Annotated in this window: 98 protein-coding genes, 2 tRNA genes, 1 pseudogene and 1 riboswitch; of the genes and pseudogenes, 54 read left to right on the top strand and 47 right to left on the bottom strand. The window is 71.0% G+C overall.

Annotated elements, in window-relative coordinates; all coding sequences use genetic code 11:
• Positions 1 to 37 precede the first annotated feature (37 nt).
• Genes ACFVW8_RS05515 through ACFVW8_RS05505 form a run of 3 tightly spaced genes read right to left on the bottom strand, consistent with a single transcriptional unit; the run spans position 38 to position 3,009 of the window.
• Entirely contained in the window at positions 38 to 979 is a 942-nt protein-coding gene (locus ACFVW8_RS05515; RefSeq protein WP_389686288.1) for a 3-oxoacyl-ACP reductase, read from the bottom strand.
• 40 nt (positions 980 to 1,019) lie between these two features.
• Entirely contained in the window at positions 1,020 to 2,096 is a 1,077-nt protein-coding gene (locus tag ACFVW8_RS05510; protein ID WP_389686286.1) for a Zn-dependent alcohol dehydrogenase, read from the bottom strand.
• Between the two features lie 40 nt (positions 2,097 to 2,136).
• Positions 2,137 to 3,009, bottom strand: coding sequence for a MaoC/PaaZ C-terminal domain-containing protein (locus tag ACFVW8_RS05505; protein ID WP_389686284.1), 873 nt, complete (start codon positions 3,007 to 3,009; stop codon positions 2,137 to 2,139).
• A gap of 294 nt (positions 3,010 to 3,303) precedes the next feature.
• Here ACFVW8_RS05505 and ACFVW8_RS05500 point away from each other — a divergent pair, with 294 nt between their 5' ends.
• The 5 genes from ACFVW8_RS05500 (at position 3,304) to ACFVW8_RS05480 (ending at position 7,753) form a co-directional block, all read left to right on the top strand.
• Positions 3,304 to 4,248: an ABC transporter ATP-binding protein gene (locus ACFVW8_RS05500; RefSeq protein ID WP_389686282.1), complete on the top strand. Its 945-nt coding sequence runs from the start codon at positions 3,304 to 3,306 to the stop codon at positions 4,246 to 4,248.
• Complete coding sequence (locus tag ACFVW8_RS05495) at positions 4,248 to 4,970, top strand: ABC transporter permease (protein ID WP_389686280.1); 723 nt, start codon at positions 4,248 to 4,250, stop codon at positions 4,968 to 4,970. The genes ACFVW8_RS05500 and ACFVW8_RS05495 overlap by 1 nt, the downstream gene beginning before the upstream one ends.
• An 11-nt stretch (positions 4,971 to 4,981) precedes the next feature.
• Positions 4,982 to 6,220, top strand: coding sequence for a sensor histidine kinase (locus ACFVW8_RS05490; protein ID WP_389686278.1), 1,239 nt, complete (start codon positions 4,982 to 4,984; stop codon positions 6,218 to 6,220).
• 453 nt (positions 6,221 to 6,673) lie between these two features.
• Complete coding sequence (locus ACFVW8_RS05485; protein WP_389686276.1) at positions 6,674 to 6,913, top strand: hypothetical protein; 240 nt, start codon at positions 6,674 to 6,676, stop codon at positions 6,911 to 6,913.
• 372 nt (positions 6,914 to 7,285) lie between these two features.
• Positions 7,286 to 7,753, top strand: a complete 468-nt coding sequence (locus ACFVW8_RS05480; RefSeq protein ID WP_389686274.1) for a GNAT family N-acetyltransferase — start codon at positions 7,286 to 7,288, stop codon at positions 7,751 to 7,753.
• Between the two features lie 170 nt (positions 7,754 to 7,923).
• Here ACFVW8_RS05480 and ACFVW8_RS05475 read toward each other — a convergent pair whose 3' ends face one another.
• Both ACFVW8_RS05475 and ACFVW8_RS05470 read right to left on the bottom strand, forming a co-directional pair.
• The gene (locus ACFVW8_RS05475; protein ID WP_389686272.1) at positions 7,924 to 8,217 is read right to left on the bottom strand and encodes a DUF1330 domain-containing protein; all 294 of its coding nucleotides are present in this window, start codon (positions 8,215 to 8,217) and stop codon (positions 7,924 to 7,926) included.
• Positions 8,218 to 8,284: 67 nt separating this feature from the next.
• Positions 8,285 to 8,845, bottom strand: coding sequence for a carboxymuconolactone decarboxylase family protein (locus ACFVW8_RS05470; RefSeq protein ID WP_389686270.1), 561 nt, complete (start codon positions 8,843 to 8,845; stop codon positions 8,285 to 8,287).
• Positions 8,846 to 8,913: 68 nt separating this feature from the next.
• Here ACFVW8_RS05470 and ACFVW8_RS05465 point away from each other — a divergent pair, with 68 nt between their 5' ends.
• The 5 genes and pseudogenes from ACFVW8_RS05465 (at position 8,914) to ACFVW8_RS05445 (ending at position 12,775) form a co-directional block, all read left to right on the top strand.
• Entirely contained in the window at positions 8,914 to 9,270 is a 357-nt protein-coding gene (locus tag ACFVW8_RS05465; protein ID WP_389686268.1) for a winged helix-turn-helix transcriptional regulator, read from the top strand.
• 30 nt (positions 9,271 to 9,300) lie between these two features.
• Positions 9,301 to 9,438 (top strand): annotated as a pseudogene (locus tag ACFVW8_RS05460) (IS5/IS1182 family transposase); the annotation flags it as partial.
• Positions 9,439 to 9,482: 44 nt separating this feature from the next.
• Positions 9,483 to 10,310 (top strand): hypothetical protein, encoded by an 828-nt coding sequence (locus ACFVW8_RS05455; protein ID WP_389686266.1) that lies wholly within the window; start codon positions 9,483 to 9,485, stop codon positions 10,308 to 10,310.
• A 561-nt stretch (positions 10,311 to 10,871) separates the two neighbouring features.
• Complete coding sequence (locus tag ACFVW8_RS05450; RefSeq protein WP_389686265.1) at positions 10,872 to 12,026, top strand: N(5)-(carboxyethyl)ornithine synthase; 1,155 nt, start codon at positions 10,872 to 10,874, stop codon at positions 12,024 to 12,026.
• 116 nt (positions 12,027 to 12,142) lie between these two features.
• Positions 12,143 to 12,775: a response regulator gene (locus ACFVW8_RS05445; RefSeq protein ID WP_389686302.1), complete on the top strand. Its 633-nt coding sequence runs from the start codon at positions 12,143 to 12,145 to the stop codon at positions 12,773 to 12,775.
• Between the two features lie 41 nt (positions 12,776 to 12,816).
• Here ACFVW8_RS05445 and ACFVW8_RS05440 read toward each other — a convergent pair whose 3' ends face one another.
• The 3 genes from ACFVW8_RS05440 to ACFVW8_RS05430 all read right to left on the bottom strand — a co-directional run bounded on the left by ACFVW8_RS05440 (position 12,817) and on the right by ACFVW8_RS05430 (position 17,746).
• Positions 12,817 to 14,241 carry an MFS transporter gene (locus ACFVW8_RS05440; RefSeq protein WP_389686264.1) on the bottom strand — a complete coding sequence of 475 codons (1,425 nt, stop codon included), beginning with the start codon at positions 14,239 to 14,241 and terminating at the stop codon, positions 12,817 to 12,819.
• A gap of 102 nt (positions 14,242 to 14,343) precedes the next feature.
• Positions 14,344 to 15,540 (bottom strand): lipid-transfer protein, encoded by a 1,197-nt coding sequence (locus ACFVW8_RS05435; protein WP_389686300.1) that lies wholly within the window; start codon positions 15,538 to 15,540, stop codon positions 14,344 to 14,346.
• A gap of 16 nt (positions 15,541 to 15,556) precedes the next feature.
• On the bottom strand, positions 15,557 to 17,746 hold the full coding sequence (locus ACFVW8_RS05430; protein WP_389686263.1) for an acyl-CoA dehydrogenase: 2,190 nt from the start codon (positions 17,744 to 17,746) through the stop codon (positions 15,557 to 15,559).
• A 261-nt stretch (positions 17,747 to 18,007) separates the two neighbouring features.
• Between ACFVW8_RS05430 and ACFVW8_RS05425 the strand changes: the two genes are divergently transcribed.
• Positions 18,008 to 19,801 (top strand): MFS transporter, encoded by a 1,794-nt coding sequence (locus ACFVW8_RS05425; RefSeq protein ID WP_389686262.1) that lies wholly within the window; start codon positions 18,008 to 18,010, stop codon positions 19,799 to 19,801.
• Here ACFVW8_RS05425 and pepE read toward each other — a convergent pair.
• Together pepE and ACFVW8_RS05415 are read right to left on the bottom strand one after the other, a co-directional pair.
• Positions 19,764 to 20,492 carry a dipeptidase PepE gene (gene pepE / locus ACFVW8_RS05420; protein WP_389686261.1) on the bottom strand — a complete coding sequence of 243 codons (729 nt, stop codon included), beginning with the start codon at positions 20,490 to 20,492 and terminating at the stop codon, positions 19,764 to 19,766. The genes ACFVW8_RS05425 and pepE overlap by 38 nt on opposite strands.
• A gap of 61 nt (positions 20,493 to 20,553) precedes the next feature.
• Positions 20,554 to 21,375 (bottom strand): IclR family transcriptional regulator, encoded by an 822-nt coding sequence (locus ACFVW8_RS05415; RefSeq protein ID WP_389686260.1) that lies wholly within the window; start codon positions 21,373 to 21,375, stop codon positions 20,554 to 20,556.
• Between the two features lie 153 nt (positions 21,376 to 21,528).
• On the opposite strand from ACFVW8_RS05415, the gene ACFVW8_RS05410 reads away from it, so the two are divergent.
• The 7 genes from ACFVW8_RS05410 (at position 21,529) to ACFVW8_RS05380 (ending at position 29,174) form a co-directional block, all read left to right on the top strand.
• Positions 21,529 to 22,482, top strand: coding sequence for a DUF1177 domain-containing protein (locus tag ACFVW8_RS05410; protein ID WP_389686259.1), 954 nt, complete (start codon positions 21,529 to 21,531; stop codon positions 22,480 to 22,482).
• Complete coding sequence (locus ACFVW8_RS05405; RefSeq protein WP_389686258.1) at positions 22,482 to 23,879, top strand: cytosine permease; 1,398 nt, start codon at positions 22,482 to 22,484, stop codon at positions 23,877 to 23,879. The genes ACFVW8_RS05410 and ACFVW8_RS05405 overlap by 1 nt, the downstream gene beginning before the upstream one ends.
• A complete protein-coding gene (locus ACFVW8_RS05400; protein ID WP_389686257.1) occupies positions 23,876 to 25,204 on the top strand; it encodes a M20/M25/M40 family metallo-hydrolase in 1,329 nt (442 codons plus the stop codon). The genes ACFVW8_RS05405 and ACFVW8_RS05400 overlap by 4 nt, the downstream gene beginning before the upstream one ends.
• 204 nt (positions 25,205 to 25,408) lie before the next feature.
• The gene (locus tag ACFVW8_RS05395) at positions 25,409 to 25,996 is read left to right on the top strand and encodes a class I SAM-dependent methyltransferase (protein WP_389686298.1); all 588 of its coding nucleotides are present in this window, start codon (positions 25,409 to 25,411) and stop codon (positions 25,994 to 25,996) included.
• 69 nt (positions 25,997 to 26,065) lie between these two features.
• A complete protein-coding gene (locus ACFVW8_RS05390; RefSeq protein ID WP_389686256.1) occupies positions 26,066 to 27,013 on the top strand; it encodes an N-acetylmuramoyl-L-alanine amidase in 948 nt (315 codons plus the stop codon).
• Positions 27,014 to 27,248: 235 nt separating this feature from the next.
• On the top strand, positions 27,249 to 28,049 hold the full coding sequence (locus ACFVW8_RS05385; RefSeq protein ID WP_389686255.1) for a hypothetical protein: 801 nt from the start codon (positions 27,249 to 27,251) through the stop codon (positions 28,047 to 28,049).
• A 114-nt stretch (positions 28,050 to 28,163) separates the two neighbouring features.
• Positions 28,164 to 29,174, top strand: coding sequence for an LLM class F420-dependent oxidoreductase (locus ACFVW8_RS05380; protein WP_389686254.1), 1,011 nt, complete (start codon positions 28,164 to 28,166; stop codon positions 29,172 to 29,174).
• Here the strand turns inward: ACFVW8_RS05380 and ACFVW8_RS05375 are convergent.
• The 3 genes from ACFVW8_RS05375 to ACFVW8_RS05365 all read right to left on the bottom strand — a co-directional run bounded on the left by ACFVW8_RS05375 (position 29,164) and on the right by ACFVW8_RS05365 (position 31,652).
• Positions 29,164 to 30,204, bottom strand: a complete 1,041-nt coding sequence (locus tag ACFVW8_RS05375; protein WP_389686253.1) for a PHP domain-containing protein — start codon at positions 30,202 to 30,204, stop codon at positions 29,164 to 29,166. The genes ACFVW8_RS05380 and ACFVW8_RS05375 overlap by 11 nt on opposite strands.
• A 74-nt stretch (positions 30,205 to 30,278) precedes the next feature.
• Positions 30,279 to 31,058: a maleylpyruvate isomerase family mycothiol-dependent enzyme gene (locus tag ACFVW8_RS05370; protein ID WP_389686252.1), complete on the bottom strand. Its 780-nt coding sequence runs from the start codon at positions 31,056 to 31,058 to the stop codon at positions 30,279 to 30,281.
• A 39-nt stretch (positions 31,059 to 31,097) separates the two neighbouring features.
• Positions 31,098 to 31,652 carry a hypothetical protein gene (locus tag ACFVW8_RS05365; RefSeq protein ID WP_389686251.1) on the bottom strand — a complete coding sequence of 185 codons (555 nt, stop codon included), beginning with the start codon at positions 31,650 to 31,652 and terminating at the stop codon, positions 31,098 to 31,100.
• Positions 31,653 to 31,794: 142 nt separating this feature from the next.
• Between ACFVW8_RS05365 and ACFVW8_RS05360 the strand changes: the two genes are divergently transcribed.
• Positions 31,795 to 32,085 (top strand): hypothetical protein, encoded by a 291-nt coding sequence (locus ACFVW8_RS05360; protein ID WP_389686250.1) that lies wholly within the window; start codon positions 31,795 to 31,797, stop codon positions 32,083 to 32,085.
• Between the two features lie 34 nt (positions 32,086 to 32,119).
• On the opposite strand, the gene ACFVW8_RS05355 is transcribed toward ACFVW8_RS05360, so the two are convergent.
• From ACFVW8_RS05355 to ACFVW8_RS05345, 3 genes are all read right to left on the bottom strand, one after another.
• Complete coding sequence (locus ACFVW8_RS05355) at positions 32,120 to 33,193, bottom strand: prenyltransferase (RefSeq protein ID WP_389686249.1); 1,074 nt, start codon at positions 33,191 to 33,193, stop codon at positions 32,120 to 32,122.
• A complete protein-coding gene (locus tag ACFVW8_RS05350; RefSeq protein ID WP_389686248.1) occupies positions 33,190 to 33,966 on the bottom strand; it encodes a class I SAM-dependent methyltransferase in 777 nt (258 codons plus the stop codon). The genes ACFVW8_RS05355 and ACFVW8_RS05350 overlap by 4 nt, the downstream gene beginning before the upstream one ends.
• A 65-nt stretch (positions 33,967 to 34,031) precedes the next feature.
• Positions 34,032 to 35,372, bottom strand: a complete 1,341-nt coding sequence (locus ACFVW8_RS05345; RefSeq protein WP_389686247.1) for a glycosyltransferase family 4 protein — start codon at positions 35,370 to 35,372, stop codon at positions 34,032 to 34,034.
• A gap of 230 nt (positions 35,373 to 35,602) precedes the next feature.
• On the opposite strand from ACFVW8_RS05345, the gene ACFVW8_RS05340 reads away from it, so the two are divergent.
• Positions 35,603 to 36,214, top strand: a complete 612-nt coding sequence (locus ACFVW8_RS05340) for a TetR family transcriptional regulator (protein WP_389686246.1) — start codon at positions 35,603 to 35,605, stop codon at positions 36,212 to 36,214.
• Between the two features lie 204 nt (positions 36,215 to 36,418).
• Here ACFVW8_RS05340 and ACFVW8_RS05335 read toward each other — a convergent pair whose 3' ends face one another.
• Both ACFVW8_RS05335 and ACFVW8_RS05330 read right to left on the bottom strand, forming a co-directional pair.
• On the bottom strand, positions 36,419 to 36,652 hold the full coding sequence (locus ACFVW8_RS05335) for a ferredoxin (protein WP_389686245.1): 234 nt from the start codon (positions 36,650 to 36,652) through the stop codon (positions 36,419 to 36,421).
• The gene (locus ACFVW8_RS05330) at positions 36,652 to 38,115 is read right to left on the bottom strand and encodes an aldehyde dehydrogenase (protein ID WP_389686244.1); all 1,464 of its coding nucleotides are present in this window, start codon (positions 38,113 to 38,115) and stop codon (positions 36,652 to 36,654) included. The genes ACFVW8_RS05335 and ACFVW8_RS05330 overlap by 1 nt, the downstream gene beginning before the upstream one ends.
• Before the next feature lie 143 nt (positions 38,116 to 38,258).
• On the opposite strand from ACFVW8_RS05330, the gene ACFVW8_RS05325 reads away from it, so the two are divergent.
• From ACFVW8_RS05325 to ACFVW8_RS05310, 4 genes are all read left to right on the top strand, one after another.
• The gene (locus ACFVW8_RS05325; RefSeq protein ID WP_389686243.1) at positions 38,259 to 38,630 is read left to right on the top strand and encodes a VOC family protein; all 372 of its coding nucleotides are present in this window, start codon (positions 38,259 to 38,261) and stop codon (positions 38,628 to 38,630) included.
• A gap of 137 nt (positions 38,631 to 38,767) precedes the next feature.
• A complete protein-coding gene (locus tag ACFVW8_RS05320; protein ID WP_389686242.1) occupies positions 38,768 to 39,808 on the top strand; it encodes an MBL fold metallo-hydrolase in 1,041 nt (346 codons plus the stop codon).
• A 144-nt stretch (positions 39,809 to 39,952) separates the two neighbouring features.
• The gene (locus ACFVW8_RS05315; RefSeq protein WP_389686241.1) at positions 39,953 to 41,206 is read left to right on the top strand and encodes a lanthionine synthetase LanC family protein; all 1,254 of its coding nucleotides are present in this window, start codon (positions 39,953 to 39,955) and stop codon (positions 41,204 to 41,206) included.
• A 72-nt stretch (positions 41,207 to 41,278) separates the two neighbouring features.
• A complete protein-coding gene (locus ACFVW8_RS05310; RefSeq protein WP_389686240.1) occupies positions 41,279 to 42,412 on the top strand; it encodes a winged helix DNA-binding domain-containing protein in 1,134 nt (377 codons plus the stop codon).
• 49 nt (positions 42,413 to 42,461) lie between these two features.
• On the opposite strand, the gene ACFVW8_RS05305 is transcribed toward ACFVW8_RS05310, so the two are convergent.
• Positions 42,462 to 43,394 carry an alpha/beta fold hydrolase gene (locus ACFVW8_RS05305; protein ID WP_389686239.1) on the bottom strand — a complete coding sequence of 311 codons (933 nt, stop codon included), beginning with the start codon at positions 43,392 to 43,394 and terminating at the stop codon, positions 42,462 to 42,464.
• 95 nt (positions 43,395 to 43,489) lie between these two features.
• On the opposite strand from ACFVW8_RS05305, the gene ACFVW8_RS05300 reads away from it, so the two are divergent.
• Positions 43,490 to 44,113: a TetR/AcrR family transcriptional regulator gene (locus ACFVW8_RS05300; RefSeq protein WP_389686238.1), complete on the top strand. Its 624-nt coding sequence runs from the start codon at positions 43,490 to 43,492 to the stop codon at positions 44,111 to 44,113.
• 6 nt (positions 44,114 to 44,119) lie between these two features.
• Here ACFVW8_RS05300 and ACFVW8_RS05295 read toward each other — a convergent pair whose 3' ends face one another.
• Entirely contained in the window at positions 44,120 to 44,587 is a 468-nt protein-coding gene (locus ACFVW8_RS05295; RefSeq protein ID WP_389686237.1) for a hypothetical protein, read from the bottom strand.
• Positions 44,588 to 44,598: 11 nt separating this feature from the next.
• Positions 44,599 to 44,671: riboswitch (cobalamin riboswitch) on the top strand.
• 127 nt (positions 44,672 to 44,798) lie between these two features.
• Between ACFVW8_RS05295 and ACFVW8_RS05290 the strand changes: the two genes are divergently transcribed.
• The 6 genes from ACFVW8_RS05290 (at position 44,799) to ACFVW8_RS05265 (ending at position 51,235) form a co-directional block, all read left to right on the top strand.
• Positions 44,799 to 46,070, top strand: a complete 1,272-nt coding sequence (locus tag ACFVW8_RS05290; RefSeq protein WP_389686236.1) for a prenyltransferase/squalene oxidase repeat-containing protein — start codon at positions 44,799 to 44,801, stop codon at positions 46,068 to 46,070.
• Positions 46,067 to 46,750, top strand: a complete 684-nt coding sequence (locus tag ACFVW8_RS05285) for an SCO2322 family protein (RefSeq protein ID WP_389686235.1) — start codon at positions 46,067 to 46,069, stop codon at positions 46,748 to 46,750. The genes ACFVW8_RS05290 and ACFVW8_RS05285 overlap by 4 nt, the downstream gene beginning before the upstream one ends.
• The gene (locus tag ACFVW8_RS05280) at positions 46,747 to 47,946 is read left to right on the top strand and encodes an energy-coupling factor transporter transmembrane component T (protein WP_389686234.1); all 1,200 of its coding nucleotides are present in this window, start codon (positions 46,747 to 46,749) and stop codon (positions 47,944 to 47,946) included. The genes ACFVW8_RS05285 and ACFVW8_RS05280 overlap by 4 nt, the downstream gene beginning before the upstream one ends.
• On the top strand, positions 47,943 to 49,667 hold the full coding sequence (locus ACFVW8_RS05275) for an ABC transporter ATP-binding protein (protein WP_389686233.1): 1,725 nt from the start codon (positions 47,943 to 47,945) through the stop codon (positions 49,665 to 49,667). The genes ACFVW8_RS05280 and ACFVW8_RS05275 overlap by 4 nt, the downstream gene beginning before the upstream one ends.
• Positions 49,664 to 50,491, top strand: coding sequence for an ECF transporter S component (locus ACFVW8_RS05270; protein ID WP_389686232.1), 828 nt, complete (start codon positions 49,664 to 49,666; stop codon positions 50,489 to 50,491). Before ACFVW8_RS05275 ends, ACFVW8_RS05270 begins: the two co-directional genes overlap by 4 nt.
• Positions 50,492 to 50,794: 303 nt before the next feature.
• Positions 50,795 to 51,235 carry a transglycosylase SLT domain-containing protein gene (locus ACFVW8_RS05265; RefSeq protein WP_389686231.1) on the top strand — a complete coding sequence of 147 codons (441 nt, stop codon included), beginning with the start codon at positions 50,795 to 50,797 and terminating at the stop codon, positions 51,233 to 51,235.
• Between the two features lie 79 nt (positions 51,236 to 51,314).
• Here ACFVW8_RS05265 and ACFVW8_RS05260 read toward each other — a convergent pair whose 3' ends face one another.
• Together ACFVW8_RS05260 and ACFVW8_RS05255 are read right to left on the bottom strand one after the other, a co-directional pair.
• Positions 51,315 to 52,610, bottom strand: coding sequence for an alpha/beta hydrolase (locus ACFVW8_RS05260; protein ID WP_389686230.1), 1,296 nt, complete (start codon positions 52,608 to 52,610; stop codon positions 51,315 to 51,317).
• Between the two features lie 120 nt (positions 52,611 to 52,730).
• The gene (locus ACFVW8_RS05255) at positions 52,731 to 53,900 is read right to left on the bottom strand and encodes a steroid 3-ketoacyl-CoA thiolase (RefSeq protein WP_389686229.1); all 1,170 of its coding nucleotides are present in this window, start codon (positions 53,898 to 53,900) and stop codon (positions 52,731 to 52,733) included.
• 317 nt (positions 53,901 to 54,217) lie between these two features.
• Here ACFVW8_RS05255 and ACFVW8_RS05250 point away from each other — a divergent pair, with 317 nt between their 5' ends.
• Complete coding sequence (locus ACFVW8_RS05250; protein WP_389686228.1) at positions 54,218 to 55,468, top strand: cytochrome P450; 1,251 nt, start codon at positions 54,218 to 54,220, stop codon at positions 55,466 to 55,468.
• Positions 55,469 to 55,840: 372 nt separating this feature from the next.
• Here ACFVW8_RS05250 and ACFVW8_RS05245 read toward each other — a convergent pair whose 3' ends face one another.
• Positions 55,841 to 57,838, bottom strand: coding sequence for a bifunctional glycosyltransferase 87/phosphatase PAP2 family protein (locus ACFVW8_RS05245; protein WP_389686296.1), 1,998 nt, complete (start codon positions 57,836 to 57,838; stop codon positions 55,841 to 55,843).
• A gap of 375 nt (positions 57,839 to 58,213) precedes the next feature.
• On the opposite strand from ACFVW8_RS05245, the gene ACFVW8_RS05240 reads away from it, so the two are divergent.
• Positions 58,214 to 59,311: a DUF2330 domain-containing protein gene (locus tag ACFVW8_RS05240; RefSeq protein WP_389686294.1), complete on the top strand. Its 1,098-nt coding sequence runs from the start codon at positions 58,214 to 58,216 to the stop codon at positions 59,309 to 59,311.
• 15 nt (positions 59,312 to 59,326) lie between these two features.
• Here ACFVW8_RS05240 and ACFVW8_RS05235 read toward each other — a convergent pair whose 3' ends face one another.
• A complete protein-coding gene (locus tag ACFVW8_RS05235) occupies positions 59,327 to 60,430 on the bottom strand; it encodes a serpin family protein (protein WP_389686227.1) in 1,104 nt (367 codons plus the stop codon).
• Between the two features lie 60 nt (positions 60,431 to 60,490).
• On the opposite strand from ACFVW8_RS05235, the gene ACFVW8_RS05230 reads away from it, so the two are divergent.
• A complete protein-coding gene (locus tag ACFVW8_RS05230) occupies positions 60,491 to 60,979 on the top strand; it encodes a GNAT family N-acetyltransferase (RefSeq protein ID WP_389686226.1) in 489 nt (162 codons plus the stop codon).
• 13 nt (positions 60,980 to 60,992) lie between these two features.
• Here ACFVW8_RS05230 and ACFVW8_RS05225 read toward each other — a convergent pair whose 3' ends face one another.
• On the bottom strand, positions 60,993 to 63,041 hold the full coding sequence (locus ACFVW8_RS05225; RefSeq protein WP_389686225.1) for a DHA2 family efflux MFS transporter permease subunit: 2,049 nt from the start codon (positions 63,039 to 63,041) through the stop codon (positions 60,993 to 60,995).
• Between the two features lie 134 nt (positions 63,042 to 63,175).
• Here ACFVW8_RS05225 and ACFVW8_RS05220 point away from each other — a divergent pair, with 134 nt between their 5' ends.
• Positions 63,176 to 64,396, top strand: a complete 1,221-nt coding sequence (locus ACFVW8_RS05220; RefSeq protein ID WP_389686224.1) for a peptidoglycan-binding protein — start codon at positions 63,176 to 63,178, stop codon at positions 64,394 to 64,396.
• Positions 64,397 to 64,625: 229 nt separating this feature from the next.
• A complete protein-coding gene (locus ACFVW8_RS05215) occupies positions 64,626 to 65,285 on the top strand; it encodes an HAD-IA family hydrolase (protein ID WP_389686223.1) in 660 nt (219 codons plus the stop codon).
• A gap of 101 nt (positions 65,286 to 65,386) precedes the next feature.
• Here the strand turns inward: ACFVW8_RS05215 and ACFVW8_RS05210 are convergent, their stop codons facing one another.
• The gene (locus tag ACFVW8_RS05210; protein ID WP_389686222.1) at positions 65,387 to 66,154 is read right to left on the bottom strand and encodes an ABC transporter permease; all 768 of its coding nucleotides are present in this window, start codon (positions 66,152 to 66,154) and stop codon (positions 65,387 to 65,389) included.
• Between the two features lie 294 nt (positions 66,155 to 66,448).
• Between ACFVW8_RS05210 and ACFVW8_RS05205 the strand changes: the two genes are divergently transcribed.
• The 4 genes from ACFVW8_RS05205 (at position 66,449) to ACFVW8_RS05190 (ending at position 70,511) form a co-directional block, all read left to right on the top strand.
• A complete protein-coding gene (locus ACFVW8_RS05205) occupies positions 66,449 to 67,093 on the top strand; it encodes an HNH endonuclease family protein (RefSeq protein ID WP_389686221.1) in 645 nt (214 codons plus the stop codon).
• A 141-nt stretch (positions 67,094 to 67,234) separates the two neighbouring features.
• On the top strand, positions 67,235 to 68,995 hold the full coding sequence (locus tag ACFVW8_RS05200; protein WP_389686220.1) for an alkaline phosphatase D family protein: 1,761 nt from the start codon (positions 67,235 to 67,237) through the stop codon (positions 68,993 to 68,995).
• A gap of 82 nt (positions 68,996 to 69,077) precedes the next feature.
• Positions 69,078 to 69,539 carry a DoxX family protein gene (locus ACFVW8_RS05195; RefSeq protein ID WP_389686219.1) on the top strand — a complete coding sequence of 154 codons (462 nt, stop codon included), beginning with the start codon at positions 69,078 to 69,080 and terminating at the stop codon, positions 69,537 to 69,539.
• A gap of 288 nt (positions 69,540 to 69,827) precedes the next feature.
• Positions 69,828 to 70,511 (top strand): DedA family protein, encoded by a 684-nt coding sequence (locus tag ACFVW8_RS05190; protein ID WP_389686218.1) that lies wholly within the window; start codon positions 69,828 to 69,830, stop codon positions 70,509 to 70,511.
• Here the strand turns inward: ACFVW8_RS05190 and ACFVW8_RS05185 are convergent.
• Together ACFVW8_RS05185 and ACFVW8_RS05180 are read right to left on the bottom strand one after the other, a co-directional pair.
• A complete protein-coding gene (locus tag ACFVW8_RS05185; RefSeq protein ID WP_362958731.1) occupies positions 70,498 to 70,722 on the bottom strand; it encodes a DUF2277 domain-containing protein in 225 nt (74 codons plus the stop codon). The genes ACFVW8_RS05190 and ACFVW8_RS05185 overlap by 14 nt on opposite strands.
• An 84-nt stretch (positions 70,723 to 70,806) precedes the next feature.
• The gene (locus ACFVW8_RS05180) at positions 70,807 to 71,244 is read right to left on the bottom strand and encodes a hypothetical protein (protein WP_389686217.1); all 438 of its coding nucleotides are present in this window, start codon (positions 71,242 to 71,244) and stop codon (positions 70,807 to 70,809) included.
• A 204-nt stretch (positions 71,245 to 71,448) separates the two neighbouring features.
• Here ACFVW8_RS05180 and ACFVW8_RS05175 point away from each other — a divergent pair, with 204 nt between their 5' ends.
• Both ACFVW8_RS05175 and ACFVW8_RS05170 read left to right on the top strand, forming a co-directional pair.
• The gene (locus tag ACFVW8_RS05175) at positions 71,449 to 72,027 is read left to right on the top strand and encodes a GNAT family N-acetyltransferase (protein ID WP_389686216.1); all 579 of its coding nucleotides are present in this window, start codon (positions 71,449 to 71,451) and stop codon (positions 72,025 to 72,027) included.
• On the top strand, positions 72,024 to 72,524 hold the full coding sequence (locus tag ACFVW8_RS05170; RefSeq protein WP_389686215.1) for a GNAT family N-acetyltransferase: 501 nt from the start codon (positions 72,024 to 72,026) through the stop codon (positions 72,522 to 72,524). The genes ACFVW8_RS05175 and ACFVW8_RS05170 overlap by 4 nt, the downstream gene beginning before the upstream one ends.
• A gap of 13 nt (positions 72,525 to 72,537) precedes the next feature.
• On the opposite strand, the gene ACFVW8_RS05165 is transcribed toward ACFVW8_RS05170, so the two are convergent.
• Entirely contained in the window at positions 72,538 to 73,059 is a 522-nt protein-coding gene (locus ACFVW8_RS05165) for a winged helix-turn-helix transcriptional regulator (protein WP_389686214.1), read from the bottom strand.
• A gap of 130 nt (positions 73,060 to 73,189) precedes the next feature.
• Between ACFVW8_RS05165 and ACFVW8_RS05160 the strand changes: the two genes are divergently transcribed.
• Positions 73,190 to 73,834, top strand: a complete 645-nt coding sequence (locus tag ACFVW8_RS05160) for a dihydrofolate reductase family protein (protein ID WP_389686213.1) — start codon at positions 73,190 to 73,192, stop codon at positions 73,832 to 73,834.
• A gap of 159 nt (positions 73,835 to 73,993) precedes the next feature.
• On the opposite strand, the gene ACFVW8_RS05155 is transcribed toward ACFVW8_RS05160, so the two are convergent.
• Complete coding sequence (locus ACFVW8_RS05155) at positions 73,994 to 75,223, bottom strand: MFS transporter (RefSeq protein ID WP_389686212.1); 1,230 nt, start codon at positions 75,221 to 75,223, stop codon at positions 73,994 to 73,996.
• A 215-nt stretch (positions 75,224 to 75,438) separates the two neighbouring features.
• Positions 75,439 to 75,921: a hypothetical protein gene (locus ACFVW8_RS05150; protein WP_389686211.1), complete on the bottom strand. Its 483-nt coding sequence runs from the start codon at positions 75,919 to 75,921 to the stop codon at positions 75,439 to 75,441.
• Positions 75,922 to 76,142: 221 nt separating this feature from the next.
• Here ACFVW8_RS05150 and ACFVW8_RS05145 point away from each other — a divergent pair, with 221 nt between their 5' ends.
• Together ACFVW8_RS05145 and ACFVW8_RS05140 are read left to right on the top strand one after the other, a co-directional pair.
• Positions 76,143 to 76,961, top strand: coding sequence for an ABC transporter ATP-binding protein (locus ACFVW8_RS05145; RefSeq protein ID WP_389686210.1), 819 nt, complete (start codon positions 76,143 to 76,145; stop codon positions 76,959 to 76,961).
• Positions 76,958 to 79,459, top strand: coding sequence for an ABC transporter permease (locus ACFVW8_RS05140; protein ID WP_389686209.1), 2,502 nt, complete (start codon positions 76,958 to 76,960; stop codon positions 79,457 to 79,459). Before ACFVW8_RS05145 ends, ACFVW8_RS05140 begins: the two co-directional genes overlap by 4 nt.
• 84 nt (positions 79,460 to 79,543) lie before the next feature.
• Here ACFVW8_RS05140 and ACFVW8_RS05135 read toward each other — a convergent pair whose 3' ends face one another.
• Positions 79,544 to 80,230, bottom strand: a complete 687-nt coding sequence (locus ACFVW8_RS05135) for an alpha/beta hydrolase (protein WP_389686292.1) — start codon at positions 80,228 to 80,230, stop codon at positions 79,544 to 79,546.
• Positions 80,231 to 80,800: 570 nt separating this feature from the next.
• Positions 80,801 to 81,211, bottom strand: a complete 411-nt coding sequence (locus ACFVW8_RS05130) for an SRPBCC family protein (RefSeq protein WP_389686208.1) — start codon at positions 81,209 to 81,211, stop codon at positions 80,801 to 80,803.
• A gap of 672 nt (positions 81,212 to 81,883) precedes the next feature.
• On the opposite strand from ACFVW8_RS05130, the gene ACFVW8_RS05125 reads away from it, so the two are divergent.
• Both ACFVW8_RS05125 and ACFVW8_RS05120 read left to right on the top strand, forming a co-directional pair.
• A tRNA-Trp gene (locus ACFVW8_RS05125) sits at positions 81,884 to 81,958 on the top strand.
• Positions 81,959 to 82,392: 434 nt separating this feature from the next.
• Positions 82,393 to 82,983: a hypothetical protein gene (locus ACFVW8_RS05120; protein WP_389686207.1), complete on the top strand. Its 591-nt coding sequence runs from the start codon at positions 82,393 to 82,395 to the stop codon at positions 82,981 to 82,983.
• Between the two features lie 198 nt (positions 82,984 to 83,181).
• Here the strand turns inward: ACFVW8_RS05120 and ACFVW8_RS05115 are convergent, their stop codons facing one another.
• The 3 genes from ACFVW8_RS05115 to ACFVW8_RS05105 form a co-directional block, all read right to left on the bottom strand.
• The gene (locus ACFVW8_RS05115) at positions 83,182 to 83,694 is read right to left on the bottom strand and encodes a hypothetical protein (RefSeq protein WP_389686206.1); all 513 of its coding nucleotides are present in this window, start codon (positions 83,692 to 83,694) and stop codon (positions 83,182 to 83,184) included.
• Between the two features lie 398 nt (positions 83,695 to 84,092).
• Positions 84,093 to 84,410 carry a 4a-hydroxytetrahydrobiopterin dehydratase gene (locus tag ACFVW8_RS05110; RefSeq protein WP_389686205.1) on the bottom strand — a complete coding sequence of 106 codons (318 nt, stop codon included), beginning with the start codon at positions 84,408 to 84,410 and terminating at the stop codon, positions 84,093 to 84,095.
• 2 nt (positions 84,411 to 84,412) lie between these two features.
• Positions 84,413 to 85,657 carry a Twin-arginine translocation pathway signal gene (locus ACFVW8_RS05105; protein ID WP_389686204.1) on the bottom strand — a complete coding sequence of 415 codons (1,245 nt, stop codon included), beginning with the start codon at positions 85,655 to 85,657 and terminating at the stop codon, positions 84,413 to 84,415.
• A gap of 631 nt (positions 85,658 to 86,288) precedes the next feature.
• Between ACFVW8_RS05105 and ACFVW8_RS05100 the strand changes: the two genes are divergently transcribed.
• Positions 86,289 to 86,444: a hypothetical protein gene (locus tag ACFVW8_RS05100; protein ID WP_389686203.1), complete on the top strand. Its 156-nt coding sequence runs from the start codon at positions 86,289 to 86,291 to the stop codon at positions 86,442 to 86,444.
• 263 nt (positions 86,445 to 86,707) lie between these two features.
• On the opposite strand, the gene ACFVW8_RS05095 is transcribed toward ACFVW8_RS05100, so the two are convergent.
• Positions 86,708 to 86,779: transfer RNA gene (locus tag ACFVW8_RS05095), tRNA-Val, on the bottom strand.
• 231 nt (positions 86,780 to 87,010) lie between these two features.
• Between ACFVW8_RS05095 and ACFVW8_RS05090 the strand changes: the two genes are divergently transcribed.
• The 4 genes from ACFVW8_RS05090 (at position 87,011) to ACFVW8_RS05075 (ending at position 90,347) form a co-directional block, all read left to right on the top strand.
• The gene (locus ACFVW8_RS05090; protein WP_389686202.1) at positions 87,011 to 87,799 is read left to right on the top strand and encodes a DUF4097 family beta strand repeat-containing protein; all 789 of its coding nucleotides are present in this window, start codon (positions 87,011 to 87,013) and stop codon (positions 87,797 to 87,799) included.
• A 71-nt stretch (positions 87,800 to 87,870) separates the two neighbouring features.
• Positions 87,871 to 89,247, top strand: coding sequence for a hypothetical protein (locus tag ACFVW8_RS05085; RefSeq protein WP_389686201.1), 1,377 nt, complete (start codon positions 87,871 to 87,873; stop codon positions 89,245 to 89,247).
• Positions 89,248 to 89,383: 136 nt separating this feature from the next.
• A complete protein-coding gene (locus ACFVW8_RS05080; protein ID WP_389686200.1) occupies positions 89,384 to 89,992 on the top strand; it encodes a DUF4383 domain-containing protein in 609 nt (202 codons plus the stop codon).
• Positions 89,993 to 90,116: 124 nt separating this feature from the next.
• Complete coding sequence (locus ACFVW8_RS05075; RefSeq protein ID WP_389686199.1) at positions 90,117 to 90,347, top strand: zinc ribbon domain-containing protein; 231 nt, start codon at positions 90,117 to 90,119, stop codon at positions 90,345 to 90,347.
• Between the two features lie 85 nt (positions 90,348 to 90,432).
• On the opposite strand, the gene ACFVW8_RS05070 is transcribed toward ACFVW8_RS05075, so the two are convergent.
• The 4 genes from ACFVW8_RS05070 to ACFVW8_RS05055 form a co-directional block, all read right to left on the bottom strand.
• Positions 90,433 to 91,092: an O-methyltransferase gene (locus ACFVW8_RS05070; RefSeq protein ID WP_389686198.1), complete on the bottom strand. Its 660-nt coding sequence runs from the start codon at positions 91,090 to 91,092 to the stop codon at positions 90,433 to 90,435.
• A gap of 178 nt (positions 91,093 to 91,270) precedes the next feature.
• Positions 91,271 to 92,128, bottom strand: a complete 858-nt coding sequence (locus ACFVW8_RS05065) for an HAD family hydrolase (RefSeq protein ID WP_389686290.1) — start codon at positions 92,126 to 92,128, stop codon at positions 91,271 to 91,273.
• A 44-nt stretch (positions 92,129 to 92,172) separates the two neighbouring features.
• On the bottom strand, positions 92,173 to 94,785 hold the full coding sequence (locus ACFVW8_RS05060; RefSeq protein ID WP_389686197.1) for a phosphoribosyltransferase: 2,613 nt from the start codon (positions 94,783 to 94,785) through the stop codon (positions 92,173 to 92,175).
• 242 nt (positions 94,786 to 95,027) lie between these two features.
• Positions 95,028 to 96,191, bottom strand: a complete 1,164-nt coding sequence (locus tag ACFVW8_RS05055; RefSeq protein WP_389686196.1) for an HpcH/HpaI aldolase/citrate lyase family protein — start codon at positions 96,189 to 96,191, stop codon at positions 95,028 to 95,030.
• Between the two features lie 221 nt (positions 96,192 to 96,412).
• On the opposite strand from ACFVW8_RS05055, the gene ACFVW8_RS05050 reads away from it, so the two are divergent.
• Positions 96,413 to 97,249 (top strand): TerD family protein, encoded by an 837-nt coding sequence (locus ACFVW8_RS05050; RefSeq protein ID WP_389686195.1) that lies wholly within the window; start codon positions 96,413 to 96,415, stop codon positions 97,247 to 97,249.
• A gap of 81 nt (positions 97,250 to 97,330) precedes the next feature.
• Here the strand turns inward: ACFVW8_RS05050 and ACFVW8_RS05045 are convergent, their stop codons facing one another.
• From ACFVW8_RS05045 to ACFVW8_RS05020, 6 genes are all read right to left on the bottom strand, one after another.
• A complete protein-coding gene (locus ACFVW8_RS05045) occupies positions 97,331 to 98,065 on the bottom strand; it encodes a Tellurium resistance (protein WP_389686194.1) in 735 nt (244 codons plus the stop codon).
• A gap of 180 nt (positions 98,066 to 98,245) precedes the next feature.
• The gene (locus ACFVW8_RS05040; RefSeq protein ID WP_389686193.1) at positions 98,246 to 99,379 is read right to left on the bottom strand and encodes a DUF475 domain-containing protein; all 1,134 of its coding nucleotides are present in this window, start codon (positions 99,377 to 99,379) and stop codon (positions 98,246 to 98,248) included.
• A gap of 69 nt (positions 99,380 to 99,448) precedes the next feature.
• Entirely contained in the window at positions 99,449 to 100,024 is a 576-nt protein-coding gene (locus ACFVW8_RS05035) for a TerD family protein (protein ID WP_389686192.1), read from the bottom strand.
• Positions 100,025 to 100,217: 193 nt separating this feature from the next.
• The gene (locus ACFVW8_RS05030; protein ID WP_024491201.1) at positions 100,218 to 100,793 is read right to left on the bottom strand and encodes a TerD family protein; all 576 of its coding nucleotides are present in this window, start codon (positions 100,791 to 100,793) and stop codon (positions 100,218 to 100,220) included.
• Positions 100,794 to 100,957: 164 nt separating this feature from the next.
• Positions 100,958 to 101,416, bottom strand: coding sequence for a peroxiredoxin (locus tag ACFVW8_RS05025; protein WP_389686191.1), 459 nt, complete (start codon positions 101,414 to 101,416; stop codon positions 100,958 to 100,960).
• A 191-nt stretch (positions 101,417 to 101,607) separates the two neighbouring features.
• Entirely contained in the window at positions 101,608 to 102,048 is a 441-nt protein-coding gene (locus ACFVW8_RS05020) for a DUF3052 domain-containing protein (RefSeq protein ID WP_389686190.1), read from the bottom strand.
• A 528-nt stretch (positions 102,049 to 102,576) separates the two neighbouring features.
• Here ACFVW8_RS05020 and aceE point away from each other — a divergent pair.
• Entirely contained in the window at positions 102,577 to 105,318 is a 2,742-nt protein-coding gene (gene aceE, locus ACFVW8_RS05015; RefSeq protein WP_389686189.1) for a pyruvate dehydrogenase (acetyl-transferring), homodimeric type, read from the top strand.
• Positions 105,319 to 105,419 lie beyond the last annotated feature (101 nt).

Genomic DNA, 105,419 nt, shown 5'->3' with positions numbered 1-105,419 from the left:
GGCTGCGGGGGCCCTCCCCTGTGCGGTGCGCGGCCGGTCAGTCCCGCTTCAGCCCGAGCACCTCCGCCGCGGCGAACGTCTCGTTCGGCGGGCGGTCCTCGTAGTACGGGGAGATCAGCTCGTCCAGTTCGTCGAAGGAGAACGTCTCCTTCGCCGCGTCGAACTTCGCCGCCACCTTGGGGCGTTCGACGATCGCGACCATCCCGCCGTGCACCACGAGCAGCTGCCCGTTGACCTTGGCCGCTGCCGGGGAGGCCAGATAGCCGACGAGCGGCGAGACATGCTCGGGTGCGAGCGCGTCCAGCCGCCCGTCCTGCGGTTCCTGGAAGCCCGCGAAGACGTCCTCGGTCATCCTGGTCCGGGCGCGCGGGCAGATGGCGTTGGCGGTGACGCCGTACTTGGCCAGGGCCAGCGCGGTGGACGTGGTCAGCCCGACGATGCCGCCCTTGGCCGCCGCGTAGTTGGGCTGGCCCGCCGAACCGGCCAGGAACGCCTCCGACGAGGTGTTGACGATCCGGCCGTAGACGGGGCCGCCGGACGCCTTGGACCGGGAGCGCCAGTGGGCCGCGGCGAAATGCGTGGTGTTGAAGTGGCCCTTGAGGTGCACCCGCAGGACCGAGTCCCACTCGTCCTCGGTCATCGAGAAGATCATCCGGTCGCGCAGGATGCCCGCGTTGTTGACCAGGACGTCGAGCTGCCCGTAGGTGTCGACGGCCAGTTCCACCAGGGCGCGGGCCTGCTCGTGGTCGGACACGTCGCCGAGGTGCGCGACCGCCCGGCCGCCGGCCGCCCGGATCTCCTCGGCGACCTGCTCGGCGGGGGTGGCGGACGCCTCGCCCGAGCCGTCGCGGCCGGGCTGCCCGTAGTCGTTGACGACGACGGCCGCGCCGAGCCGCGCCAGTTCCAGCGCTTCGGCGCGCCCGAGGCCGCGGCCGGCTCCGGTGACGATCGCGGACAGTCCGTCCAGGGGAAGTGACATCGGATCTCGGGGTCCTCTCGGGAAGGGGCGGGGCGGTGGGTCAGAGTTCGATGCAGGTACGCAGCGACTCGCCGGTCCGCATCTGGTCGAGGGCGTCGTTGATGCCGTCGAGCCGCACCCGGTGGGTGATCATCGATTCGAGGTCGATGCGGCCGGCCCGCCAGAGCGCGATGGCCCGCTCGTACGACCGGAGCACGTCCCCTCCCCCGTACATGGAGGGCAGGATCCGCTTCTCGTCGAAGAACAGCTCGAACATGTTGACCTGGAAGTTGTCGTCCATGGCGCCCGCGCCGACGACGCAGAGGGTGCCGCCGCGCCGGGTGTTCTCGTACGCGGCGCGGGCCGTGGCGGACTTGCCGACGACCTCGAAGACGTAGTCGAAGCCCTCGCCGGCGGTGATCCGCTGTTTGGCGTCGCCGAACTCGTCGGGCGAGACCGCCTCCGTCGCGCCGAACCGCAGCGCCGCCTCGCGCCGGGAGGCCACCGGGTCCACGGCGACGATCTGGGCGGCGCCCTGCACCCTCGCCCCCTGGATCGCGGAGATGCCGACCCCGCCGCAGCCGATCACGGCGACCGACGAACCGGCCTCCACCTGTGCGGTGTTGATGGCGGCGCCGAGTCCGGTGGTGACGCCGCAGCCGATCAGGGCGGCGATCTCGAACGGCACGTCGTCGGGGATCGGCACCGCGCAGTCCGCGCCGACGACGACCTCCTCGGTGAAGGTGCCGGTGCCGGCGAAGCCGAAGACATCGCCCCCGGGGCGCTTGAAGTTGGGCGTACCCGCGTTCATGAAACCGGCCAGGCACAGGTGCGTCTGGCCGCGCTTGCAGGACGGACAGGCGCCGCAGGCGGGCAGCCAGCAGACCAGCACCCGGTCACCGGCGCTGAGCCCGCTCACCCCGTCGCCGACGTCGAGCACCTCGCCTGCGCCCTCGTGGCCGGGGACGAAGGGGGCGGGCTGCGGCAGCACCCCGTTCATCGCGGAGAGGTCGGAGTGGCACAGTCCGGTGGCCCGGATGCGGAGCCTGACCTTGCCGGGGCCGAAGCCCACCGCCTCGACGTCGTCGAGGACTTCGAGTTTGTCCTGGCCTGTCTCGTGCAGTACGGCTGCGCGCATGGTGCGGCTCCCCTCGGGGTCGGTACGTGCGGTACGTGCTTCAGGAGTGTTCGACGAGCGTGTCGGCGAGGACCGGCGCGTCGTCGCGTTCGACGGCGGTCACCGCCACCTGGACGCGGCCGTCACCGGCCCACATCCGGATACGGAGGGTCTCGCCCGGGAAGACGATCCCGGCGAACCGGGTGCGGTAGGAGCCGATGCGGGCCACATCGCCGTCCAGCAGGGTGTCCGCCACCGCCTTGAGCGTCATTCCGTAGGTGCAGAGCCCGTGCAGGATCGGCCGGTCGAAGCCGGCCAGCTTGGCGAACTCCGGGTCGGCGTGCAGCGGGTTCCAGTCGCCGGAGAGCCGGTAGAGCAGCGCCTGATCCGGGCGCACCGGCCGCTCCACCACCCGGTCCGGTGCGCGCTCGGGCAGTGCGAGCCGCTCCGAGGGGCCGCGGTCACCGCCGAAGCCGCCCTCGCCGCGCACGAAGATCTGGGCGTCGTTGGTCCACAGCGGGCCGTCGTCGTCGGTGGCCTCGGTACGCAGCACGAGGACCGCGGCCTTGCCCTTGTCGTACACCGCGGCGACCTTCGAGGTCTGAACGGCGCTTCCCTGCACCGGAATCGGCCGGTGCAGGCGCACGGACTGCCCGCCGTGCAGCACGGCGGCGAGGTCGACATCGACCCCCGGGGCCGCGAGGCCGCCGGCCATCGCCAGGCCTGCGCCCGCGACGGTGGAGAAGCTCGGCAGGACGTGGAGCCGGGACTCCAGTGTGTAGCGCAGCTCGTCCGGGTCGGTGGCGTCGTCGGGCCGGCCGGGGGCCGTCCCCGCCCCGAGGCCCAGGTGGTAGAGCTGGACGTCCTTGTGGTCCCAGCTGATCGAGGTCGAGCGGGGTTCGGCGGCAACCGCCTCTGCGGCATCAATGGGCATGGGAAAGCTGCTCCTTGATGGTGGGAAGACCTCGGCGCGGCCGTCCGCACCGTCGGCCGCACCGAGGTCGTGCGGGACCGGAGACCACGTCCGCCCTAGAACGCGTTCTAGCCGGTGGCCCCATGTATAACGCAGCGCCCAGCAGTTGGGAAGACTCCTGACGTATCGTCAGATCACTGCAGGGGGCCATAATCCGGCCACCGTTCCCGTCGGCTCGGGCAGGACATTTGTCATGCCGGAGTCCGTACATGCGCCTCTGCCGGAGCGGCACCCCGGCTCCGTAGCGTCAGATACATGAAACAGACAACGGGGAACGGGTCCGCGGTGGTCTTCACCGGTGCGGTCAAGACCTTCGGCCGGGCAGGGCAGAGCGTGCGGGCTGCGGACGGGATCGGGCTGACCGTCGAACGCGGCGAGACCGTCGCCCTGCTCGGCCGCAACGGTGCCGGGAAGTCCACCGCCATCAGCCTGCTGCTCGGCCTGGACGAGCCGGACTCGGGCAGTGTGCGGGTACTGGGCCGTACCCCCGTACAGGCGGTGCGGGCCGGTCTGGTCGGCGCGATGCTCCAGGAGGGACAGCCCATCCCCCGGGTGACCGTCCGCGAGCTGATCGCCTTCGTCGCCTCCACCTATCCGCGTCCGCTGCCGGTCACCGAGGCACTGGCCCTGGCAGGCGTGACGGAGTACGCGAACCGGCGGATCGACAAGCTCTCCGGCGGCCAGACCCAGCGGGTCCGGTTCGCCGTCGCACTGGCCGGCAATCCGGAACTCATCGTGCTGGACGAGCCGACGGCAGCCCTGGACGTGGAGGGGCGCCACGCGTTCTGGGACTCCATGCGGACCTACGCCCGGCGCGGCAACACCGTGATCTTCTCCACCCACTATCTGGAGGAGGCCGACGGGAACGCCGACCGGATCGTCGTCATCGACCGGGGCCGGATCGTCGCGGACGGCAGCGGCGACACCATCAAGGCCGCGGCCGGCCACCACCAGGTCTCCTTCGACCTGGCCGGCCGGTCCACCGACGGGCTGGAGCTGCTGCCCGGCGTCGCCACCGTCGAGGTGACCGGGGACCGGGCGCTGCTGCACACGGCCGACTCGGACGCCACCGTCGTGGAGCTCGCCCGCCTCGGCCTGATCCGGGGCCTGGAGGTCTCCCCGGCCACGCTGGAGACCGCCTTCCTCTCCCTCACCTCGACCGCGGCCGTCGCCGCGCGGAACCGAACGGAGACCGTCTGATGTTCCAGTACATCGTGCTCGAAATCCGCCGGACGCTGCGCGACAGCTTCTTCCTGCTCTTCGGCACCGGGATGCCGGTGATGATGTACCTGCTCTTCACCAACCTCGGCGGCGATGACGGCGCCGACGGCTGGAAGACCGCCTCGATGGTCGGCATGGCCGCGTACGGGGCACTGGGTTCCGCGATGTCGATCGGTACGGGGGTCGCCTCCGACAAGTCGCTGGGCTGGCTCCAGCAGTTGCGGGTCACCCCGCTCTCCCCTTCACAGGCGGTCGTGGGCCGTGCGGTCAGCGGCTCGGTGACGGTCCTTCCGACGATCCTGACGGTGCTGCTGGCCGGCGGGCTGGTCAACGGGGTACGGCTGGCCGCCTGGCAGTGGGCGGCGCTGGTCCTGCTGCTGTGGATCGGCGCCCTGCCCTTCACCCTGCTCGGCCTCGGCAACGGCTACCGGCTGACCCCGCAGGGCACCGGCGTGGTCAACGTCGCGTGCCTGATGGGCTTCGCGATCGTCGGCGGTCTGTGGTTCCCGCTGGAGCTGTTTCCCGGGTGGCTGCGCTCCATCGGCGAGTTCACCCCCGCCAACCGCTTCGCCGACCTCGGCTGGGCGGCCACCGACGGCCACGCACCCGGCGCCACCACCATCGGCGTGCTCAGCGCGTGGCTGCTGCTGTTCGGTGCGTACGCCGTGATCTCGTACCGTCGGTCCGCGAGGACCATGTGACGGGAGTGAACATGTCCAGGAGCGGATCACAAGCGCGCGAGGAACGGCGCAGCCGGCGGGCGGAGCGGCGGCTGTGGCGGAAGGAGCACCGGCGTCCGGGACCCCCCGGGCCCTATGTGCTGCTGCCCTGGCTGCTGATGGGCCTCGGTTCCTTCTCCAACCTGTTCCAGGGCGACACCCCCAGCCCCTGGATCGGCGGTGCCGGCCTGCTCGCCTTCAACTCCCTGTACATCTCCGTGGTGTTCCGGGGCTTCAACAAGAAGAAGCGCGAAAGCCCGGTGTCGTATGTGCTGATCGGCGCACTGGCCGCCGTCACGCTGGCGCTCGCGGGCGGCTACGGCGGCAGCTGGCTGCTGTTCTTCCCGCTGCTCTCGCTGGCCTGCGGGACCATCCTGCGCAGTCGCTGGCTGGCGGTCGGTCTGCTCGCCCTCGCCGTGACCGCGTGCCTCGTCGCGATCTGGCACAAGGACAGCGCGTCGACACCGTGGACGCTGGCGTACGGCACGTTCATCTCCGGTGCGGTGACGTCCGCGCTGCTCACCCTGTCGGAGACCGTGATGGAGCTGCGCTCCACCCGGCAGGAGCTGGCCCGGAGCGCGGTGGAGCGGGAGCGGCTGCGCTTCTCCCGCGATCTGCACGATCTGCTGGGCCACACGATGTCCGTGATCGTCGTCAAGGCGGAGGCCGCGCGCAGACTCGCGCCCCGCGACCTGGACAACGCGCTCCAGCAGGTCGCCGACATCGAGTCGGTCGGCCGGCAGGCGCTCACCGAGATCCGCGAGGCGGTCACCGGCTACCGCGAGGGCAGCCTGGCCACCGAGCTCGACCGGGCCAGGTCCGCGCTGACCTCCGCCGGCATCGAACCGACCGTCCGCCGCTCGGGACCACCGCTCGCCCCCCAGACGGAGGCACTGCTGGGCTGGGTGACCCGGGAGGCCGTCACCAACGTCCTGCGCCATTCCACCGCCACCGCCTGCGCGTTCGTGATCGCGAGCACCCCGGACCGGGTCCGCCTGACGGTCACCGACGACGGCCGCGGCCCGTCGGCGGACACTCCTTCCTCGACCCCGGGCATCGGCGGCACCGGGCTGAAGGGGCTGACCGAACGCCTGGCGGCGGCGGGCGGGTCACTGGAGGCGGGGCCGGGGCCGGGCGGCGGGTTCGTGGTGACGGCGGAACTGCCCGTGGGCGAGCCGGGCGGGGAGGACGAGGTCGGCGGCACGGCCACCGCCCCGGCCCCGGGCGCGTAGACGGGGGCGGTGGCGGGGCCTGTCTTCATCCGGTCGGCCCGATGCGGCTCCCCTCCGTCCTGGCGATGGCGGGCGCTGCCGCCGTGATCACCCTCCTGGGCGCCCGGCTGGCCGACCCGTGCACGGGACTGGCTGCGAGCCTGGCCTTCTCCTTAATCCCCGGAGTGCAGCAGTACGCGCAGGAGGGGCGCTCGTACGCCCTGGTCACAGCCTGTGCGGCGCCGGCCTGCCTGCTGCTGGTCGAGGCGATCGACGCGACCGGCAGGCGTGGCGCGGGGCTCTGGGCGGCCTACGGCACGACCGTGCTGCTGGCCGCGCTACTCAACTGGTTCTCGCTCCTGCTGCTGCCCACACACGCGGCGACGCTGGCGCTGACCCGCCCGCCCCGCACGACCGCCTTGCGCTGGGGAGCCCGACTCGTCCGCCGCCGTGCTCGGCACACTCCCCCTCGTCGTGGCGAGCAAGTCCCAGACGGGTCAGGTCGCCCGGATACCCCCGGTGCGCCGGGGCACGCTGCTCGGCCTCCTGCTGACCCTCCTCGCGGGCACCCTCTGCGCCTGGCTCGCCCGGCCGGGGAAGGCCCACGGCGCGCCCCACCGCGCCAGGACCCGGCTCACCGCGGTGGCCGCACCCCTGCTCGCCGTACCCCAACTCCTGCTGCTGGCCGCCTCGCTGGCTCAACCAGCTCGTTAAGCCCAGTCTTCCGTGTTCGCGATCGCTCGATCGTGGCAATGATCGTCACCGTACTTCGGACCTGCCCCGGCCTCCCGTTGGCGGGCCCCACCGCGTCGGCCATGGGCGCCCGGACTCGCAGAGGGCTTCCCGCAACGCGCAGCATGTTCCGCGACCAGCGCACCCAGATGTTGGCGGGAGAGACCGGTGAAGGCGAGGTGGGGCATGGCCACGCGAGCCTGATTCATCTGCACGAACAGACAACTCTCGCGGCTCTCTCCATGTCCCCGCGCTCCCGACCGAGATCGGCGTTGGAGCCCAGCCCGATAGCCTCGGCGTATGCCCGACGATGACCTTGCTCATTCCTCTGCCTGGGCGCCTATGCCGCCCGGCATGCTGATCCGCGAGCTGGACCTGAGAGATGCGACGGTCGCTTCCACAGTGCACGCGGTGGGCCTGCGCGCCTATGCCGTCGAGGCCGAACTCATCGGCTTCGACGGCATCCCCGCCCTGTCCGAATCTCTCCAGGACATGACGGCCCGGCCCCTGCGCTGGCTGGGCGCGGTGACCACCGAAGGAACGGTGGCTGCCTTCGTGGCCTGGCAGACCGAAACCGCCGGCCAGCACGTCACCCACATCGACCGGGTCTGCGTGGACCCTGCCTGGTTCCGCCGGGGTCTTGCCTCCTGCCTGCTGGACCACCTGCTCGCCAAGGTGACCGACAGGGGTGAGGTGAGAGTCAGTACCGGAGCGGACAACCAGCCCGCCGTGAAGCTGTACGAAAGGCTCGGCTTCAGCCGCTCCGTCGACTTCGAACCTGCACCGGGCCTACGCATGGCCCAGTTCGCGCTGCACCGCTGATTCCGAGACCGCCTACCCCCACACGACTGGAAGGTCCGAAGAGCTCCGATCACCCACCTCGAGATTAATCGTGGGGTAGGCCGTTAGCGGACGAGCAGTGGGTATCGATCGAGCCGATGATCAGGGGAAGGGCTTCGTTCCGCAGCCGGAGCGGTGCATCGTGGAACAGGTCAGTCGATGCCTTCGACGATGCGGAAGTCGCGCTCGACGCCGTCGGAGAGGGCGACCAGCGCCTCCTGGTAGGCCGCGCTCTCGTACGCCGCGACGGCCTGCTCGAAGCTGTCGAACTCGATCAGGACGGTGCGCTCGGGGATTCCGGCGCCATGCGCCACGACCCGACCGCCACGGGCGCAGATCCGACCGCCCCCGGCCTTGACGGCCGCGGGGGCCAGCTTGTTGTAGGCGGCCAGCTTCTCGGGGTCCGAGATGGTGCGGTAGGCGCTGACCCAGTAGCCCTTGGGCATGGAACCTCCGGTGTGGGGACGAGTACGTCTGACTTACGGGCTGGTGGTCGGTAGAAGCGGAACGTAGTCACCGTGTGGGGAACGGGGTACCCCAGGGTTCCTCTTCCAGCAGGAGCCCGTTGGCCAGGTAGCTGATGGTTCGGTACCAGCCGACCAGTACGAGCAGTTCAAGTAACTGGGCCTCTTCATAGTGTGTGTGCAGGGCGTCCCAGGCGGACTGGGTGAGCTGGTTCGTGTCGTTCAGTTCGTCAACGGCGTGGAGCAGTGCCGTGTGGCGTGGGGACCATGGAGCGCTGGCTGCTGCGTCGGGTTGGGTAGTTGCCCGGAGTTGTTGCGGGTCGAGTCCGGCCTGCGGGGCCAAGGTCGCGGCGTGGACGCCCCATTCGTAAGCGCAGGCGGATCGCGCGGTCACGCGGGCGATGACGATCTCCCGGTCGATGGCGGGGAGGAGCCCATGGCCCAGCAGACCGGCACCGAGGGCGAACATGCGTGAGGCCAGCTCCGGGTTACGGTGCAGTACGCGGAACAGCGCGAGTGGCTCGTGCGGCACACCCGGCGGCATCCATCGGCGGAGCGCCCGGTCGACGTCGGCGGGGTAGGGCGGGGCGAGCGGTTCTATGCGTGACATCCCAACACCTCCTGCTTCGATTTTCGAATCACTATGATGCTTCGATAACCGAAGCGCAAGGAGTGACTATGGAAGCCAGCGCGCCACGTCCGGGTGTGCCAGTGCGGGGGTCCGAATCGGGTCGTCCGGTGATGGCCGCACTCGACCTGCTCGGACGGCGTTGGACGATGCGGATCCTGTGGGAACTGGGTCAAGCTCCGGCCGGCTTCCGTGAGTTGCAGCGCCGATGCGAGCGCATGTCCTCCAGCGTGCTCAGTACCCGGATCGAGGAACTGTCCGGCGCCCGCCTGCTCGCCCCGGACGGCGACGGCTACCGCCTCACTCAGCTCGGCCAGGACCTTGTCGAGGCGCTGAGCCCGCTGGACGCCTGGAGCCGACGTTGGGCCGAGGAAGTGGGACCCGCGACGGCAGGAGGACTGGAATGATCATCGCGTGGCCGGCCCGACACGGCAGCGGTGCCGTCCTGGACAGCCCCGTTCACCGGGCTGAGCCCTCGTTCTTCCGGGAAGGCGGTAACGGGTCCGCGACGCGGGGGTGCGGACGCCGTCGGTAAGGGGCAGGCGTGGAGCCTGTCTCCGGAGGACCGGACACTGTCAGAGATCATTTGCGTGACAGCACCTAAGGGAGGGTTCTTCCAATGACCGCACAGCCCGCACGCCTTGAGCGCATCGGTCCCGAGACCGCCTCGGTCATGGACGTCTCGCCGTTCAAGCCTTCTCTCGTCAGAACGGTTTTCAGGGACGTGACCCCGATGCACGTCTCCCGGTCGGCCACGTGGGCCGCCGCGTCGGTGACGCGGACCGTGCTGACGGAGATCATCGACGCCGCGAGGGGAGCTGCGGCGGAGGAGGCCCGGAAGAAGCTGATACCCAGGGACCTTCTCTCGGCGATCGACCGGAACGTCGAGCTGGAGGTGGGCGGCAAGTGGTACGACCACAGCCCGACGTTCAAGGGCCTGAACGGTGTCATGTACGACGCCGAGGGTGTCATCGTGCCCCCTCGTAAGCGCAGCAGGTCGCGCAGACCGAGCGCGGTGGCCGGCGCCCACAGGTTCGAGGCCGGGGTCAAGAAGCTGCTGCGGAACCGGGGGGTGACGGCCGTCCCGGCGATGGTCCGCGACCTGGACGGGATCGCGAGCGTGTTCCTGACGGACCTCGCCCGGGATGCGGCCATGGTCGTCCGCGAGGGCGGGGTCAAACGCTTCGGTACGGTCACCCTCGTGACATCGGACGAACCGGGCCCGTCCCCGTCCCCCCAGGAATCCCTCGGGGCCCTGTCCACCCGCCGAGGGGACGCGCGGACCATCGGCAGGGACGACGTCCTGGCCGCCACCACGATTCAGTTGTTCGGCGGCCGCCTCCGGCAGCGAGCCCTCACTGAGGCACGCGAGGCGACGCAGTCCTACAGGACCGCCGGTAAGGACTTCGCTGTCACCGGACACAGTGTGACCACACAAAACCTCTAGGATCCGGGACAGCCCTCAGGTGTATTGACCCGCAGGTGAGACGTGCCCCGCGTGCATGAAGCAGATCAAGCTCCTGGAGCCGGTGAGGCGGGGCTCGCCGGAACAGAAACCGGGGCCGCACGTGGTCGTCCACCCAGCACGCGGAATGCGTTCGCAAGTTGGCGGCTTGCGAGCGCACGCCCTGCCACCTCGGCTTCACCGGCTCCGGCGAGGCGTTGGCCGTCAGCCTGGAGTTGCGCAGGACCTTCGCCTTGGCGGCGGATTCCTTGCCGATGTAGTCACCGTCGTCGGCCATCGCGTGGGCGCTCACGGTCCAGATCCCGGCCGTGGTGTTGTCCTGGGGTTCGATGCGCGGGTTGATCGTCAGCGATGTTCTTCTCGCCGTTGACGACCACTTTCGTGATCTTGACATCGCCCGAGAACTCGTCCGCCTGGGCGGCCCCCGGAATCGCGAGCGCGCCCGCGCGCGACGCTCACGCCGCCCTTCGGCCCGAAGGAGCGCTGTCCGCCGGAGCCGTGCCCTTCCGGGTGTGTTACACAGGGGGTAAACAGAGGGGCATTTTGCAGCAGCTCAAGCTCGGAATCGTGTCGCAGGCCCGCAAAGAGAACGAACACCGTCTGCCGGTTCACCCGGCGCACTTCGAACGCATCGACGCCGACCTCCGCTCCAGCATCTTTCTGCAGACCGGATACGGCGAGCACTTCGGTGTCCCGGACTCCCAGATCGCACCGCACGTAGCCGGTTTCCGCCCGCGCGAGGAACTGATCGCGGAGTGCGACGTCATCCTGCTGGCCAAACCGCTGTATGAGGATCTGGCGGAGCTGCGGGACGGGCAGGTGCTGTGGGGGTGGCCGCACTGCGTGCAGGACGAGAAGATCACGCAGGCCGCCATCGACCGCAGGCTCACCCTGATCGCCTTCGAGGCGATGCACCACTGGACCCCGAAGGGCGGGTTCAACCTGCACGTCTTCCACAAGAACAACGAGTTGGCCGGCTACTCGTCGGTGCTGCACGCCATGCAGCTGACCGGGGCGACCGGTGACTACGGGCGTCGGCGGCGTGCGGCGGTGATCGGCTTCGGCGCCACCGCCCGCGGCGCTGTGACCGCGCTCAGCGCGCTGGGCGTGTACGAAGTGGATGTGCTCACCGCCCGCGGCACCACCGCCGTCAGCTCACCGATCCACTCGGCACGGATCGTGCGCTTCGACCACGACGTCGCCGACGGCACCCTCGACCCGCGGCGCAGCATCGCGCTCACCGAGGACGGTCCGGAGCCGCTGGCCGAGTTCCTGGCCGGGCACGACATCATCGTCAACTGCGTGCTCCAGGACACCGCTGCGCCGCTGATGTTCCTGATAGAGGAGGATCTGCCGAAGCTCGCGCCCGGCACCCTCGTCATCGACGTCTCCTGCGACGAGGGCATGGGTTTCGCCTGGGCCCGGCCCACGACCTTCAGCGAGCCGATGTTCACTGTCGGCACCAACGTCCACTACTACGCCGTGGACCACAGCCCCTCCTACCTGTGGGACGCGGCTACCTGGGAGAACAGCGAGGCGCTGATCCCGTTCCTGCGGACGGTCCTCGAAGGGCCGGCCGGCTGGGACGGTGACCGCACCATCAGCCGGGCGATCGAGATCCGAGACGGCACCGTCCAGAACCCCGCGGTCCTGGCCTTCCAGAACCGCGCCGAGCAGTACCCGCACGCGCTGCTGTGAACCGACGCGGTCCGGTCGGTGGCAGACCCACTCCGGGTACGCCCCTGACCGGCCGCCCCGGCCGGTCGACGCACCCCAACAGGCACCCCCCTCATACCCTGTTCCCCGTGAACGAGATGCCGCAGGACCACCGGCCCGCCAAGTCCGTACGAGTGCTGCTCGCCGAGGACCAGGGGATGATGCGGGGCGCGCTCGCCCTCCTGCTCGGGCTTGAGCCGGACATCGAGGTGGTGGCCCAGGTGGGTGCGGGCGACGAGATCGTGGCCGCCGCGCTGACCTCCCGGCCCGATGTCGCCTTGCTGGACATCGAGTTGCCGGGGCGCAGCGGTCTGGACGCGGCCGCCGATCTCCGGGAGGAGGTGCCCGACTGCCGGGTGCTGATCCTCACCACCTTCGGCCGGCCCGGCTATCTGCGGCGTGCGATGGAGGCCGGGGCGGCGGGGTTCCTGGTGAAGGACGGGCCGGTCGAGGAGCTCGCGGCGGCGATCCGGCGGGTGCTGGCCGGGGAGACCGTCATCGATCCGGCGCTGGCCGCCGCCGCTCTGAGCGCGGGGCCGAGTCCGCTGACCGCCCGGGAGCGCGACGCCCTGCTGGCGTCGGCGGACGGGGCGACGGTCGCCGACATCGCGGCGAAGCTGCATCTGTCGGAGTCGACCGTGCGCAACTACCTGTCGTCGGCGATCGGCAAGACCGCCACCCGTAACCGGATGGAGGCGGTCCGGGCCGCGCGGCAGCAGGGGTGGCTCTAGGAGCGTGGTCAGCGCTGCCGGCGGGCCGCTGGGAGCCGCCCTCAGAGCTGCCCGGACGACCGGTGGCGCGGCAGCCAGATGATCATCAGCAGCAGTCCGGCGAGCAGCACCGACCCCGAGGTGCGGAAGGCCAGGGCGTAGCCGGCCGTGAGGTCTGCCGGGGCCGTGCCGCCGTCCGTGCGGGCGGCGGCGACCGTGGAGAGCACGGCCAGGCCGAGCGCGCCGCCCATCGTGCGGGAGGTGTTGACCAGGCCGGAGACCAGGCCCGCTTCGCCGGGGGCGGCGCCGGAGGTGGCCAGCGAGGCGAGCGGGGTGGACGCGAGGCCGGTGCCGGTCATCATCAGCACGCCGGGCAGGCAGACGGAGGTGAGGTAGGAGCCGTCGGCCGTCATCGTGGACTGCCAGCCGAAGCCCGCGGCGGCGACCACCGTGCCGACGAGCGCCAGGTTCTTCGCGCCGACCCGGGCCATCAGACGGGGTGCGCTCTTGGAGCCGACGACGATCGCCACCGAGGTGGGCATCAGGGCCAGGCCGGCCTGCAGTGCGCTGTAGCCCAGCACGTTCTGCGCGTACACGGTCATGAAGTACCACATCGAGAACGTCGCGGAGCCGATCACGAACATCGCCACGTTCGCCGATGCCACCGCCCTCGCCCCGAGCACCCGCAGCGGCATCAGCGGCTTCGCGGTGCGGGACTCCACCAGGACGAACAGGGCGAGCAGCGCGAGGCCGCCCAGCAGCGGGACGAGGGTCGTGGACGCGGTCCAGCCCGACTCCTCGGTCTGCACGATGCCGTACGCGACGGAGGCCAGGCCCGCCGTGACGAGCAGCGCGCCCAGGAGGTCGATCCGGCTCCGCTCGCCCGCCTTGCCCTCGGCGAGCCAGATCGCGGCGCCGGTGATGACGAGCACGCCGACCGGCACGTTGATCAGCAGGACCCACCGCCAGGACAGTGCGTCGGTGAGCACTCCGCCGATCAGTCCGCCGGTCGCGCCGCCGCCGGCGCCGACCGCCATCCAGGTGCCGATGGCCTTCGTCCTGGCGGGCCCCTCGGGCACGGCCGCGGTGAGCAGGGTGAGGGTCGCGGGGGCGAGTACGGCGGCGCCGAGCCCCTGCGCGGCGCGGGCGGCGAGCAGCTGCCAGCCCTCCTGGGCGAGCCCGCCGGCCAGTGAGGCGGCGGTGAAGAGGCCGAGGCCGACGAGGAACATCCGCTTGCGGCCGTAGAGGTCGGCGGCCCGTCCGCCGAGGAGCATGAATCCGGCGAAGGCGATCGAGTACGCGTTGAGCACCCACTGGAGTCCGGCGGTGCTCAGCCCCAGGTCGGTCCGCATGGACGGGAGGGCGACGTTGACGACGGACACGTCGAGCACGACGAGGAACTGGCCGACGCAGGCGGCGAGCACCACCGCCCAGGTGCGGGTACGGGGCCGGGTGATACGGCGTGCGGGCGTCGAGACGTCAACCATGACGTCATACTCGCAGCCGCCCTGCACCCCGTACATCGGTTTCCGGACCGTACCGGCCTCGGTCCAGCGGCGTAGGACCGGGGCCCGGGTGGTCGTGCGAGGTCAGCGGCGCAGGAGTGTCACCACCGCCGCGCCGCCGAGCCCGATGTTGTGGGCCAGGCCGGTGCGGGCGTCGGGCACCTGGCGGGCGCCGGCCTCGCCCCTGAGCTGCCAGGTGAGTTCGGCGGCCTGGGCGATTCCGGTGGCGCCGAGCGGGTGCCCCTTGGAGATCAGTCCACCGGACGGGTTGACCACCCAGCGGCCCCCGTGGGTGGTGGCGCCGGACTCCACGAGCGCCCCGGACTCGCCCTCGCCGCACAGCCCGAGCGCCTCGTAGGTGAGGAGTTCGTTGATGGAGAAGCAGTCGTGGAGTTCGATGACGTCGAGGTCGGCGGCGCCGATGCCGGCGGACTCGTACACCTGCCGTGCCGCCTCCCGGGACATCGGCAGTCCGACCGCGTCGATGCAGGTCCCGGAGGCGAAGGAGTCCTCGGTATCGGTCGTCATGGCCTGGGCGGCGATCTCCACGGCCCGTTCACCGAGGTCGTGTTGCTCGACGAAGCGCTCCGAGACGACGACGGCCGCCGCCGCCCCGTCGGAGGTCGGCGAGCACTGGAGCCGGGTCAGCGGGCGGTGAATGGGTTTGGCGGCGAGGACCTCGTCGACCGTGTACGGGTCCTGGAACTGGGCGTACGGATTGCCCGTCGAGTGGCGGTGGTTCTTGGCGGCGACCGCGGCGAGCTGTGCCTCGGTGGTGCCGTAGCGCTCCATGTGCTCGCGGGCGGCGTTGCCGAAGATCTGGGCGGTGGGCGGGGTCATTTCGAAGCCGTGGCCCGCGGCCATGATCCCGTAGTGGCGGGCGACCGGGGACGTCTTGAAATCACCCGCTCCGCCGTCCGATCCGCCGCCGCCGAGGGATCCGCGCGCCATCTTCTCGAAGCCGAGCGCGAGGACGCAGTCGCTGCCGCCGCCCTCGACGAACTGCCGGGCCATCATCAGCGCGGTGGAGCCGGTGGCGCAGTTGTTGTTGACGTTGTAGACGGGTATGCCGGTCAGTCCGAGTTCGTAGACGGCGCGCTGTCCGGCGGTGGAGGCCTGGAAGCAGTAGCCGACGGCTGCCTGCTGGATGTCCTCGTACCGGACGGAGGCATCGGCGAGTGCCGCGGTCCCGGCCTCCTTCACCATGTCCCAGTACTGCCAGTCGCGGCTCTCGGGCTTCTCGAACTTCGTCATGCCGACGCCGACGATGTATGACCTCATCATGGGTTCGTTCCCTTCAGTCCCTGGGCAGGCCGAGGATGCGCTCGGCGACGACATTGAGCTGAACCTGGGTGGTGCCGCCCGCGATGGTCAGGCAGCGGGACATCAGGAACCCGTGCACGGCCCGTTCGCCGGCGCCCTCGGCCACCGCCCCTGCGGGGCCGAGGAGTTCGAGGGCGAGCTCGGCGACCTTCTGCTGGTGGACGGTCTGGACGAGTTTGCGGACCGAGGCGCCCGCGCCCGGCTCAAGGCCTGATACCTGTTGCAGGGTGGTGCGCAGCCCGATGCAGGCCAGTGCGTGGGCCTCGGCGGCGAGTGCTCCGATCCTCGCCCGGCAGGCGCCGTCGAGCCCGGCCGAGCGGTCGATCAGGGCCTCCAGGCCGGTGTCGAAGGCCATCTGGTCGGCCATGTGGACCCGTTCGTTGCCCAGGGTGTTGCGGGCGACCCGCCAGCCGCCATCCGGCTCGCCCACGAGTGCGTCGAGGGGCAGCAGCACGTCGTCGAAGTACACCTCGTTGAAGAGGGAGTCGCCGGTGATCTCCTTCAGCGGGCGGATGTCGATGCCTTCGGTGTGCTTCATGTCGACGAGGAAGTAGCCCAGGCCCCGGTGTTTGGGGGCGTCCGGGTCCGTCCTGGCGAGCAGAATCCCGTGGTCGGCCCACTGGGCGGCGCTCGTCCACACCTTCTGGCCGTTGATCCGCCAGCCCTCGGGGGTCCGTTCGGCCCGGGTGCGCAACGAGGCGAGGTCGGAGCCCGCGCCGGGTTCGGAGAACAGCTGGCACCACTGGAGTTCGCCGCGCAGGGTCGGCAGGAGGTAGCGGTCCTGCTGTTCGGCCGTTCCGTGCGCGATGAGGGACGGCACCACCCAGGTGGCGATGGAGAGGTCGGCCAGCTTGACACCCTGTTCGCGCAACTCCTGCTGCACGGCCAGCTGTTGGACCGGGCCGGCGTCCAGTCCGTAGGGCGCGGGCAGATGCGGGGCGGCGTAGCCGGTGGGCGCCAGGGCGCGGCGGGCAGCCCGCGGGTCCAGGCCCCGGGCGGCGGCGACGGCCTCGCGGGCGGCCGTGCGGTGCACCTCCGCCTCGGCCGGGAGCTCCAGGGTGAGTCCGCGGCGGGCGCCGGCCGCGGCCAGCCGGACGGCGCGTTGCCGGTGGACGTCCCCGGATCCCAGCAGCTGCCGCGCCACCAGAGCCCGGCGCAGATACAGATGGGCGTCGTGCTCCCAGGTGAAGCCGATGCCGCCGAGGATCTGGATGGCGTCCTTGGCGCAGCCGTACGCGGCGTCCAGGGCGGTCGCCGCGGCGAGGGCGGCCGTCATGCCCCGTATCTCCGCGGGTTCGGTGGCGGCGCGGGCGGCGTCCCAGGCCAGTGCGCGGGCCTGTTCGACGCGTACGAGCATGTCCGCGCAGAGGTGTTTGACGCCCTGGAACTGTCCGATGGGACGGCCGAACTGCTCGCGGACCTTGGCGTGTTCGGTGGCGGTGTCCAGGGCGCGGGCCGCGGTGCCGCACGCCTCGGCGGCCAGGAGTACGGCGGCGAGGTCGCGGACGAGCCCCGAGTCGGTGGGCAGCAGCCGTCCGGCGGGGACCAGGACGCCCTCGGCCCGGACCTCGGCGGTGGGCCGGGTCGGGTCGGCGCTCGCGTGCGGGCGTACGGCCAGTCCCCGTGCGGCGGTGTCGACGGCGAACCAGCGGGTGCCGGTGACCGAGGCGGCGGGAAGCAGCAGCAGGTCGGCCCCGTCGGCGGAGAGGACCGGCGGCAGCTCGCCGTCGAGCAGATGGCCGTCCTCCTGCTCGACGGCGGCGAGGCTGCCGGAACCGAGGGCGACGGCTCCGATGCGCCGGCCCTCGGCGAGGTCCCGCAGCAGCCCGTCCGTCTCCGGGGCGCGCGGCCCGGAGGCGTTCAGCACCGCCGAGGCGAGGGAGCTGGCCAGATAGGGGCCGGGGAGCGCGGCCCGCCCCGCCTCTTCGAGGACGACGGCCAGATCGAGGAGCCCGCCGCCCCCTCCCCCGTACTCCTCCGGCAGATGGATGCCGAGCAGGCCCTGCTCCGCAAGGCCGCCCCAGTAAGCGGGGCGCGCGCCGGTGGCGGCAGGGGCGCCCGCGTCAAGAATTTTGCGTATTTCTCCGGGCGGTACGGTGCGCGCGAGCCACCCCCGCACGGCTTGCGCGAGCTCCCTGTGTTCTTCGGTGATACCGATGCCCATGCGGATCCTCGCCGGTCGCAGCCACTGGAACGGCGCAAGAGTAGAACACGTTCCAATCTGACGGAAGGTCAGATCGGCAGTTGTTTCCGGCCAGGTGGCCCGTCCCGGCCATGGCCGTGTCAAGTTCGGGTCCCGTTCACCGGAATACCCCGGCCATGCGGAAGGTTTCACCCTGCACACACTTGGCGGTCGGTGCTGCCCGCCCGCACTGACCGCACTCCTGACCGTTCCTCCCTCTTCCGCTGCCCGGAGGCCGCACGTATGCCACAGACGACGCACGAACAGCAGTCCGCGGAGCTACCTGATCCACGGACGTCGAAGGCCGGCAAGGGGATCGTCCCCGTGCTCGCCTTCGCGGGTATCACCGTGGCGGTGATGCAGACCCTGCTCGTCCCCGTCATCAAGGACCTGCCCGCCCTTCTCCACACCGACCCGTCCAACGCCACCTGGGTCATGACGGCGACCCTGCTCGCCGGAGCCGTCTCCACCCCGATCATGGGGCGGCTCGGCGACCTCAACGGCAAACGGAAGATGCTGCTGGCCAGCCTCGCCGTCATGGTGATCGGCTCGCTGATATGCGCCTTCACCGACGATCTGGTGATCATGATCGTGGGCCGCGCGCTCCAGGGCTTCGCCATGGGCGCCATCCCGCTGGGCATCGGCATCATGCGCGACGAGCTGCCGCGCGAGAAGCTCGGCTCGGCCATGGCCCTGATGAGCTCCTCGATCGGGGTGGGCGGCGGACTCGCGCTGCCCGTCGCCGCGCTCGTCGCCCAGCACACCGACTGGCACACCCTCTTCTTCGGCTCGGCCGGCCTCGGCGTGCTCGCCATGGGGCTGACCGTGCTGGCGGTGCCGGAGACCTCCCTGCGGGCCCCCGGCCGGTTCGACATCACCGGCGCGCTCGGCCTCTCGGCCGGACTGATCCTCCTGCTGCTGCCCGTCACCAAGGGCAGCGACTGGGGCTGGACCTCGGCGACGACGCTCGGCCTGGTCGCCGCCGCCCTGGTGGTGCTGCTGCTGTGGGGCGTGTTCGAGCTCCGGAGCGACGCGCCGCTGGTCGATCTGCGGACCACCGCCCGCCGCGAGGTGCTGCTCACCAACCTCGCCTCGATCATGGTCGGGGTCGCCTTCTACGCCGTGTCGCTGGTCCTGCCGCAGCTGCTCCAGCTCCCCCTGTCCACCGGTTACGGCCTCGGCCAGTCGATGGTGGTCGCCGGGCTGTGCGTGGCGCCGCTGGGCCTGACGATGATGCTCGTCGCCCCGCTGTACGCCCGGCTGTCCGCCCGGTACGGCCCCAAGGTGTCGCTGATGCTCGGGATGGCGATCATCGCGATCGGCTACGGGGCCGGGCTCGGCCTGATGAGCGCCGCCTGGCAGACCGTCGTGATCGCGGTGGTCCTCGGCGCCGGCATCGGGCTCGCCTACTCCTCGCTGCCCGCACTGATCATCGGTGCCGTCGACGCCTCGGAGACGGGCGCGGCGACCGGGCTCAACACCCTCATGCGCTCCATCGGCACCTCGGTGTCGAGCGCGGTGATCGGCATGGTGCTGGCGCACACCTCGACGCAGATGGGCTCTGTCGCGGTGCCCACCATGCAGGGGTTCCGCACCTCGTTCATGATCGCGACAGGCGCGGTGCTGGCCGGCCTGGTGCTGGCCGCGTTCCTGCCCTCGCAGCGGGCGGCCGCGACGCCGGTCCTGCTGGCGAGCAGCGCGGGCGACGAGACGGCCCGGACCTCCGGCCTGCCGCTCCCGCTCCCCGGCTCCGGCTTCCGCGGCCGGGTCCTCGAAGCGGACGGCACCCCGGTGGCCGGCGCCAACGTCACCCTGATCGACCGGCAGGGCCGGCAGGCCGGGCTGACCACGACGGACGCCCAGGGCCGGTACGCGCTGGCCGCCCCGGCCGGCGGCAGCTTCGTGCTGGCCGGATCGGCCACCGGATACGCGCCGCGCGCCTGCCCGGCGGTGCACCCGGACAACGGCCGTCCCACCGAGACCGATCTGGTGCTGACGCTCAGCGCACCGGAGCGTCGAACCTCGGTGCGGTCGTGAGCAGATGAGAGACGTCCGTCCCCGTCGGGAGCTCCTGCGGCTGCGCGCCGCGGGTGAACAGCCGGGCGGGGCGGGCGCCCTGGACCCGGGCCTGGCGCCCGTTGACCCGCAGCCATGACCCCTCGCGCAGACCGAGCACGGGGACGTCGTTCTCCTCCAGGAACTCGCTGAGCCGCTCCTCGCGGGTCTCGCCCTTGTGGGTGCTGTCCGGGTCCGGGTCCTGGTAGTGCGGGTTGATCTGGAACGGGACGAGGCCGAGCGTCTCGAAGGACGGCGGCTGCACGATGGGCATGTCGTTGGTGGTGCGCAGGGTGGGCGCCGCCATGTTCGTGCCCGCGCTGGCCCCCATGTACGGCAGACCGCCGCGCACGGCCTCGATCACGGCGTCGCGCAGCCCGGTCCTGTAGAGGGCGCTCAGCAGCCGGAAGGAGTTGCCGCCGCCGATGAACACGGCGTCGGACGCGGCGAGTTCCGCGACCGGGTCGGCGTTCTCGTGGACACCCCGGACACTGACCCCGGCCGGCTCCAGGGCGTCGCGGACCCGTGCGGTGTACGTCGTGTAGTCGGCGAGCGCGTACGGCACGAAGGCCAGCCGGGCACCGGAGGGCAGGAACGCCGCCACCGTGTCGAGGGCGTGTTCCAGGTAACCGCAGCCGTACTGGGTGGAGTTGGAGAGCAGGAGCAGATTCACGGCGTTCCTCTTGGGTTCTGTTCGGGTCAGGTCGTGCGGGTGGTGCGGGCCGGGCGCCCGGTCAGGTGGTCCGGCGGGGCCGGGGCCTGGCGCGTTGCGGCGGGTGGGTGAGGCGCTTCTCCAGCATGTCGGCCGCCTTGCGCAGCGCGTCGAGACGGTTCTCCGGCGCCCCTTCGAACCGTTCCTCGGCGCCGCCCAGGCTGAGGCTGCCGTACGGCTCACGCCCGAGGAAGACCGGTACGGCAACGGTCGCGACGCCGGTGTCGTACTCACCCACCGTCCAGGCGTACCCCTGGGCGCGCACCTTCAGCAACTCCCGCTCCAGCAGGTCGGGATCGGTCACGGTCCGGTCGGTGAACCGGGCCATCGGGCGGCCCCGGAAGAGCCGGTGGCGCTGCTCGTCCGGCAGATAGGCGTAGAAGGACTTGGCTGTCGCCCCGGCGTGCGCCGGGTAGAGCTCACCGACCAGCGGGTAGTAGCGCAGCGGTCCGGTCTCGCCCTCCTCGGCCGCCACGCACCGCATGTGGAAGCTGTCCGGCAGGCAGAACAGCACGGTGTCGCCGGTGGTCCTGCGCAGCTCCTCCAGGACAGGTCCGGCGAGCAGCTCCAGCGATCCGGAACGCTCCCAGAGCCTGCCCAGGCGCAGCACGGCCGGACCGATGCGGTAGCGGCGGGTGGCCGGGTCCGAGACCAGGAAGCCGCGGCCCGCGAGGGTGGCGAGCAGCCGCTGGGCCACCGAGGTGTCCCAGCCGAACTCCTCGGCGACCTCGGTGACGCCCCAGTCGGGCCTGGTCCGCTCGAACGCGAGCAGCACGAGGAGCGCCCGGTCGACGGTCTGCAGGGCCCCGGTGGGGGTGCGCCGGTCCAGATCGAAGTCCGTCATCGTGATCTCACCATTCAGACCTGAGTTGCAGATAGCGGGAAACAGTTGCGTACAACGCTATCCGATCCCGAATCTGCTCTCAGCACCCCGTCCGGCGCCCCACTCCCTGCCGGGCGCCGGACGGGTGTGATGGATGCACGAGAAAGGCCCCCCATGCTGAAGTACGTACTGGACATCGTCGACCTCCTCGACGACCCGCAGGCCAACGGGAAGACGGTCGTCGAGTACCTCGACTCCGTGGCTGGGGCCGAGGGCTCGTCCGCGGAGGTCACCACGGTCGCCGGCGAGCGGGGTTCGACGGACTTCGTGATGGTCCGCATCCCCGGCTCCCGGGGACGCATGGCCGGGGGCGGCGCCCGCACCCTCGGCGTGGTCGGCCGGCTCGGCGGCATCGGCGCCCGGCCCGGGGTGACCGGACTGGTCTCCGACGCCGACGGTGCGGTCTCGGCCGTCGCCACCGCCGCGAAGCTGCTCGACATGCGCCGCCGCGGCGACGTACTGCCCGGTGATGTCATCGTCGCCACCCACATCTGCCCGGACGCGCCGACCGAGCCGCACGACCCGGTGCCGTTCATGGGCTCTCCCGTGGACATCGCCACCATGAACCGCCACGAGGTGACCGGCGAGATGGAGGCCGTGCTCTCCATCGACACCACCAAGGGCAACCGCATCATCAACCACAAGGGCCTGGCCCTGTCGCCCACCGTCAGGGAGGGCTGGGTGCTCCGGGTCAGCGAGCAGCTCGGCGAGCTGCTGGCCGTGGTGACCGGTGAGCCGTTGGTCACGTACCCCGTGACCACCCAGGACATCACGCCGTACGGTAATGGTGCACACCACATCAATTCGATCCTCCAGCCCTCCACCGCCACGGCCGCTCCCGTGGTCGGCCTGGCGGTCACCTCGGCCGCAGCGGTGCCGGGCTGCCAGACGGGCGCGAGCCACGAGAGCGACATCGCCTCCGCCGCCCGCTACGCCGTGGAGGTCGCCAAGGCCTTCGGCGCGGGCCACCTGGACTTCCACGACGCGGTGGAGTTCGACAACCTCGTCAACCGCTACGGGTCGCTGGCTCACCTGCAGACCTTCGGCCGTACACCCCAGGAGTCCTGATGGCAGCCTCCCCGCAGGCCGACGCCGTGGCCCCCGAGGCCAGAAGCATCGGCAGTGACGACTACTCGCTCTCGCGCGTGCCGCGCGACAGGCGGTTCGGCTTCTGGTCCATGCTGCTCCAGTGGCTGGCCCAGTCCGGCTCGATCTCGCAGTTCACGCTGGGCGCCACCATCGGCGTGGGAATGACCTTCGGCAACGCCTTCCTCGCCTTCACGCTCGGTGCGGTGATCCTGGAGGTCGTGATCTTCGCGATCGGCCTGGCCGGTATGCGCGAGGGGCTCGCGACCCCGATGCTGACCCGCTGGGTGGGCTTCGGCCGCAACGGCTCCGCGCTGGTCAGCTTCGTGATCGCGGTCAGCCTGGTCGGCTGGTTCGGCGTCCAGAACACGATCTTCGGCAACAGCGTCTCGGCACTCGTCGGCGGGCCGTCCTGGATGTGGTGCGTGCTCGCGGGCATCGCCATCACCGCCCTGGTGATCTTCGGCTTCAAGTACATGGCCAACTTCGCGAAGATCGTCACCCCGCTCTTCTTCGCGATGGTCGCCTTCTCCGTCATCCGCACCCTGAACGACCACTCGTTCAGCGACCTGATCCACTCGCCGCCGCCGGGCGACACGATCCCCCTCGCAGTCGCCGCCACCGCCATCGCGGGCGGCTACATGACGGGCGCGATCGTCTCCCCCGAGATGACCCGCTACAACCGCAGGGGCTCGCACGTCTTCCTGCAGAGCGCCTCGTCGATGATCCTGTCCGAGTACATCGTCGGCCTCACCGGCGTACTGCTCGGCCACCTGGTCAAGAGCAACGAGGTCTCGCACATCGTGCTCTCCACCTCGGGCGCCTTCGGCGTGATCGTGGTCCTGATGTCCACGGCGAAGATCAACGACTGGAACCTGTACGGCTCCTCGCTCGGCGTCGTCAACTTCTTCCAGGTCGTCTTCGGCAAGCGCGTCCACCGCGGCGTGGTCACGATCGTCCTCGGTATCGCGGGCACCCTCCTGTCCGCGGTCGGGATCATGACCCACTTCACCGAGTTCCTCACGATCCTCGGTGTCGCGATCCCGCCGATCGGCGGCATCATCGTGGCCGAGTACTGGGTCGTGAAGAAGATGCGCAAGCCGCTGGACGACACCCGGGAGTCCGAGACCCTGCCGGCGTCCTCGCCGACCTGGGTGCCGATGTCCATCGCCATCTGGATCGTGGCCTTCTGCGTCGGCAAGTTCTACGACGGCGGCATCCCGGCCCTGAACTCCCTGGCCACCGCCTTCGTCCTGTACTGCGTCCTCGGCCTGCTGGGCTGGGTGAAGCCGTACGGCACCTCCGCACTCGACGACGAGAGCAACGGGGACGGCACAGCCCCCGACGCCCGCACCACCACCTCTGTGGGAGCAGCATGAGCACCCCCGACACCACCGCCTCCCTGGTCCCGGCCTCCGAGGAGGCCCAGGCAGAAGTCATCGGCCTCTGCGCCGAGCTGATCAGGTTCGACACCTCCAACCCCACCAGCGACGAGCGGGCGAGCGCCGACTGGGTGGTGGGCCGCCTCGCCGAGGCGGGCATCGCATCGGAGCTGATCGAGTCCGCCCCGGGCCGGGCCAGCGTCATCGCCCGGATCGCGGGCCGCGACCCGGAGCGCGGCGCACTGCTGGTCCACGGACATCTGGACGTGGTGCCCGCCGACGCCTCCGAGTGGCAGGTGCCGCCGTTCTCCGGCGAGATCCGCGACGGCTATCTGTGGGGCCGCGGCGCGATCGACATGAAGGACACGGTGGCCGTCATGCTGGCCACCGCCCGGCACTTCGCCCGCACCGGCACGAAGCCCTCCCGCGATCTGGTCCTGGCCTTCCTCGCCGACGAGGAGGCGGGCGGCAAATTCGGCGCCCACTGGCTGGTCGAGCACCGCCCGGAGCTGTTCACCGGGGTCACCGAGGCGATCGGCGAGGGCGGCGGGTTCTCCTTCGCCCTCGACGACACCCGGCGCCTCTACCCGATCGAGAACGCCCAGCGCGGCATGGCCTGGATGGAGCTCACCGCGACCGGCCGGGCCGGCCACGGCTCGTCGCCCAACGACGAGAACGCGGTCACCGACCTCGCCGAGTCGCTGACCCGGATCGGCCGCGAGACCTTCCCGATCCGGCTGATCGAGCCGGTCCGCGCCCTGCTCGTAGAGGCCGCCCGCCTCTACGGGGTGGAGTTCGACGAGAACGACATCGACGGCAGCCTCGCCAGGCTGGGTCCGGTCGCCGACTTCATGCAGGTGGTGCTCCGCAACTCCGCGAACCCCACCATGTTCAACGCCGGTTACCAGACCAACGTCATCCCCGGAAAGGCCACCGCCCGCGTCGACGGACGCTTCCTGCCCGGCCACGAGCAGGAGCTGATCGACACGATCGACAGGCTGCTGCTCCCCTCGGTCAGCCGCGAGTGGGTCAACCACGACATCGCGATGGAGACCGCCTTCGACGGCCCGCTCGTCGACGCCATGTGCGACGCGGTACGCGCCGAGGACCCGGACGGCCACCCCGTGCCGTACTGCAACCCCGGCGGTACGGACGCCAAGGCCTTCACCCACCTGGGCATCCGCTGCTTCGGCTTCAAGGGCCTGAAGCTGCCGCACGACCTGGACTACGGGCGCCTCTTCCACGGCGTGGACGAGCGCGTCCCGCTGGAGGGCCTGCGCTTCGGCGTCCGCGTCATGACCCGACTCTGGCAGAGCTGCTGACCGCCGCGTCACAGCTGTGCCGGGGCCCCGCCCCGACCCGGGCTCACCCCTCCGTACGCCCCCGCCGACACCTTCGGCGGGGGCGTACGGCACGATGGCGCCGTCGAACCGCCGTCGCCGTACCGCCCGTCCCACCAGGAGGAACCCGTGGCCGCCGAGCCCAAGCCGGAGATTCTTGCCGCGTTCCAGGCAGCCAAGGGCTTCATGCCGGTGGTGGAGGGGCTGGCGCTGTACGCGGCCGCCTCCGAGGCCGCCGCGCTCGGACTGCCGCTGCTGGAGGTGGGCACCTACTGCGGGCGCTCCACCGTCCTGCTCGCCGACGCCGCACGTACCGCGGGGGTGACAGCCCTCACCGTCGACCACCACCGGGGCAGCGAGGAGCAGCAGCCCGGCTGGGAGTACCACGATCGAGACGTGGTGGACCCCGAGGTCGGCCGGATGGACACCCTGCCCACCTTCCGCCGGACGCTGCACGCGGCCGGTCTGGAGGAGCACGTGGTGGCGCTCGTGGGACGTTCCCCGCAGGTCGCGGCCGTCTGGGGCGGGCGGCTCGGGCTGGTCTTCATCGACGGCGGCCACACCGACGAGCACGCGGGCGGCGACTACGAGGGCTGGGCCCCGCACGTCGCCGATGGCGGGCTGCTGGTGATCCACGACGTGTTCCCGGACCCGGCGCACGGCGGCCAGGCCCCGTACCGCATCTACCTGCGGGCGCTGGCCTCCGGGGCGTTCACCGAGATCTCGGTGACGGACTCGCTGCGCGTCCTGCGGCGTACCGGGCCGGGGATCTGAGGGCCCCTCTCCCCCAGGGGAGAGCCCAAGGCCTCCGGACGCCGGCCGGGCCCCCGGTAGCATCGCCGGGTGCGTGACGACGAGAGTGTTCCCCCCACCCCGCGCCGCCCGGCCCTGTTCGCCGCCGCGACGCTGACCGTGATGTGCCTGGGCGCCGCCGGCTGCGGCAGCGGCACCGACACCGCCCAGGCGCGGCCCGGCCCGGACTCCGGCACGGCCGCGCCGTCGGCCTCCGCCCCGGCCTCGTCGGCGGACCCGGCCTCGCCGTCGCCGGTGCGCGGCAGTTCGGCCTCCCCGAAGCGGCCGGGCTCCCCCTCGGCATCCGCGCCGGACACCTCGTCCGGGCCGCTGGCGGGGAAGACGGTCGTCATCGACCCCGGGCACAACCCGAGCAATCACCTGCACACCGCCGAGATCGCCCGGCAGGTGGACATCGGGACCACGCACAAGGAGTGCGACACCACCGGCACCTCCACCAACGCCGGTTACGCGGAGGCCGAGTTCACCCTCGACGTGTCGCACCGGATGCGCACGCTCCTGCGGGCGCAGGGCGCGAAGGTGGTGCTGACGCACGACAACGACCGGCCGTTCGGGCCGTGTGTCGACGAACGGGCCCGGATCGGCAACAAGGCGAAGGCCGACGCGGTCGTCTCCGTCCACGCGGACGGATCGGCCGTCGGCAACCGGGGATTCCATGTGATTCTTCCCGCATCGGTGCGGGGCGGGGGCGCGGACACCTCGAAGATCGTCGACCCGTCGCGCGATCTCGGTACGCGTATCGCCGGACTCTTCGTACGCACTACCGGAAGTGCGCCTTCCAATTACATCGGCGGCAATACCGGTCTGGACACCCGCAAGGATCTGGGCGGACTCAATTTGTCGACCGTGCCCAAAGTCTTCATCGAATGCGGCAATATGCGTGATCCGAAGGATGCGGCCCTGCTCACCAGCGCGGGCTGGCGCCAGAAGGCGGCGCAGGGCATCGCCGACGGCATCAGCAGCTACTTGAACGGGTAGTACGGCATCGGCCGTGATGGTGGTTCTGCGATGAATTCGGGAGGATGCCCGCCCAACGTCCGGACGGGGGACACAACCCGCCCGGGCAGACGATAGATTCATCCGTACGATGGGGAGCCGCCCCCGAGCTTCGCGCCGTGCCCGCCCGTAACCGGTGGCAGCGACGACCGCCCCGAAGAGACGACCGACTAAGGACCTTCACGTGAATATCCGCTCCCTCACTCGAGGCGATGGCGTGGTGATCGGAGCAGCGGTCGTGCTGTTCATCGCCTCTTTCCTCGACTACTTCTCCTATGGAAGCTCCAGCATTGACGCGTCGAACTCCTGGGATTCACTGGGCACCGCGTTCGGCGTCTACGTGGTCGGGGTGGCAGGCGCGGCACTGATCGTGCTCTCCCGCTCGCAGCCCCAGCCGCGCAAGGTGCTCGGCCTCGACCTCGCCCAGTTCGGCGTGGCCGCCACGGTCATCACCGCGTGGCACTTCTTCTGGACGATCATCGACCTCGGCCAGATCGACGCGGGCGCCGGTCTGATCCTCGGCTTCATCGCCTCCCTGGTGCTGGCGGCCGCGGCGGTCGCCTCCCCGCTGGTTCCCGCGCTCAAGGCCCCGCTCACGGGCGCCCCGAAGCCGCAGGCCGTGCACCCGCCGTACGGCGGCCAGCCGCAGCCCGGCCAGGGTTACGGCTACCCGGGCGCCCAGCAGCCGTCCTACGGCGGTCAGCCGCAGGGCCAGGCTCCGTCGTACGGCGGTCAGCCGCAGCCCGGCCAGCCCGGTCCGCAGAGCCAGCCCGAGCCGCAGCAGGCCCAGGCCCCCGCCCAGCAGGCCGCCCCCGCCGGTGACTTCACCCCGTTCTGGTTCGCCGTTCCGGTGGCCCGTCCGCTGTACGGCGAGGATGGTTCGCCGGCCCCGATCGCCGAACTGGCTCCGGGCACCTGGTACCTCGCGGTCGAGCAGCGCGGTCCGGGCCTCATCGCCCAGACCCAGGACGGCCGTCGCGGTGTGCTCCAGGACACCACGGGCATCCAGCGCGGCTGATCACCCGGCGCACGCACAACCGACAGCGGCCCCCCGCCCCTTCCGGGCGAGGGGCCGCTGTCGTACCCTCCGACCAGATCTGATGCACAGTCAGAAATGCTGGGAGGCAGCGGAATGCGGCTCGGACTCGCTCTCGGATACTGGGGCCGCGGCCCGAACCCGGCCCATCTGGACCTCGCCCGCGCTGCGGAGGACCTGGGCTACACCTCGGTGTGGACGGCGGAGGCCTGGGGGTCGGACGCCTTCACCCCGCTGACCTGGATCGCCGCCCACACCTCGCGCATCCGGCTGGGCACCGCCATCGCGCAGATGGCGGCCCGCACCCCGACCGCCACCGCCATGCACGCCCTGACCCTCGACCATCTCTCCGGCGGCCGGATGATGCTCGGCCTCGGGCTCTCCGGACCGCAGGTCGTCGAGGGCTGGTACGGGCGGCCGTTCCCCCGCAGCCCGCTGACCGCGACCCGCGAGTACGTCGACGTGGTGCGCCAAGTGCTCCGCCGCGAAGCTCCTGTCGAGCTGGACGGCCGGTTCCACTCCCACCCGTACAACGGCCCGGACGCCACCGGGCTCGGCAAACCGCTGAAGCCGATCACGCATCCGCTGCGGTCCGGCCTGCCGGTGCTGCTCGGCGCGGAGGGGCCGAAGAACATCGCGCAGACCACCAGGATCGCGGACGGCTGGCTGCCGCTGTACTGGTCGCCGCTGCGCACCGATGTCTACGAGGCCTCGCTCACCGGGCTCCGCGAGGGGTTCATGATCGCGCCGATGGCACGGGCCCATGTCTGTGACGACGTCGCGGAGGGGCTGCTGCCGGTGAAGGCCATGCTCGGCTTCTACATCGGCGGCATGGGCGCAGCCGCCCGCAACTTCCACGCGGACCTGATGGCGCGGATGGGGTACGAGGAAGAGGCGCGGCGGATCCAGGACCTGTTCCTGGAGGGCCGGAAGCAGGAGGCGGTGCTGGCCGTACCGGACGCGTTCGCCGACGAGATCTCGCTGGTCGGACCGCGTGAACGGATCGCGGAACGGCTGGAGCTGTGGCGCAAGGGGCCGGTCACCGACCTGCTGGTGACGGCGCCGGACCCGCATACGCTGCGGGTGCTGGCGGAGCTCAACGGGTAGAACCGGCAGGAAGCCTTCCCTCGCGCGTCCAGGCCAGCAGCTCGTCCGCCGTCCACGTCGTCACCACGCGCTCCGCCGGGACATCGCACTCCTCGGCGCGGGCGCAGCCGTGGATCTGCCAGTCCAGCTGTCCCGGCGCGTGTGCGTCGGTGTCGACGGCGAACAGGGTGCCCGCCTCGACGGCCCGGCGCAGCAGCCGCCGGGGCGGGTCCAGCCGCTCGGGTCTGCTGTTGATCTCCACTGCCGTGCCCGTCTCCGCGCAGGCGGCGAAGACCTCGTCCGCGTCGAACTGCGACTCGGGCCGGCCCCTGCCGGTGATCAGCCGGCCGGTGCAGTGGCCGAGGATGTTCGCCTGCGGATGGCGGACGGCCGCGAGGAGGCGCCGGGTCATCGGTCCCGGGTCCATCCGCAGCTTGGAGTGGACGGACACCACCACCAGGTCAAGCTGCTCCAGCAGTTCGTCCTCCTGGTCGAGGGTGCCGTCGAGGTTGATGTCGCACTCGATGCCGGTCAGCAGCCGGAACGGCGCCCAGCGCTGGTTGAGTTCGGCCACCTCGGCCAGCTGCCGGCGCAGCCGCTCCGGCGAGAGGCCGTTGGCCACGGTCAGCCGGGGCGAGTGGTCGGTGAGCACCGCCCAGTCGTGGCCGAGCGATGCCGCTGTGCGGCCCATCTCCTCGATCGTGCTGCCGCCGTCCGACCAGTCGGAGTGGAGGTGACAGTCGCCGCGCAGCAGCGCGAGCAGCCGCTCGCCGCCCTCGGCGAGCGGCCCGCTCTCCTCGGCCTCGGTCTCCAGCCGTTCCAGATAGGCGGGGACCTCTCCGGCCACCGCCTCGCGGATGACCTGTGCGGTCCTGGGGCCGATGCCCTTGACCCGTTCCAGCGAGCCGTTCGTCACCCGTCGCACCGCCTCGCCGTCGGCCATCGCGGTGACGGTGCGGGCGGCCGTGCGGAAGGCCTGGACGCGGTAGGTGTCGGCCCTGCCGCGCTCCAGCAGGAAGGCGATCCGCTCCAGGGCCCTGACCGGGTCCATCGGCACCTCCTCGCCGGACGGGACGGGCTGCCGTTCCAGCTTGGCCCAGCAGCGCCCGCCCCGCACACCGGCCGTCAGCCGAAGGCGGACCGCGCCAGCCAGAAGTCCAGCAGCTCCGCGTCGCCCAGGACCTCGATCCGGTCGCTGTCCGGGGCCAGCCTGCGGTTGAAGACCAGCATCAGATCGGTCAGCGGCCCGCGCAGCGCCACCGTCGCCTTCTCGTGCGCGCGGCGCCAGGTGAAACCGTCCTCGCCGAACTCGATCAGCCATTCGGCGCCGGGTACGTCGGTGGCGTGCAGATGGATGGAGCGCCCGGGGCCGCGCAGTTCCGCGGCCTTCGGGTCGTATCCGGAGGCCGCGGAGAAGGCGACGATGTCCAGCCATTCGTCGATCGTGTCCGCGGCCAGTTCGGGCGCCATCTCGTAGGGCACCTTGGCGGCCAGGGCCGCGTCCGCCTGGTGGACGACCGTCTCGATCGCCATCCGCCGGGCCCAGAACCCGGCGGTGTGCTCCCAGGACCAGGACCAGACCGGCAGCTCGGGTCCCGCCTCGCGCAGCGCCCCGGCGGTCAGCTCCGCACCCTGCGCCAGCCAGGCGTCCAGCACGGCGGGGTCGTCACCGTCGGGGGTGGAGTGCGGCACCCGTTCCTCCGGGACCTCCTCGGTGGCGCGGGTGCGCACGATCTCGCCGACCCAGCGGTGGGCGCCGCCGACATGGACCGCGAGCTCGCGCAGGGTCCACTCCGGGCAGCTCGGCACGTTCGCGTCGAGGTCCGCGCCGCGCACCGCCGCCCTCAACGCCTCGGTCCTCGCGACGATTTCGTCGCAGTAACGCTCATGGGAAAGAAGGCTCATGCCCGCACCCTAAACGCTGCCCCGAGGCGTCCCCACGGGTTATCCGCCGAGCTGCGAAGCGGACGGCACCTTGTCCTTCACCTCGGCGCCCGCGCTCTTCCCCGCGCCCTTGATGCTGTTGATGACGCTCTCGAAGGCGCCGATGTCGCCCTCGCCCGCCTCTCCCTTGCGGAGCTTGGTGCCCAGGCCCTTGAGCGACTCGATGCCCGCGGTCAGCGGTGCGACGGCCTTCGAGAGCAGCGGGTCGCCCTTGGCGTTGGCCGAGGCGGCCTTGAGGCGGTTGTAGGCGAAGCCGCCCGCAAGTCCGGCCTTGACGAGGGCGAAGGTGCGCCCGTCGGCGCCCTTCTTGAACTTCCCGGCGCGGTACGGCTTGACGATCCACTGGTACGTGGCGCCCGCGGCCACCCCCGCGTTGGCGACGAACCGCGTCTTGGCGAACTTCTGCGCCTCGGCCGACGAGGTACCGGTCGGCGATGCGGAGCTGCTCGCACTGCTGCTGTCGTCGTCACTGCCGCACGCGGTGGCGCTCACCAGCACGGTGCAGGACAGCAGCAGCGCCACGAGCAGACGGCGAAGCGGTACGGAACTGGGCACGGCGGGCCTCCCTGACCGGAGCACATCACAACGGGGTGCCGGGGCCCGGCACTCCCCCGCAAGGCTTGCCCCGGCCCGCACGGCCCGCCACCCGGGTACGCCGTCCGGGTTTCACCCGGCGGAATGAGGCAACCCGGATGTCATGTCTCCCAGAACAGGCAACGGAAGCAACACCGCAGCACGTGTCATAGCCGTAGTGGCCGACATCATGGCCTTCATCATCGGCCTGTGGATTCTGATGTACCTGCTCGACGCGAACCGGGGCAACGACCTCGTCGAGTTCGTGCGGCACACCGCGAGGTGGCTGGCCGGCTGGTCGTACGACCTGTTCACCTTCGACGAGGCGTGGGCCAGGGTCGTCGCCGGTTACGGCCTCGCAGCCGTCGTGTACCTGTTCATCGGGCACGCCGTAGCCGGCCGTATCCGCCACTGAGGCGGACACGGCGGCAGGTCCGGCGTGCCGCGGCTCAGCCGCAGCAGTCCGGCTCCAGCCCCTTCGGCAGCCGTTCCCCGCTGAAGACCGCGGTGGTCGCCTCGTCCCCCCCGAGGGCGGCCACCGCCAGCAGCAGCGAACCGGCGGTCCAGGCCGTGCGCTCCTCCGGCCAGAACGCCCGATTGCCCTCGTAGACGTACCCCGTCCAGTACATCCCGTCCCCGGCCCTCAGGTGCTGGATCGACTGGAGGATCTCCAGGGCCCGGTCGGACTCGCCCATCACCCAGAGCGCCAGGGCGAGTTCGCAGCTCTCGCCGCCCGTCACCCACGGGTTGGGCAGCACACAGCGCACCCCGAGGTCCGGGACGACGAACCGGTCCCAGCCCTCCTCGATGCGCCGCGTGGCAGCCGCTCCGTCGAGCGCGCCGCCGAGGACCGGGTAGTACCAGTCCATCGAGTAGTGGCTCTTGTCCAGGAAGCGTTCCGGATGGCTGCGGATCGCATGGGCGAGCGCACCGGTGGCCAGCTCCCAGTCGGGCTGCGGCTCCTCGCGGCGTTCCGCGAGGGCGAGCGCGCAGCGCAGCGCCTGGTGGATGGAGGAGGAGCCGGTCAGCAGCGCGTCCTGGAGCCGGGTTCCGTCGGTCTCCTGTTTCCAGCCGATCTGTCCGCCGGGCTGCTGGAGCCTCAGGACGAACTCGACCGCGGCGAAGACGGTCGGCCACATCCGGTCGACGAAGGCGTCGTCGCCGGTGGCCAGGTAGTGGTGCCAGACGCCGACGGCCACGTACGCGCAGAAGTTGGTCTCCAGACCGCGGTCGGTCGGCCGCTGCGGGTCGCCGTCCTGGTACGCGGCGTACCAGGAGCCGTCCGCGTTCTGGTTACGGGCCAGCCAGTCGTACGCGCGTGCCGCGGCCTCGTGCTCGCCGGCGGCGTCCAGGGCCATGGCCGCCTCGGTGTGGTCCCACGGGTCGAGGTGGTGCCCGCGGAACCAGGGCAGGGCACCGTCCTCGCACTGCACGGCGAGCAGTGCGGCGACGGTCTCGGTCGCCTGCCCGGCGGTGAGTACCCCGGGCAGTACCAGGTGTTCGGTCCGCTCGGGAAGGGTCACGCCTCGGCCTTCGCGGAGTCGTCGGCCTTCGCGGAGGTGCCGGTGGCCGCGGCGGCGGGCAGGTGCGGCTTGGTCGCGTAGGCCACGAAGCTCTTGCCGACGACCGGGTTGAGCAGCTGCTCGGCGACCCGGGTGGCCATCGGCTTCTTCATGATGTCCCAGACCAGCAGCTTGTGGTACGCCCGCACCGGCAGCGCCTTCTCGTTGTCGACGCCGAAGGCGCACTTCAGCCACCAGTAGGGCGAGTGCAGCGCGTGCGCGTGGTGGGTGCCGTACGGCTTGAGGCCCGCGCCGCGCATCCGGCCGAGCAGCTCCTCGGCCTTGTAGATACGGATGTGGCCGCCCTCGACCTCGTGGTAGGCGTCGGAGAGCGTCCAGCAGACCTTCTCGGGGCCGTAGCGCGGCACGGTGACCGCGATCCGGCCGCCGGGCCTGAGTACCCGGACCATCTCGGCGAGCACGCCCTTGTCGTCGGGGATGTGCTCCATCACCTCGGAGATGATCACGACGTCGAAGGACTCGTCGGGGAACGGCAGGTTGAGTGCGTCGCCCTCCATCGCGGTGGCGGTGGCGCCCTCGGGGGCCTCCCCGGCCTCCTTCATCGCGGCGAACCACTTCGCGACCTCGCGGATCTCCTCGCCGTTCCGGTCGAGAGCCACCACCTGGGCGCCGCGCCGGTAGCACTCGAAGGCATGGCGGCCGGCGCCGCAGCCCAGGTCGAGCACTCGGTCGCCTGCGGCGAGCGGGAAGCGGGTGAAGTCCACGGTCAGCACGAATGCCTGCTTTCGCGGTCGGGGGTTCGAAGGGGGCGGGAGGAAGACGTCAGGGTGGTGCGGTGTCACCGACGGCCGTCGGGCCGGGTGGCGGTACGGGCGGCGATGGCCTCACGGTAGAGCGCGGCGGTACCGATCGCCGCCTGCTTCCAGGTGAACCGGGCGAGGACCCGTGCGCGGCCCGCCGCCCCGAGCCTGGCGCGCAGCGCGTCGTCGCCGAGCAGCCGGCCGAGCGCGTCGGCCAGGGCTCCGGCGTCGGCGGGCGGGACGGCCAGACAGGTCTCGCCGTCCGGTCCCGCGACCTCGGGGATCGCCCCGCCGGTGGTGGCGACGAGCGGGGTGCCGGTGGCCATCGCCTCGGCTGCGGGCAGCGAGATACCCTCGTACAGCGAGGGGACACAGGCGATCTGGGCGCTGCGCACCAGGTCGACGAGTTCGGCGTCGCTGATGCCCTTGACGAACTCGACGGCGTCGCCGAGCCCGTGCCGCTCGATGGCCTGCGCGACCGGTCCGTCCTCGGCCCGGCGGCCGACGACCACGAGATGCGCCGCGGGGTTCTCTGCCCGGATCTTGGCGAGCGCCTCGACGAGGTGGACGAGGCCCTTGAGCGGCACGTCTGCGCTGGAGGTGGTGACGATCCGGCCGTCGACCTCGGCGACCGAGGGGTCGGGCGACCACAGGTCGGTGTCGGCGCCGATGTGCACGACGTGGACGCGGCCCTCGTCCACCCCGAGGTGCTCGACGATCTCCTGCTTGGAGGAGCCGGAGACGGTGAGGACGGACGGAAGCCTGCGCGCGACCCGCTTCTGCATCCGGGTGAAGGCGTACCAGCGGCGCACCGAGAGACGGCGGCGGCGGGTCGGGGCGGCGTCCAGGTCGAGCTGCCGGTCGACGGTGATGGGGTGGTGAATGGTGGTGACGAGGGGGGCGCCGAGGTCGGCGAGAAGCCCGTAGCCGAGCGTCTGGTTGTCGTGGATGACGTCGAACTCGCCGCTCCTGGAAGCGAGATGGCGCCGGGCACGCAGGCTGAAGGTGAGCGGCTCGGGGAATCCGCCGGTCCACATGGTGGCGACCTCGGCGGCGTCGATCCAGTCCCGGTACTCACCCCGCTTGGGGGTACGGAACGGGTCGGGGTGCCGGTAGAGGTCCAGGCTCGGCAGCTCGGTGAGCGGCACGCCGTCGTCGAGCACGGGGTAGGGCTGGGCTCCGATGACCTCGACGCTGTGGCCGAGCCGGGAGAGCTCGCGGGCGAGGTGGCGTACGTAGACACCCTGGCCGCCGCAGAAGGGGTTGCCCTTGTAGGTGAGGAGCGCGATGCGCAACGGCCGGTCGCCGTCGGGGCCTGCTCCCGTGTCCGACGTACCGACGCCCGTGCGGGGGCCCGACTCTATGGCCTCAGCGGTCACACTCGGCCCCCTTCTCACTGCGTGTTCGCCGGAGCGTAACCGCTCACGCTAATCTAGAACAAGTTACAGACACGATCGTTCAATGAGCTACGAATCTACCGGCAGGTAGCGTCGGTGCAACGGCCGGATCAGGTGATTCGCGCCACGACACACACCCTGGCATGCTGTGCGCCGCCGCACCGGCCGCCGCGTCCCTCGCGGTCGCGGTCAGAAGCACGGGGATGGGACACATGACAGCGGAAGCCAGACCGGCATCGCCGCCCCTGACGGAACGCCAGGAGGCCCGCCGCCGCCGCATCCTGCACGCCAGCGCCCAGCTCGCCAGCAGGGGCGGGTTCGAGGCCGTCCAGATGCGTGAGGTGGCGGAGGCCGCCGGGGTCGCCCTGGGCACCCTGTACCGCTACTTCCCGTCCAAGGTCCATCTGCTGGTGGCCACCATGCAGGACCAGCTCCAGCACATGCACACGACGCTGCGCAAACGCCCGCCGTCCGGAGCCGACGCGGCGGACCGGGTCGCCGACACCCTGATGCGGGCGTTCCGCGCGCTCCAGCGCGAACCTCATCTGGCGGACGCGATGGTGCGCGCGCTGACCTTCGCGGACCGCAGCGTGAGCCCCGAGGTGGACACCGTCTCGCGGCTCACGACAGCGATCATCCTGGACTCGATGGGGCTCGAACATCCGACACCCGAGCAGCTCTCGGCCGTTCGGGTCATCGAGCACACCTGGCACTCGGCGCTGATCACCTGGCTGTCCGGCCGGGCGTCGATCGCGCAGGTGAAGATAGACATCGAGACGGTGTGCCGGCTGATCGACGTGACGGCGCCGGACCCGGCCGGCTGAGCCGTCCGGGGTGCCGCCCGTGTGCGGCACCCGTACACCTTCCGGGCCAGGTCCTGCGGGTCCCGACCGGCGGCCGGCCTGTCCCGCACGACGTCGCCCCGGACGGCGCCGCCCACGGCGTGAGCGCGCCGCGGCGCTGCGTCCGCACCTGTTGTCGGGCGCGCCGGACCGCTGACGTACCCAGCCCCGCCCCCTCCGGCTCGTCTACTCCTCCGGGGGGAACACCACTTCCCCCGAGTCGGCCAGCGCGATCGTGATCGCCTCGACCGGGCACCCCTCGGCCGCGGCGAGCACCTGCTCACTGGCGTCGGTCTCCGGGTCGACGGGATGGGACTGCCGGGCGGAGTCCAGCCGGAATCCGCCCGGTGCGTGGTTCACGCACATCCCCGCGCCGATGCAGACACCGCGGTCGACCTCCACGCTCCACCGGTCCCCCATCAGGCCCCTCCCCCGTATCCGGCGGGCAGGTGGATCATCTTGTGCTCGAAGTACTCCCCGTACCCCTCGGGCCCGAACTCCCGCCCCACACCGGAGTTCTTGTAGCCCCCGAACGGCCCGAGCATGTCGAGACTGAAGGTGTTCACGCTGTACGTGCCGGTCCTGACCCGGCGCGCGATGTCGATGCCGCGCTCGGTGTCGGCGGTCCAGACGCTGCCGCTGAGCCCGAACTCGGAGTCGTTGGCGATCTTCACGGCCTCGTCCTCGTCGCCGTACGGCAGCAGGCAGATGACCGGGCCGAAGATCTCCTCGCGGGCGATGCGCATGGAGTTGTCCACGTCACCGAAGAGCGTCGGCTCGACGTACCAGCCACGCTCCTGGGAGGCCGGACGGCCGCCCCCGGTCAGCACCTTCGCACCCTCCTCCTGCCCTATCCGGATGTAGTCGAGGGAGCGCTGCTGCTGGCGCCGTGCGACGAGCGGTCCGAGTTCGGTGGCGGGGTCGAGCGGGTCACCGACCTTGAGCGCACCGGCGGCGGCGGCGAACGCCTCGGAGGTCTCCTCGTACCGGGAGCGCGGAACGAGAATCCGGGTCTGGGCCACGCAGGCCTGCCCGTTGATCATCCAGGCGAAGGGGACGATGCCGGCGACGGCGGCGTCCAGATCGGCATCGGGGAGGATCACTGCGGCGGACTTCCCGCCCAGCTCCAGGGTGACGCGGGTGAGATTGCGCGAGGCGACCTCCATGACGCGCCGCCCGGCGGCCACCGAGCCGGTGAACGAGACCTTGTCGACGCCGGGGTGGCCGACCATGTACTCGCTCACCTCGCGGTCGGCGGGCAGGATCGACAGGACGCCCTCGGGCAGCCCGGCCTCGGCGACGATCTCGGCCAGGATGTAGGCGTCCAGCGGTGATTCGGGCGACACCTTCAGGACGGCCGAGCACCCGGCGAGCAGCGCGGGCGCGAGTTTGGCGGCCGCGGTGAACTGCGGCACGTTCCACGGCACGACGGCCGCGACCACCCCGACGGGCTCCCGCCGCACGAGCAGCGGCCCGAGCGCCCCGTCGCGGCGCTCCTCGTACGGGAACGTGCGGGCGACGGTGATCGCCGCGTCCCAGACCATCATCGCGGCGAGGGCCTGCACCATGACGCTGGAGCTGTACGGGGTGCCGTTCTCCGAGCTGATGACCCGGGCGATCTCCTCGTACCGCACGGCGAACGCGTCCTTGATCCGGGTGACGACGGCGATCCGCTCGTCCAGCGTCATCCGGGGCCAGGGGCCCTCGTCGAACGCCCGCCGGGCGGCGGCGACGGCCCGGTCCACATCCCCTTCGGCGGCGTGCGGCACCCGGCCGATGACCTGCTCGGTGTGCGGGGAGATGACCTCGATGACGTCCCGCCCGAGCGGATCGACCAACTCCCCGCCGATGAAAAGTTTTCCGTGTTCGACAAGCTCGCTCATGGCTGCTGCCTCCCGCGACGCGGCGTGTGCCCGACTCCTGGACCCACATCTGACCCTGCGTCAGAACTGATACCAGTTCCAGTTCCAGGAGTCCACGGCTGTGACAACGTCCACGGAACGGACCGACGCCGCAGACTGGTTGCATGAGCGCTTCCCTCCACCACATCGTCATCGACGCACACGACCTGCCCGCCCTGGCCCGCTTCTGGGCCGCCGTCCTGAAATGGCCCGTTCTCTCCGAGCGGGAGCGGGAGGTGGTGATCGGCCCGGACGTGAACGCCCCGGTGGGCATCTGCTTCATGCCCGCTCCCGAGACGAAGTCCGTGAAGAACCGCCTGCATCTCGACCTGACCACGGGGCCGGGCGAAGGCGAGGCGGAGATCGAGCGCATCCTCGCGCTCGGCGCGCGCCGGGCGGACATCGGGCAGACGGGCGAGGAGTCGTGGACCGTGCTCGCGGACCCGGAGGGCAACGAGTTCTGCGTCGTGCGGCCGAAGGCCACCCTGACCGGATAGCCGACGCAGACCGGACAGCCTGCGCGGATCAGATGGTCGACCGGGGCTACCACTGGAACAAGTTCTCGTTACAGTGGACGCGGCGCGTCGTGGCCGTACCCCGCACGCCGCCGAGACCGCGGAGAGATGGGGAGTCCATGACGCAGGTGATGAACCACGGTGGAGGCGTCCACAGCATCAAAGTCCCCATCCCGGACAACCCGTTGGGCCACACCCTGGTCCACGTCCTGGACACGGACCGGGGCCCGGTGCTGATCGACACCGGCTGGGACGACCCGGAGGCCTGGGACACCCTCACGGCCGGGCTCACCACCGTCGGCGTCGACATCGCCGACATCCACGGGGTGGTCATCACCCACCACCACCCGGACCACCACGGCCTCTCCGGCCAGGTGCGCGAGGCGTCCGGGGCCTGGATCGCGATGCATGCCGCGGACACGGCGATCGTCCGCCGCACCCGCGAGTCCGAACCGGGCACCTGGCTCTCGTACCTCGCGCGGAAGCTGGCGACGGTGGGTGCTCCCGAGGACCACATCGCCCCACTGCTGGCCGCCCGCGAGAAGGGCGGCCGGATGCGCACCCTGCCCGGCCTGCGGGCCGCGATCCCGGACCGCGAGATCGTCCCGGGCGAGCTCCTCGACCTGGCGGGCCGCAGGCTCCGGGCGATCTGGACCCCGGGCCACACCCCGGGCCATGTCTGCCTGCACCTGGAGGAGGACCACCCGGCCAACCTCCCCGGCCGCGGCCGCCTCTTCTCCGGCGACCACCTCCTCCCCGGCATCAGCCCCCATGTGGGCCTCTACGAGGACCCGGACGACGCCAACGCCACCGACCCGCTCGGGGACTACCTCGCCTCCCTGGAACGGATCGGCGGCCTGGGCGTCGCCGAGGTGCTCCCGGCCCACCAGCACGCGTTCGCGGACGCGGCAGGCCGCGTACAGGAACTCCTCGTCCACCACGAGGAACGCCTCACCGGCCTGCTGTCCCTGCTGGCCGAACCACTCACGCCGTGGCAGCTGGCCGAACGGATGGAGTGGAACCGCCCCTGGGAGCAAATCCCTTACGGCTCACGGAACATCGCGGTCTCGGAGGCCGAGGCGCATGTGCGCCGGCTGGTGAAGCTGGGGCGCGCGGAGGCGGTGGCGGGGAGCGAGCCGGTGACGTTCGTGGCGGTGTGAGGTCTGCGCCCTCATGCCCGGCGCTCGGCGGTGAGGATTTCGGTGATCTCTCAGGGAGTCAGGACCACCGGCCGGTGTGACGACTGCGATGGCGTGCTGACACCGGACATCGGCCGCCACAACGATCGAGACGGCGCCGCCCTCGTGAGCACGCCGCACCCGAGCGACGCCGAGGCCGTGGCGGTGAGTGCCCTGGAGTGGCTCCTCGCCACCGCACGCCCGACCGGGAGCGGTCTGGCCTGGACGACCAGGCCGAGCGACGACGAACTCAATCCGAGCCTGTACAGCGGCACCGCGGGCGTCGTGCCGGCCCTGCTGGAGGCCGAGCGGCATTTCGGCGACGCCCGGTACGGCGATGCGGCGATGCGCGGCGCACGGAGTATCGCGGCTGCGGTCGGCGGATGGGAGCTCTCCTCACTGTATTTCGGGCTGACCGGGATGGCCGTCGCGCTGCGCGCCGTCCACGAACGGCTGGGCGACGCGGCTGCCGGCGCGGCAGCGACCCGCGCCCTCGGCCTCGTGCGGTCCCGGTTCGACGGGACGCGCTGGGGCCCGCAGTTCGACCTGCTCGGTGGCAATGCCGGAGTCGCGCTCGGGGCCCTGGCCACCGGCGACGTCGAACTGGCCGTCCTCGCAGTGACGCCCTACACGGCAACGCCGGAGACCACCCGGGCAGGCGTCCACGGGGAGACCCGCGTGGGGCGGCCGGCGCGCCTGCACCATTTCTCGCACGGCACGTTGGGCGTCGTACACGCACTTGCGGCAGTCGGCCGTGCGGCGGACCGGGCCGATCTGATCGAGCTCGCGGCGGCCGGAGCCGCGGATGTGGTGGCCCGGAACGAGGCCGGCCCGGAGGGGTTCCTCGTGCCGCACTCGGACCCTCAGGACCAGCCCGAGCGCAACGAGCGCTACAGCTACGGCTGGTGCAACGGCCCAGCAGGCGACGCACAGGCGTTCCGGTTGCTGGGCGAAGTACTGGGCGGCCCTGCGTGGTCGGCGCTCACCGACCGCTGCTGGCACACCCTCACCCATTCCGGCCTCCCCCGACGCCTGCGTCCCGGCTTCTGGGACAACAGCGGGCGGTGTTGCGGCACAGCGGGCGTGCTCGCGTTCGCCTGCGACCGATACGTCGAACACGGCGACGGCCTGGACTTCGCGCAGGTCCTCGTCGCGGACCTCCTGGCCCGGGCCACGGGGGACACGGCCGGCGCGCGGTGGTCGAACACCGAGCACCGGACCGCACCGAGCACCCTTGAGCCCACGCCAGGGTGGGCGATGGGCAACGCCGGCATCGTCCGCGAACTGCTCCGCTTCGCGCGGATCGGCACCGGCGCCGACCCGGGCTACGCGGTCACCTGGCCAGATCATCCGGCGACCTCCCGCCGAAGGTCTTGCTGAGATGATTCGGGCCTCCTGCCCCTGTGGGCCGAACCACTGCCGACAGGCGCGGGACAGGGCAGAATCCTCGTCGTGACGATCACCGCGCGCGAACTCAACCGGGCCACCCTCAGCCGTCAGCTACTCCTGGAGCGCGCGCCGTTGACCGTTCCCGAGGGGGTGCGGCGGGTGGTCGCGCTCCAGGCGCAGCACCCGGCCTCGCCGTACGTGGCCCTGTGGAACCGGCTCACCGGTTTCGCTCCGGCCGATCTCGACGCCGCCTTCGCCGCGCGATCGGTGGTCAAGGCGACGCTGATGCGGATCACCCTGCACGCCGTGCACGCCGAGGACTACCCGGCCTTCCGCGCGGCGATGCAGCCCACGCTGTACGCCTCCCGGCTCGGGTCCCGATTCGCCGCCGCGGGGCTGACTCCCGCGGACGCCGAGGAGCTGGTGACTGAACTGCTGGCGTTCGCCGACCGGCCGCGGACCTCGGCCCAGATGCAGGCGTGGGCCGAGGAGCGGCTCGGGCCCGAGAAGAAGGACGGGGCGTGGTGGGGGCTGAAGGGTTACGCGCCCCTGCATCACGCCCCGACGGATGCGCTCTGGACGTTCGGCCACCGGCCGTCCTTCATCGCAGCCGGAACGGGGCCCGCGCCCGCCGGCCGGGCCGTCGATCCGCAGGCACTGGAGACCCTGATTCTGCGCTATCTGGCGGGATTCGGGCCCGCGTCGGTCGGTGACGTGGCGCAGTTCGCCATGGTGCAGCGGACGGCCGTGCGCGCAGCGCTCCAGCTCCTGGGCGACGCCGTCGAGCAGCTGCGTGGGCCTGACGGCGGCGTGCTGTTCGACGTCCCGGGGGCGTCCCGGCCAGCCGCCGGTACGCCCGCCCCTCCTCGGCTCATGGCCATGTGGGACAGCACTCTGCTGGCTTACGCCGACCGCAGCCGGGTGATACCGCCGGACTTCCGGCCCCTGGTGATCCGGCGCAACGGCGACGTACTGCCCACCCTGCTGGTGGACGGATACGTGGCCGGGGTGTGGCGCTCCACGGCCGACGGCATCGAGGCCACGGCCTTCCAACCGCTGTCACCCGCCACCTGGGACGGACTCGCCGCGGAGGCCCGGTCGTTGACGGCCCTCCTCGACGGACGTGAGGTCGCGGTCTACAGCCGCTACCACCACTGGTGGCCCAAGCTCCCCGAGGCCGAGGTGCGGATGCTGTGACCGGCGCGGTCGCCGCTCAGGCCGGGTTGACGTCACTGCCCGCCCGGCGTCACTGGTTCTCGGCGATGAATCCGGCCAGCGCGGCCGCCACAGCGCCTGGCTGTTCGTCCGGGATGAAGTGTCCTGCGTCCGGCACGACGGCCCCGGTGGCGTTGTCGGCCCACGGCGCGATGGAGGCTGCCATGTCGGGAACGGAGCCGTGGCTGCTGGAGATCCCGAGCACCGGCACCGTCAGGTGCTGTCGTTCAAGGGCCTCGTGGTTCTTCCGCGCCGATTCGGCGGCGTCCCGGTAGTAGGCCAGGGAGGCGCGGAGTCCGCCGTCGGCGGCGAGGGCCCTGGCGTACTGCTCGATCTCCGCCTCGCCGAAGGTGCCGGGGGAAAGGGCCTTGGCCTTCAGGAACCAGCTGACGTACTCGCGTTCACGGCCTTCGAGCAGCGTCTCGGGGAGGTCGGGCACGAGATGGAATGCGAAATGCCAGGTCTTCCACGCCTTCGCGGGGTCGGTCGGGATGGAGTCGGGGAGTGTGATGCCCGGGATTCCGGCGTCGAGCAGCGCGAGGCCACGCAGCCGGCTCCCGTACTTCAGGGCCAGGGAGAAGGCGACCCAGGCGCCGATGTCGTGGGCGGCCAGCGAGTATTCCTGGACTCCGAGCGCTTCCACCGCGGCGTGGACGTGTGCGGCGACCGTGTGCGTGTCGTAGCTGCCTTCCGGGCGTTCCGAGTGGCCCTGGCCCGGCAGGTCGACCGCTATGACGTGGTACCTCTCGGCCAGGGCGGGCATCACCCTTCGCCAGGCCCACCAGGTCTGCGGGAATCCGGCGAGCAGTACGACGGCCGGCCCGTTCCGCTGACCGCCCTCGACCGCATGAAGCCGGACACCGCCGGCGTCGACCCAGCGGTGGGTGAATCCGGCCAGGTCGTGCAGCGGCAGGCCGGGGACCGGATGGCCGGAGACGTGGGCGGTGATCGCAGGATCAGTCATGGTTTCTTCCATGCGTGGAGCCTACTCATCTTGAACTGTTTAGTTCAAGATGAGATGATCGGCGGCACAGGGGCAGAGCGGCAGCGAGGTGCGGTATGGCCGGCAAGAAGCAGTTCGACACCGACACGGCACTCGATGCCGCCATGATCCAGTTCTGGCGGGCCGGCTACGCCGACACCTCGGTGGACGACCTGTCCCGGGCGACCGGGCTCAACCGCAGCTCCATCTACTCCTCCCTCGGGGACAAGGACACGCTCTTCATGCGCTGTCTGGAGCGCTACGCCACGCGCTACGGAGGGAGGTACGACGCCGCACTGTCCTGTGCCGCCGACCGGCCGCTCGCAGCCGTGCGGGCCTTCTTCGAGGTCACCCTGGAACGCATCGCGGACCCCGGTGTGCCCGACGGCTGCCTGGTGGCCCAGTCCGCCATGGCGGTCCCGGTACTGAGCTCGGCCCTCGCCGCGCGCACGAGGGAGGCGGTCGGCTTCCAGCGCTCCCGGCTGCGCACCGCACTGAAGGCCGGCGGATTGCACGACGGGACAGCCGAGGCCTTCGCCCTCCACATCGCGGCCGTGAACCAGTCCCTTGCCGTCATGAGCAGAGCCGGGGCGGGCGCGGAGCAACTGCGCGCCATCGTGGACGTGACCCTCGACGCGCTCGCGCAGACCCTCGGCGTGAGCAGCAGTGAAGGCAACTGGCCGGCGCCTGACGAGGGTTGACGGACCTCACCCCGGAACCGCCTCATAGCCACGCCCAGCACGCGCCCCGGGGCGGACCCAGGACCGGGTACGGACATGACCCGGCGCGCCGATACCCGCGCCGGGCCCTACCCGGCTTCGTGCCCGGTGGCCGGCTGCGGCCCGGTGGGCGTGGCGGTCAACGCGCCCGGTACCAGGTGGTCGAACCCGGACACGCGGCAGGGGACTGTCGTCGACGGGGACCGGGCCGATGTCACGTGTGTCGGCGGCCGGGGTCGAACGGCGCTGCAGCCACCAGGCGCAGAGGGCTCCCAGCACGAAGGCCGGCGGAACGCCGGCGGCCGTGACAACGAGAGCGTTGCCCACGTCGTGGGCGGCCAGGCTCGCGACGAAGCCGACGCCGGAGAGGGCCGCGCCGGTCACGACCCAGACCGTGATCTGCCAGGCGGCCAGGGCTCCCGACGGGCCCGCCCGGTAGAGTGTGCGAGTCGTCATCATGCCCGTTCAGGGGGAAGCCGGTGCGAATCCGGCACTGACCCGCAGCCGTGACCGCCTCACCTGGCGGGAGTCGGAATGCCCTGTACGTGTCGTGACCGGCTCGCGCCATCGGAACCCCGGTGGCCGGCACCGTCGAGGTATACGGAGCCGGAGCCTGGTGCCTGTGTGTGCCTGTGCCCGGTTTCCCACAGGAGAGGCCCCGCCCGCCATGACCGTACGCCGCAGCGCAGCTGCGCTCGCCGCCACCGCCACCGTGCTATGTGCGGCCGCGGCCGCAGCCCCGTCCGCGGTCGCCGCACCGTCCCCCTCCCCCTCGCCGTCCGCCGCGCTGCCCTCGGGGCTGTACGGCACGACGGACCCGACGTACGACGGGGTGTGGCGGCAGTCGCTGGCCTTCGTCTCGCAGCGGGCCGTGGGCGTCATGCCCGCCAAGAAGGCGGTGGACTGGCTGATCGGCCAGCAGTGCGACAGCGGGGCGTTTCCCGCGTACCGGCCCGACTCCTCCGTGCCGTGCAACGACAAGACCATGATCGACACCAATGCGACGGCGGCGGCCGTGCAGGCGCTGCACGAGGTCGGCGGGCACAAGGATCTCGTCGCCACCGGGGTCGACTGGCTGAAGTCCGTGCAGAACAAGGACGGCGGCTGGGGCTACACCGCCGGCGGGACCAGTGACGCGAACTCCACCTCCATCGTGATCGGCGCCCTCGCCCGCGCCGGGGAGCGGCTAGGCGATGTGACGACGGACGGCGGCAGGACCCCGTACGACGCCCTGCTCACCTTCGCCATCCCGTGCGGCGGCAAGGACGGCGGCGCCTTCGCCTACCAGCCCGACAAGGCAGGCAAGCTCGCCGCCAACGGGGACGCCACCGCGGCCGGTGTGCTCGGCTCGCTCGGCAAGGGGCTCGTCGTCGGCAACAACGCCGCGGTCAAGGCCCCCACCTGCAGCAAGGACACCCCGCTCAAGCCGGAGCAGGCCGCCCAGAACGGGGCCCACTACCTCGCCGGGGCCCTCGCGAAGACCGGTCACCTCGACCTGGCGCCGATGCCGGGGGCTGAGGACGACAGCCCGCAGCCCGACTTCGGCAACACCGCGGACGCGGTCGTCGCCCTGTCCGCCTCCGGTCACAAGGACAAGGCCGCGGCGTCCGTGGACTGGCTGGCGAAGAACTCGGCCGGCTGGGCGAAGCAGAGCGGTCCGGCCGCCTACGCGCAGCTGGTCATGGCCGCCCACTCGACCGGCGCCGATGTGCACGACTTCGGCGGCGCCGACCTCGTCGCCCAGCTGAACGCGACCGGGCCCGCGCCCGCCTCCGTGAAGAAGAAGCCGACGGCGAGCGCCACCGAGGAGGAGGAGAAGAAGGACAGCGGCGACGGCGACGGCATCGGCGGTGTCTGGTGGTTCGTCGGGATCGGTCTCGCCGTCGGCGCGGGCGCCGGATTCCTGATCAGCGGCCGCCGGAAGAACCAGCAGCTGTGAGGCGCGCCGGAAGGGCCACCGCGCTGCTGGTCCTGGGTGCCGTCCTGGCGGTGCTCGGCACGGGCACGGCCCAGGCGGCGGGCTACCGCTACTGGTCCTTCTGGGAGGGTTCCGGCAGCGGGTGGACGTACGCCACCCAGGGGCCGTCCCTGCTCCGGCCGGACGACGGCGCCGTGCAGGGCTTCCGGTTCTCCGTGAGCGCCGACTCGCAGGACGCGGCGAAGCCGCGCCGCTCCCCCGGCTTCGCGAAGATCTGCGCGGACACGCCCGCCAAGGGCGGCACCAAACGGGTCGCGCTCGTCATCGACCCCGGCACCGCCGCCGACGCGCCGGCCGGGGAGACGCCGCCCCCGCCACGCACGGCGTGCGCGCAGGTCCCGAAGGACGCGAGCAGTGCGGAGGCGCTCGCGTCGGTGGCGAAGCCGCTGCGTTACGGGAACGACGCACTGCTCTGCGCGATCTCCGGCTATCCGGTCCAGGGCTGCGGTGAGCAGGTCTCCGACAGCGGGGACAGCAGCCGGCCGGCCACGGCGAGCGCGTCCTCGCCCACATCCGCTTCGGCCGCCACCGGCAGCGGCGGTTCCGGCGGCGGCCCGTCCGCCGGGGTTCTCGTCGGGGTCGGCGCCGTCCTTCTGCTCGGCATCGCCGCAGTCGCGCAGGCCCGCCGCCGCCGCGGATGAGCGGCCCGACGGACGCCGCCGGGGACTCCCGGACGGCCGGTATCGCGGTCCGCGCCGCGGACGCCCCGGACCCCTCCGGTCACCGCGCCTGGCGCGCCCCCGCAGCGACCCGGAGCAACGCGCTGCCCGCCGGGGCCTGGTGGCTGTGGGCGCTCGGGCTCGCGACCGCCGCGTCCCGGACCACCAATCCGCTGCTGCTCGGCCTGCTGGTGGGCGTGGCGGGATATGTGGTGGCCGCGCGCCGGACGGATGCGCCGTGGGCCCGGTCGTACGGGGCGTTCATCAAGATCGGGCTGTTCGTCATCGGGGTGCGGCTGCTGTTCTCGGTCTTCCTCGGTTCGCCGATCCCGGGCACGCACGAGGTGTTCACCCTGCCCGAGGTGCCGCTGCCGGACTGGGCGAAGGGGGTCAGGATCGGCGGCCGGGTCACCGCCGAGCAGCTGCTCTTCGCGCTGTACGACGGGGCGAAACTGGCCACCCTGCTGATCTGTGTCGGCGCGGCGAACTCGCTCGCCAACCCGGCCCGGCTGCTGAAGTCGCTGCCCGGTGCGCTGTACGAAGCCGGAGTCGCCGTCGTCGTCGCGATGACGTTCGCGCCGAACATGGTCGCCGACGTGGTGCGGCTGCGCACCGCCCGCCGGCTGCGCGGCCGGCCGACCGGGGGCGTCGGGGCCGTGCTCCAGATCGGGCTGCCGGTCCTGGAGGGCGCGCTGGAGCGTTCGGTCGCGGTGGCGGCCTCGATGGACGCGCGCGGTTACGGGCGCACCGCGCAGGTGCCGGCCGCCGTCCGGCACACCACGAACGTCCTCACCCTGGGCGGGCTGCTCGGGGTGTGCGCCGGTACGTACGGGCTGCTGGCCGCGCAGGGTGCGGTGTACGGGCTGCCGCTGCTGATCGCCGGGCTGGTCGCGGCGATGGCCGGGCTGCGGCTCGGCGGGGCGCGTTCGGTGCGGACCCGCTACCGGCCCGACCGGTGGGGCGTACGGGCCTGGCTGGTCGCGGGCTCCGGAGCGGCGGTCGCGGTGGCGATGATCTGGGCGGGCGGCGCGGATCCTGCGGCGCTGCACCCCGGTGTCGTGCCGCTGACCGCGCCGGTGCTGCCGCTGTGGCCCGCAGCCGCGGTGCTGATCGGTCTGCTGCCCGCGCTGGTCGCGCCCGTTCCGCCCTCCCCCACAGGCTTCGAGGAGCAGCTGTGATCAGGTTCGACGATGTTTCGGTGCGGTACGAGGGCACGGAGCGGCCCACCTTGTCGGGGGTCGATCTGAGCGTCCCGGAGGGTGAGCTGGTGCTGCTCATCGGCCCTTCGGGGGTCGGTAAGTCGACATTGCTGGGCGCCGTGTCGGGGCTCGTGCCGCACTTCACCGGCGGCCGCCTGACCGGGCGGGTCACCGTCGGCGGGCGCGACACCCGTACGCACAAGCCGCGTGAGCTCGCCGATCTCGTCGGCACGGTGGGCCAGGACCCGCTCTCCCACTTCGTGACCGACACGGTCGAGGACGAGCTCGCATACGGCATGGAGTCGCTGGGCCTGGCCCCGGACGTGATGCGGCGGCGGGTCGAGGAGACGCTCGATCTGCTGGGCCTCGCCGGGCTGCGCGACCGGCCGATCGCCACGCTCTCCGGCGGTCAGCAGCAGCGGGTCGCGATCGGCTCGGTCCTCACCCCGCACCCCCGGGTCCTGGTGCTGGACGAGCCGACGTCCGCGCTGGACCCGGCGGCGGCCGAGGAGGTCCTCGCGGTGCTCCAGCGGCTCGTCCACGACCTGGGGACGACGGTCCTGATGGCGGAGCACCGGCTGGAGCGCGTGGTGCAGTACGCCGACCAGGTCGTCCTGCTGCCCTCGCCGGGCGCCGCCCCGGTGATGGGCGCACCCGCCGATGTCATGGCGGTGTCGCCGGTTCATCCGCCGGTGGTGGCGCTGGGGCGGCTCGCGGGCTGGGACCCGTTGCCACTCTCGGTCCGGGACGCCAGGCGGCGGGCCTCGGACATGCGGGAGCGTCTCGCGGGTGTGCCGCCGGGGCCGGTCGGCGGTGCGGACGGGCCGCGGCTGCCGGCCGGGGTGAGCGCCGCGCCGCGCCCCGCCGTGCGGCGGTCCGCCCTGGGCCGGCTGTTCGGCCGGGGTACGCAGGAGACCGCGGCCGCCGGGCCCGTCACCGACGCCACCACCCGGATCGAGCGCCTCGGTGTGCGGCGCGGCCGGATCGAGGCGCTGCGCCGGGTGACCCTCACGGTCGCGCCGGGCGAGACCGTCGCACTGATGGGACGTAACGGCGCGGGCAAGTCCACCCTGCTCGCCGCCCTCGTGGGCATGGTCGAGCCCACCTCCGGCACGGTCCTGGTCGGTGGCCGGACCCCGCACCGCACGCCGCCGCGCGAGATGGTGCGCCGGGTCGGCCTCGTACCGCAGGAGCCACGCGATCTGCTGTACGCGGACACCGTCGCCGCCGAGTGCGCGGCGGCCGACACCGACGCGGGCGCCGCACCGGGCAGCTGCCGGGCGCTGGTGTCCGAGCTGCTGCCCGGCGTGCCGGACGACACCCACCCCCGTGATCTCTCCGAGGGACAGCGGCTCGCCCTGGCGCTCGCCCTCGTGCTCACCGCCCGGCCCCCGCTGCTGCTCCTGGACGAGCCGACCCGGGGCCTGGACTACGCGGCGAAGGCCCGGCTCGTCGGGGTGCTGCGCACCCTGGCGGCCGAGGGCCACGCGATCGTGCTGGCCACCCATGACGTGGAGCTGGCCGCCGAGCTGGCCCACCGGGTGGTGGTCCTCGCCGACGGGGAGGTGGTGGCGGACGGGCCGACCCCGGAGGTCGTGGTGTCGTCCCCGGCGTTCGCCCCGCAGATCGCGAAGATCCTGGCCCCGCAGGAGTGGCTCACCGTGACCCAGGTGCGCGAGGCACTGGGGGGCGGCGCGTGAGCGGCACGAAGGGCCGGGGTGCCCGTCCGGTGCGGCTCGGGCCGCGTGCCGTCGCCGCGCTGGTGCTGATCAGCGCGATCGGGGTGGTCGCCTTCGGCTGGCCGCTGCTGGCCGGGGCCGATTCGGGTCTCGCCCATTCGCAGGACGCGCCGTGGCTGTTCGCCGCGCTGCTGCCGCTGCTGGTCGGGGTGGTGGTCGCGATGATCGCGGACGCCGGGCTCGACGCGAAGGCGGTGGCGATGCTGGGGGTGCTGGCCGCGGTCGGCGCCGCGCTGCGGCCGCTGGGGGCGGGCACGGCGGGGCTTGAGCCGATGTTCTTCCTGATGGTGCTGAGCGGTCGGGTACTGGGTCCCGGTTTCGGCTTCGTGCTCGGGTCGGTGACGATGTTCGCCTCCGCGCTGCTCACCGGCGGGGTGGGCCCGTGGATGCCGTTCCAGATGCTGTCGATGGGCTGGTTCACGATGGGCGCGGGGCTGCTGCCCGCGCCGGACCGGCTGCGGGGGCGCGCCGAGCTGCTGATGCTGGCGGCGTACGGGGCGGTCGCGGCGTTGGCGTACGGGACGGTCATGAATCTGTACGGCTGGACCATCGTGCCGGGCCTCGGCTCGGGTATCTCCTTCCATCCCGGTGACGCGCTGGCCGACAACCTGGTGCGCTTCCTCGCCTACTGCACGGCCACCTCGCTCGGCTGGGACCTGGGCCGGTCCGTGCTCACCGTCGTGCTGACGCTGACCGTCGGGGCGGCGCTGCTGAAGGCACTGCGCCGCGCCACCCGCCGCGCCGCCTTCGAGGCCCAGGTCACATTCGGGGTCCCGGACGAGTGAGGGCACCCACAGGACCTTGGTCCTGTACGAAGCGGAATAGGAGCCGCCGGGATCGTACGCAACCCCCCACTTCGCCCCCTCCGAGCTGCTATGAAGCGTTTTGGGCTGGTTCGGGACCTTCGGTCCTGGGTGCGAAGCGGGGTCGTACCGGGGGTCATTGCGGTGGTTGAACGGCGCCGCTAACACTGGTTGACGTCGCCGAGCACCGCAGCGTCCACCGGAACGGACAGCGGTCAACGAGCACCGGGCCAGGCACGATTCGGGCCGGCGGGCGACTCAACCGTTCCCGACGTTAGGTTCCCTGTGTCGTTCGCCAGCACCCTTCTCGCCAAGCCCCGCACCGCCCGTCGCAAGACCGTCATGGCCGGCGCCGCCGTACTCCTCAGCGCAGGCGGCCTGACCATGGGCGCGACATCGGCCATGGCCGCTCCGTCCGCCGCGCCGGCCTCCTCCGGCGGCAGTGCGCAGGACACGGCCAGGCAGATGATCGGTGACGACGCGCAGTTCCAGTGCTTCAGCAACATCGTCAGCCACGAGAGCGGCTGGAACCCGAGCGCGACCAACGCCTCCTCCGGCGCGTACGGCCTGGTCCAGGCCCTGCCCGGTTCGAAGATGGCGTCCGCGGGCTCCGACTGGCAGACCAACGCCGGCACCCAGATCAAGTGGGGCATGGACTACATGAACTCCCGCTACGGCAGCCCGTGCGGCGCCTGGGAGTTCTGGCAGTCCAACAGCTGGTACTGAGCCGGCCCGGAGCTCCTCCGGCAGCAGGCGACGGCCCCGACCGCAGTGCGGTCGGGGCCGTCGTCGTCCGCGTACGACGTCAGTGCCGCGCCGCCGATGCCGCGTCGAACCAGCGGACGATCTGCGGTCCGGACTTCAGATACGTCTCGTTGTGGCTGGTCGTGCCCTGGTCGATCACCGGCGCCCGCACGCCCCGCTTCGCCAGATCGGCCGCGCAGCTGCGGGCGTTGGCGATGGGGACGTCGGTGTCGCCCGACGAGGAGTAGAGACGTACCGGAACGTCCGGCTTCCAGGCGCAGTTGCCGTCCTGGGCGCGGATGACCGCGAGCAGGGCGCCGGTCGGGTGCTGGATCTTCTCGTAGTACTCGTCCGTGAGCAGTTCCTTCAGCGTCGCGGGGAGGGCCGGGATGATCTCCTCCTCGAAGTGGTTGGTGTCGAAGAGGTCGTCGACGATGTCCGCGTACGGCTCCCGGAACGCTTCGGACGGGTCCTTCCAAAGCGGGTGGAGCCGGTTCTGCGCGGTGAGGAAGTACGTCATGTAGAAGAGGGCGCTGGTGTCGTTGACCCTGCCGTCGAAGATGGCGGGTGTCTCGGCGTGCTCCAGGTCGTACGGACCAGAGACGGGGGCCAGCGCCCGCAGGGTGAGCCGGCGGTCGGCACCGCCTTCGAGCGCCTTGCCCAGCGCCATGGCGACCTGGCCGCCCTGCGAGAAGCCGCTCGCGTACACGTCGCCGGTGAGCGGGCGGCCCAGCCGCAGGGCGGCGGTGCGCGAGGCGCGGAGCATGTCGAGCGACGCGGTGACGCCGGAGCCGGTGTCCATGTACGGGTGGAGGCCCGGGCCCTTGCCCAGGCCCAGGTAGTCGGGTGCGGCGACCGCCCGGCCCGCCGAGGCCTGGAGATAGGCGGCGTAGCGGCCGGAGTCCTCGGTGGCCGAGGGCGCGTAGTCGCGGTGAGCCATCGTGCCGTGGGTGTCGGAGACCAGGTCCAGCCGGTGGGCGCCACCCTCGGGGAGCACGAAGAGGCCGGTGGCGGTGGTGGGTCCACCCTGCGGGGTGACGGTGCGGTAGGTGAGGCGGTAGGCCCGGACGCCGTGCCGGACGGTGCCCGTGTCCATGCCCGCCGAGGCGAGGAAGTCCGCGACGCCGTCCCGGTCGTGGGTGGCGACGGGGGTGAGAGCGATGAGTTCGCCGCGCGCGTCGTGCCGCCCGGCGGCCGGTGCGGACGTGTGCTGTTCGGGTGCCTGCCGGCCGGTCACCGGCTGCCCGGCCGCCGCGGCGGGCACCGCGCCCAGTGCGACGAGAACCACCACCGTGGCGGCCGCCAGGACCCGTCGACTGCCGGTCGTCCTGGTGGAGTTGCTCGCGTTGTTTTCCATGACCACGACGCTAGGCAGCCGTGGCCGGGGCCGACATCCGCGTACACCCCCGGCCGAGGGTGTATCCAACGACACCCTCGGGCTGAGGAGCTCCCCCGGCCATGCCCCGCCGCACAGGCCCTACAGACGCTGGATGATCGTGCCGGTGGCCAGCGCACCGCCCGCACACATGGTGATCAGAGCGAACTCCTTGTCCCTTCGCTCGAGTTCATGCAGCGCGGTGGTGATCAGCCGGGCCCCGGTGGCGCCGACCGGGTGGCCGAGCGCGATGGCACCCCCGTTGACGTTGACCTTCTCCAGATCCTGCTCGAAGACCTGCGCCCAGCTCAGCACCACGGACGCGAAGGCCTCGTTGATCTCCACGAGGTCGATGTCCTTGAGCGACATCCCGGCCTTGCCGAGCACCGCACGGGTGGCGTCGACGGGGCCGTCGAGGTGGAAGTGCGGGTCGGAGCCGACCAGCGCCTGGGCCACGATCCGGGCCCGCGGCTTGAGTTTGAGCGCCCGCGCCATGCGCTTGGACGCCCACATGATCGCGCAGGCGCCGTCGGATATCTGCGAGGAGTTGCCCGCGGTGTGGATGGCGGTGGGCATCACCGGCTTGAGCCCGGCGAGCCCTTCCATCGTGGTGTCCCGCAGCCCCTCGTCGCGGTCGACCAGCCGCCACATGCCCTGCCCCGCGGCCTGTTCCGCCTCGGTGGTGGGCACCTGGACGGCGTACGTCTCCCGTTTGAAACGCTCCTCGGCCCAGGCGACGGCCGCCCGCTCCTGGGAGATCAGGCCGAGCGAGTCCACCCGGGCGCGCGTGAGGCCGCGCTTGCGGGCGATGCGCTCGGCGGCCTCGAACTGGTTGGGCAGGTCGACGTTCCACTCGTCGGGCCAGGGCTTACCGGGCCCGTGCTTGGAGCCGCTGCCGAGCGGCACCCGCGACATCGCCTCGACGCCGCAGCTGATGCCGACGTCGATCACCCCGGCCGCGACCATGTTGGCGACCATGTGGGAGGCCTGCTGCGAGGAGCCGCACTGGCAGTCCACGGTCGTCGCGGCGGTCTCGTACGGAAGCCCCACGGTGAGCCAGGCGTTGCGCGCGGGGTTCATGGACTGTTCGCCGGCGTGGGTGACGGTGCCGCCGACGATCTGTTCGACGCAGTCGGCGTGGATGCCGGTCCGGCCGAGAAGTTCACGGTAGGTCTCACCCAGCAGATAGGCGGGGTGCAGATTGGCGAGCGCGCCTCCGCGCCTGCCGATGGGGGTGCGTACGGCTTCGACGATGACGGGTTCCGCGGCCATGAGCTCGTCCTCTCCTCGCACTTCCGCAGAGGCGTCCCGGCGCCCACGGAAGGAACTAGTACGCGTTCTAGTTCTGCGTGCAGTCTTATGAGGATTACCCCGGGTACGCAAGGGTCTTGCACGGACCATGCCCACCCTTCACAGGCAGCACCCACCACAAACCAGCCCGGTTCACCACCGCTTCACGCAACAGATCCGGCCACGCCTCTTGCCACTTGTAGAACTCGTTACTACCTTTCGGGCAACTTCTGATGGGTCGTCAGACAAACCCCGGGCGACTCTCGGACCGACCTGGCGTTCTTGACCTGGAGCTGCCGATGCCCTGCCCCCATCTGCCCGAAGGGTTCGACTTCACCGACCCCGACCTGCTCCAATCCCGCATTCCGCACCCCGAGTTCGCCCGGATGCGGGAGACCGCGCCGGTCTGGTGGTGCACCCAGCCCGCCGGTATCTCCGGCTTCGACGACGAGGGCTACTGGGTCGTCACCCGGCACGCGGACGTCAAGTACGTCTCGACCCGCCCCGAGCTCTTCTCGTCCAACACCAACACCGCGGTGATCCGCTTCAACGAGACGATCAGCCGCGACCAGATCGACGTCCAGAAGCTGATCATGCTGAACATGGACCCGCCGGAGCACACCCGGGTCCGGCAGATCGTCCAGCGCGGCTTCACGCCCCGCGCCATCCGCTCGCTGGAGCAGGCGCTGCGCACCCGGGCGCGCTCGATCGTCGAGACGGCGCAGGCCGCCGCGGACGACGACGGCTCGTTCGACTTCGTCAACAACATCGCCGTCGAACTCCCGCTCCAGGCCATCGCCGAGCTCATCGGCGTACCGCAGGAGGACCGGACCCGGATCTTCGACTGGTCCAACAAGATGGCCTCGTACGACGATCCGGAGTACGCGATCACCGAGGAGATCGGCGCCGAGGCGGCCATGGAGCTCGTCTCGTACTCGATGAACCTCGCGGCGGCACGCAAGGAGTGCCCGGCCAAGGACATCGTCTCCCAGCTGGTCGCCGCGGAGGGCGAGGGGAACCTGCTGTCCGACGAGTTCGGCTTCTTCGTCATCCTGCTCGCCGTGGCCGGGAACGAGACCACCCGCAACGCCATCAGCCACGGCATGCACGCGTTCCTGACCCACCCCGAGCAGTGGGAGCTCTACAAGCGCGACCGGCCGGGGACGACCGCCGAGGAGATCGTCCGCTGGGCGACGCCCGTGGTCTCCTTCCAGCGGACCGCGACCCAGGACCTCGAACTGGGCGGACAGCAGATCAAGAAGGGCGACCGGGTCGGGCTGTTCTACTCCTCGGCCAATAACGACCCGGAGGTCTTCGAGAACCCGGAGACCTTCGACATCACCCGCGACCCCAATCCGCACCTCGGTTTCGGTGGCGGCGGCCCGCACTTCTGCCTGGGCAAGTCCCTGGCCGTGATGGAGATCGACCTGATCTTCAACGCCATCGCCGACGCGCTGCCGGATCTGCGGCTGGTCGGCGATCCACGACGGCTGCGGTCGGCCTGGCTCAACGGCATCAAGCAGCTCCAGGTGAGCGCCACGAGCGGCTGAGGGCGGGGCGGGACTCCGGGCGGGCGTTCCGGATCATGGCCGGTATGCACGCCCTGCTCTCCGCTTTCACGCCGATCTGGATACTGACCGCCGTCGGTTACGCGGTCGGCCGCAGCGCCCTCCTCGGGGTGCGGGCCGAAGCCGTGCTGGGCCGGTTCGCCTTCCATGTCGCCATGCCCGCCGCCCTGTTCGGCATGGTGTCGGGGGCGCGACCGGCCTCCTTCGCGCATCCGGCGATGGTGGCGTTCGCGGCGGGGACCGCTCCGGTGACCGCTCTGGGGTATGTGGTGGCCCGAAGGGGTGCCGGGGACATTTCGGTGTCCTCGGCACCCCTTCGGTGCGCGGTGCGCAGGTGCGGGCCGACGCCGGTGGCTACGCCTTGCCGGCCGGGGCCTCGCCGCTCACCCTCGGCACCGGGTCGGACACCGCCATCCCGTCCGGTGGCCGGGTGACAGCCGGTGGCCCGGCGGCCTTCGCGGCGGGCTCGGGCTCCTGCAGCCTGCGCGGCCCGGACAGCACATGGGTCAGCCCGAAGCCGAGCGCGACCACGGTCGCCCCGCCCACCGCGTCGAGCACCCAGTGGTTGCCCGTCGCGATGATCGTGGAGACCGTGAACAGCGGGTGCAGCACCCCCAGCAGCTTCATCCAGACCTTCGGCGCGAGCATCACGATCACCACACCGCACCACAGCGACCAGCCGAAGTGCAGCGAGGGCATCGCGGCGTACTGGTTGGTCACCCCGGTCAGCGTGCCGTAGTCGGGCTTCGCAAAGTCCTGGACGCCGTGGACGGTGTCGATGAAGCCGAGTCCCGGCATCAGCCGCGGCGGGGCCAGCGGGTAGAGCCAGAACCCGACCAGGGCCAGGAGTGTGGCGAAGCCGATGGAGCTGCGGACCCAGCGGTAGTCCGCGGGGCGGCGTACGTACAGCACACCGAGGATCGCGAGCGGAACGATGAAGTGGAACGTCGAGTAGTAGTAGTCGAAGAAGTCCCGCAGCCAGGTGACGCTGACGACCGTGTGGTTGACCCAGTGCTCGAAGTCGATGTGCAGCCACTGCTCGGCCGAGTGGATCTGCCGGCCGTGGTGCTCGGCGGTGGCACGGTCCGCCGTCGCGGCCAGCCTGACGTACTGGTAGGCGGAGTAGACGACCCTGATCAGCAGGAGTTCCAGCAGCAGGTTGGGCCGGCTGAGCACCCGCCGCCAGACCGGCAGCAGCGGCACCCTGCTCCAGCGGGCCGGGACCGGAGCCGCGTAAGCGGTGGGTACCGGCTGCTGCCAGTGCGGCGAGGTCCGCGGCAGGAACGGGGCGGCGCACGCGGCCCCGAGCGCGGCGATCAGCAGCACGTTGTCGCGTACCGGGAAGACCGCCTCGATGTTCGGCAGCAGCATCTTGCCGGGCAGCGTGATCACCAGGACCACGACGGCAGGCCACACCATCCGGTCCGAGGCCCGCTTGCCGACCCGGCCGACCACGGCGAGCAGCACCCACAGCAGCTGGTGCTGCCAGGCGGTCGGTGAGACGGCGACGGCGACACAGCCGGTCACGGCCACGGCGAGCAGCAGCTGGCCGTCGCGCGCATAGCGTGTGGCGCGGCGCAGGCCGAACCAGCAGACGGCCGCGGCCAGCACCAGGAAGAGCGCGATCTCCAGCGGGCCCTCAAGGCCGAATCGGAGCAGGGCGCCGTGCAGGGACTGGTTGGCGAGGCTGTCCGCCTGGTCGCCGAGGCCGGCCCCGGCGACGTGGTGCACCCAGTACGTCCACGAGTCGTGCGGCATCGCCGCCCAGGCCAGTGCCGTGCAGGCCGCGAACGCGACGCCGCCGGTCAGTGCCGCCCGGCGTCTCCCGGTCAGCCAGAGCAGCACCGCGAAGAGCAGGACGGCCGGCTGGAGCGCGGCCGCGATCCCGATCAGGACGCCCGAGGCGCGCTCTCCGCGGACCGTGAAGCAGGCGACGAGCACGAGGAGGACCGGCAGGATGCTGGTCTGGCCGAGGTTGAGGGCGTTGCGGACCGGCAGCGAGAGCATCAGGAGACTGATCGCGACGGGCGCGGCGAGCAGCGTCGTACGTCTGCTGACCGGGCTCGGCAGGGCGCGCGCCGCGATGATGCCGAGCGCGGCGACGAGCAGCAGCGAACCGAAGGTCCAGGCGACCCCGAGGCTCTGTTCGGCGGTCCGGGCCAGTGGCTTCAGCACGAGTCCGGCGAAGGGCGTCCCGGTGAACCGGTCGGTGTCGTAGAGCGAGCCCGTCACATGAAGCACACCGTTCTCACCGATCCAGGTCTCCAGATCGGTGAGCCGTTCGCCAGGCGGCTGCCGCAGCACCACCGCCATCTGCCGAACGGCCAACGCGGCCACAACCAGCCAGAGCACGGCCCGTACCGCGCCGGTCCTCGCCCCTGTCGTCGCATCTCCGCGCACACTGTGCTCCGCATTCGCCACGCTGCGCCGACCCTCCCGCCGTCTAGTGCCGACCCTCGATCCGGGCATGCTGTGAAACCTTCGCATTGCGCTATGAGGTAGACACAATCAACCCCCTCTTCGCCTGACTGTCATCCCGCTTTTGTCCGAAAGAATGCTCGGCGGGGCAATCCGGACAGGGCGGCCCGCCCGGAACCGGCCGGGCCGCACCCACGTCTGAGCCCGTGATCAGGGCTACGGGGGGACCGGCGTATGCAATGGGCAGGAACAGGTCAGGGAGTACTGGCCGGATCACGTGCGTGGGCGGTCCGTGCGCTCTCGCTGGTCATGGTGCTTGCGGCACTGCAGCTGGGGTCGCTGATCGCACCGGCGTACGCCTGCGGCTGCGGGGCGATGGTCGTGGACCGCGACAGCACGGTGGCGGTCGACCGGGAGACGTCCGTGATCGACTGGGACGGCAGCACCGAGGAGATCGTGATGCAGCTCACGGTCCGCGGGAACGCGCCGGATGCGGCGTGGATCATGCCCGTGCCGCACCGCGCCTCGGTCGGGCTCGGTGACGCCTCGCTCTTCTCCGAGCTCGACACCCTCACCGCGCCGGTCCATGAGACCCGGCACTACTTCTGGCCGCGCGCCGACGACTGGCCGTTCGGCGGTTCGGACAACGTGTCCGGGGACGGCGCCGCCCGCCCCTCGGCCGCCGCCCCGGTCGGAGTGGTCGACCGGGAGCGGCTGGGGCCGTTCGACGTGGCCCGGCTGACCGCCACCGACCCCACGGCTCTGGAGGGCTGGCTCTCGGAGAACGGGTTCGAGCTCCCGGACCGGCTGTCGACGGCGCTGCGGCCCTACGTCGAGCAGAAGTGGGAGTACGTGGCCGTCCGCCTCGCCCCCGAGGAGAAGGGCGATCCGCTGCTCGGCCGGCTGGACCCGCTGCGGCTGCGTTTCGCCGGCGACGAGCTCGTCTACCCGATGCGGCTGTCCCGGCTGGCCACGACGCCGCAGTCCCTGGGTCTGTACGTACTGGCTGCGCACCGGATGGAACCGCGCGGCACGATCGGCGGGCAGCGGCCGGAGGTGACGTACGCGGGACGGGTCGACACCGGGCGGGACAGCGACGAGCACCCGGCCCTGGCCGCACTGACCGGCAGGAAGCCGGTGTTCGTCACGGCGATCGACCAGTCGTTCCCGCGGCCGGAGCTGATCGACGGCGACCACGAACTGCGGGCGACGGCCGCGGACACCCCGTACCGGACCACGTACTACCGGGACGAGCTGCTGACCGTCGGGCCCGTGCCGGCCTGGCTGCTGTCGCTGCTCGGAGGCGTCGCGGTGGCGGTCGCGGCGCCGCTGCTGGTGCTGCTGGCCCGGCGGCGGCGACCGGTGGTACCGCCGCCGCCGGTCACCGCCCCGCCGCCGCTGAGGTGACCGGGGCAGCGGGGCTCAGCCCGCCACCGGGATGTCCGCCTGCCAGCCCGTGAAGAGCGGGACCTCGCCGCTGCCGTCCAGGACCACGATCCCGAACGGGCGGTCGAAGGCGATGTGCCGGCAGCGTTCCGGCCCGGGCGCCGCGCTGCCGGGTGCGGCGAGGACGGTCACGGCCGCCGCCTGCACACCCTCCTCGGCGACCTTCACCACGGTCTCCTGCACCACCTGGTCGATCTTGAGCCGTTCGGGCGAGATCCCCGAGAAGTCGGCGGCGCCGGTCGTAGCAAGCCGTACGCCGAGCGCAGACAACTGATCGGCAACCTGAACATGCGTACGCAAGGTGAATCGCGGGACCGCGATACTCAGGACGTCCGCGTCCAGCGGGGTCCGCAGCGCCGCCGGCGCCCAGCCCGCGGGCAGTACGTCCGCCGCTCCCGCGCCCGGCTCGCCCAGCACCAGCCGGACCAGCGCCGGGACTCCGCCGGCCCGCTCGGTGCGGCAGCGCAGCTCGACGACCTGGGTGCCGCCCACCGTCCAGCCGGCCCACGGCCCCGGTGTGCCGTACATGGTCGGCACCTCACGGGTTGTCCCGGCCGCGTCGGTGAACGGCAGATCCTCGGTTTCCCCGGGCTCGAACGGCTCCTCCCAGCGCGCCTTCAGCGCCAGCACGTTGACGAGCACCAGCAGCATCTCGTCGCTGATGTCCAGCGGCAGACGCTCGATCAGCCCTCCGGTGGCCTCCCGTACCCATGCGTCGACCCCTGTGGTGTCCATCGGCCCGAACCCGATGTCCGCCAGCGCCTCCCGGTACTCCCGGTAGACCGGCACCCTGGTCCACACCCGGGTCGCCACCCCCAGCGCGTCGGTGGCCGCCAGCTCGCGCACCCCGGCCGTCACGGCGTCGGCGGCCTGCCGCTCCGCCACCCCCAGCACCGCCCGCAGCTCGTCGGCGGTCTCCCCGCGCGCGCCCGCCGCGACGACGGCCAGCGCCAGCCAGAGCCCGGCGGGCGAGCACACGAAGCTCCCGCCGCCGGCCGGCCCGGCCAGCTCCCGTATCCACCGCTCGCCGAGCCGCTGGACCGCCCCGGCCCCCGTCGTCGATCCCGTCTCCTGCGTCACCAATGCCCCCTGCACCCAATTCGCTTTTCCGTACGGTCGTGCGGAAGACAGAATGAACCAATGACGTGGACCGTGACGCCCGAACGCTTCGACACCCCCGACGCCGCGCTGCTGCGCCGGGACTACTACGACGAGGTCGCCAGCCGTTACTGGGAGCGGCCCGCGACCGCCGAGGAGATCGACGAGGGGCTCACCGACGACGGCGCCGAACTGCTGGTCCCGCCGACCGGTGAGTTCGTCGTCGGCCGCTTCGACGGGCGGGCGGCGGGCTGCGCCGGGCTGATCGTGAAGGGCGACGGGATCGGGGAGCTGACCCGGGTGTTCGTACGGCCCCGGGCGCGCGGCACGGGCGGCGGCGGGCTGCTGCTCGCGGCCGTCGAGAGCCGGGCGCGGGCCCTCGGCATCCGGCAGATCCGGCTCGACACCCGTAACGACCTGGTCGAGGCGCGCGGTCTGTACGCGAAACACGGCTACCTGGAGGTCCCGGCGTTCCACCACCGCCAGTACGCCGAGCACTGGTTCGCCAAGGAGCTCGGCGCCACCGTGTGACGGGCCCCCTCGCTCAGGCCTGGTGGTCGCGCCTCGGCTCCGGGCTGTGCGGCCGCTCCTTGCTCGACCCGCTCGTCTCGGCCGTCAGCTCCGACACCAGGGCGACCAGGTCGGTCGGCCGGTCCGGACCCCACCAGTCGCCCAGCAGCTCCGCCAGTGACTCCTCCCGGGCGTGCGAGAGCTTCACCACGGCCTCCGCGCCGGGTTCGGTGAGCACCATCTGCACGCCCACCCGGCGGGCCAGCCCGCGCTCCTCCAGCTGCCGGGCCGCCTCGCTGATCACCCGCAGCGGCACCGGGGCCACATCGGCGAGCCGGGCGGGCTCGACGGTGCCGTGCCGTTTGATGCGCAGCAGCATCCAGCTCGCGGCCGGCAGCAGGTCGAGGCCCGCCTTCTCGGTGATCTTCACATAGACCTCGCGGCGCCCCTCTCTGGTGGCGAGGACGGAGAGGGCGCGGGCGCATTCGTCGTACGAGGAGCGCTGGACCGGGTTGGACGCCAGGGTCTCGGTGGAGTCGGGGGCGGTCACCGAACCGCGCAGCTTGTCCTCCTTGAGCAGCCAGGCGAAGAGGAAGGCGATCAGGACGACGGGCGCCGCGTACAGGAACACATCGGTGATCGACGTGGAGTACGCGCTGAGCACGGGCTGGCGCAGGGCGCCGGGCAGCTGACCGACGGCGCGCGGGTCGGCGGCCAGCCCCTTCGCGCTGACCCCGGGCGGCAGCGGCCGGTCGGCGAGCGCCGCACCGAGCTTGTCGGTGAGCCGGTTGGTGAAGATGGTGCCGAAGATCGCGACACCGAACGAGGCGCCGATCGAGCGGAAGAAGGTCGCACCCGAGGTGGCGACGCCGAGGTCCTGGTAGGACACCGCGTTCTGCACGATCAGGACGAGGACCTGCATGACCAGGCCGAGCCCCGCGCCGAAGACGAAGAAGTAGAGGCTCATCTCCAGGGTGCTGCTGTCCTCCGTGAGCTGGTGCAGGAGCAGCAGGCCGATCGCGGTGATGCCGGTGCCGAGGATCGGGAAGATCTTCCAGCGGCCCGTACGGCTGACGATCTGGCCGGATCCGGTCGAGGTGAGGAGCAGGCCGAACACCATCGGGAGCATGTGAACGCCGGACATCGTCGGCGTGATGTCGTGCACCACCTGGAGGAACGTCGGCAGATAGGTCATCGCGCCGAACATGGCGAACCCGATGACGAAGCTGATCACGGCGACGAGACTGAAGGTCCTGATCCGGAACAGCTTCAGCGGCAGTACGGGCTCGACGGCGCGCCGCTCCACGAGAACGAAGGCGATCAGCAGCAGCACGGCGACCGCGGCGAGCACGATGATCTGCGCCGAGCCCCAGGCCCAGGTGGTTCCGCCGAGCGAGGCGACCAGGACCAGGCAGGTGGCGACCGAGGCGATGAGGAAGGTACCGAGGTAGTCGATCGTGTGCTTCGTCCGGCGGACCGGGATGTGCAGCACGGCGGCGATCACGGCGAGGGCGACGACGCCGATGGGGAGGTTGATGTAGAAGACCCAGCGCCAGCTGAGCTGTTCGGTGAAGAAGCCGCCGAGGAGCGGTCCGAGGACGCTCGTCGCACCGAACACAGCTCCGAACAGGCCCTGGTACTTGCCCCGTTCGCGCGGCGGGACGAGGTCGCCGACGATCGCCATCGACAGCACGATCAGGCCGCCACCGCCGAGTCCCTGGATGGCACGGAAGCCGATCAGCTGGGGCATGTTCTGGGCGATGCCGCAGAGCGCGGAGCCGACCAGGAAGATGACGATCGCGATCTGGAAGAGCCGCTTGCGCCCGTACTGGTCGCCGAGCTTGCCCCAGAGCGGGGTCGCGGCGGTCGACGCCAGCAGATAGGCCGTCACCACCCACGACAGATGCTCCAGACCGCCGAGGTCGCTGACGATGGTCGGCAGCGCTGTGGAGACGATGGTCTGGTCGAGTGCGGCGAGCAGCATGCCGAGCAGCAGCGCTCCGATCGCTACCAGGACCGACCGCGTGGAGCGGTCTTCGCCGGGGGCCGGGGCAGGGACCGGCGGGCTCGACTGCTGGGCCATGAACATCTCCTCGGATCCGCTACACCCCCATCCTGTCCGTTCTGTCTCGTTATGGCCTGCTGAGATGCCGCACGATTGGGCTTCCTGGCGGCGGGCTGCATAATCGCAGGCAGTTCAAGGGGAGGGGACCCACAATGACCGGACATATGTGCCCGGAGTGCGGTACGGACGGCAGACCCGGCGCCGGCCCGGACTGCGCCTGCGCGGAACGCGCGGCGCACCACGACGCCGGCCGACAGCGGACGGGTACCGGCCAGGAGGGCCCCGGCACCGGCCGTCAGCAGGCGAGTGCGGGAGTGGAGGGCCTCGGCACCGGCCGGCAGCAGACCGGCGCCGGGCAACAGGGCCTCGGCACCGGAAACGGGCAGACCGCCGAGCAGCGCCATGCCACCGAGCAGGAGCGAGCCGCCGAGCAGCACCGCATCGTCGAGGAGCACCACGCGGAACGGACCGCCGAGTTCGCAGCCGCGGAGGACTTCGACCCGCTGCGCATCCGGCCGTACGTGACGCTGGGCGACGCGGAAACGGCATCCGGCAGGCACGGGACGGACGGGGCCGCACCGGAGGGCCGTGCGAGGGACGCGGCCACCACGATGCCGTTGTTCCTGGACCCGGTGGGCCCGGGTCCGCTGCCGGGTGCCGCAGAGCCGGCCGGCCCGGACGGGCACCAGGGCGCCGCGACCCTCGCCGCCGGCCCGGACCCCGTACAGCCGAGGCGCCGCAGGCCCTTCGCGGCGCTGGCCGTGGGGGCGGCCGTCGTCGCGGTGGTGGGCACGGCGGCCTTCGTGGGCGGGCTGTTCGACGGGAGCCCGGACGGGGACACCGACCTGAACCCGGTCCTGCCCTCCACGGTGACCAGCCTCCCCGAGGAGAGCGCCGCACCGTCCGCCTCCGCGACGGCCTCCCCTTCCGCGTCGCCGTCCCGGTCGGCCACGGCGTCACCGTCCGCCAGCGCCTCCGCGTCCGCGTCCGCGTCCGCCTCGCCGTCCCCGTCGGCGAGCGCCTCGGCCTCCCGCTCCTCGTCCGCCGGACCGTCGAGCTCGACGGCGGCGTCCTCCCCGGCGGCCACGACGGACGCCGGGGACCGCGAACCGGTGGCTCCGCCCGCCCAGACCCAGAACGGTTCCACGCTGCGCCGCGGCGATCACGGGCCGGAAGTGGCCGAGCTGCAACGCCGGCTCCAGGAGGTCTGGCTCTTCCGCGGCCCCGCCGACGCCGACTTCACGGACCGGGTTGAGCAGGCCGTCAGCAATTTCCAGTCGTCGATGTACGTCCAGGGCGACCCGCAAGGGGTCTACGGACCCCACACCCGGCGGGCGCTGGAGGCGGTCACCACCGGCCGGGGACGCGACTGACCCGGCCCAGGAGGCCGGTCCGCGGCGGGATTGGCTTTCCTGGTCGGGTTTTTGTATCGTGATGGAACAAAGTGGCCCCCAACCGCACTCCCTGACCGGCGGGCGGGGGCCGCTTGACCTCTCTCCCCGCACCACCCGCCCGACCGCGCTGCCGCCCGACCGCGTCGCACGTCTTGCACCGTCGCCCGCCCTCGCGCGCAGTCCGCTTCCCCCGCTCTGGAGCCCGCCCATGCCGGCCACCGCCCTCACCGCCCGCGCCCTCCTCCTCGACATGGACGGCACCCTGGTGAATTCCGATGCCGTCGTGGAGCGCTGCTGGCGACGCTGGGCGCTGCGCCAGGGCCTGGACCCGGAGACCGCACTCAAGGTCGTCCACGGCCGGCAGGGGTACGCCACCATGGCGGTGCTCCTCCCGGACCGCCCGGTGGAGCAGAACTACGCGGACAACCGGGCGATGCTCGCGGAGGAGACCGCCGACACCGAGGGCGTCGTCCCGGTCGGTGGCGCAGGCGCCTTCATGGACGCGATCACCGCGCTCCCGCACGCCCTGGTCACCTCGGCCGACCGGGCGCTGGCGGAGGCCCGGATGACCGCGGCCGAGCTGCGGATGCCCGACCTCCGGATCACCGCCGAGAGCGTCGGCGCCAGCAAGCCCGACCCGGAGGGCTTCCTCAAGGGTGCGGCAGCGCTGGGCTTCGACCCGGCGGACTGCATCGTCTTCGAGGACTCCGAGGCAGGCATCGCCGCGGGCCGGGCGGCGGGCATGCGTGTCGTGGGCGTTGGCCCGCGCGCGGCGGCTTTCTCCCCGGACGCCCTGGTCGCGGACCTCACGCAGATCCGGGTCGAGGCAACGGCCGACGGCTCGATCGTGCTGCACATCGCCGCCTGAGCACCGAAGCTCCAGAGCACGCCCGCACCCCGAGCACTCCAGCACTCCCGCGCCCCGCGCCCCGCGCCCCGCGCCCCGCGCCCCGCAGATCCTGCCGCGCGTCAGCGTTCGGTGCTCCCGGACGCCCAGCCCGCCGCCCCGCGGTGCAGCCGCCCCCGCGCCACCAGTTCCAGCACGGTGGCGACGGCCGCCGCCTGTACGGCCATCAGGGCCACCAGCACGAACAGCTGTACGGCGCCCGCCTGTACCGGTGAGGCACCGCCCAGCAGCATGCCGACGAAGGCCCCGGGCAGCGTGACGAGCCCCACCGTCCTGGTCTGGTCGAGCCCCGGCAACAGCGCGTCGGAGGCCGCGGGCCGGGCGATCTCCAGCCGCGCCTCGCGGTCGAGGAACCCGAGCGCCATCGCCGCCTCCACCTCCCCGTTCCGGGTCGCCAGCTCGTCCAGCGCCCGTCGCCCGCCGAGCACCGTCGCCGTCAGGGCGCCCCCGATGAGGATGCCGGTCACCGGGATCAACGCGACGCCACGGACCGGCACAAGCCCGGTCAGCAGCAGCACCGCGACCACCGGCACGACGCCCACCCCGATCGGCACGGCCACCCATCGCCACGTGCGGTTATCGGTGAGGCGACGACCCGCGGTCCACACCGCGACGCCGAACATCAGCGCGATGAACGCGAACGTCGGCGCGACGGCGTGCACCACCCAGCCGATGAGCGAGGAGACCACGGCGAGCTGGACCGCCGCCCGCAGCCCGGCGAAAACGATCTGCCGCGACCGGCCGAGCGAGGCGAACGCGGCAATGCCCGCAGCCGCCGCGAGCAGCAGGACGAGGACGATCCCGAGCGTGACGTCGACCGGTAGCAGCACGCGGCCACCCTAGAGCCGCCGCAGTTCCGCCCGGTCCGTGTCTCCACCGGGTTCCACCGGACCGCCGGCCCACCTCCACCGGCGAGGGACTGCCGCCGCATCAGTTCCGTACGCCCGCGCACTCACTTGCGCACGCCCCCGCACACCGACCTCCTTCGTCAGACCCCTTGATGTGACGTGCCCATGTCGCCACTCTGTTACCTGGCGCCCACCCCACGGAAACCTGGCGCCGCCACGATGGCCGGGCCGTTTCGGACGATCCGCCCAAGGTCCCCCCACATCAAGGGAGTTCGCATGTCAGGTGTCTACGCGCGTCGCATCGCCGTCCTCGCCGCCTCGGCCGCCCTCGCCGCAACCACCGGCCTCCTCACCGCCCCCAGCGCCCAGGCGGCCATGCCCACCCCGGTGGCCGCGTCCACCGCCCGCACCTATCTGAGCCAGCTGACCGTGCAGGCCGAGGGCTCCTCCAGCGGTTACAGCAGGGACAAGTTCCCGCACTGGATCACCCAGTCGGGCGCCTGCAACACCCGCGAGGTCGTGCTGGAACGGGACGGGACGAACGTCCAACAGGACTCCAGCTGCGCCGCCGTCAGCGGCAGTTGGTACTCGGAGTACGACGGGGCCACCTGGACCGCCGCATCCGATCTGGACATCGACCACATGGTCCCGCTGGCCGAGGCCTGGCGGTCCGGCGCTTCCAGCTGGACCACCGCCCAACGACAGGCATACGCAAACGATCTGACGCGCCCCCAGCTCATCGCGGTCACCGACAACGTCAACCAGTCCAAGAGCGACAAGGACCCGGCGAAATGGCTCCCCTCGCGCGCCGCCTACAAGTGCACGTACGCGCGCGCGTGGGTGCACGTGAAGCACTACTACGACCTGACCGTCGACTCGGCCGAGAAGACCGCGCTGCAGTCCGTGCTCAACGACTGCTGAACGATCACTGAACGGCGGCCGGCCCGCTGACCGCCGCCCCAGGAACCGCCCCGCACTCCCCCGTCGTTCCGTACGGTACGAAGCCGCCGTACGAATACCCCGTACGGAACCGTCCGTACGGAACGACGCGAGGAGCACCACATGGCTGCCGGGCTGCGCCTGGGACCACTACTGCGGCACGTCGACTGGGAGACCGCGTCCACCGCGACCGTCTGGGTCGAGGCGGACCGGCCGTGCACGGCCGGGGTCCGGTGTGCGGACGGGGCGTCGGGCTCGTCCCGGACCTTCGCGGTCGCCGGCCACCACTACGCGCTGGTGGTGGTGAGCGGCCTGACCCCCGGCTCCACCACGGAGTACGAGGTACTGCTCGACGAGGGCCGGGTCTGGCCTCCCGAGGACCACCGCTTCCCCGCGAGCACGATCACCACCCCACCGATACCCGGGGCCGACGAGGACGGCGAGGGCAGTGAGGACGCCGGACCCCCGACGGTCCGGGTCGCGTTCGGCTCCTGCCGCTGGGCGGCTCCCCCCGCCGGCGGCCACGCGTCCGTGCGGTCCGATCCCGTCGGACCGGACGCCCTGGACACCCTCGCCGCCCGTCTCGCCGCCGACCCCGACGCCCCACGCCCCGACGTCCTGCTGCTCCTGGGCGACCAGGTGTACGCGGACGAGACCTCGCAGGCGACCCGGCAGAGGCTCGCGGCGCGGCGCGATCTGGACGAGCCGCCGGGCGCGGAGGTCGCGGACTACGACGAATACACCTGCCTGTACGACGAGTCGTGGCGCGACCCCGAGGTGCGCTGGCTGCTCTCGACGGTCCCCAGCTGCATGATCTTCGATGATCACGACGTCATCGACGACTGGAACACCAGCTCCGCCTGGCTCACCGAGATCCGCTCCACAGCCTGGTGGCACGAGCGGATCGTCAGCGGCCTGATGTCGTACTGGGTCTATCAGCACCTGGGCAACCTCTCCCCCGCCGAGCTGGCGGCGGACCCGCTGTACGCCGCGGTGCGCGCCACCCCCGACGGCACCGAGGCACTGCGCCGCTTCGCGGCGGAGGCCGATGCGGACCCCAGCCGCACCCGCTGGAGCTACCGACGCATTTTCGGCCGAGTACGGCTGCTCATGGTGGACAGCCGGGCGGCCCGGGTCCTCGACGAACCGCAGCGGGCGATGCTCCACCCGCAGGAGGCGAGGTGGCTGCGCGACGAAGCGCTGTCCGGGCCCGGTTCCTACGACCATCTCCTGATCGGCACCTCGCTGCCGTGGCTGCTGCCGCCATTGGTACACGACGCGGAGCAGTGGAGCTCCGCGCTGTGCCGGGGCGAGCGGGGCGGACCTGACGGCCGTTGGGCGCGCGTCGGCGAGTATCTGCGGCAGCGCTCCGACCTGGAGCATTGGGCCGCCTTCCCCGATTCGTTCGGGGAGTTGACGGAGCTGATCCGGGAGGTGAGCAGCGGTCCGGACGCGCCGGCGACGGTATGCGTGCTGTCGGGCGATGTGCACCATGCGTACGTCGCGGAGCCCTCCTGGCCCGTGGCGGTCCCCGGCGGCGCACCGGATGCCCGTGTCCTGCAACTGACCTGCTCTCCCGTGCACAACTCGATCCCCGCTCCGCTCAAGGCCGGGTTCCGTTTCGGCTGGAGCCGGGCGGGGCGGCGTCTCGGACGGCTGCTGGCACGGCACGGGCGCACTGGTACACCGCCGGTCCGGTGGCAGAAGACGGGCGGGCCATGGTTCGGCAATCAGCTGATGACACTGACATTGCATGGCCGGAAAGCTGCGCTGTCATTGGTTCAGGCCAAGTCGAGGAAGACAGGACCGCAGTTGGAGACGGTATTCGATGACTGCCTGACCGATGACGGACCGTCGCCTTTCAGCCAGTCAACTAAACGTTGAACTTGCAAGTATTGGTGAGGTCTGCCTAACCTTTAGCGCTCAGTCGGTTCACGTCCCCACCAGACCGAAGGAGCCCTCCCCCATGCACGCACTCCTCAACCGGGCCCAGCCCTACGCCCTCGCGCTCTTCCGAATCGTCGTAGGACTGCTCTTCGCCTGCCACGGTGCCGCCTCGATCTTCGGCGTCCTCGGCGGTGCCATGGGCGGCGGATCGATACCCGCCGGCACCTGGCCCGGCTGGTACGCGGCGGTCATCCAGCTCGTGGGTGGCAGCCTCGTGGCACTGGGCCTGGGAACCCGTATCGCCGCCCTCGTCTCCTCCGGCTCCATGGCGTACGCGTACTTCGACGTCCACCAGCCCCATGCGCTCTTCCCGCTCCAGAACGGCGGCGAGCCCTCGGCCGTCTACTGCTGGGTGTTCCTCCTGCTCGTCTTCACCGGCCCGGGCGCCCTGGCCCTGGACCGGCTGTTCACGTCCCGCTCGACCACACAGCGCGCCGAGGAGGACCGCGCCCCCGAACCGGCCTCCCCGGTCGCCGTCTGAGCCGTACGAACGGCGGGCCCGCGCCGGCCGGGCCCGCCGCGCCGCCTCGGGTACACCGGGAATGCCGCTCCCCGGCGTACCTGAGGCGCGGACGATACGCGGCTGACACGCAGGTGACGCGCCCATACGTCACTCGCGAGGCTCACGTGACATGTACGTGAGGTGCCCAACATCACGCATATATATGGATCTCCAGGTGAACGGCAGGCGTACGCTGTACAGCTGGCCCTGCCGCTCCTGCCGCTCCCCTGCGACGTCGCGGCGTTGTCACGAATCGGGGAGTAGAAGGTGCTTGAGAGTGTGGGTGCGCTGACCGGCAGCCCATGGATCTACGCGGTGGTCGCCCTCTCGGTACTTCTGGATGTCTTCCTCCCCGTACTGCCCAGCGGCGTGCTCGTGATCACGGCCGCCACGGCCGCCGCGGGCACCACGACGGTGGCCGCCGACGCGGCGGGCGCCGCCCGTCATGTGCCCGAGGTCCCCTCGCTCCTCGCACTGATCCTCTGCGCGGCCAGCGCCTCGGTACTCGGCGACCTCGTCGCGTACCGGCTGGCCTGGCGCGGTGGCGCGCGCCTGGACCGGGCCATCGCCCGCTCCCGCCGCCTCACCTCCGCGCAGGAACGTCTCGGCGCGGCGCTGAGCCGTGGCGGCGGCGTGCTCGTCGTCATCGCCCGCTTCGCCCCGGCCGGACGCTCGGTCGTCTCACTGGGCGCGGGCGCCTCGCACCGCAAGGTGAAGGAATTCCTGCCGTGGTCCGCGGTGGCGGGCGTGGCCTGGGCCGGTTACAGCGTGGGGCTCGGCTACTTCGGTGCCCAGTGGCTCGGCGCGAGCTGGCTGGGCACGGCGATCTCGGTCCTCGCACTGTTCGTCGCGGGCGCGTTCGCCGCGCTGCTGATGCGGCGTCCCGCGGCTGCGGCCGCCGAGGCCGCAGCCGCTGCCACCGCCCCGGCCTCGGTCCCTACGGCGTCCTGACACCTCCCCGCACTTCCAGACCGTCCAGCAGTCTGGCGGTCGACGCGGCGATCTCGTCGACGGCACGGTCGAAGACTTCCCTGTTGTGCGCGGCCGGGGCACGGAAGCCGGACACCTTGCGTACGAACTGCAGGGCGGCGGCGCGGATGTCCTCCTCGGTGGCCTCTTCCGGGAGGGCGGGCGGGCGGAGAGTCTTGATACTGCGGCACATGTCTCAAGTGTGGACCGCGCCACTGACAACGTCCCGGCCACCGGGCCGGGACGTTGTCAGTGGCGCCTCCTGCTGCCGACGCCGTCAGACAACCGCCTTCGAGCGATCCGTGCACAGGGCCCAGATCACGAAGGTGTCGATGGCCAGGGAGACGACGGCCCAGATCGGCTGGTAGGGAAGCCACATGAAGTTGGCGATCATGTTGAGCGCCGCCAGCCCCACGCCGATCCCGCGGGCCCAGCCGTTGCCCTTGAGGATTCCCCAGCCGACGACGACGAGGATGACGCCGAGGACGAGGTGGATCCAGCCCCAGGCCGTCACGTTGAACTTGAAGACGTAGTCACTGATCCGCGCGTAGACCTCGTCGGAGGCGATGCCGGCGATGCCCTTGATCGCCCCCAGGACCCCGTCGACCATGAGCAGGACGCCGGCGAACATGATTCCGCCCGCCGCCCAGGGGTTGATGTCCGGATCGGCCGCACGCGAACGAGAGGGGCCCGGCGTGGGCGCTGACTGTGCCATGGGAACTCCTCGGCAGATGGGACTGCACGTCAGACCGACCCTCGGCTGCCGGTCCGGACACGGCCACCTGGGCGCAGCCGAACGGGTGAGAGCGGCGGCCGTCCCGGCCCGGGGAGACGACCGGCCGGCCTGCTCCCCGGCCGCGGAAAATCGGGTTGGCAGGGACATCTGCGGGACAGCATCCTTTCGCCGGAGGCGGTGACGATGACTGACGTGACCGACGTGAAGGGCGTGAAGGGCGTGACCGCAGTGACCGACGTCGTACTGAGGCTCACGGCCCGTGATCTGCTGCCGGACGATCTGGAGTCGTGCGGGTGGTCGGGTTCGCCGCTGCACATGGAGAACGTCGCCGGCCAGCTGGAACGGGCCCGGCTCGGCGAGGTGGACTATCTGGCGGTGTGTCCCCCGTCGGACATCCCCGTGGCGATCGGCGGGATCGACTACCGCGTCCGCGAGGGCGCCGGAACGCTGTGGCAGCTGTCGGTCCATCCCGCGCTCCAGTCGTGCGGGATCGGCACGTTCCTGATCGCCGCCGCCGAACGACGGATCGCTGCCCGCGGCCTGCGACGGGCCGAGCTCGGCGTGGAGGAGGACAATCCGCGCGCCCGCGCGCTGTACGAGCGCCTGGGGTACGTGGCGTACGGCCGCGAGCCCGACTCCTGGAACGAGCAGGCCCCCGACGGCTCGGTCCGCCGGCACGAGACCATGTGCACGCAGATGGCCCGGGACCTCGACGGACCCCCCGCCGCCGCGCGCGCGGCGGCGCTACGCTCTGAGGCATGATCGAGACGGAGCGGCTCTCTCTGCGGCCCCTTGAGACCGCTGACGTCGATGCCTTCGTCAAGCTCCACGCCGATCCGGACGTCAACCGGTTCGTCGGGGCGTACTCCCGCCCGCAGGCACTGGAACGGCTCGCCGCGATCGAGCGCCAGTGGGCCGAGCGCGGTCATGGCCTGTGCGCCGTGGAGCTCCGGGCGACCGGCGAATTCATCGGCAGGTCCGGTCTGCAGTACTGGCCCCGGTTCGACGAGGTCGAGCTGGGGTGGGCCCTGCAGGCCGAGCGCTGGGGGCACGGGTACGCCACCGAGGCGGCCCGGGCCTGCCTGGACTGGGGCTTCGCCACACTCGACACCGAATACTTCACCGCGCTCATCCGGCCGGGCAACACGCCATCGGTGAAGGTCGCCGAGCGTCTCGGCTTCTCACCCCGTCGGCAGGACGAGCTGAACGGCAACGCTGTCACGGTGTACGCCCTCGATCGCCCCGCCGCCCACGTGTGACCTCCGGCGGCGTTCAGCTCGCGGAGGCGGCGCGTTCGTAGGCGAGGGTGAGCTCGGCGAGCACGCCGTCGGCACGTCGAGGACGGCCTTCGAGGTGCATGGCGCGGAGCTCGTCCATGAACCGCTCCCCCATTTCGGGACCACCGCGAGCAAGCAGCTGGGCACGGATCGACAGCTCGGGTGAGGTGGGCAGCCATCGGGAGCCCCAGTCCCCCAGCTCCGTCAGGAGCGGTACGAGCTGGATCGACGCCTCGGTGAGCCGGTATTCGATCTTCTGCCGGTGGCTGGGGTCGTCGTGCCGGGTGAGCAGACCGGCGCCGACGAGCTTCGACAGCCGGGCGGCGAGGATGTTCGACGCGATTCCCTCGACCGAATGTGTCAGGAGCTCACGGAAGTGCCGGTGGCCGCCGAACATGATGTCCCGCAGCACGACCAGACTCCACCGGTCGCCCAGCAACTCGACGGTCAGGTTGATCGGGCAGCCCGATCTCCCCTCCGGCAGGGGCAGACGGTCGGGCTGCACTGGTTGCGACATACCCAGAGCGTAGTACCGTACAACCGGTTGTCGATTGCAATCGGCATCTCGGCCGGTTCCGGGATCCGGACGTGTCCCCGCCCGGTGCGCCCGGCGGAGCCGGCCATCCGGCCCGCCCGCAGGAGGATGCATGTCGCAGTTGCTGAAGGTGCAGTGTTTCAACCTGTCGCGGGACGGCTTCGGGGCCGGTGAGGGCCAGAGCCCGGAACGCCCGTTCGGCCACGCGGACCCCACCGGCCTGTTCTCATGGGCGGGCGCCACCGCCAGCTGGGTCAACCGCACCGATCCCGGCGGCACGCGCGGCCTGGACGACTACTTCACCCGTGACCACACCCAGAACGTGGGGGCGGAGATCATGGGGCGCAATAAGTTCAGCCCCTATCGCGGCCCCTGGGAGGACCACGAGTGGCAGGGGTGGTGGGGGGACAACCCGCCGTTCCACACACCGGTCTTCGTGCTCACCCATCACAAGCGCCCCTCCCTCACCCTGTCCGACACCACGTTCCACTTCGTCGACGCGACGCCCGCCGAGGTGCTGGCACGGGCGAAAGAGGCCGCCGACGGCCAGGACGTACGCCTCGGCGGCGGGGCGGCCACCATCCGCGAGTTCCTCGACGCCGATCTGGTCGACACGATGCACATCGCCGTCGCGCCCGTGGACCTCGGCCGGGGCTCGCGCCTGTGGGAGAGCCACACCGAGCTGCTCGACCGCTTCCACCTGGAGTCGGTGCCGAGTCCCAGCGGAGTCACCCACCTCCTGTTCTGGAGGCGCTGACCACCACCCATCTCCGGCCACCGCCCACCGGAGGAGTTGAGGTGCCCGGTCGCCCGGGCGGGCCCGGACGTCGCAGGTCGCCCCCGCTTGTTCATGGCTCTCGCCCCGCCGGCGCGCCTGGGGAGCCCCTCCCGACCGGAGAACGTGAATGACTGGCGGTCACACCCGCCTGATCCGGTACACATCGCGTACGCAGGCGTTGGCAAGAGTGGCGGCGAGGATGATGCCCGCGCAGACCAACAGAATGTGCTGACCGGTCCAGTGCTTCGAGGCAACCGCCACCAGCAGGTACCCGATCGGGATGGCGATCCGCTCACCCACTGCGTTGAAGGCGCCGAGGCGCCCCAACTCCTCGTCACGTATCTGCTGTTGCATGACCGTGGACCAGGACACGATCGCGACGTCAAGACCGATCCCGGCAACAACGGCCGCAGCCAGCACCCAGGCGAGGGACAGTTCAAGACCCAGCGCGGCCAGGGGCAGCATGATTCCCGAACCGGCCAGCACACAGACCAGCATCAGCCGTCGCGGCTTCCAGACCAGGCAGACGAGCGTACCGGCCAACAGCCCTGCGGCGAAGGCTCCTTGCACCATGCCCCAGGACCGGGCACCCGCATAGCTGCCGTCCGCGACCAGGGGCCCGAGCAACTGGTAGCCGGCAAGCCAGGCCGCCACAACGGCCGTTCCGGCCACGGTGTAACTCCACAGCCAGGTCCGCGAGCGGAAGCCGGCCCAGCCGACGCGCAGGTCGCCCACCACGCCACCGCCGGAAGGGACTGAGCCGGCGAGCCGGAGCCCGAGCAGAAGAAGGGCCGCGACCGCGAACGTGGCCGCATCCCACCCGAGCGCCCAGGCGGGCCCCGCGAGCGCCACGACGAACCCGCCCACCACCGGCCCGATGATCTTCACCGCGTTCCCGGGAACCCGGACCAGCGCGTTGGCCTGCTGAAGCTGCTCCCTGGGTACGAGCCGGCTCGCGATCCCCTGGGCGGCAGGGGCGATGAACGCGGCCGACACCCCGGAGAGACATGCGCAGACACTGATCGCGAGGGTCGTCGCCGCCCCGACAGCCACCAGCACGGCAACGGCCGCCTGGGCCAGCCCGGCACCGAGATTCCCGAGGAAGAGGATCCGGCTGCGGGACATCCGGTCCGCCAGCACGCCGCCCAGCAGGAGGAAGACCAGGGTCGGCACGGTGTTCGCGGCAAGCACGATCCCGAGGGACTGCGCACCCCCGCCACGGCCGATCACGGCGAACGCGAGCGCCACGGGCGCCATCGCCGAGCCTGTCGCGGACACTAGGTGGGCCAGCAGAAACCGACGGAAGGCCGGTGTCCGCAGCGGGGACGCGACAGACGCCCCGTGCTCCGGCCGAGTGGTGGTGGTCATGGGACTCCTGCGGTGCGGCACCGGTGAAACGGTGCGAGCGCGGGGCGCTCGGGAACGGGCGACGTGTGACCGAGTGGTGGGATGACCGAGGCGGGAATCAGCCGACGGACTCATCGACCGACGGCCGCATGCGACACATCCGATGCGTCCGACGCATGCGACACATCCGACGCGTCCGACGCGTCCGACGCGTCCGACGCATCGATCTCAGGAGATCAGCCGCCGGGTCCATCGCCGGCGAGGAGCTCCGCCAGGCTCACGGCCGGGCAGCCGAGGACCGCCGTCAGCACCCGGCGCTGCCGCTCCGTGAGGACGGCGGGAACCGTGAGGAAGACAGCCGCGTCGGCATCGGTCCGCGCACAGGTCTCGGCCACTTCCCGGACCTTCCCGTAGCTCATGAGAGTCCGCGAGGAGTAGGGCAGGCCCATCTTCCCGGCCCCGCCCCCCGAGACGCCTCGCCGCTGCACGATCCGCCCCACGACCCGGCCGCCGAGCGCCGTCACGTCGGCGACCGCCGCGTCCATGAGAGAGGCGAAGCCCTTCTCCTTGGCGGAGAAGTAGCCGACGACCACGACGTCGGCCCCCGCGACCGCCGGAACCCGCGGACCCGAAGCGTCCTGCCGGGCGGCCCGCACAGGCCTCGCCCCGGCAGCGGGGCGCCGGTCACGCCCGCGCCTGCGCCCGCCGTGCTGATGCATGCCCCACAGGCTAGGTGCCCGCCACCCACGGCGATACGGGATATCCCGCCGCCGGGCAACAGGCACAAGGGGGCGGGCCCGACGGCTCTCCGCCACCCCCTACCCCGGTAGCACCTCCACATTGGCTCCCGGGTATGACGCCCGGCGCGCGGCCGTCCCCGCACACTCCACACCGTCAGCACGAGAAGAAGCGCACGAGAAGAATCGCGAGAGGGCGGAACATGAGGCTACGCAACGGCAAGCGGCAGAAGGCGGGCGACCGGCCGGAGGCCCCGGCCGCGACCCCCGGTCTCGCCGTCGAACTGCGCGGTGTCCGGCGCCAGTACGGCCGTGGTGCGGGCTCCGTGCACGCCCTCGCCGGCGTCGACCTCGCCCTCCCCCGCGGCACGTTCACCGCGGTCATGGGCCCGTCCGGCTCGGGCAAGTCCACCTTCCTGCAGTGCGCCGCCGGGCTCGACCGGCCTTCGGCGGGTTCCGTTCGCCTCGGCGGTACGGAGATCACCGGCATGAGCGAGAACGACCTCACCGAGCTCCGCCGCAGCCGCCTCGGCTTCGTCTTCCAGGCGTTCAATCTGCTGCCGTCACTGACCGTGGAGCAGAACGTCCTGCTGCCCCTGCGCCTGGCCGGAAAGCGCCAGGACCGCCGCCTGGCGGCCGCCGTGCTCGCACAGGTCGGGCTCGCCGACAAGGCGCGGCGCCGGCCGGGCGAGCTCTCCGGCGGCCAGCAGCAGCGTGTGGCCGTCGCCCGCGCCCTGGTCACCAGCCCCGATGTGGTGTTCGCCGACGAGCCCACCGGCGCCCTCGACACCGGCACCGCCGCCGAGGTTCTCGGCCTGCTCAGGCATGCGGTGGACAGCCTCGGTGCCACCGTCGTCATGGTCACCCACGACCCGGCCGCGGCCGCCTGGGCCGATCGCGTGCTGTTCCTCGCCGACGGCACCTTCACCGACGGCCTGGAGCGCGGCACGGCGGAGCAGATCGCGGCGCGGATGGCGATGCTCGCCCGCCGTACGGGCGCGATGGCGGGGGCAGCGGCATGAGCTTCGCCCCGAACGGCCTCGCTCGCGCGGCCGTACGCTTCAAACCCGCCTCGTTCGCGGGCACGTTCGTCGCGCTGATGATGTCGGCGCTGATCGTCGCGGCCTGCGGCATCCTGCTGGAGACGGGCATCCGCGCATCGGTACCGGCGGAGCGGTACGCGAAGGCTCCGGTCGTCGCGGCGGCCGACCAGTCCGCGCGAGTCGTCGCCGACACCATCGACGGCCCCGAGGAATCCGCGTACCCGCTGCCGGACACCGCCCGGGTGGACGCGGGGCTCGCGGCGAAGGCCGCACGGGCGCCGGGCGCCGAGACCGCGGTGCCGGACTTCACGTTCCCCCTGCGGCAGGGCGACGGGGCGATCACCGGCCACGGCTGGGGCTCGCACGCCTTCACCGGCACCGCGCTGTCCACGGGCGCCGCACCGCGCGCGGGCGAGGTCGTGCTCGACGACACCGCGGCCCGTACCGCGAAGGTCGGGGTCGGCGACACCGTCGCGCTCGAAACGGCCGCCGGACGCGCTCACTTCCAGGTGTCCGGACTGGCCGAGGCCGGGGCCGGCGACACCGTGGCCGCGGCCGGCCAGGCCACGGCCTGGTTCACCGATGCCGAGGCACCGACGCTGGCCGGGCACCCCGGCAAGGCCGACGCCATCGCCGTACTGGCCAAGGACGGCACCGACACCAAGGCCCTCGCCGCCGCCGTCGAGACATCGCTCGCCGGCTCCGGCGCCGAGGTGCACACCGGCGACGACCGGGGCGAGATCGAGGACCACGGGCTGGCGTACGCCAAGGAGACGCTCACCGGACTCGGCGGCTCCTTCGGCGGGATCGCCACCCTGGTCGCCGTCTTCACGGCGGCCGGCACGGTCGCCCTCTCCGTCGGCCAGCGCACCCGCGAGTTCGCGCTGCTGCGCGCCGTCGGCGCCACCCCGCGGCAGATCCGCCGCGCGGTCGCCTCCGAGGCACTGCTTGTCGCACCGCTCGCCGGCGTGCTCGGGTGTCTGCCGGGGATCGGGCTGGCGAGCTGGTGGTTCGGGCAGCTGAAGGACCGCGGGGTCATCCCGGAGGCGGTCGAACTGCACGTCTCGGTGCTTCCGCTGCTCGCCGCCGTCGTGACCGGGCTGCTCACGGCGCTCGGCGCCGGCTGGACGGCCGGGCGCAGGCCCGCGAGGATCAAGCCGGGGCAGGCGCTCGCCGAGGCCTCGGTGGAGCGGCTGCGGCCGGGCGTCATCCGTACCGTCCTCGGTGTTGTCGCCCTCGGTGGCGGCGCGACGCTCGCCGGTGTCGCGGCCTCGGCCTCAGGCGACGACGCGGCCGGCGCCTCCCTCGGCGTCATCATGCTGTTCATGCTCGCCTTCGCCCTGCTCGGCCCGCTGGTGGCCCGGCTGTGCGCGGCGCTGTTCGGTCTGCTGCTGCGCGGCGGCGGCGCCTCGGCGGCGCTGGCCGCCGCCAACTCCCGTACGAATTCCCGCCGGCTGGCCTCCGCGATCACCCCGATCGTGCTGGCCATGGCCTTCGCCTCGACGCTCGTCTTCATGCACACCAGCGAGAGCAAGGTCGCTTTGGACCAGCTCCGTGCCGGCATCACTGCGGACCATGTGATCACCAACCCCGCGGGCCTGCCCGCCGGCGCCGCAGACCGGGCCGCCCGGGCTCCCGGCGTCGATGCTGCCGTGAGCCTGCTCGACACACAGGTGCTGGTGCCCGTCGCCGCCGTCGGCGAGACCTCGCTGCAGGGTGCGGCGACCCAGGGCGTCTCGGGCTCCGGCGCCCAGCTCGCGAAGGTGCAGGACCTGGACGTACGCGAAGGCAGCCTCGACCGGCTCGGCCGGGGCCGTATCGCCATCGACAAGACCCTCGCCGCCGCGGCGGACGTCACGGTGGGCGACAAGCTGCCGCTCTACCTCCCCGACGGCACCGAGGCCGGCCCGGAAGTCGTCGCGGTCTACGGCCGCGGACTCGGCCTGGCCACGGTGACCATGGACCGCGCGTCCCTGACCGGGCACGTCAGCTCCGGCTTCGACAGCAAGCTGCTCGTACGGGGCGGCGACGCCGAACCGCTCGCCGCACTCGGCGAGGTGACCGACGCCTCCGGCTACGCCGTCGAGCAGAACATGGACCAGGAATACGGCGCATGGTCCAACTACATGATGGCCGCCGTCCTGGGCGGTTTCGCAGCCGTCGCCGCCGTCAACACCCTGGTGATGACGGTCCTGGACCGTCGCCGCGAACTGGCCACGCTCCGCCTCGTCGGCTCCACCCGCCGCCAGGTGCTGCGCATGCTCCGCTGGGAGAGCCTGCTGGTATCGGCAGCGGGCGTGGTCCTGGGCACCACCATCGCCCTGATCACGCTGACGCCGATGATGCGGGGCGTGACGGGCGAGTCCCCGCACATACCGCCGCTGCTGTACACCACATTCGCCGCAACCGCGGTGGGCCTCGCCCTCCTCGCCGTAGTACTCCCTGCCCGCGCGGCCCTGCGCGACCGGGAGGCCTGAGGCTCCGGCGCGAAACCGGCGGTGTGCGCGCCGCCGGTTACGCACGCGCACCGGCACGCCCCACACCGCCCCGCACGCCGCCGTTCACGACAGCGCTGCGCCGAACCGTCCGCCCCCGGGCCGAAGCAGGTTCTGCAGCACGGAAGCGACTCTCCCGGGCTCGCTGACGAAGGGCGAATGGCTCGTGTCCCAGGTCAGCGTGGTGGAACAACGGCTGCTCATCTCCCGCTGCACAGCTGGATCGATCGCACGGTCACGAGCGCAGATGACGTAGGTGGAGGGCGTGCTCCGCCACGCCTGGCGCTGCGGTACCCCGCGACCGCATCCGGGCTTCTGAGGCCGCAGCAAGGACACCGCCCAGGCCGCACGTCCGGCGGGGGCATCGTCGTAGAAGACGTCCACGGCGACCGACGGTTCCACATGGGTGACCCCGTCCGCGTCCTTCACGACGGCGGAAGCAAGGAGGGCGGTCGAACCACCGAGCCGGGCCGCGCTCTCCCCTTCCGCCGGCACGAAGGCGGCCAGATACACGAGGTGCCCCACCCCCGTCAGACCGGTGATGACGGAACCGCCGTAGGAGTGGCCCAGAACCAGCGGCGGCTCCTCCATGGCATCGACGACCGCCTGTACGGCCTCGGTATCGGCCGGCAGCGACCCACGATGCAGCTCAGGAACGGCGACCTCGACGCCGGCGGCGCGCAACTCGCGTACGACCGGATAGAAGTGGCGCGGGTCGTGATAGAGGCCGTGCACCAGGACCACACCGTTCACCAGGGCCCGCAATCCGAGGAGTGTTCACTTCTTCCACCACCATGATCGGCCACTCGCAGCGGAATGGGGGACGGTGCGGGGCAGAGCAGAGCAGAGCCAGGGAACAGGAAAGGCCCAGGGCCTCGGCTCACTGCCGACGACCTGGGCCTCTGTCGTGCTCTGTCGCGTGCCTCTGTCGCGCCTTGTCGTACTTAACTCTCGATGAAGCGGACGGACCAGGCGTACCCGCTCAGGTTGTCGTGCGGAACCCGCTCGACCTCTCTGACCTGGCATCCGTCATGCGCGTACTTATGGGCGAACCGGTCGAGGCGCTGCGCGTCGGTGAGATCCTCCATGGACAGCGGCGCTCCGACAACAAGGTCTTCGTGAAGGACTGAGTCCGGCGCGGCACCGTCCGCGCAGGCCGAGCAATGGTGCGTTTTGGGTAGGGCCATACACCCAGTGTGCGCCCAACCCGGCCGATCCGACTCCCGCCGCTGGATCGACCGCTCGGCAGAGCGCCGCAGGGCACGCCCGGCAGACCTTCCCGGCAGACCGCGAGGCCGTCCCTCGAACCCGAGCCGTGGGTCCTCAGGCGACCTCGGTCAGCGCCTTGAGCCGCGCCAGGTCGGCAGCGACCATACCGGCATCGCGCCGAAGGTCCTCGTCGCTCATCTCCGGCCGTCGGCGAAGCGTGAACACCACCTCGCTGCCCTCACCGTCCGCGATCACGCGGACCGGGTTGTAGACAGTCTCGCCCGAGGGCAGCGTGACATCGTGGTCGAGAACGCCCAGCTCGTTGTCGGGCGCGAACGCGACCACCACCCGCCCCATGGGCGAGGACTCGGCGACCCACTGGCCGTCGATCTTCTCGATGGATCCACCCAGGCCCTGGGCCCACGCCGGCAGATGGGCCGGATCGGAGGCGTAGGCGTAGACGTCCTCGACAGAACGGGCGATGCGGACGCTGACGTGGAGAGACGTTTTCCCGGTGACGTTCATGGTGGCGACAATAACGATCTCCTGCCCCATCCCTCTTGAAGGAATCGGACGCGCCCGGGAGCAAGCGTCCATGGCCGGTCAAGCCCGGGAATCCACACACTCAGGCTCTCGCCCGGGCCTTCCTCATGCACGCGATCAGAAGGCCGATGTCAATGTCGATGTCGATGCCACGGATCGCGCCGGCGAAGTCGACCGCCGTGTACTCGATCACCTAGTCGGCACCGAACCCCGGTACTTCGCCGCTGCACCAAAGACCAACATGGGCGGGCTATCCGCTGAGCTCTTCCACGACGCACAGAAAAAGCTTCAGCCCGAGGACCGCGACAGCTCCAAGCGCGATGACCCCCAACGAGCAGACCAACGCGACCGCGGTCATGACGCGAGCACGTCCCCGTGCCCTGTTGTAGTCGGTATCGTCGTCCCACCCCTGTTCAGACATGGTTCCCCCTCGGCAGTCACTGTACTGAGCGAGCCAGAGGGCCGAGGAGGGCGATCCGCTGTTCGCCAAGCCGGAATCGGGCCAGCCGCATCGGGTGAGCCGAATCAACGGAGCGATCACAGCGGGCCGCCAGGATCGCGCCGCCATGATTCCCCACCAGCCCCTGTCCGGTCGGGACAGCAGAGGCGCAGCATCTTGGCGCCACCAGGAGTCCATAGAATGATGCGCGGGGCGGAGCCGTAGCGCAGAGGTCGTCGCGCGCGGTCTCCAAAACCGCGAGGACGCCGGTTCGAATCCGGCCGGTTCCGCCTTCCCTCGCCATCGGGTCCGGCCGACGCACTGCATGGCAACAGGACGCAGAGACGCCTCAGTTGTGACGAGTGCCGCCTACGCCTGTGAAGCTGGGCGCCGTGGGACGCTGCCGCGAGGCATCCAAGCCATCACAACGGCTCAGTTTCTCTATGCGCTGCGACGGCTGCCACCAGCTGTGGACGCCGTGACGTTCCCCAACCTCGCGGCGCAAGAAGCCGCCTACGACGGCTGCTGTCCACCGCAGTTGATGTCAGCTCTGCGCCCGGCTTCGCCACCACTCCGGGCACTCGCACTTGATATCGCCAACCTCCGGAGACCTTGCGCCCCTGTGTGCGCCGGATGCCCTCTTGCGGTGCTCTCTCCTTCGCAGCACGGTTTCGCTGAACGTTGCTCGGCACTTCAGTGCCGCAAGAGGGAGGGGCCAGAGGTCATGCGGACAGTGACACCGTGGGCGCGGAAGACCTTCGGAAACACGGCCGGCCAGTTGGCTGACCTGATCCCAACCAGCTTGGTCCGGGCACATGCCAGAGCCCGCAGTGGTCACGAGGGTGTGCACACCCAGACCTTGGAGGCCTATGGACACGGGCTCTACGCCGCCCAGTACGAGGAACTGGCCGTCAGCCTGGCCTCACTCTCGGATGCCGCTCCAGTGCGCTTACAAAGCCGAACGCTGATGATCGTTCGCGACCACCTGATATACCCGTATTGCTACGCGAAGAAGGATGTCCCCGTCACGGCCGCGCGCCTACGCCGCGCTACAGGCTTCCGCGCGGATCTGATTCGCCGGCATGGCCCAGAACCGATGCAGCAGGTCTTCGACTTGGAATTCGATGAGTCCGACGAGCCCGAGGCGCACCCCGACCTCAGTCTCCTGCCAGAGGACGTGCGCCTCGTCCTGGTCGCCTATGCATGCTCCATGAGCCAAGGCGTAATGCGCATCGAATGGGGCTCGGCCGAGCTGCGCCGGGAGGACCGCTACCTCATCTGGCACCGCCACGAGCCCCTGTCTCCTGGAGCCTAGCCAGCAAGAAACACCACTTCTTGCCTGACGGCCACCTCTTGACGGAAACCCGTATCGCTGGGTGGGCCTGAGCTGCGGGTTCTGGGCTGGGCCCCCGTGGGTGGGCTGTCACTGTCGGTCGCTGGTTGTCGGCCTCGCACGGCCCGCAGACGGCCCAGGATTGCCGGAGGTGTCACAGCGGATCCAGCATGAGACGCCTTACGAGGGCTCGCCCCATGCGTGCACGACCGGTGCCCCTTCCAGCGGGAGACGGTCGCGGTAGTACTCCGAGTCGAACCACTCCTCGATCACGAAGAGCGGTCGCGACAAAAACACGTCGCCGACCCGCTGGGCCCGTAGAAGCAACCCAAGATCAGTCAGGGCAAGGGACTCATCGGACGTGTAGAGCAAGCAGTTTCCATGCTCTTCAGCATGGTCCAGGAGGAACTGGTGCGCTTGCTCGGGATCGCGGCCGGCCAGCGCCCAACCTGCGAGGAAGGCCTGAGGGCCCACGACCGCGTCCAAGGACACGCACGCCAGCCTGCCCTCGTCGTAAAAGACCGTCACCCCGTCGGCGAAGTTCTCCTGCCGATACGGTCCGCCAACCTGTTCCTGCGGGGCGACGACCTGGAGCGCGACTGCGACGTCGGTCGGACTCATCCCGAACCGCAAGGGCCCCACACCGACCTCGGGCATCCACTCCCAGCGCTCCCGCCCGCTGTTCGCTGTCACGGTCCCCACCCTCCCTCGGACAGCTCGCAGCCATCCTCCGTTCTGCTCGGACCTTGAAGTCCGCTCAGCGTTCGAACGCCTACTGAGGCGCACAGCCAAGTTGGGCCCCGTCCAAATCCCAGTGACGACTGACTGGGATCTCGTAAACGATCTCGCACATGGCGGCGGGCACGACGACGTCAGCCGTCTCTACCGGCCGCCCCCGGTCGCTGTAATACGTCCGCCTGATGTGGTTGACGAGAGCTGCCTTCTGGCTCCTGCGCACGACGAACGACGTTCGCGCCGACGCCGCACTCCTGGCCGATCCGGGCACGTGAGGGCAGCCGGCCGCCGGCGTCCACTCACGCTCCGCGATGCGGACGTCGGCCGGGGCGGGGAGCACTTCTCTGCGTTCCGGGTCAGGCGGCGGGCTCGGCTCCGTGGGCGGCGGCAATCTGGTCGATGCGTGCGGCCAGATCGAAGTCCGCATCGGTCAACTTGTGGTCAGCGTCGTGCGTGGTGATCCCGAACCGGACCCGGTCCCACCGCAGATCGATGTCCGCATGGTGCCCGATCAGTCGCTCGACATCAGCAACGTGCACGATCATGGCGATGCCGCCGTGGTACCGGATGCCGAACGATCGTGTGATCTCATCACCCACCCGCGACCAACCGCGCAGCTCCAACAGCCGTCCCTCGATCGCACTGTCCGACAGCGGTACCGGTCCCTCGGCCACGCTCAGCTCCCCTCGGTCACAGGCTCCAGAATCTCGGCCAAGTCCCGGCCGACCGGGGCATCCTGCCACGGACGCATCGCCCGCTCCAGGGTGATCAACTCCCGCCGCATCCTGGCCGAGCGGGTCTCTACCGCGATCGTCGCCACCATGCGAGCAATCTCCACCGCCTGATCCGGCTCCCGCGCGGCTGCGGCTGCTGTCGCCTGCCGGGCCATGTACACCCCGCGGTCGCGACGCGCGGTCTCCGGAACGGCGGAAAGCACCTGCCTCCACAGGGCCCCGGCTTCGACACCGAGGCCGAGACGGCCATAGCAGGTGGCGCGCTGCACTTCGAGGTAGCCGGACGTCCTCCGGCAGGCGTTGCCCCAGGGCAGGTCGTCGTCTACGAGCGAGAGAAGTCGGCCGGCCTGGTCGATGAGCTGGTCGACGACGGTGCGTTCGCCGGTGAGGCTGGCACCGTGGGCCTGCTGCTGCATGGCCATGATCCGCACCTTCGGTACGAGGTGGTCAGCGTCGTCAAGCGCGGCCTCACACAGATCGACGACCGCGTGCCCGTCGCCAAGGTCGGTCCGTACCTGCGCCTGATTCACGAGGGAGTACCCGATGAGGTGCGGATCCCGAGACCGCATGGCGATCTCTTGAGTAATGCCTCGCCAGAACGCCGCACCGTCTAAATCGCCGGCGTCCTGGTACAGCCAGCCGACGAGCGCGGCATAGGCGGCACCGACCCGGAGAAGACCGCGGCGGGTCTCCCCTTTCGCTGAACGGACCAGCTTGTCGATGAGCTGGTACTGCGCGGACACCGTGCCGATCAAGTCGTGCGGCCCGAGGAACATGTCTGCTCGGTAGTGCCCTTCCAACTGCTGCTGGAAGTAGTCGATCAAGGCAGGGTCGACATGCTGTGGCGGAACCGGTCCGACGACCAGCGCGGCGGCGGTGGCAGAGACGAACGCTTGGCGCTGCACCTGTGCCTCTTCGTGGTGCTCGGGCCGGATCCAGCCCGGCGGAGTGGTGAACCCGAGATCCTCCGGCCACCGGCCGAGCGCATCGTGCAGGACGATCGCGGTCTCCTCGGCCGGCCATCCCGGCCGGTCGCCTTCCCACCGGCGCCACGTTCGGGCGGACACGGTGAATTGGCGGTCATCGAGGAGCTGTTGCCCATGCTCCGTGAGGGCGGCTGCGGCAGCTTCGATGGTCCGCCATCCGGCTCGGAGCCGTGCAGCTCTCAGCGCATCGTTACGGCTCATGCGCCCAGTCTGAGGTGTCATCCGTCTGCGCTTCCGGCCGTGGCCGCTACGTGGCCACGCATGGCCATCAGGCGGCCTATTCGCTGCTCACCGTGCACACACATCATCGGGGTGTGACCGCGGGCGCGTACAGCGAACTGGCTGGATGCCCCTCAAACGACGTAGGCCGGGGGCCCCATGACAGCGAGAGCATTACCGCCAGTCACCGCATTGAGCGAGCAGCAGCAGCGTGGGTGGAGGTGCGTCTGGTGCCGGCATCCGCTCAGGACCGGCGAGGATGTCGACCTGGGCGAGCAGCGTGCACGGCCTGTCACGGGCGCCTCGTACTCCTGGTTCCCCCGGGCCTGTGCCGACATAGAGGTGTGCGAGTCCCGGACAGCGAAGGTGACCGCGTGAGCGCCCGGTCGATCATGCGGTTCGTGGACTGGACACTCGGTGCTCCCCGCGGCGAACTCCCGAAGACCATCATCCGGGTCTGCTGCATGGCCCCCGGGTGCGCCGAGGCGTCCGAGCCGAGCCCGTCCCACATCAGCCCGGACGCCTGGGCGTTGGAGCATGCTGCCCGGACGGGGCATACCCAGTACGAGGAGGTTGCGCGCTGTCGTCTCGTTGCAACCCCGAAGGGGGCGCGGTGATCTGCGCCCGGTGCGACCAGCCGATGACCGAGGACGAGTCGACGGTGTACGACATCCCGGGCGCGACAGGCCCGGGGGTCAAGATCCGCGCCCACAAGGGGCGGTGCAAACCACCGCCCCAGCCGAGGACGTACAGCTACCCGTCCCGCTGAGCTCCTGCCCGTACCGGAGGTCGGCGGCGGCCGGGGTGCGGGCGGGCCGAGTGGAAGCCGATCGCGAAGGGCTTCACCATGCGGGGGCCCGGCACACGCACGACACGTGGATGAAGAACGACCCACTGGCTTCGCGGGCAGTGAGCCGCCAGTGGGGCCGGAGGGTAATCCTCGAAGAGTTGATCTCCCAAGATTCTCCTGAACGATCAGCAAAACGCCCCGGACCGATCATGGTCCGAGGCGTTTTCCCTGGTCAAAAACTGTGGGCGCGGGCAGTTTCGAACTGCCGACATCTGCTTTGTAAGAGCAGCGCTCTACCCCTGAGCTACGCACCCGTGGATGAGGCAACAGCGTACATGGACTACGGCCCCCGGTCACAAACGGTTGCCGGGGCTGCGCCCGGGGTGGAGAGGGGTCTGCGGGGGTGTCAGGGAGGACAAGCGGGGGATATCCCTACCCCTCATACGGTAGCCGTCCCGATTCCCCCGGCCGCAGGTGCGCACATACCGTGAGCCGGAACGCAGCGCAGCGCAGCGACCGGCGCACGATCTGGGGGAACGATCACCGTGGCATTCCGCACCCGCACTCGCACGACCACCACCACCCGCACACTCATCGCGTCCGGCGGGGCGTTGATCGCTGCCCTGGCGCTCGCCGGGTGCGGCAGTACGGACACCGACGACGCACCCGTCGAGCACAAGTCGTTCGCCTTCAGTGGGAAGACGCTGACCATCGACGCGGACAACACGACCCTGCAGCTCGTACCGGCGGATGTGAAGAAGGTCGAGGTGACCCGGCAGGTCGATGGGTGGGTGGTGTTCGGAAACGGGCCCGATTCCCAGTGGAAGATGGACAGCGACACCCTGACACTGAAGGTGAAGTGCAAGGCCCTGATCAGTGACTGTGCCGGCAGCCATCAGGTGAAGGTGCCGCGCGGGGTGGCCGTCACCGTGCGCGGGGACAACGGGAAGATCGACGCGTCCGGGTTCGATACCGCGCTCGCCCTGCGCTCCGACAACGGCAAGGTGACCGTGCGCGACTCCAGCGGGTCCCTGAAGCTGGAGAGCGACAACGGCGCGATCGACGCCCAGGGGATCTCCGGTTCCTCCGTGACGGCCCAGTCGGACAACGGTTCCGTGCGCCTGGGGTTCACCGCCGTACCGACGCTGGTGGACACCGTCAGTGACAACGGGGAGGTCGATATCGAGCTGCCGGGCGGCAGCACCTCGTACGCGGTGAGCACCCGGACCGACAACGGGAACACCTCGGTCGATGTGCCGCGCAGTGGTGACAGTCCTCATGTGGTGAAGGCCCGGAGCAGCAACGGCGAAGTCACCGTGCGAAGCGCGAACTAACCGGCCCGTGTGTTCGTCCTTACCTGGTGGGAGAATGTACCGGGCAGGGCGAATCGGCACGGGAGAGGGATGTGACGGCGACACACGCGAAGCCGCAGGCGAGAGCGGGTGCGAGTTCCGCCGTCAGAGACGTCCGCGATGTCCTCGTATTGATGCTGCTGCCGGCGCCACTGCTCGTCGGCGCGCTGTCGGCCGCCTTCGCCGGTGGCGGTACGCGGCGCTGGTTCGGCGGGCGCGGAGAGGGACAGCGGGCCGAGGCGCAGGCGGCGAAGGATGCGGCCGCCGAGGCCTTCTACGAGCTGGACACCGCCCAGCGCGATCTGCAGATCTCGATCGAGACGATCACCGCGGTGGACAGTTCGCCGGCCGCCCGCAAGGCCGTCGACGATTTCGCCGCGCTGGGGCGTCGCATCGACGAGGCCAGTCACGCCTACATCACGGCTGTCGACGCCCACGATCTCGACCGGGACGATCTTGAACCGGCGATCGCCACCCAGGCCAAGACCCAGCTGTCGTCCGCCAAGAACGATCTCGTACGGGCCAAGGGCGAGCTGGACCGGTTCGCGGCCGGTCTCGGGCCGCTGCTCGGCAGTGCCGAGACCCAGCTCGCACGGCTCGCGCCCGCTGTGGAGCGGGCGCGGCAGGCACTCCTGTCCGCGAGCAATGCTCTCGACACGGTGCGGGCGTCCGGACTGCGGGCGGATGAGCTCGCGGCGCGGCTCGCCGCCCTCGCTCCGGAGCTGACCAAGCTCAACCAGGGCGCCGGCCGGCACGGCGTGACCGAGACCCTCCAGCGCGCCGATCAGGTGCTGCGCGATGCCGAGGCCGTGCGGGCCGAGGCCGCCCAGTTGCCGGATCGGGCCGCCGAGATCGATCGGCGGCTGGTGTCCCTGCGTACGCGTGCACAGGCCCTGACCACTCGGTCGGCTTCCGTCGAGCCCGTGCTCAGTGAGCTGCGGCGGCGGTTCTCGGCAGCCTGCTGGCAGGACCTCCAGCCGGTTCCGGAGCAGGCGGCCGTCAACGTGCGCCAGGCCGAGGAGAAGCTGAAGGAAGCCTCCAAGGCGCGCGACGAACAGCGCTGGGCCGATGCGACCTCCCGGCTGAGCACGGTCCGAGCCCTGCTCAACGCCACGGACGAGGCGGTGTCCGCGGCCGGTGACCGGCTGCACCGGCTCAACGAGGTGGCCAAGGACCCGCAGCAGGAGATCCAGCGGACTCGGTTCGCGATCCGGGACGCCCAGCGGCTGGCCATGGCCGGGCGCAACACACCCGATCCGCGCCATGCCCGCCCCCTGGACGACGCGGTGGCCCGGCTCGACCAGGCCGTCGAGGGTCTTGAAGGGCGCCATCCCGACTACTGGCACTTCCTGACCGTGACGGAAGGCGTACGGCAGACCGCCTCACGCGTGGTCTCCGAGATCCGCGAGGAGCGTGGGGCCGGGGCTTGATCTGTCCCGGAGCGGTCCCGGAGCGGTCCCGGAGGCGGCATCCCGCCGGGGGTACCCGGTGGCCGGGCGCTCGTCCGGCGCTGACGTGCGCCTCTGCCGCCTCGGAGCGATCCTGGTAGTACCAGAAGGAGGCCCCATGGCCACCCACGTACTGCGTCCCGCCCGCCGGCCGGCGGCTCACCGTAAGAGCAGGGTCACCCGGCTCGATGAGCATCTTCCCGTCGATCACCGGCTCAGCCGCGTCTACCGGGTCGGGGCAGGGCTGATGGGTCTGGTGCTGCTCGCCTTCGGCATTCTCGGGCTGATCGACAAGATCGGCTTCTTCGACACCGGCGGGGACACCGTCGCGGGCCTCAGCACCAATGGCGCCCTCAGCGTGCTGTCGATCTGCGTCGGGCTGCTGCTCTTCATCGGGATGGTGATCGGTGGCAACTTCGCCTCGACCCTCAACATGGTGCTGGGCATCGCCTTCATCCTCAGCGGATTCGTGAATCTCGCGCTGCTGGACACGGGGCTGAACTTTCTCGCGTTCCAGATGCAGAACGTGCTGTTCAGCTTCGTCGTCGGGCTGATGCTGATGATGTTCGGGATGTACGGACGCGTCAGCGGCGGGCTCCCCCATGACAATCCGTACTGGCGGAGCCGCCATCCCGAGGAAGCCGCGCACGAGGAGCACCTCGAGCGGCGGAGGGCGGTCGGGCAGATGCCCGTCGTCGTCCCACCCTCCTCCGAGCGCCGCGCGTAGGGTCCGCGCATAACGGCCGCGCGTAACGCATTGCGGGGCTGCGTGAGGGGATGCGTGGAGCGGATTCCTGGATTCCTCGCAATCCCGGCCATGCAATCAGGTCTCCGGCGGATAGCCTGAGCGCATGCCTCGCTACGAGTACCGCTGCCGCTCCTGCGGACACACCTTCGAACTCCGTCGCCCGATGGCCCAGTCCTCGGCCCCCGCCTTCTGCCCTGCCGGGCACGAGGACACCGTGAAGCTTCTCTCCACCGTCGCCGTCGCCGTGGGCGGCACGGCCGGTTCCGCGCCCGCGCCGTCGAGCGGCGAAGGCGGAGGCGGGGGCGGCTGCTGCGGTGGGGGCTGCTGCGGCTGAACCCGCAGCCCTCGGCCCGTCTATCGCTTACGGGACAGCCGCGTCAGGCCGTCTACCGCTTACGGAGACAACAGCGTCAGGCCGTCTACCGCTTACGGGACAGCGTCAGCCCGTCCGCGACCGTGAGCAGCACGCTGTCCATCCGCGGATCGGCGGACACGTGGTCGTTGAACTCCTTGATGGCCGCCGCTCCGCCGGTCGCCTGCGGCTCGGTCACCCGGCCGTGGAAGAGCACGTTGTCCGTGGCGATGACGCCGCCCTGGCGCATCCGGGGCACCAGTTCCTCCCAGTACGGGATGTAGTTGCCCTTGTCCGCGTCGAGGTAGGCGAAGTCGATGTGCGGCTCGGCGGGCATCGCGCGCAGGGTGTCGAGCGCGGGGGCGATCCGCAGCTCGATCCGGTCGGCGACGCCCGCCTTCTCCCAGGCCGCGCGCCCGTAGGCCGTCCACTCCTCCGAGATGTCGCAGGCGATCAGCCGTCCGTCGGCGGGCAGCGCCTGGGCCATCGACAGGGCGGAGAAGCCGGTGAAGGTCCCCACCTCCACGATGTGGCGGGCCCCGGTCAGCCGGACGAGGAAGGCCAGCAGCGGGCCCTGTTCCTCCGCCGACTGCATGCCCGCACGGTCGGGCAGCTGGGCGTACGTGGTCTCGACGAGCTCGCGCTGCACCGCGTCCAGCGGCGGGTTGTGCGCCAGCATGTACGCGTACAACCCGTCCGTGATCTTGGTTTCGTTTCCCTTGGTCATCGCACTGCTCCCTTGGTCATCGCGCTGCTCCCTGGTCGGCCGAGTGCTCCCCCGGCGCGCGAGGACGCGGTGACTGTAGCCGCCGGATGCCGCCGGTTCGAGCGAATTCGGCGGCGCGGCGGACGGCATGACATCCGTGTGCCAGGCGGCCCGGTGCCCCGGTGCCAGCGACCGGGGCTCAGGCGGCGCGGCGCAGGCCCGCCGTCCGGAGGAGGCGCCGGAGGATCTCCTCGCCCGCCGCCACGCCCCGCTCTGCGGTCGCCTCCACGTGCGGGGCGTTCCAGTCCGCGTCGGCGAGTTCACCGTGGCCGGGGCGCCAGCCTCGGTCCGCGGCGAGCAGCAGGTCGGCGTCCAGGAGGGAGTCACCGGCGGCGAGGGTGAGCGTGGCGCCCGTGCGGCGGGCCACCTCGCGCATCGCCGCACTCTTGGTGAGCGGCCGCGGTACGGCGTAGATCTTGCGGCCCTGGAGCGAGACGGTCCAGCCGCGCGGCTCCGCCCACTCGGCCAACTCCTGTCGCCAGTCCGGCGGCAGGAGCGCCCGGTCGACGACGAGATAGGCGAAGAGGTCCTCGGCGACCCGCTCCTTGAGGAGCCAGGCGGGGTCGGCGGCGGCTACGAGATGGGCGCGGACCTCGGCGAGCGACGCGCACTCGTCGGCCAGCCGACGGGCCACCGTCCGCTGCCAGTCGGGGTCCGACTCGCCGTCCACGAGCATGTGTCCGCCGTTGGCGCAGATCGCGAACCGGGCCGCGGGTCCAGGGAGATGGATGCGGTGGTACTGCTCGCGGGTGCGGGTGGTGGTCGGCACGAAGACCGTGGACGGGGCGCCGGCCAGCTCGGCGAGCAGTGCGGCGGCCGTCTCCGTGACGTACGAGAGCGGCTTGTGGTCGTACACCTCGACGCAGAGCAGCCGGGGGGCCTGTGCGTCCGGCATCGGGAGCTGGAGGGCTGCCGCCGAATAGATGAGGGTGCGGTCGAGGTCGCTGGCGACCAGTGTCACGGGAGAGGCCGGCGGGAGGGCAGGCTGGGAGGTCAGTGGGGAGGCCGCGCCGGATGTCACCTGGGATGTCACTTCGGATGTCACTTGGACTCCACCGCCCTGCCGTCCGCGCCGGTCGCCCCGCGCGTGTACTTGGGGTGGATCAATCCGACGCAGGTGTACGGGAGTTCGTCGACCTCTTCGACCGGTACGCCGCGCTGCCCGGCCAGCAGCCTGATGTGTTCCAGGTCCGCTCCGGCGCCGCGCTTGGCGAGGATCTTCCACGGGACCCGGCGCAGCAGCACCCGGGTCGTCTCGCCGACGCCCGGCTTGACCAGGTTCACGTCGTGGATGCCGTACTCCTCGCTGATGCGTTCCACCGCGGCCCAGCCCTCCCAGGTGGGTGCGCGGTCGGCGGTGAGCAGTTCCTTGACGTCGGCGTCGACCGCGTCGGCGACCTCGCCGAACCGGTCGGCGACGGTGTCGAGGAAGTGGCCGGAGACATCGGATCCGGCGAGCTCGCGGTAGAACTTCGCGCCGTGGAAGTCGTCCGGACCGACCAGGTCGGAGCGCAGGACCGTACGGGAGATCAGGCCGGACACCGTGGAGTTGAGGCAGGCGGAGGGGATCAGGAAGTCCTCGCGGGTGCCGTACGTGCGGACGCAGCCGCCGGGGTCGGCCAGGACCGCGATCTCCGGGTTGAAGCCCTCGGTCCCGTCGGAGTCCTCGAACTCGGCTATGGCAGCCGCCAGTTCGCGGGTGATGGCGCCCTTCCCGGTCCAGCCGTCGACGAAGACCACGTCGGCGGGGTTGTGGTGGGCGGCAAGCCAGCGCAGGGCGTTGGCGTCGATGCCCCGGCCGCGCACGATCGACACGGCGTAGTGCGGCAGGTCGAGGCCGTGCCGGTGCTGGGCCCAGCGGCGCATCAGTACGCCGACGGGGGTGCCGGCCCTGGCCAGCGAGACCAGCACGGGGCGGGGGCCGCGCTCGGCCAGGACGGTCTCGGTGACGGTGCCGACGGCGCGGGCGATCCGTGCGGCCGACAGGTCCAGGGCCGCCTTGAACAGGTCCTGGTACTGGTCGGACGGCTGGTACTCGACGGGAAGCGACTCGGCGTAGTGCGCGCCGCCGCTCTGTATCGCCTCCTCGCGCTCCTCGGTGGGCGCCTCCAGCTCCGTGTCCGAGAGGTCCTGGAGCAGCCAGCCGACCTCGTCCGGTGCGTAGGAGGAGAAGGCGGGGCCGCGGAGGGGCTCGGGAAGCATGGGGGTTTCTTCCTGCCGGTCTGAGGACGGTGCGTCGGAGGTCGCCGCGGTCTGAGCCGCCGCGGCCACCGCTGCGGCCGGAGCCGTCGCAGCGGCCGCGGACGGTATGTATGAGGGCACGACCGCGAGCAGGACCTGGGCGGTGTGCGGGGCGAGCTGCGCCAGCAGGCCGTCGGCGGCGTGCAGCGCGGGCGTGTCCGCGGTGGAGTCGACGACGGCCACGACGGCGTCGAAGCCTGCGCCCGCGACGTTGTACGCGTACCGGTCGCCGGGGCCGTCGGACGGGTCGTCGTGGGCCGGGAAGACCAGCCGGGTCCGTATCGCGTAGCCCGGGTCGTCCACCGCGAGGACCGGGGAACGGGTCGTGGTGGAGTAGCGGACCTCGGCGGCGGTGCGGTCCTCCAGGGCGGCGCCCAGGCGCAGCGGCGCGTACATCAGCTCCTCGAAACCCAGGACCAGTACGCGGCGCGCACCGTCGTCCAGCGCCGCGGCGATGCGGTCCGCCATGGCGGGGAGTGCCGGTTCCAGCTGGGCCCGGTGCGCGGGCGTGAAACCGTGCCGGCCTCCGTCGGGCACACCGGCGGGCCACCGCAGGTCCACCCGGGTGGCTGGGCGGGGGGCTCCGGACGTCGGCGGCCGGGCCGCCGTACCCGTGACCGGCCCCGAGGGACCCGCCGCCTTCTGCGCGGCCTCCTCGGCCGTGACCAGCGCCTGCCCCTTCTCCAGGACCCCGTCCGGAAGGCGGACCGTGCCCGTGTTCCTCGCCACCAGATCGACGCGGGCGCCGATCTCCGCGGCGAACTCGGCCAGCCGCCCGCGGTCGGCCGGCGAGCGCATGTCGACCAGGGCCACGATGACGTAGCGGGACCGGGGATAGCGCTCGTGCAGGGCGCGGATGGTGTTGAGGACGGTGTTACCGGTGGAGAACTCGTCGTCGACCAGCACGAGCACCGCGTCGGACGAAGCCCCCTCCCCGGCCTCGCCGGAACCGGTACTGCCGAAGCCGGTACTGCCTGCCGCGTCCCCCGCCAGCAGGTCAGGGTCCTCCGGGAGCAGCAGGTGCGAGGTGGCGTGCGAGTGCGACTCCTCGAAGCCGCCCGCCCGGGCCACACCCTCGACGGGGCGCCGTGTCGAGTGGAGATACGGCGCGGTGCCGAGCCCGTCGGCGACCGCGTGACCGAGGCCGGTGGCCGTCTCCGCGTAGCCGAGCACGACCGCGCGCCGGGACCCGTCCTCCCCGAGCAGCTCCCGCACCCGGCGGCCGAGCTCGAATCCGGCGCCATAGACCACCGAGGGGTACTGCGGCACATGCTTGCCGAGCACATGGGACACGAGCAGATGCGCCCGCTTGGGGTTGCGCCGCAGGGCGAGGCCCAGCAGCTCCCGCAGCTCACCGTCGCCCACGAGCTCGACGCCCAGCCGCTCCGCGACCCAGCTACCCGACCACACCACGTTCGCCGTCTCTTTCCTCGCCGCACGACCCGCTCATCGGGTCGCGCTCAGGTTCGTACTCACACTCAGGGTCATACTCAGGGGGCGCATCCAGGGGGCGCACTCGCGCACCCATGGTCGTACGCGCCGGACGACCGGCAGCCGCCGGACAACCGGCGGCCGAAGCCCGTCACCCCGCCACCGTCACCGCCGGCCCGGTCACCGGCACACTTCCTCCAGCGAAACGCTCCGCCGCAGCCGGCTCATTCCGCCAGGCTCGCGGCCAGCAGCTCCACGAAGCCGACGTCCTCCCTCGCCACCCCGAACACCTCGGCCCGCCGCAGGGTGCGCTCGGCCCACGCCCGGTGCGGCTTCACTTCGTTCATCTTGTTCGTGTACGCGGAGCGCAGCACGCCGCCGCCCCCGCGTTCCGGCCGCAGGATGTCCTGGGCGTCGCTGAACTCCTCGTGGCTGACCACCGACAGTGCGTGCACGGGCGCGACGTGCGACGGGTGGATGCAGGTCTTGCCGAGCAGACCGTTGGCCCGGTCCAGCTCGATCTCCCGCAGCAGCCCGTCCAGGTCGTGCTCGATCAGCGCCGTGCGCAGCTCCTCGGCCCGGCCCTCCAGGAAGGGGCTGCGGCGCAGCTGTGGCTTGAACATGCGCTCCTGGAGTCGGAAGTACTCCCACACCGGTCCGGTGATCGTGAAGCCCGTGCCGTCCGCCCGGCCCAGCACATTCACCACGTCGGCGATGACATCGCCGACGATCCGGACGTCGTACGCCGTCATGTCCGGCGCCCTGCGCAGGCCGTACGCCGAGCAGAAGTCGGTGACGCCGAGCCGCAGCGCGAGGACCCGGTCACGGTACGTGTCGACGGTGGCGGCGATCTTCTGGAGGGACTCCTGGCGGGTCTCCAGGTGGAGCAGCTCGGGGGATTCGAGCACCGGCATGGCGAAGAGCCGCCTGCCGCCGATGCCCTCGGCCTTGGTCAGGGCCTCCATGAACGGCACGCCACGCTCTTGCGTGAACTTCGGAAGTACAAAACCAGACAACAATCGGGCGGTATCGCCGAGCCGCCGCACCAGGTCGGTGATCTGGTGCGGTTCACGGACCCGGATGAAGAGCAGGGGCAGCTCGGCGTCGCGTACGGCCAGTTCGGCGAACTGTGCGACCAGGTTCTCCTCGGCGCCGGCCACCTCCGAGTCGTCGATCGAGTCCTCCAGGCACAACACCATCGAGACGACCCCGCGGGCGGCCTGCTTGATGACGTCGTCGGCAAGTGCCGGCCGGGTGGCGGGGCTGTAGAGGGTGGCTCCCAGGGCGGCGGAGAGCACGGTTGCCGACGCGTCGGCGTCGAAGAAGCACGGCTGCTGGAAGAACAGGCCGTCCCTGACACTGGGCGCGATATGCCCGAAATGACGCATGTGATTCCCCCCGTACTACCTGACCGACCGGACAACGTGTGGCCGGTAATAGTACGTACGGACGGGTGTCGGCAGTTCCCTCGACGCATGAAGTCCGGGTAACTCGTCCATTTCGCGACGGTTCCGAAGGGTGCGGACGGGGTGGTTCCGGCATTCCGCCGAGACACGGCTTGCGCCCCCCACGTTGTCCACAGGGGCAGCCAGCAGGCAGGATGACCGCCATGACGCACGCGATGGTGAAAGGTTCGAACGTCCCGCTGGACGCCATGGCCGTACGGGCCGTGCTGCGCTGGTCCCCGGGCGCCGGGGTTCCCGACGTGGACGCCTCGGCCCTGCTGCTCGGCTCCGGCGGCCGCGTGCGCTCGGACGAGGACTTCGTCTTCTACAACCAGCCCCGCCACCCCTCCGGCCTGGTACGACGGCTCCCGAAGCGGAGTCTCGCCGAGGGCCTGACGGACACCATCGAGGCCGACCTCAACGCGCTCGACCCCTCGGTCGACCAGGTGGTCATCGCCGCATCCTCCGACGGAGCCGCCTTCGAACAGGTGCGCGACCTGCGCATCATGCTCTACGACGCGACGGCGACGGGCGGTGAACCGCTCGCCGTGTTCGACGTACGGCCGGAGACCGGCGAGGAAACCGCGATCATCTGCGGCGAGCTGTACCGGCGCGGCGATGGCTGGAAGTTCCGTGCCGTGGGACAGGGCTACCCGACCGGACTGGTCGGTCTCGCGACCGCCTTCGGCATCTCCGTCGACGAGGCGGAGGCCGCGGCCGAGCCCGATCCGGCGCCGCTGCCGCCCGCACCGCCGTTCCCGCCCGCCCCGGCCGCCGGACCTGACGCACAGGTCACGGTGCAGCACCAGCAGCCCGCGTACGGCTATCCGCAGCCCGCAGCGGCCCCGCCGGCGCAGGCCCCGCAGCCGGCCTACGGCTACCCCCAGCCGGCCTCCGCGCAGCCCGCCTACGGCTATCCGCAGCCCGCGGCGGCCGCGGCGTACGCGCCGGACCCGAATTTCGTCCTGCCGCCGCAGGGCCCGCAGTTCATACGCCCCTGACCCGCCGCACCCGGCCGGAACTCGTCGCCTCGCCGATCATCGCCGACTCCGGCCGCGGCTCCGGCCCGGTGGGGACAGCCGTCAGGCGCGGGACTTGTACCCGCGCCCCCACTGCATCCCGAAGCCGTACAGCCGGTCCAGCTCCGACTGGAAGCCGTACACGAACTTCACCTCGCGCCGCACCATGAGTTCACCCTTGACGTTCTCCACGGTGAACACGGCGCACGAGCGGGCCTGCGGGGCCCGTTCGTCCAGCTCGATCTCGATGCGCGGCCCGTTGCCCGGGTAGAGCGTCACCTTGGCGTGCGTACGGTCGAAGGCCGGCGTCTGGTCGTAGATGTAGACGAAGAACAGCAGCCGCTTGATCTGGTCGCGCTGGTCGAGGTTGACGTAGACGGTCTCGCCGGACGGCGCCCCGAAGCGGTCGTCCCCGCTGAGCCTGATGTACGGCGGCGCGTTCAGATCACCGATCAGGTTGCCCAGCGGCTGCACCACGCCCTTGGTGCCGTCCGCAAGCTCGTACATGCAGCCCAGGTCCAGGTCGACGTTGACCACACCCTGGGTGTGCGCCTGGACGACGTCGGGCTTGAAGAGCTTGAACGGCCGCAGCAGCCGGCCGCTCTGCCGGGACCGGCCCTCGATGTCGGACGTCCGCATCCGCCACGAGAGGTTGACCCGGAGATTGCCGGTCAGCGCGCCCTGTTTGGTCAGTGAGACCGTGGCGTGCCGCTTGGAGAGCACGATGGAGTTGGTGGCCGCGCTGCCCGACTCGAACTGTGCTTCCCGCCCCGGCCACAGGCTGTCCCAGAACGCCATCCCCAACCCCCACACATATCGGCCCCGCACCTGTCGGTGTCACACCCGCCGCGCCCGTCGCATGCGACGCACACGACGCACGCACCGCTGCGGGGCGGCTCCGGGCCGGGTCCGGGTGTTCCCCGGAAACCTGCGCCGTACGAGCCGCCCCGCAGAGAGCGTTCCTCATTCCCTACCGGGTCACACCCCGGCGGAGACTTCCGTACTGCCTCCGTCACCATCGGCCTCCAGCGCCTTGTTGCGCCGGACCGACGACCAGAAGGACCAGGCGATCAGGATGACGCCGATGAGACCGGTGATGATCTCGTTGATCTCGTACTGGATCGTGATGAGCAGGAGGACGGCCAGCGCGCCGATCGCGTAGTGCGCGCCGTGCTCCAGGTAGACGTAGTCGTCCAGGGTGCCCTGGCGGACCAGGTAGACCGTGAGCGAACGGACGTACATCGCACCGATACCGAGACCCAGCGCCATCAGCACGATCTCGTTGGTGATGGCGAAGGCGCCGATCACACCGTCGAACGAGAAGGACGCGTCGAGCACTTCCAGGTAGAGGAACATGAAGAACGCGGCCTTGCCGGAGAGTACGACCGCGGAGAGTTTCTTCCCCGTCCGCTCGGCTTCCTCCTCCTGCTCGTGCTCGCGTTCCTCCTCTTCCTCCAGCTTGTTCTCGAAGTGGCCGGAGAGTCCGCCGACGATGAGATACGTGATCAGACCCGCGATACCCGCGAGCAGGACGGTTTCGCCCTTGTCCGCGTGTCCGCCGCCGTGCTGGTGTGCCTGGGTCGCGAACGTCATGGCCGAGATGAGCAGGACGACCAGCGCGACGCAGACCGACAGCATGTCGACCTTGCCGAGCTTGGCGAGCGGGCGCTCGATCCAGCGCAGCCACTGGATGTCACGGTCCTCGAAAATGAAGTCGAGGAAGATCATCAACAGGAACATGCCACCGAAGGCGGCGATGGCCGGGTGGGCGTCGGTGACCAGTTCCTTGTAGCGGTCCGGGTCATTGAACGAGAGATCGACGGCCTCGATCGGTCCCAGCTTGGCGGTGATGGCCACGATGACGACGGGGAACACCAGCCGCATACCGAAGACCGCGATGAGTACACCGACCGTGAGGAAGATCTTCTGCCAGAAGGCGCTCATCTTCTTCAGGATTCCGGCGTTGACGACCGCGTTGTCGAAGGACAGCGAGATCTCCAGGACGGAAAGGATCGCGACCACCCCGAAGGCTTGCCACCCCCCGTAGAACAGGGCTGCGACCAGGCCGAGCGCGGTAATCGCGAACGACCAGCCGAAGGTTTTCAGAAGCACTGGCTACCCCATCATCTGTGTACAGGTCTCCCCCGAGGTGTACGGGGCTCCCCCGCGTCGTGCGCGGCTTTACGAAACGTTGACCCCGAAGTCTAGAGCGATACCGCGCAGACCTGACGCGTACCCCTGCCCCACTGCACGGAACTTCCACTCACCGTTATAACGGTAGAGCTCGCCGAAGATCATCGCGGTCTCCGTCGAGGCGTCCTCACTCAGGTCGTAACGCGCGAGTTCCTGGCCGTCGGCCTGGTTCACCACCCGGATGAACGCGTTGCTGACCTGGCCGAATGCCTGCCCGCGATTTTCGGCCTCATGGATGGAGACCGGAAAAACGATCTTGTCGCAATGGGCCGGCACCTGTGTGAGGTTCACGATGACCGACTCGTCGTCGCCCTCGCCCTCACCCGTGAGGTTGTCACCGGTGTGCTCCACGGAGCCGTCGGGGCTCGTGAGGTTGTTGTAGAACACGAACCATTCGTCGCCGAGCACCCGGCCCGACTGGCACAGCAGCGCGCTGGCGTCGAGGTCGAAGTCGGCCCCCGTGGTGGATCGTGCGTCCCAGCCGAGCCCGACCAGTACCTGGGTGAGATTGGGTGCGGCCTTGGAGAGGGAGACATTGCCTCCCTTGGCGAGCGTGACGCCCATGGTGTGTCCTCCCCGAGTCGATGAACCGTCTGTTGAGCCGGTGAACCGCGTACGGAACGGCTGAACCGTGCACGGAGCGGCTGAACTACTGCCTACTGAGCGCGTCCGGCGCCGCACAGGGTGCGGCGCCGGACGGGACGTGCTGGGCCTGCCCGGGTCCGCGCCTTCGCCGGCACGGCCCCGGAACGGCTGTCTAGACGTTGACGCCGAAGTCCTGCGCGATGCCGCGCAGACCCGAGGCGTAACCCTGACCGATGGCGCGGAACTTCCACTCCGCACCGTTGCGGTACAGCTCGCCGAAGACCATGGCGGTCTCCGTCGAGGCGTCCTCGCTCAGGTCGTAACGCGCGAGCTCGCTGTTGTCGGCCTGGTTGACCACGCGGATGTACGCGTTGCGCACCTGGCCGAAGCTCTGCTGCCGCGACTCGGCCTCGTAGATCGAGACCGGGAAGACGATCTTGTCGACATCGGCCGGGACACCGGCCAGGTTGACCTTGATGACCTCGTCGTCGCCCTCGCCCTCACCGGTGAGGTTGTCACCGGTGTGCTCGACCGAACCGTCGGGGCTCTTGAGGTTGTTGAAGAAGACGAAATTGCCGTCGTTGCCGACCTTGCCCTCGGCGTTCGTCAGCAGGGCGCTGGCGTCGAGGTCGAAATCCCCGCCGGTGGTGGTACGAGCGTCCCAGCCCAGACCCACGATGACCGCGGTCAGGTTGGGCGCGGCCTTGGTCAGCGAGACGTTGCCGCCCTTGCTGAGGCTGACTCCCACGAGTCCTCCCATTGGTTTCATTGGGGGCCGGCCGGTGCCGGCGCCTCCACGTTGCGTTGGCATCCGATCAACGAGTGGATCCTAGTGACCGGTTCCCGGCCAAAACAGGCTTTTGGCCGGGGGTCGCCCGGAGATCCCCCGGATCCCGGATCGGAGCGAGCCGATCAGAGAGAGCCGAGCGCCTTGATGTAGTCGTTGAGGTCGCGCGCGTCGGGCAGGCCGTTGACGACGGTCCAGCGCACCACGCCCTCCTTGTCGATGATGAAGGTGCCGCGCACCGCGCAGCCCTTCTCCTCGTCGAAGACGCCGTACGCCCGCGAGGTCTCCCCGTGCGGCCAGAAGTCCGAGAGCAGCGGGTATGCGAGGCCCTCCTGCTCGGCGAAGACGCGCAGGGTGTGAATGGAGTCGTTGGAGACGGCGAGCAGCTGCGTGTCGTCGTTCTCGAAGGAGGGCAGCTCGTCACGGAGGGCACAGAGCTCGCCCGTGCAGACGCCGGTGAAGGCGAACGGGTAGAAGAGCACCACCACGTTCTTCTCGCCATGGAAGTCCGACAACTTCACGGTACGGCCGTGGTTGTCCTTCAGCTCGAAATCCGGGGCCTTGGTGCCGACCTCGATCGCCATGAAACGCGTCCCTTCGCTACGTCGCCGGGCTGGGCTGTCCGGGTGACTCCCCACCCTACGCAGAGGTGCCCGGCGGCCGTCCAGCGCCCGCAGAAGGTCACCCTGCGGGCGCTGCACGGGGTGCGCGACGGATATACGAAGGCCCCCGGGCGGCGTGCTGCCGTCGGGGGCCTTCAGTGGCGAAATGCGGTTCAGCGCCTGGGCTTGGCCGCCACCTTCGGTGTGGCCAGACGGCTGCCCGTCCAGTCCTTGCCCGCACTGATGCTCTTGGTCTGGGCGAGACCGGCTGTCTGGGCAGCCTCGTTGATGTCGCTCGGCTCGACGTAACCGTCACGGCCGGTCTTCGGCGTCATCAGCCAGACCGTGCCGCCTTCCTCGAGCAGACCAATGGCATCCACCAGCGCGTCCGTAAGGTCGCCGTCCTCGTCGCGGAACCAGAGCAGGACGACGTCAGCGACGTCGTCGTAGTCCTCGTCGACGAGTTCCTGGCCGATAGTGGCCTCAATGCCCTCACGGAGCTCCAGCTCGACGTCGTCGTCGTAGCCGATCTCCTGGACCACCTGTCCGGGCTCGAACCCCAGGCGTGCTGCCGGGTTGGTCCGCTCCTCCGCGTGGTCCGCGGTCGCGCTCACGGGTTGCCTCCTGATCATGTTTCGGAAAATGCTTCAGCCACGCGCGTACGCGGGGCGCTGGCCGTAGTCCACACGGGAGCGGCGGATCGCGCAAGTACCCAGCGCACGAGACCGCCTAAACGGTGACGTTTCGTGCCACGTCGCCGCACGGTCGGCGGGTCCGCTGCTGGAGCCTGCGCTCCCCTCCACACCCTGATTACGTCCTTACGTCCTTGAACAGCTTATGCCGTTTCGGCCCGGCAATCGGAGTCGAACAGCGTTTGGGAACACTTGGGCGCCTTGGGCGTATGGTTGCGGTTTCGCCCGACCCATCCTGCCCGACGCGTCCTGATTCCCCGATACCCGCTCTGCCGCGGCCCATCCGGACCTTCGGGACCCGGTGCCCCGGAAGCCCGCCGGTTACCTCTCGGTAGAGATGACGTTTGCGTCCTCGCGGTACACGATGGGATGGCGTACGTGTACATATCCCGGGGGCGTGACTCCCTCAACCAGGCCCCGTAGCGCAGCACCGAACAGCGAAGGAACAGCGTGGCTTCCGGATCCGATCGCAACCCGATCATCATTGGCGGCCTTCCGAGTCAGGTCCCGGATTTCGATCCCGAAGAGACCCAGGAATGGCTCGACTCCCTCGACGCCGCCGTCGACGAGCGGGGCCGTGAGCGGGCCCGCTATCTCATGCTCCGGCTCATCGAGCGTGCCCGCGAGAAGCGCGTCGCCGTGCCGGAGATGCGCAGCACGGATTACGTGAACACCATCGCCACGAAGGACGAGCCGTTCTTCCCCGGCGACGAGGAGATCGAGCGCAAGGTACTCAACGCGACCCGCTGGAACGCGGCCGTGATGGTGTCGCGGGCGCAGCGTCCGGGGATCGGCGTCGGCGGTCACATCGCCACGTTCGCCTCCTCCGCCTCGCTCTACGACGTGGGCTTCAACCACTTCTTCCGCGGCAAGGACGACGGTCTGGGCGGTGACCAGATCTTCTTCCAGGGGCACGCCTCCCCCGGTATCTACGCCCGCGCGTTCCTGCTGGACCGGCTGAGCGAGGCGCAGCTCGACGGCTTCCGCCAGGAGAAGTCGAAGGCGCCGAACGGCCTGTCCAGCTACCCGCACCCGCGGCTGATGCCGGACTTCTGGGAGTTCCCGACCGTCTCGATGGGCCTGGGCCCGCTCGGCGCGATCTACCAGGCGCGGATGAACCGCTACATGGAGGCGCGCGGCCTCGCCGACACCTCCAAGTCGCACGTCTGGGCCTATCTCGGTGATGGCGAGATGGACGAGCCGGAGTCGCTCGGCCAGCTGTCCATCGCAGCCCGCGAGGGTCTGGACAACCTGACCTTCGTCGTCAACTGCAACCTCCAGCGCCTCGACGGGCCGGTGCGCGGCAACGGCAAGATCATCCAGGAGCTGGAGTCGCAGTTCCGCGGTGCCGGCTGGAACGTCATCAAGCTGGTCTGGGACCGCTCCTGGGACCCGCTGCTCGCCCAGGACCGCACGGGCATCCTGGTCAACAAGCTGAACACCACGCCGGACGGCCAGTTCCAGACGTACGCCACCGAGACGGGCGCGTACATCCGTGATCACTTCTTCGGTGACGACGCCCGGCTGCGGGACATGGTCAAGGACATGTCCGACCAGCAGATCCTGCACCTGGGCCGCGGCGGTCACGACCACCGCAAGGTCTACGCGGCGTACGCGGCGGCCAAGGCCCACAAGGGGCAGCCGACGGTGATCCTGGCGCAGACGGTCAAGGGCTGGACGCTGGGGCCGAACTTCGAGGGCCGCAACGCGACCCACCAGATGAAGAAGCTCACGGCCGAGGACCTGAAGCGTTTCCGGGACCGGCTGCACATCCCGATCGCGGACTCCCAGCTGGAGGACGGCAACCCGCCGTACTACCACCCGGGCCGCGACTCGGAGGAGATCCAGTACATGCACGACCGCCGCAAGGGTCTGGGCGGTTACGTCCCGACGCGTGTGGTGCGGTCGAAGGCGCTGGCCCTGCCCGACGAGAAGGCCTACGCGAGCGCGAAGAAGGGTTCAGGTCAGCAGTCGATCGCCACCACCATGGCGTTCGTCCGCATCCTGAAGGACCTCATGCGGGACAAGGAGATCGGCAAGCGTTTCGTGCTGATCGCGCCCGACGAGTACCGCACCTTCGGTATGGACGCCTTCTTCCCGAGCGCGAAGATCTACAACCCGCTCGGTCAGCAGTACGAGTCGGTGGACCGCGATCTGCTGCTCGCGTACAAGGAGTCGCCGACCGGCCAGATGCTGCACGACGGCATCTCCGAGGCCGGCTGTACCGCCTCGCTGGTCGCGGCCGGTTCGGCGTACGCGACGCACGGCGAGCCGCTGATCCCGGTGTACGTCTTCTACTCGATGTTCGGTTTCCAGCGGACCGGCGACCAGTTCTGGCAGATGGCCGACCAGCTCGCCCGCGGCTTCGTGCTGGGCGCCACCGCCGGCCGTACGACGCTGACCGGTGAGGGCCTCCAGCACGCGGACGGCCACTCGCAGCTGCTCGCCTCGACGAACCCGGCCTGTGTCGCCTACGACCCGGCGTTCGGGTACGAGATCGGGCACATCGTCAAGGACGGTCTGCGCAGGATGTACGGCGGGACGCCCGAGGAGAACGAGGACGTCTTCTACTACCTCACCGTCTACAACGAGCCGATCCAGCACCCGGCCGAGCCCGCGGACGTGGACGTCGAGGGCATCCTGAAGGGCGTCTACCGCTACAGCAGCGGCGAGAGGGGCGAGATCCCCGCCCAGATCATGGCGTCCGGTGTGGCGGTCCCCTGGGCGGTCGAGGCGCAGCGCGTCCTCGCCGACGAGTGGAACGTGAAGGCCGACGTCTGGTCGGCGACGTCCTGGAACGAGCTGCGGCGCGAGGCCGTGGACGTGGAGCGCTACAACCTGCTGCACCCGGAGGAGGAGCAGCGCGTGCCGTATGTGACGCGCAAGCTGTCCGGGGCACAGGGCCCGTTCGTGGCGGTCTCGGACTGGATGCGGTCCGTACCGGACCAGATCGCGCGCTGGGTGCCCGGTGCGTACCAGTCGCTGGGTGCGGACGGCTTCGGGTTCGCGGACACCCGCGGGGCGGCCCGCCGGTTCTTCCACATCGACGCCCAGTCGATCGTCCTGGCGGTGCTCACCGAGCTCGCGAAGGACGGGAAGATCGACCGTTCGGTGCTGAAGACGGCGGTCGACCGCTACGACCTGCTGGATGTGGCCGCGGCCGATCCTGGTCCCGCGGGCGGCGACGCGTAGTTCACAGGGCCGCGGGGCGGTGGGACCGGAAGGGTCCCACCCCCCCCCGGCGTTTACGGGACCGATCCCCCCCCGCCCGGGGGAAGTATACCAACCCGTGT

Source organism: Streptomyces sp. NPDC058221 (genome assembly GCF_042882365.1).
Taxonomy (GTDB): Bacteria; Actinomycetota; Actinomycetes; order Streptomycetales; family Streptomycetaceae; genus Streptomyces.
Note: the sequence above shows the minus strand (reverse complement) of the source record. Positions and strands in the feature narration are given on the sequence as shown.

What these genes read in the sequence shown, in the direction of transcription:
- ACFVW8_RS05120 (WP_389686207.1), top strand. Translation starts at nt 82,393, where the DNA reads ATGCGGACAGTGACACCGTGGGCGCGGAAGACCTTCGGAAACACGGCC.
- ACFVW8_RS05400 (WP_389686257.1), top strand. Translation starts at nt 23,876, where the DNA reads ATGAGCACCCCCGACACCACCGCCTCCCTGGTCCCGGCCTCCGAGGAG.
- ACFVW8_RS05140 (WP_389686209.1), top strand. Translation starts at nt 76,958, where the DNA reads ATGAGCTTCGCCCCGAACGGCCTCGCTCGCGCGGCCGTACGCTTCAAA.
- ACFVW8_RS05220 (WP_389686224.1), top strand. Translation starts at nt 63,176, where the DNA reads ATGACCGGACATATGTGCCCGGAGTGCGGTACGGACGGCAGACCCGGC.
- ACFVW8_RS05145 (WP_389686210.1), top strand. Translation starts at nt 76,143, where the DNA reads ATGAGGCTACGCAACGGCAAGCGGCAGAAGGCGGGCGACCGGCCGGAG.
- ACFVW8_RS05255 (WP_389686229.1), bottom strand. Translation starts at nt 53,900, where the DNA reads ATGGCCGCGGAACCCGTCATCGTCGAAGCCGTACGCACCCCCATCGGC.
- ACFVW8_RS05455 (WP_389686266.1), top strand. Translation starts at nt 9,483, where the DNA reads ATGACCGCACAGCCCGCACGCCTTGAGCGCATCGGTCCCGAGACCGCC.
- ACFVW8_RS05465 (WP_389686268.1), top strand. Translation starts at nt 8,914, where the DNA reads ATGGAAGCCAGCGCGCCACGTCCGGGTGTGCCAGTGCGGGGGTCCGAA.
- ACFVW8_RS05325 (WP_389686243.1), top strand. Translation starts at nt 38,259, where the DNA reads ATGAGCGCTTCCCTCCACCACATCGTCATCGACGCACACGACCTGCCC.
- ACFVW8_RS05500 (WP_389686282.1), top strand. Translation starts at nt 3,304, where the DNA reads ATGAAACAGACAACGGGGAACGGGTCCGCGGTGGTCTTCACCGGTGCG.
- ACFVW8_RS05080 (WP_389686200.1), top strand. Translation starts at nt 89,384, where the DNA reads ATGGCCACCCACGTACTGCGTCCCGCCCGCCGGCCGGCGGCTCACCGT.
- ACFVW8_RS05495 (WP_389686280.1), top strand. Translation starts at nt 4,248, where the DNA reads ATGTTCCAGTACATCGTGCTCGAAATCCGCCGGACGCTGCGCGACAGC.
- ACFVW8_RS05480 (WP_389686274.1), top strand. Translation starts at nt 7,286, where the DNA reads ATGCTGATCCGCGAGCTGGACCTGAGAGATGCGACGGTCGCTTCCACA.
- ACFVW8_RS05415 (WP_389686260.1), bottom strand. Translation starts at nt 21,375, where the DNA reads ATGACGGACTTCGATCTGGACCGGCGCACCCCCACCGGGGCCCTGCAG.
- ACFVW8_RS05470 (WP_389686270.1), bottom strand. Translation starts at nt 8,845, where the DNA reads ATGTCACGCATAGAACCGCTCGCCCCGCCCTACCCCGCCGACGTCGAC.
- ACFVW8_RS05290 (WP_389686236.1), top strand. Translation starts at nt 44,799, where the DNA reads ATGACCGTACGCCGCAGCGCAGCTGCGCTCGCCGCCACCGCCACCGTG.
- ACFVW8_RS05185 (WP_362958731.1), bottom strand. Translation starts at nt 70,722, where the DNA reads ATGTGCCGCAGTATCAAGACTCTCCGCCCGCCCGCCCTCCCGGAAGAG.
- ACFVW8_RS05165 (WP_389686214.1), bottom strand. Translation starts at nt 73,059, where the DNA reads ATGTCGCAACCAGTGCAGCCCGACCGTCTGCCCCTGCCGGAGGGGAGA.
- ACFVW8_RS05490 (WP_389686278.1), top strand. Translation starts at nt 4,982, where the DNA reads ATGTCCAGGAGCGGATCACAAGCGCGCGAGGAACGGCGCAGCCGGCGG.
- ACFVW8_RS05375 (WP_389686253.1), bottom strand. Translation starts at nt 30,204, where the DNA reads ATGGACCCGGTCAGGGCCCTGGAGCGGATCGCCTTCCTGCTGGAGCGC.
- ACFVW8_RS05280 (WP_389686234.1), top strand. Translation starts at nt 46,747, where the DNA reads ATGAGCGGCCCGACGGACGCCGCCGGGGACTCCCGGACGGCCGGTATC.
- ACFVW8_RS05510 (WP_389686286.1), bottom strand. Translation starts at nt 2,096, where the DNA reads ATGCGCGCAGCCGTACTGCACGAGACAGGCCAGGACAAACTCGAAGTC.
- ACFVW8_RS05320 (WP_389686242.1), top strand. Translation starts at nt 38,768, where the DNA reads ATGACGCAGGTGATGAACCACGGTGGAGGCGTCCACAGCATCAAAGTC.
- ACFVW8_RS05170 (WP_389686215.1), top strand. Translation starts at nt 72,024, where the DNA reads ATGATCGAGACGGAGCGGCTCTCTCTGCGGCCCCTTGAGACCGCTGAC.
- ACFVW8_RS05180 (WP_389686217.1), bottom strand. Translation starts at nt 71,244, where the DNA reads ATGGCACAGTCAGCGCCCACGCCGGGCCCCTCTCGTTCGCGTGCGGCC.
- ACFVW8_RS05175 (WP_389686216.1), top strand. Translation starts at nt 71,449, where the DNA reads ATGACTGACGTGACCGACGTGAAGGGCGTGAAGGGCGTGACCGCAGTG.
- ACFVW8_RS05105 (WP_389686204.1), bottom strand. Translation starts at nt 85,657, where the DNA reads ATGAGCCGTAACGATGCGCTGAGAGCTGCACGGCTCCGAGCCGGATGG.
- ACFVW8_RS05370 (WP_389686252.1), bottom strand. Translation starts at nt 31,058, where the DNA reads ATGAGCCTTCTTTCCCATGAGCGTTACTGCGACGAAATCGTCGCGAGG.
- ACFVW8_RS05130 (WP_389686208.1), bottom strand. Translation starts at nt 81,211, where the DNA reads ATGAACGTCACCGGGAAAACGTCTCTCCACGTCAGCGTCCGCATCGCC.
- ACFVW8_RS05295 (WP_389686237.1), bottom strand. Translation starts at nt 44,587, where the DNA reads ATGACGACTCGCACACTCTACCGGGCGGGCCCGTCGGGAGCCCTGGCC.
- ACFVW8_RS05340 (WP_389686246.1), top strand. Translation starts at nt 35,603, where the DNA reads ATGACAGCGGAAGCCAGACCGGCATCGCCGCCCCTGACGGAACGCCAG.
- ACFVW8_RS05330 (WP_389686244.1), bottom strand. Translation starts at nt 38,115, where the DNA reads ATGAGCGAGCTTGTCGAACACGGAAAACTTTTCATCGGCGGGGAGTTG.
- ACFVW8_RS05075 (WP_389686199.1), top strand. Translation starts at nt 90,117, where the DNA reads ATGCCTCGCTACGAGTACCGCTGCCGCTCCTGCGGACACACCTTCGAA.
- ACFVW8_RS05055 (WP_389686196.1), bottom strand. Translation starts at nt 96,191, where the DNA reads ATGCGTCATTTCGGGCATATCGCGCCCAGTGTCAGGGACGGCCTGTTC.
- ACFVW8_RS05240 (WP_389686294.1), top strand. Translation starts at nt 58,214, where the DNA reads ATGGTGCTTGCGGCACTGCAGCTGGGGTCGCTGATCGCACCGGCGTAC.
- ACFVW8_RS05410 (WP_389686259.1), top strand. Translation starts at nt 21,529, where the DNA reads ATGCTGAAGTACGTACTGGACATCGTCGACCTCCTCGACGACCCGCAG.
- ACFVW8_RS05430 (WP_389686263.1), bottom strand. Translation starts at nt 17,746, where the DNA reads ATGGGCATCGGTATCACCGAAGAACACAGGGAGCTCGCGCAAGCCGTG.
- ACFVW8_RS05425 (WP_389686262.1), top strand. Translation starts at nt 18,008, where the DNA reads ATGCCACAGACGACGCACGAACAGCAGTCCGCGGAGCTACCTGATCCA.
- ACFVW8_RS05335 (WP_389686245.1), bottom strand. Translation starts at nt 36,652, where the DNA reads ATGGGGGACCGGTGGAGCGTGGAGGTCGACCGCGGTGTCTGCATCGGC.
- ACFVW8_RS05440 (WP_389686264.1), bottom strand. Translation starts at nt 14,241, where the DNA reads ATGGTTGACGTCTCGACGCCCGCACGCCGTATCACCCGGCCCCGTACC.
- ACFVW8_RS05475 (WP_389686272.1), bottom strand. Translation starts at nt 8,217, where the DNA reads ATGCCCAAGGGCTACTGGGTCAGCGCCTACCGCACCATCTCGGACCCC.
- ACFVW8_RS05445 (WP_389686302.1), top strand. Translation starts at nt 12,143, where the DNA reads ATGCCGCAGGACCACCGGCCCGCCAAGTCCGTACGAGTGCTGCTCGCC.
- ACFVW8_RS05070 (WP_389686198.1), bottom strand. Translation starts at nt 91,092, where the DNA reads ATGACCAAGGGAAACGAAACCAAGATCACGGACGGGTTGTACGCGTAC.
- ACFVW8_RS05435 (WP_389686300.1), bottom strand. Translation starts at nt 15,540, where the DNA reads ATGAGGTCATACATCGTCGGCGTCGGCATGACGAAGTTCGAGAAGCCC.
- ACFVW8_RS05405 (WP_389686258.1), top strand. Translation starts at nt 22,482, where the DNA reads ATGGCAGCCTCCCCGCAGGCCGACGCCGTGGCCCCCGAGGCCAGAAGC.
- ACFVW8_RS05300 (WP_389686238.1), top strand. Translation starts at nt 43,490, where the DNA reads ATGGCCGGCAAGAAGCAGTTCGACACCGACACGGCACTCGATGCCGCC.
- ACFVW8_RS05230 (WP_389686226.1), top strand. Translation starts at nt 60,491, where the DNA reads ATGACGTGGACCGTGACGCCCGAACGCTTCGACACCCCCGACGCCGCG.
- ACFVW8_RS05155 (WP_389686212.1), bottom strand. Translation starts at nt 75,223, where the DNA reads ATGACCACCACCACTCGGCCGGAGCACGGGGCGTCTGTCGCGTCCCCG.
- ACFVW8_RS05505 (WP_389686284.1), bottom strand. Translation starts at nt 3,009, where the DNA reads ATGCCCATTGATGCCGCAGAGGCGGTTGCCGCCGAACCCCGCTCGACC.
- ACFVW8_RS05160 (WP_389686213.1), top strand. Translation starts at nt 73,190, where the DNA reads ATGTCGCAGTTGCTGAAGGTGCAGTGTTTCAACCTGTCGCGGGACGGC.
- ACFVW8_RS05260 (WP_389686230.1), bottom strand. Translation starts at nt 52,610, where the DNA reads ATGGAAAACAACGCGAGCAACTCCACCAGGACGACCGGCAGTCGACGG.
- ACFVW8_RS05215 (WP_389686223.1), top strand. Translation starts at nt 64,626, where the DNA reads ATGCCGGCCACCGCCCTCACCGCCCGCGCCCTCCTCCTCGACATGGAC.
- ACFVW8_RS05515 (WP_389686288.1), bottom strand. Translation starts at nt 979, where the DNA reads ATGTCACTTCCCCTGGACGGACTGTCCGCGATCGTCACCGGAGCCGGC.
- ACFVW8_RS05035 (WP_389686192.1), bottom strand. Translation starts at nt 100,024, where the DNA reads ATGGGCGTCACGCTCGCCAAGGGAGGCAATGTCTCCCTCTCCAAGGCC.
- ACFVW8_RS05050 (WP_389686195.1), top strand. Translation starts at nt 96,413, where the DNA reads ATGACGCACGCGATGGTGAAAGGTTCGAACGTCCCGCTGGACGCCATG.
- ACFVW8_RS05250 (WP_389686228.1), top strand. Translation starts at nt 54,218, where the DNA reads ATGCCCTGCCCCCATCTGCCCGAAGGGTTCGACTTCACCGACCCCGAC.
- ACFVW8_RS05225 (WP_389686225.1), bottom strand. Translation starts at nt 63,041, where the DNA reads ATGGCCCAGCAGTCGAGCCCGCCGGTCCCTGCCCCGGCCCCCGGCGAA.
- ACFVW8_RS05045 (WP_389686194.1), bottom strand. Translation starts at nt 98,065, where the DNA reads ATGGCGTTCTGGGACAGCCTGTGGCCGGGGCGGGAAGCACAGTTCGAG.
- ACFVW8_RS05195 (WP_389686219.1), top strand. Translation starts at nt 69,078, where the DNA reads ATGCACGCACTCCTCAACCGGGCCCAGCCCTACGCCCTCGCGCTCTTC.
- ACFVW8_RS05380 (WP_389686254.1), top strand. Translation starts at nt 28,164, where the DNA reads ATGCGGCTCGGACTCGCTCTCGGATACTGGGGCCGCGGCCCGAACCCG.
- ACFVW8_RS05025 (WP_389686191.1), bottom strand. Translation starts at nt 101,416, where the DNA reads ATGGCGATCGAGGTCGGCACCAAGGCCCCGGATTTCGAGCTGAAGGAC.
- ACFVW8_RS05200 (WP_389686220.1), top strand. Translation starts at nt 67,235, where the DNA reads ATGGCTGCCGGGCTGCGCCTGGGACCACTACTGCGGCACGTCGACTGG.
- ACFVW8_RS05150 (WP_389686211.1), bottom strand. Translation starts at nt 75,921, where the DNA reads ATGCATCAGCACGGCGGGCGCAGGCGCGGGCGTGACCGGCGCCCCGCT.
- ACFVW8_RS05395 (WP_389686298.1), top strand. Translation starts at nt 25,409, where the DNA reads ATGCCGGTGGTGGAGGGGCTGGCGCTGTACGCGGCCGCCTCCGAGGCC.
- ACFVW8_RS05305 (WP_389686239.1), bottom strand. Translation starts at nt 43,394, where the DNA reads ATGACTGATCCTGCGATCACCGCCCACGTCTCCGGCCATCCGGTCCCC.
- ACFVW8_RS05360 (WP_389686250.1), top strand. Translation starts at nt 31,795, where the DNA reads ATGTCTCCCAGAACAGGCAACGGAAGCAACACCGCAGCACGTGTCATA.
- ACFVW8_RS05205 (WP_389686221.1), top strand. Translation starts at nt 66,449, where the DNA reads ATGTCAGGTGTCTACGCGCGTCGCATCGCCGTCCTCGCCGCCTCGGCC.